Here is a 115,343-nt window from a genome sequence, read left to right as displayed (position 1 = left end):
GGTCTCAGAATCCTGTTAATACATTTTAGTAGAGTGGATTTTCCCGTTCCATTAGTACCTAATATCGCAATACATTCACCTGTATCTATAGAGAAAGAAATATCTTTTAAAACTTCATGACTGGGATAACTGAATTCTAATCCTTGTACTGATAAAATCATTTATTCTTCTGCCCCCTTAATAATATATATAGAAATAATGGAGCACCTAAGAATGAAGTTATTGCCCCTACTGGTAATATGATTGGCGCAATTATCGTTCTTGCTATTGTGTCTGCGAAAAGTAGTATAACTGAACCAGTTATAGCTGATATCGGTATCAAAAAACGGTGATCCGAACCAATGATACGTCTTACTATTTGTGGTGATATCAAGCCAATGAATCCTATAATTCCAAGGAACGAAACTGATACAGCCGTTATCAAAGAAGAAACCAGCAATCCACCAAAACGTACTCTTTCTATGTTTACACCTAGACTTTTTGCTGATTCTTCCCCACTATCCATAGCATTATAATCCCATCTTTTCAGCATAAAATATATTAATGCTATGCATATGACAATAGCAAGTATCAATACTTCATTCCATGATACTCTGCCTAGATCACCGAATGTCCAGAAAACAGCTGCTGCAACTTGAACATCATCAGCAAAATATTGAATCAAAGTAGTTCCAGCAGTAAAAAGAGAACCTAATGCTACACCCGCTAATATAATGGATTGTGATGAAAAATTTCTTAATCTGGCTAGTAATAAAATCACAATAGACGCTAACATTGATAGGGTAAAAGCAGTTAAAGTAACCATGTAAGGATTATCTATAATAACAGCATCTGAACCCGAACTCCTGAAACTACCTGCACCAAATATAATTATAGCCAAGTTTGCTCCAAAAGCTGCCGCATTAGATATTCCCAATGTTGATGGTGAAGCTAAGGGGTTACAGAGATTATTCTGCATCACACAACCTGATACGGATAATCCTGCCCCTGCAATAATAGCAGCAATAATTCTTGGTAGACGTATACGCATTACAACGACATTGGAAACTTCTGTCCCATTCCCTATAATGGATTTGATTATTTCACTGAATTCAATATTTGTGGAACCAGCATTAATAGCGATAATTGATAATAGAAACATTATAATCATAGAACAAATTGCTACAATAAATTTCTTTCCAGTATATCTTTTATAAGCCTCTATTCCAGTTTGTTTTACATCTGCATTATATTTAATTTTTATCACATCTTTCATACAATTATAATTACCAGCCTCTAGTATATTCTTGATAACAATCCAGACATAGTTTTTTCCCATTGCTAATTCTTATATTAGTCTCTTTAGCTCCTTCACCACATTCATCACATATGATGGTATTAAATATTCTTGCATGGGAAGGTATTTCATAGTTAGGTTTTTTTATCTTGAATATTTCCTTTGCTGGTGCTTCTAATATATGTATTTTCTTCTCTTCTCTAGTCATTTCAGTCTCAATTTCATTCATTATCAGTCTTATACTTTCTCCATTTGAGCGATTAAAAAATGAAAATGCCATTTTCCCAGTATCTCTGTATATCAGATTACCTTTTCCCATTGTACATCCTGTAATCACTTGAACGGCATCTACTCCACAAGCATCGTTTTCTGTAACACATACTAATTCTTCATCTTTAGAAAAAGTCAGATTGATTTTTTCCATAGCTATTAGTACTGCACGATATCCGATAGCAAGACCAGGACATTCGTGTCCATGGAATTCTATACATTTATCCCATAATTCTCTGTTCATGATATTTCCTCCTATAGATTCTAATATTAATATAGCTTTGATAGCTTCAAGAACATAAAAAAGCCCATGAAAAGTACTAATTAAATAGTACCCTTCATGGGCTGTTCGTATCGTAAACTTAAATTCCTATAAGTCTATATTAAGCCTTCGTGGCTTATATTCTATAAAGATATTATCATAGGTTTTATAAAAAGTCAATATTAATTTACACCAGTAAATACCCATAAATATCATATTCTTACTATGTCCCCATTTAATGTTTTCATCTTATTTAATACATTATGGTAATGTTCAAAAATAAATATTGATACTATTCCAAGATAAGAAAATCAAACATTTTCCACTATCTTTTTCAATAGATCTATAAGCTTATTTCTCTCTTCATCATTATCAAGAGCATTTAATATCTTACTGCCAAGAGTATGTTCTAATGCCAGATGTTCTTCTTGAACAAGATCTCCTTCCTCTGTCAGATATAGACTAAATGAACGTTTATCTGATTTACTAATTTTTCTTTTAATATAATTTTTATTTTCCAATCTGTTCAATGCACTAGTTAGTGTACTTTTAGGTGTTTTTGTAATTTTACTGATTTCTTTTAAAATGATATCAGGATTGTTGGAAACCAAATTTATTATACCTATTTCTATTGTAGTCAATCCTTGTAATCTCTTGAATCTCTTATCTATGTCATCATCCTTTAGTGCTCTATTAATCGAATGTATTAATTCATTTAATGATTTTATTTGATTATAATTCATTTATATGTATCTCCTATCATATTATTATAAATTTTTATTTTTAATTGCAGAAACATAATAATTTACTGGTTCTTTATTTAGTATATATCTCTCCATGATTTTGAAATTATGCTTCAAGATGTAATTATCTACATTCTCTTTCCTATAATATGATAAATATGGTATTATTCCAAGTATTCTAACGAGTTTTTGTACATTCAACATAAGTCTGGTTTTAATTTTAACTGGTTCAGAATAACAATCTGTAACAGTCAACAAATATCCATTGGGTTTTAATAATCTATATATCTCATTTAATAATGTATCTGGTTCTTTTACGATATGTAGGGTATTAAATAATAATATAGTATCAAACGAATTATCTTCATACTGTAGATTGTATCCATCTGCAACTTGGAATTCTATATTTTCAACATTCATTTTCTTAGCTTTTTCTTTAGCCACATCTATCATTTCTTTTGATATATCAATAGCTGTAACTTTTTTTACTGCATCAGCAATTCCAAATGAGACAATACCTGTTCCACATGCAATCTCCAATATGTTATCATCTTCTCTAAGAATATTTTTAGCTTTATTAGTTGTAAGTTCATATGCATCATTAAATATACTGATTTGTTTATCATACCTTCTAGCTAATCTATCCCATATTTTTTTCTCTTTGTAGATTCTTTTATCCCTATTCATTCAACACATCTCCTATCAAAAGTAATTAATCCATCGTATATTTAGTACTAACATAGTACTACTTTACATAATAGTACTATGTTCGTACTAAATTGTCAAATATTCAATTATTTGATTTAATAATTATTTACTTCCAACAATGTAAAAAGACTGTTTCCATAAGCATACTATGAATCATAGTAAAACCCACTAGAACAGTCCTCTTTATTGATTAATATTTATTTTTATCTAGATGTTTCGAGAAAACCCCCTCCTCATGTCACTAAGCTTCTACTCCATACACTTCAATCTGTGTAAGTGCTGGGAAAGGTGATGGATCGTCAGCTTTCTTCAAATCTTTTAGAATCAACCACTTTATCTTCTTTTGTTCAATATTTATTATATGTGGTTTATAGCTTTTTTCCAGATCCCATACCAACTCAGAATCATCAGAGAAAACAATCTTCACTTGTTCCCACCAATTGTCATGCGGAAAATCGCTTCTTGTGTATAAAACAATTTTATCAACAGCCACTAACCTTCCAAAGTCCAATTTCATTTCAGCATCATCCTGCATATTGATACCCCATGATTGATAAGGCCATGGACCATGTGATCTGTTTTCACAAACACCATCAATTGCATTTCTTGCTGCAAAAACTGCTTCTCCTCTTGTCTCTACATTTGCTTTTGCATGAGGATATAATCCTTCAATACCATTTTGATCAACAACATTTTTAGCAAGATTCTTATATGCCCCAATTTCTTCCTTAGTAGCAAGTCTCAAATGTAATAGATGAATATTTCCGCTAAAAACTTTTGGTGAGAAATTAGTTCTTTTCTCTTCAAACGGAACATTATAAACTATTTCCTTTTCTGTAAAGTATACAAAAGCTTCTCCAAGTGCATCATCAATCTGTGCTACAAAAAATTGATTTTTTTCACTTGATTTAAATACGATTTTGTCTCCTTCTTTATATGTATCTTTATAAACTAAATATACTTCATCAGTATTACTACACTCTACTAACTTATTTCCTGCTTGATTCAGTACTTCTATTGATAAGTTAACCATAAGTCCCTCCTATGTATATAATTATAGTATATATTATATCAATATTTCATAAAATTTCAAACTGAAATTATTAATCGTAGTATATCAATCAAATTCTCTCTATTAATTTTCAGTAATCAAAAATTCTTTAATATCCTATCAGCATTACCTTCAATAAGCTTATTGACATTATTAACTATTTCTTTTGGTTCTTGTTTCATTCCTTCTTTCATCCAATTAGTCAATATACCAATGACTGCGAAACTATAAAAATCTGCGACGAATTTTAATTCTTCTTCCTTAATATTTTTATCTGCTGTTATTTCCTTTACTATATCAACTAATATTTTAAAAGTGATATTATAAAGAAAATCGTTAAGATGTTCTCTACCTACTGAATTGAATGTGTTCAGACAGAATTTCGCATTATCTTTTACGTATGAAAAAATTATCAATAGACCTTCCTGCCATGTATCATAAGATTTATAGTCTTTAATCTTTTTTAATGCTTCATTCTTATATATCCAACCCAATAATTCATATATATTCTGAAAATGATAATAAAAAGTTTGTCGATTGATTCCACATTCCTCAACAAGATTCACTACACTTATCTTATCAAATGGTGTAGACTCCATCATTCTTTTTAATGTTGAAGCCATAGCTTTTTTAGTTGTTTTTGACATAGATATCCCTCATTAATTAAATCTTCATTTATAGTATATTATCACCCGTTATCTTACCCATTACTTCACCTATAGGCTCATGTATCACTAAATCTGCATAACTGTCATAAGATGTTTTTGAATTATTGATCAACACCAGAGATTTACCTCTAAAATATTGTATAAGTCCTGCGGCTGGATATACAACAAGAGATGTACCTCCAACAATTAACACTTCTGCCTCACTAATATACTCTACAGCTTTTCTTAAATTATTTTCATCAAGCCCTTCTTCATACAATACAACATCAGGTTTAATGAGCCCTTCACATTTTGTACATTTAGGAACCCCATCACTTTCAAGAATATAATTTATATCATAAAATTCACCACAAGACATGCAGTAATTTCTGTAAACAGAACCATGTAACTCAATAACCTCTTTACTTCCAGCCATCTGATGCAGATTATCTATATTTTGCGTAATTATGGCTTTTAGTTTCCCTTTTCGTTCCAATTCAGCCAAAACCTTATGAGCATTATTGGGCTTCGCTTCTTTATAGATTAGATTTTCCTTATAATACTCATAGAAAACCAAAGGATTTTTTTTAAAAAAAGATCGACTGATTATTGTTTCAGGCGGATAATGATATTTCTGGACCGCTTTATATAAACCTTTTTCTGAACGAAAATCAGGTATATCACTTTCAGTTGAAACACCAGCACCTCCAAAAAAAACAATATTATTACTAGATCCTATTATTTCTTTTAACTTTTCTATCATAATAAATACCTCCATCAACATAACACAAATTATATATAACTATAAATCTAGTATATTAAAAAGTCAAATTCATGAATCATTATCCTCTTGTTCCTTTAACATAATTAAAAAATCCTTTTTATTAGTTTCAGAATTAAAAATCATCGCTTTATTATTCCCTCTCATAATAACATGATAATATCCTGTACTACTAATTTCTCTTGGTTGTCTCCCCATAAGTCACCTTATATAATTAAAATCAATTATACATGTCCTTTCTTTGTCATTTATAATATCTTATTATACTTAACAAATTACTATATTTGACTATATTAATAATATCATATCAAAATACTCTAAACAATATGAACTGTCACCAACACTTAAGTATATTTTATAATTTATTAGTTATACTATTATTATTACACAGCATAATAAGGATTATAGGTTAGTTTGTAGAGCAAAAAAATAGAGGAACTCCTAAATTCTAATCTGCAAAACCTTTTAATTAAATAGGAAAATTCTACTTTCTATTTCCTTTGAAATCTTTTATGAGGCGTAGCTTGTTTTGTTCTTATCCTACCCGCATAAAATATTGAAGTGGGAAAACTAAGTAACTGATGAAAAGGATGGTACTATGGATTATTTTATCCCTGAAAAAGTATTATATGAAAAGAAAATAATAGAGTATGATTTAGGTAAAAAACTATTTGAGAGATATAAGAACATGGATATTGAAATGATTCCTATAGAAAAACATCATGATGTTGAATTCATAAAAAAAGCTCCTGATGAAAAATTTGTAGAATTCAAAAAATATCTAGTCTTAGGCATAAGAAAAAGTCTTCAGTTATCACCTAACAAACTATCTGCTGATTTTATAGTTCCTTTCACATCATCTGGTTGCTCAGCTATGTGTACATATTGCTACTTAGTATGTAATTTTTTTAAAGGTTCATATCTACGCATATTCGTAAACCGTGATGAAATGATTAATTCTGTGAAAAGAAAAATCAAACAAGTTGGCGAGAAGAAAATTTACGAGATAGGTTCTACAAGTGATATGGTATTAGAGAACACTATTACCGGTAACTTAAAATGGGCAATAGAACAATTCGGGCAATTGGAAAACGCTACTTGTACATTCGCTACTAAATTTTCTATGGTTGATGATCTGCTGGATGCTAAACACAATGGAAATACCCAGATGAGAATAAGTGTGAATCCAGATTATATAATAAAGAAAGTAGAAATCGGTACTTCTAAATTAACTGATAGAATAAATGCTGCTAATAAAATGTTCAATGCTGGATATAGAGTAGGTGTTAATATCGCTCCTATAATTTTATTGGATAATTGGCAAGATATGTATAGAGAGATGTTAGAACAATTATCTAATAACTTGAATCCCCAATTAAAAAAGCAATTATTTTTCGAATTAATATTTATGACCTATGGATATGCCAATGATACTATCAATAGTGTTGCATTAAAAGGTGTTTTAAATGTATTCGAGAGGGATAAAATGTGTCCCAAAGGCAGAGGTAAATTCTGCTATGACCTTAATCTTAGAGAAGATGCAGCCATATATTTCAAAGATCTAATTGGACATTATTTCCCAGATGCAACAATAAGTTATATTGTCTAGATGTACCAAAAAAAACTTTTCTATTTAATAAGAGAGCTAAAGTTATAACCGTTTATAGCTTTAGCTTTTTTTGAATCAAAAAGGTCCGTCCCTAGTGATTCACTATCTCTTTGATGGCAATGTATTTATCCACTAATGTTACAACCCATGATTCTGCATATCTGGGGATTTTAGGAGTTAGGGGAAACATGTGCTTAATAATTATATCTTGTTCTCTATTATTCAACTTAAAAAACTTATTGGCATTTTTCAGAGCAATCCTTGGATGTACGAATCCATGTTTACCTTCGTTCGGCTTTGTTTCATGCCAATCATATAGGTAAAAGTCATGTAAAAGACCACCTCTAGCTCCAGCACGACAATCTAGCTTCAAACGTTTACATATCCTGAAACTCATATAGGAAACGCTTAAGCAATGATTCAATGTACTAACATCTGAATGCTGTATAAATGATTGCATCAATTTAACATTAGGGTGTTTGAATAATTCTGATATATATTCTTTATATTCTAGTATATTATCTAAATTTACTTGCGATCTGTGTCTTGAACTTCTCAACGCCTTCATTAAGTATACTCCTAACATCAAATTTTATATGTCCTGCATTTATTTTCAATAAATCAGGAAAAGCATTAAATATTCTTCTGCATTTGATAATACTCAAACGATATTTCTCAAATGGTATCTCTGCGTATTTTCTTATTGCTTCACGTAATGATATTACATCTCTTGTAGATAAAATTATGTCTGCAACAAGATAAATCGAAAATATCGTTGCCATACTTATTATCACGCCTGAATGGAATCCTGATATGTAATATGATATGTTCGGATGTAAAATCAATAAAAAAAACAATATGAATACTGCCCAACCTATTGAAAACTGAAGACAAATATAACCTTTTAGATTGAAACGTTTATCACTGTAGTCCCACCATTTCTTATTAAATATTTTTTCCATTGCAAAACCAGTAAGAAATTCTAATGTGGTAACTACAATAGTTGATACAACGACAACTATTAATAGATTCAACAAAAAATAATCAGTAGGTTTTCCTATTGCATCTTTTACCAAAACTACTGACATAGCACCAAGTCCATATATAGGAATAAAAAACCCATTTAGGAATCCTCTATTTACAAATTTACCAGTACATAAAGACACAAAAGATGTTTCCCATATCCAACCCAAGAAAGAATATATACTGAAATATAACATTAATCTACTGAATTCAACCATTTCATTAACCCCCTCTAGCCATAAAATAAATATTAAGTATTATTGAAAAATCACGGATAATGCGTCTATTGATTCAAGAATATCTTTGTTTTTACTAGAATCAAGTGTATATTCAAATGCTACACCTATAACAGTACCTAATATAAATCTTGATAAAGTATTTGATGAAAACTTCTTGAATCCTTCCTTTATGCAACTAGTTTCATCAATACATTCTTTTATTATCGATGATAAATAATCTAATAGATCCGATAATAAAAGTTTGAAAGTCTCTGATTTAAGTGCTAAACCTGATAAATCAAATAGTATTTTAAAAAATTCAGGATTATGATTTATTACTTCCTTAATAAAATTAAAAGCATATGCAATATTCTTTTTATCTGATTGACCTTTCTTTAATACCAATTGTTTTTCTAATTCAGTTGTATATTTTTTTATCATTCTCTTGATAATTTCCTGAAATAACTTTTTCTTGCTTCCAAAATAATAATGTAATTGACTAAGTGCTACATTAGCCTCTTTAGCTATATCTCTCAAAGAGATATTAGCGTACCCCTTTTCAGTTACACATCTGTAAGCAGCATCTAGTATTAATTCTGATTGATTTACCCTTTCACCCATAATAGCACAGACCTTTCATAATAATTCGGACGACCGTCCTAATTATTATAATAAACTAATGTATCATATATGTCAATTAATGTAATTACTTATTATTAATTCTTTTACTATAATATAATAACACTATTCCATTTACCATTTCATGCTTATCAAGTTTGAATTCCATTTGTGAATCATTACCTCTAAAAAGAGGAATTCCATCTCCTAGAATAGTTGGTATAATTGATATGACATATTCATCAATTAAATTTTTCTTAATGAATTCATCAATTATTAAAGACCCACCAACAACCCAGATATTCTTACCATCATTTTTCTTCAATCTATCAATAAGTTCCTCAGGCTTTTCTTTCGTAAATACTACATCTTCATTATTATCTGTATCTTTTGATGTATAAACATATCCTTTACTTCCTTTATATGGGTATTCACCAAAAGTTAAAATCTGTTCATATGTGGTCCTTCCCATTATTACTGTATCTATATCTTCATAAAAATCTTCATACCCCATATCAGCTTTCTCATCTGAGCCATCACCTTCAAGCCAATCTACGTCTCCATTTTTTCTAGCGATAAACCCATCTATACTCATAGCAATATATAAAATAACCTTTCTATCCATAACCATTACCTCCTCAACATATTATTAGTTATTTCACCTTATATATGTATTGTATCACTGAAAATTAATCTTTATATTATATAATTGTTAAATTTAGATTAGAATCAATAGGGACGGACCTTTTTGATTTATTATGATTATTTCTTAATACTTAATATATCATGGTCTATATGTATTTATCATCTATCAATAATGTCCAGTTATTGTTAACACAAAAATCCATTTGTCTGTATATATTTCTAAAATTATTATATATCTCATAATTGTGAGGAAAATATATTTTCAATCCTCTTCTATTTGTTTGTCCACTATTGTATTGATTGAATATAATTATTTCACCTAATATTTTCATTATATCAAAAATGCATTCTTTCACATCTGAATTACATGTATCTATATTATTGAAATCATAAAGGGGGATGAAATCATTAACAGAATCTATACAACACAATCTTAATGTTCTATCCCTACTTTTCTTGTTTTCCAATAACAATAACTGCGCATACTCGTTGATTGATTTCCGTATTCTCTTAAATATATCTTCTCTCAGATTAATACAAAAAAGACTACACTCCAACAATTGCTTACTCATCATTTCCTTTATATATTGATGATTTATTATTGGATTCTGGTACATTAATAATGAATTGATCATATCATAATAAGATATTCCTTCTATAGGTGCATTATCTTGAGGAACAATAGCATATCTAATAGAACTTTTACTCTTCATGATTATATCATACCATGTCTCTATTGAATCCATAAAACAAGTATCCATAATTAATACATCAATGTATCTATTGGTTTTATTATTAAATAGACAGAGTGCTTTTGAAAATTCATCTATTCCCATAAAAGCATTATCATTTTCTGAATACATTAAACCAATAAAACCTGCACTATGCCCTGAAATAACTAGAATAACGTTAGTTGATGGGTAAGTATTAACACTCTCTACTAAAAAATCTTCCAATAACTTAGATTCATCCATATTCACTTTTCCTAAATCTTTTAGTAAAATGATTTTATTTTCACTGAACAGATATCTTCTACATCCACACCAACTTACATCCTTGTCTATAGATTTTCTAGAAATCTGAACAATAATATTTATATTGTCTTTATTTATATTTTTTATTAATTGAAATTGATTATATATATATGGCTGTAAGTTATTATTACCATCAGCATATATTAAAATAGTCCACTCTTTGAATTTTGCTTCATCATAAACACTCACTAGTATTCCTCCTTTCACATCTATAAAAAATTATACCTCTTTAGTACTTTTATCTACAAACTCTCTTCAGTAGTTATCATCATCTTACGAACACTTCCATTTACTTAATTCTCAGATCTTTAAGTTTTGCCAATTCAGATAATGATTTCCCCCTTACTCTTGATTCAAGAACAATGGCAACACTATTGGAATCTTCCCTAGGATAAATGAATGTTAAATTAATATTCGAATACGAAGCAACAGAAGCATCATTATATATTACAGTTGATAATATGGGACCTCGAGTAATACGTACTCTAAATAGTATACTAAGGGAATCCCCTATAGCTAAAAATGGAATATCCCACACTACCTGATTAGTAGCAGCATTATAATCCGCTGTTGTTCCTATAGGTGCCTCAATACTACCTTGAATAAAATTCAATCCACTGTTGAGCCCTCCAAACCTATCGATTACTTCAATATCATAGGCATCAGCAGAACCATCATTAACAACATTGATCATATATTCTATTATCTGACCTCCTGTTGCAGTAACAGTAGAATCAAAAGGACTTCTACACTTAGAAACATTTCTTTCTTCTTTAGTAATAGTGATATGTGGATTACTTACTGTAACATCTACTGTATCTCCTCTTACCATAGGCGACCCACCAGGAGTAGAATTAAAGAAAATCCTTCCTCTATTGGTCTGAACTTCTGTATAAGTTGGAGGAACAGCATCTGAACTATCTATCCTAGCTCTGAAAGAATATATTAACGTTATGGCTCCTCCAGTAGCATCCACAGTAGGAATAGTAGGCCATCTTACTACTTGACCTATTATTGATTGAGGTGGTACAGGAGATGGGTCTCCATCATAAGATTGTCCAATAGGTAGTATATCCCTTATGCTGACATCATAAGCTATAAGTCCCTCAGGAACAGTCCATGTTATTGTATAGTATACTGTATCTCCAACAACTACATCATCGTTATCAACAGTCTTCATAACCGGCATAGCCCCACTACTCAATGTTGCAGAATCTTCACGTTCCAGATCAGGATATTGATAATTATCTCCCCCCGGATCAAAAGGTTGTGAATATGGTGAAGTAGTTCTGGCATCATTAATAAAGTCAAGATTAGGACCTATACCTGCATCAACAGTAATTTCATAAGTCAAAGTTATCTCATCATCTGGACCTAATTGAAGTATCTCCATAAATATCTGATCAGGAGCAGTAAATATAGGTGCACTAAATGAAGGTGTCCCTGCTGTTGCATTTGCAGTCAGACTTAGTGGAACATAAGTCAATAAATTAGGTATGACATCAGAAAAGTCAACACTGAAAGCATCTACAATGGTTCCATCAACATTTTGAGGATTATTGATAACAACAGTATAAGTATACGTCTGACCAGGCATGATATTATTTGGTGTAGGTCCCGCTACATCCTTAGTTAACTGAATATCAGGTTCTCCGAAATTAACTTCAACTTGATCTCTATCACTAAAGACAATATTATTAGTATTCAATAGACTAAGCTTCGCTAAATTATTACTTGTACCGATAAACTCCGTGTTCTTCATTTGAACTCTGAAAGTTACCGTCCAATTTGTCATTCCAGGAACATTAGTGTCTAGTAACCATTCTACACCTTCATTACCCGTTGGTGTAGGTCCCGAAGTTGGAGGAAATGGATTATAAACTATTGATGTTATCGTAGAAGCATCCATAACCAATGGAAAGAAATCAGAAATCATTACATCCATCTGAGGTGGATTTAATGGTGCATCGTATGTTATCTGAAATTCTGCAAAATCACCTGGAGCCAAAGCATTAATGCTTGCGGGTTTCAACGTACCATCTTCATAGTAATAATTCAGTAACTGTTTATCTATTGAAGGTGTATCTATTTGTCCAAAAGAAAATGAACTATCTGGAGTATCTGTACTTGTAGTATCATTTATCCCATCAATCTCAACCTCATTAGTTAAGAAATCTCCTGCTAAAACAGGTTGTGAAGTTACAAAATAATCGGTATCGACTATAGTTGAAAATGTTATTGTACCTGATGTAGATGTACCAAGTGAACCTAAATCCCAGATGATTGTAGTCGAACCTGTTATAGGATCTTTTGCCGATACTGATGTTGGTACTGGTACCGCTGACTGAAAAGTCTGTCCATCACTAATCCTGTCAGTAACGATAACGGAATTAAGACTATCATACTGATTAACACGATAATTAAGCGTATAATTAATTATAGAACCTATAACTAGATCCGTTGGATCCTGACTCTTAGTAATGAGCAGATCCATTGCAAGGGTATCTACTTCATCTGTAACAGGTCCTGAAGCACCATCTATTGTAACTTGATTATTCATAGGTGTTAGATGTGGTATTCTTGCACCTGAATTTTCAATTCCTCCTACAGTATAGTTGTCCCAAATAGCTGCAATGAAATTGACAGTATTAGTTGAATTCGCACTTAGGCTTACATTAGTCCATTCTATAGTAACATTATCTTGTCCACCTGGTGATGGAGTTGTTACTACTGGATTGGGAGGAATTAATTGAGCCGAATCAGGACCTGATGCTGTTATAGGTCCAATAAACCGTATTCCATTATCCAGAATATCAGTTATATCCACTATAGATGCACTTCTAGTATTATTGTGAATCACTAATTCATACTCGTAAGGCCATTGAGGGCTTGCTCCTGAAGGAATACCCGCTCCTTTTGGTACTTTACCAGGTGCATCTTTAGTTACTTGATATTGTAATGCAACTACGCTTGTAGTTACATCCTTAGTATATTTAATATTTCCAGGTTCCGCATCTCCTCTTGGCAATGTATCAACTGTAGCACTTACAGAAACAGGAGTCAGAACAGAATTGAATGGGACTGGTAGACCGGTTTCTCTAAAATTCTCATCAGATTGCAATACTATATTGAATTCAAACCCTGTCTGACCAGGTGCAAGGTCTGTAATATCCAACCACGTAAGAGTAATAGAGTTGTCCACATTCAGTATTTCAGAAGTAGCAGGAATATCAGCACTTACAAATGAAACACCATCTGGTATTGTTATCACTAAACTATAATTATAACCCCAATCACCTGGGTTGCTGTTTGATGCCGCAATCGTTACTGTCCCATCTTTGCCTAATAATATATTTGAAGGATCAGGTGTAACGTTTATAGTAAATAGATTTGGATCAAATGCCATATAATAATCACCCCTTTTTATAATTTTTTCTTGGATTTATATAGCTGGTATCATATTAATCTAGAAATATTAAATATAACTTCCTACTATATACTATGAAATATCTTTAATTTAGCTACATTTTTATGACAATTACAATAACTATCAATATCAAAAAATTAAAAAGACTTGGATTTTTATAAGAAAGCAAAGATACCATTCCTCATATAAGATTTCAAGAAAAGTATAAAATATAACTTTGCTATAAGATAAAAAATAGCTACCCTATATAATTATAAGGAAGCTATTTGCTATAAAAAATTTTTATTTACTATTCAATAGATTTAATAACTGGTATTTGTTCACCTGCTAATTTCATATGATAAATTAATCTTTCTGCCATATCTTTTTTTATATTTTTATACCTTTCATCATATACTAAATTATCTAACTCATATGGATCCTTCTCTAAATCATAGAGGAAATCTTCTTCATAAATATCACTATCCATATATTCTCCACCATTTTTATTAGGAGCATAAACACTGTAAAGATACTTTTCATTTCTAACACATCTGCCAACTCTGCTTTCACTTATTTGAGCAAAAACCTCATTGACACGCCCCTTAGTATCTCCGTCCACTATTTTTTTAAGATCTTCTCCTATCATATTATTCTCTACATCTACACCGATCATGGATAGAAAAGTCTTTGGTAGACTAGCAGTACTTACTAAATCCTTGATTCGTTTGCCCCCTTTAAATCCTGGTCCAGATATAATTAATGGTACATGTAAACATGCTGAATGACATGAACGTTTGTAATCATCGTACCCATTAAGATGTTCATCCCTATTTCTGGTCAAAAAATGTGAACCATGATCAGAAGCATAGATTATTATAGTATTATCATACAGACCTTTTTGTTTTAATTTATCTATAACTTTACCAAGATTATCATCAACACTCTTACAACATCCTAGATAATCTGGATACATCTCTTTTGCATTACCTTCTAGAGCTTCTAGGTCTCCTGGTAATTTGAAATCTTTAAATTCAGTTTTTGAACCATTAGGTCCTTCATAACACTTCCTGTCATTCTGATGGTGAGGTTCAATATGTGATATCGTTAAGAAAAATGGCTTATCATCACTTATTTCATCAAGATAATCCAATGCATAATCTGTAATGCAGTCTACCCTATATCCTTTAAATTCACACTTATTATTATTCTCATCAAATACATAACCATCATATCCATGAGAAGTAAATTCTAGAATATCAGATACTCTCCAATAGCCTTTATATCCCCCTCTTCTCTCTAAAGGTATTGCGCTGGTTTGATAATCTATAGTAGGTTTACCTTCTAATTCACCATCACTAGCCAAATGCCACTTTCCAACATATGCATTGTCATAACCCTCTTCTTCAAAATAATTAGCTACTGTTTTTATATTGCTTGGTAATGCAATACTGTTACGAAAACATCCTGTTTGTGTTGGATAGAGTCCGCTCTGAAATACTGCCCTACAAGGTCCACATACTGGTTGTGCTGTGTATGCCTCCTCAAAAAGTACACCTTCTCTTGCAAGTTTATCAAGATTAGGAGTTATGTTAAGTTCCTGTCCATATGAACCTATTGTATCCCATCTTTGCTGATCACTAAAATAAAAAAGTATATTAGGTTTATTAGTCATCTTAATACCTCCCCATTATGTATTATTTTGCCTTTTTTGCATTTGTTCTTATTATAAGCCCAACAACTGACATAATCAATATTATAAATGTTATATAAATACGCAATAATGCTAAGAAATATCTAAATCATAGATAAAACATTTGTCATTTTCATAGCTTTTAATGAAAAACATATAAAAAGCAGAAGATATAATATTGAATTACATTTCTGCTTTATTTTTCCTACTGTATACTATGATACATGAGATATCTTTTATTATTATATTTTTATAAGCATTAAAAAATAATCTTAACTACTGCTTATTAATCTTTAAGTCATATACATTATCAATCTTATCAAGAAATTCATCCATATCAGATGATATCGGATAATGGAAAGAATTTTTAATATATGCTGATAGTTCCTTGTTATTATAATTAATATCTGATAAATAGTAATCCATTAAAGAATTTAACACGACAGGCATATTAAGAGAATGATATCTTTTTAATACTTCTGAACTACTAAAGAAAAAATCAAAGAAAAGTTCAGCTTCTTCTTTATGATTAGTATTATCCATTATACTTATATACTTATGCTCTGAATAAGAAAATTTGATTGCTGAATCTTTAAGAGGTACAATTCCAATATTGCGTAACCAATTATTGTCCTTTTCAATATAGTAATAAATACTCGATAAAGGCTCAATAGAATATGCTGCTTGTCCTGAAAAAAATGGATGTAATCCTACTTTTCCATAATCATATGGTACAATATCAAAAGACTTATACATAGCTGATAAAGCTAATAAATCGTTATTAAATACATCTATTTTAGTAACATTATAATTTGGAACGTTATCCCTGATATGCAAAAATGAAGAGAAAAAAGTCCCTTTAGAAATTAAAGTCGGTATTGAAAAAGCAACTTTATCAAGATTATCATTAATAAAATGGGAATTAATATCGGCCATATATGTTTCAAAAGATTTTATATCTTGAATTTCATTAATTACAGGAATATTAATATCTGACAAAAAATCTCTTCTATAAACCAATATTTCAGGATCTATACAGTAAGCAATACCGTATAAATTATTATTATATACTCCATAATCAACAGCACTTTCTACAAAATAATCTTCTTCATATTTACCTATATAGTCATTAAGATTATATAAGCGATTTTCTGTAGCATAACAATTATAATTATGCAAAGACAGGCACAAAACATCAGGAGATACTTGATTAATAATCTCAGTGTTCATATAGTTCAGAGTTTTTGTGTCACTACCTTGTATCATCTTTAATTCAACATTTATATTAGAATTAACTTTTTCAAATCTCTCTATGGCTTGGGTAAAATATGTATATACCGCATTACTTGAATCTTTAACCCATATATTTAAGGTTATTCTATCATCTTCATCATTAACACTTACAGATTGATGATTGTATAATAAATACACTACACCTAATACAATAACAATAATTAATATACTTAAAAATGTTTTTTTAGTTAATTCCATATAATCACCTTAATTCTATAATAATTCTAGAACTTGTACTAATAGCTTCATATAACACTACAGTTAACGGTATAACTTAAGATATTCAGTAGGTGAAACTCCTGTCTTCTTTCGAAATATCTTGGAAAAATAACTGTGATTCTGATAACCTATCTGAAATGATATTTCTGTAAGAGATAAATTACTTGTACGAATTAAAGATTTAGATTCTCTAATACGTAAATCAGTAATATATTCATTAATAGTATTTGATGTTGCTGCTTTAAAAATATTACACAAATAATTTTTATTAACATAGAATTTATCTGCAATATAATTAAGGGATATATTATCTGTATAATGTTCTTCAATAAATTTAATAATATCTTTTATTAAATTAGTAAACTTATCATCAATAGGTGTACAATGCTTTTCAATCTCATCAATTATAAGTATAAACCATTCAATAGCCGAAGGAACATCTTTAATTAAATTAATGAAGGCACTATTTATATATTTTCTGTTTCTCAAATATGTATTTAATGAACCTAACTGTTCAAGCTGATATTCAATAAAGAAAAATAAATCCCTCATAATATCCTGTAAATAATTAATAGGTATTGATTTTTTACTGTTAAACGAATTTACAATATATTCTTTCAAATCCATGAATTTACGCAGTTCAAGGTATTCTTTCATTTTTTCCCAATCAAGCTCTAAAATATCTGCTTGTTCATTATTGTCTATTGCTGAAGTAAAACTAACTAAAGAATTATTATTTATCTTAACTCTATTTAAAGTTTCATATATATTATCAATGTCTATAGAGGCTTTCAGCAAATAATCACTAGCTCCATATTTCATGCTATCACGTACATATGAATAATCATCATAACCGCTAAGAACAATAACTGAGATGTTAGGATATGTACCTTTAATTTTTTTAGTCAGCTCTACACCATTCATTACTGGCATCTTTATATCTGTAATAACTACATCTAAACATTTATTTTTCTTACACAGTAATTCAATCTGATTTAATGCATCTTTACCATTCATAGCTTCTCCAATAACTCTTATCCCTTTTGACTCCCAATCAGTCATACTGCTAAAACCTTTACGTAATAATTTTTCATCATCAACAATCATTATATTCATAAAAACCCCTCCTAACAACTATACTTTACTTTCAAAGTAACTGAAGTTCCTAGATTCTCCTTACTTTCATAATGAACACCATAATCTGTTCCGTAGTATAATTTTATACGATTATTTATATTATTAATTCCAATATGATTAAAACTAGATTTGTTGTTACTAACTTTTGTTTGTTCTAAAATATTTGTTAATGTTTTTTCACTCATTCCAACTCCATTATCCAATACTTCTATATACAAATCTTTTCCCTCATGGTATGCACTGATAGTGATACAACCCTGTTTACCCAGTGGTTCAATACCATGAAAAATTGAGTTTTCAACAATAGGCTGTAATATTAGTGAAGGAATTAAATTATTATAATAACTTAATGGAATATCATAGTTTATAGAAATTAAATTATCAGTTCTTATATTTTGAATAAAAACATAGTTTTTTATGTTTTTTATTTCTTCCTCCAGAGTTATTAACTTATCCATACTATGAAGAGTCTGACGAAGTAGATTAACCAGACAATTTATAGTAGGTTCAATAAGCTTATATTGGTTAGTCCATACAAGACACTTAATAGAATTTAATGTATTATATAGAAAATGGGGATTTATCTGCATAGCTAATGCGTGTAATTCAGCCTTCCTTCTTGCCTCATTTTCTTCCATCAACTGGTCTATGGTAATATCTACATCATTAATAAGCTGCTCATACCCAGTCATTATATTAATAAGAGAAAAATGATTGTTATCCCGTTCATTATCAGAACTCATAAATTGTCTTTGAAGTTTATTAGATAATTTTTGTATTGGATAATAGATACGTAAAGCGGTTATAAAAATTCCTATAGATACAAGCATTATACAAGCAATATATATGTAAATAAAATTTTTTTGAAGCTTATTAAATTCTTCATTCATATTTTCAGATGGAATTAATTTAGTTATAACCCAGTCACTAATAGAAGATGGCTGACTTATGTATAGATATTTTTTACCGTGATACTTATAATTATTGACTAAAGATTCTGATTGAATTGGATAAGCTGTATCTTCTGGATCAAGTGAAGGAGTTATAGTACGATCACTTGAAGATATAATGTTACCATCTGAATTCTGAATCATTAGAATCTCACCTTTATCTAGAATCTTTTTATATATATTATAGAAGTATTTCTCATTAAGTTCAATAATAATAGTGCCATATATATTATCTGATATATAATTATTAAGAGTCTTAGTACCTGCCAAAACTGTAGAAGTACTATCTTTTGAAAAATAACTACGATTAAGAACGTGCCAATTTATCATATCTTTGTGCAATAGATTATTCTGATACCAATAACTATTATATACACTTGTAGCACTTAATTTCGGAGGATTATCATTGCTGGTAAATATATTGTTATTTTTACCTATTAAAATTATCTCACAATTAATCCAATTAAGTGAGGAAATGTGTTCAACTAATATATCTTCCACTATCTTAGTTGTTTTTATCTTATTATAATCTGATGAATATTGCTGAGTTAAATACATTTCAAATAATTTATTATTATTATATGTATTAATTATAGAATTAACTTGATCAGTAACTCTTTTTAGTGTCTGGTCCAATTGTTGAAGAGCCGCTAAATTGCTAGAAATAATCTTGGTTTCTGTATCACGTTGATAAGAGCTGTAAGTAGTATATCCAAGAAAAAGTAATGGAACAAGTATAACAAGAATAATTAATAAAATTAGTTGCATAAATATACTTTTTTTAAATTTACACAAAGATAGGACTCCTCTCAATAATACATTAAATTATTAATATACTGATAATCAAATTTATTATCCTTTATAAGTTATTCTTTGTCAAGATTGGTTGCTTTAATCGATTATAGGATCTTTTGATTGATATAGGTCTGACATATATATCATGCTTAATTAAACCCATGACACACTAAAAGAAGCTGTCTAAAATATAGACAGCTTTACTACACTAATAGTTTTAGTACATCATTTATAATCTTTTTATTATCTACTGTCTTATAAACCTCCACTTGGTATTATCTCCTGTATTATTACTATTAACCAGATTCACAGAATCAGTACCATTATAATGAAGCCACATTCCACTACTTATATGTTGAATTCTTGACCAACCCTCTCCAGCATCAATAAGCTTCCACTGTACATTAGCTCCACTCCATATATCCTCTACAAGATTTACATCCCAATCTATGTCACTAGATGAATGTAGTCTTTTTATTGTAGAATCATTACCAATATTATTAAGATGAAATCTTGTTGCATCATATTCTAATTTTTCCCATTTAACTTGGTCTGTATCTGTAATTGGATCTGTCATGTCTACATTATTATTATTAGATTGTAGAATCTTTCCTGTTGATTTATGCTCAATTTTATATACCGCTGGTATTATCGGTGGTACAACATTATCATTATTACATATAGTTTCCAATTCGCTTAAAAAGAAACTATAATCTTTATCAGGACCATGGGTAGTAAATCTCACACTTTTAATATGATCAATATTATTATAAAACTCTGCTTTTTGTACTTTCAACTCATTATTAACCAATACATCATAAGTATTATTACTAATATTCACATCCAGATGAATATTATACCATGTATTAGACACTATACTACATATATCATTCCAATTTCCATTACTATCTCTGTACTTTAAACAATTAAATTCATATTTTAATGTAGGTCCCTGAGTTCCACAATCATCTCTCATATTATAAAAAACTGTCTTCATACTATCTGAAGTCATCACTTTTGTATTTATACTAAATTCACCAAATATAGGGGTAAAATTTCTAATTATATCTGTATTCCCCAAACCATTATCACTCAATTGTACACTTTTATCAGCAATTGTAGGTATTTCTTGGATTGTAGCTTTGCAATCTCCATCATTAGTAACATTAAATGAAGGAGGTTTAACCTCTACAGTATCGCCATTAAAGGTATCAATAAAATCAGTAAAAGGTTTAGGTGCTTTCTCAGGCATAACTGGAGAAGAAGGCAGTCCCCCTTCATCCTTATGAAATCTTATAGCAGTCATTGAATGTGCTGGAAATATATAGTTAAAATTACTAGATGCATTATCTATAGTTTTACCTGTTATCTTTACTCTGTCATAGTATTTAGAATCATTATATGTATAAATGCTAGATCCATTTAGTGTCCAAACTTCAGCTTGTGTATAAGGATCAAAGTTATCTAAATTAATATTAACTGAATAATCGTCACTAGCATCATAATTATTTACTATAATATCGAGTACTGTTTTATCATTATTAACAGCTGAAACAGCTTCAACTAATTGAACTTTTCCTATTAATGCTGAAGGTGATCCATTAATTGTTGTAGTAATGTAATTTTCACTTAATCTTTCTCTAAACATTTTAAAAGGTAGTGCATTTGCATTTACATAAGTTCCCTCTTCTACTGGAGCAATAAGCCCATTATCAGGTGAATAAGATGTGTTTTGAGTATCATCACTATCAGAAGTATTAAGCATATGTCTTAATGCATATTTAACAGAACCATTTTCTATTAAACTAAATAAGAATTTAGAATTAAATAAAGAAGCTGTTAATGATTTCAAGATATGTCCTTCATATCCTGATGGACCTTTAACATTCTGGTCAAATATACCCCATTCTGATAATACAGGTTCTTTACCATATTCATTTGTTTTAGTATATTTAGCTTTATTCAATATATCATAATAAAATGTTTTACCTTTTAAAATTTTACTTATATGTTTATAAGGATGTTTAACATATGCATCAATATTATCTCCCATATAATTGCCTGCAAATTCTCCAAAACAAATTTTTATGTTTGGATCCACAGCCTTCATGGCAGCAGCTAATGCATTAGCTCCAGGCTTTACTACTGTATACCCTACAGTTATTGTTTCACCTGATTTTGGTATATTGCCATTAACACCATCACCAAAAGTAATATTACCTGTATCATAGTCAAATTCATAATAATTACCTATACCTGCATTTGCTAAATCATTTACTCGTATCCATGTAGTTAATCCTACTTTAACTGTTTCACTACCCTCTTTAATGGGATTTACTACTGTATACCATTCCTGATCTGCAGTTCCATCTGATTCATGATCTGACCAATCATAATATTTAACCGCATATCCCATCTTCTTATTACTACCTACTATTTGTCCTGGTGTATAAGTTTCTTCTCCTCCATTTGCATATTTTTCTGCTTCATCAGTCCATCTATAAGTCCAATTACCGAATTGTTCATTACCTAATTCCCAATACTCAATAGCATATGGTTCTTCATGTCCATCCTCTGCTCTTTTTGATGCCCAATCAATACCCCCATTTGGATTAGAACCATCATTTGATGAATTCATATATTCAACATAATCCGCAGCTTCTTGTTCATTAACCATCAGAACAGGAACAACCATTATTGATGTTGCATCATTCCCTAAACTTTCCACAAATTTCATATGCTCAGTGATACCATATGATGAATTATAAGGTTTATTTTCTCCAAAAGGCGATATCCAAGGACCTCTAGTTTTCCAATCACCGATTCCATCCTGCCATCGTACAGTATTATTTATAGAACCGCCTGTCCATCTTACAACAGAAGTCCCTATGTATTTAGTTGAGTTAACTACAGGTTCGTAAAGTTCTCCATTCCCTTTCCCTGATGTGTCCCATGTTCTATAACCTGCATTACCAACTCTATGATTGACACCAAAAAGATATGGACTGATTTTGTGCTGTACATCATTTGCATCTACACTTATTGCTATTGATGACGCACTTACTGCTATAGTTGGAATAGATGCTGTTACACAAATAATTAATAACATTAATAATAAACATTTTTCTAAATTTTTTTTAAACATAAATTCCCTCCAGAAACAATTTATCTTAAATATTTTATTACTATCTATTGATTGGTACGATTGTCGGCTCTTTTTCTCCAGCTAATTTCATATGATAAATCAATCTCTCAGCCATATCATTTCTAACGTCTTTATAATTATCGTCATTTACTAAATTATTTAATTCATAAGAATCATTTTCTAAATCATAAAGAAAATCTTCTTCATAGATGTCACTATTCATAAACTTCCCACCATTTTTATTAGGTGCATACACACTATAGAGATATTTTTCATTTCTAACACATCTTCCAACTCGACTTTCACTTATTTGAGCAAAAATCTCATTGCGACGCCCATTTGTTTCTCCATCTACAACTTTTTTTAGGTCTTCTCCAATCATTGTATTTCCTACGTCTATACCAATCATTGATAATAAAGTCTTTGGTAAACTGGCTGTACTTACTAAATCCTTAACTTTTTTACCACCTCTGAAACCTGGTCCAGTTATAATTAATGGTACATGTAAACATGCTGAATGACATGAACGTTTATAATCGTCATATCCATTAAGATGCTCATCATTATTTCTTGTTAAAAAATGAGAACCATGGTCAGATGCATATATGATTATAGTATTATCATATATCCCTTTTTCTTTTAATTTATCTATAACTCTTCCAAGATTATCATCAAGACTTTTACAGCATCCTAGATAATCCGGATACATTTCTTTTGCATTACCTCCAAGAGCTTCTAAATCGCCAGGTAATTTAAAATCTTTAAATCTAGTTTTCGAACCATTAGGTCCTTCATAGCATTTTTTATCATTTTGATGATGAGGTTCAATATGTGATATTGTTAAGAAAAATGGCTTATCATAGCTTAATTCATCGAGATAATCCAATGCATAATCTGTAATACAATCTACCCTGTACCCCTTAAACTCACACTTATTGTTATTTTCATCAAATACATAACCGTCATATCCATGAGAAGTAAATTCAAGAATATCAGATACTCTCCAATAACCTTTATATCCACCTCGTCTTTCTAAAGGAATTGCCCTGGTCTGATAATCTATAGTAGGTTTCTTCTCTAGTTCTCCGTCACTTGCTAAATGCCATTTCCCAACATATGCATTATCATAACCTCCTTCTTCAAAATAATTAGCTAATGTTTTTATATTTTGGGGTAATGCAACACTGTTCCTAAAACATTTTATTTGTGTTGGATACTGTCCGCTTTGAAATATTGCTCTGCAAGGTCCGCAAACTGGTTGTGCTGTATAAGCTTCTTCAAAAAGTACACCTTCTTTTGCAAGTTTATCCAAATTGGGAGTTATATCTAATTCTTGTCCATAGCAGCCTATCGTATCCCATCTTTGTTGATCACTAAAATAAAAAAGTATATTTGGTTTATTATCCACTTTTATCCCTCCATTTGATTTTATCCTTTAACTTTCTGTTTAGCATTTGTTCTAGTAATTAATACAACTACTAATATAATTAATATTAAAAACACTATAGAAAATGGTCTAGTTATAAATATTTTCAAACTACCATTTGAAATTAATAAAGATCTTCTAAAATTTTTTTCTGTTAAAGAACCTAATACTAACCCTAATAATACAGGTATTGTTGAATACTCAAATTTGCTCATTATATAAGCAATAATACTAAATACAATTGAAACACCTACATAGAATAATGATTTCTTAATTGAATACGCACCAGCAAAACAAAAAACAACAATGATTGGAGTTAAAATTTCTGTAGGTATTTGTACAACTTTTGCAAATAATCTAGTTAAATATTTTCCTTGTATAAACATAAAAATATTAACAAATATTAGACCGACTATAATAGCAAAAACAGTTGTTCCATGTTCCTTAAAAAGATTTGGTCCTGGTGTTAACCCATTAATCATTAATGCTCCAAGCATAATAGCTACTGCACCATCTCCTGGAATTCCAAGAGTTAAAAGAGGTATTAATGTTGCTCCAGTAACCGCATTATTAGCAGCCTCTGCTGCTGCTACTCCTTCAATAGAGCCTTCTCCAAATTCCTCTGGTTTTTTGGAAATTTTTTTTGCTACGTCATAGCTAAGAAACGATGCCATCGATGCTCCTGTTCCTGGAATAATACCAATTATAACACCAATAATAGAAGATATAATTGCAGGAATACCAGTTCTCTTATATTCCTTTTTTGTAAGTTTTCCGCTATCTAAATTTCTTAGAGCTTCTTCAGCAACTTTACTTTTCTCCCTTTTATCTTTTTTATATTTTCCCCTATGTATTATTTCAACAAGAGCGAATAATCCTATTAGTACAATTACTAAATCAAATCCACCATATAGATAAACATTATCAAAAGTAAATCTCATAGTACTTCCGCTGATTATATCCATTCCTACAAAAGAAACAAATAGTCCTAGACATCCAGATATTACTCCTTTTATTAGACTTTTACCACTTACACCAGCAATAATTGTCAAACCAAAAGTACAAATCAAGAAATATTCAGGTGATCCCATTTTCATTGCTACTTTTGCAACCTGTGGACCTAAAAATAATAATACTAACGCACTAAAAATACCTCCTACTGCGGAAGAATTAAGAGCAATATTCAATGCTTTTTTGGTAAACCCTTTCTGAGATAATGGATATCCATCAAGCATAGTTGCCGCTGCATGAGGTGTCCCTGGTGTTTTAATTAAAATAGCAGATATAGAACCACCATAACTGCCCGCACAATATATTCCCAATAAAAACATAAAAGAATTAATTGCATCTAGGTCATAAGTAATCGGCAAAAATAATACTAAACAAAGCATAACTGTAAGTCCTGGAATTGAACCAAACACAATTCCTAGAAATAATCCTATATTCATATAAATAAAACTACTTAAGGAGAAAAACTCCTGGAAACCTGATATAATATTCTGTAACATTTACTAACCCTCCTTATGGTAGTTCTACATTTAATGCGTTTTGAAACACTAATGTTACTGCAATTATTATTACTGAAACGGTTACATAATATTTCCAATTTTTACATTTAAAAAATACAAGCATAACTCCTCCAAAGATTAATGAAACTAACATAAATGGTAATACGTGAAGTAATAACCAATATCCTAACAGCATTAATATAACAGCAAGAGACTTCCTTTCTTCTCGTAAATTAATTTCTATTTCTTTGACTGGTTGTTTCTTAATAATTTTCACTATTTCTTTAATAATAATAAAACCGCTACATAGTCCCATTAATCCAATTATAAGTCTAGGGAATGTTTGCGATGAAATTTGTTCATTTCCTTTTACTGCAATTTGAGAAGGAATTAAAAACCATATTACAGCAGCTACAGTAAAAAATAAAATTGCACCCACCAATTCTTGTTTAATCTTAATTTTCATGTTCACATTCCTTTCAGCTTTATGTATATATTAATATAATTTTTAAAGATAGGGATGCTAAGCATCCCCTAATCAATTTTAAATTCATCACTATATTATTCAACTAATTCTGCATATTTTTTTGCTTTCCCTACACATGATTCAATGTATTTTTGAACTTCTTCTCCAGACATTATATCAATAGTAACTCCCATATTATCAGCTGAATCCAAGAAATTTTCATTTTCTAATATAGATTTTAGAGCATCATATGTTTTATCTACTATAGCTTGTTCTGTTCCTGCTCTCATAAATACTGCACATATATTAGTCATCCATGTATCATATCCATAATCAGCAACACAATCTAAATTATAAACTTCATCTACTAATTTTTTTTCATCAAATGCAACCACTGGATTAATATCTCCCGATTTTACAAATTCTTTAGCCAATGAGGCATGTGTTACAGCAAAATCTACTTCTCCTGAAATAGCCGCTGTTAAAGCTTCATTAGCTCCTTCATAAGGAATAATTGTATATGTAATTCCCATCTCGTTTAAAAGAGCAGCACATTGTAACGCCTCCGAAGATGCAGTTCCATTAGTACCAACCTTAATAGTATTTCCTTGTTTGAAGTATTCTTCAAGGGTTTCTATACTATTAACATTAATATTAGGATTTGCAGATAATACAAATGTAGATGAGTAGATATTAATTACTGGAATAAAATCATCGAATTTATATGCAACTTCAGAAGTTAATGGAGCAATTGCAAAACTTCCTTCACCGCCAAATATTAATTTATTTCCGTTTGGCTTTTCCTCTATATATTGTGTTAATGCAACAGCTCCACCAGAACCTAATATATTATCCGCAAGTAAAGGTTGTCCAAAAGCTTCTTTTCCATATTCTGACATAGCCCTGTTTACTTGATCTGCCAACCCACCTACTGCCCATGGACATATTATTGTTAATGAATCTGTAGGCCAATCTTTAGTTGATACCTCTTTTTTACCACATCCCACCATTAGTACTCCCATTGCTAATACTAATATAAATGCAAAAGATTTCTTTAATATTTTCATTTTTTCTTCCTCCTTAATTATTATGTTAATTTTTGCTTATATAACTTTACTAATAATATATGTATATTGTATATTTTTTTGTATAATATGTACAGATAATATATTATCATAAATAAGTACAATATTCATGATATATTTTAATGAGTATAACAAAATTCATTTCCAGTAAAACAATATTCATTTATAAAGTCTAATGAACAATTTTATGAATAATCCTACCTGATAGAAAATAGTATCTATGATTAACAGTCATTGATTCCATTTATTAAAAACAACAAAAAAGCAGACGATATATTATATTCATATCTCTACTTTTTTTATAACCCGTTTTATTTATATTTTAATCATTCAACTATTTTTATTGCCGCTAAAGAACTTCCTACATCAACTTCCTCTTTACTCAATACTACTATTTTATTTTTATCATATCCTGTTATTTCTAATACATTCTTATATAATTCTTGGAGTATTTTATTACCACCAATAATGAATTGTATTTTTCCCCATTCCATTTCGTGTTTAATGGACTGTATATCCATATAACCTATAGCACCAGCAATAAAATTAGCTCTTTCATTATCAGTTGTATCAGATAATACATCTAATATCCTAACCATAAAACAAGTTCTAGAAAAACCATACTCAGAAGCTGCTTCAATACCCTTACAAATATATTTTCTGTCAATATGCTCAATTAAATCATGTGGAAGTGAATCAGCCAAAACTGTATGTTGTGATATAGCCTTCATCATTTCTCCTGAGAGAGTTGTACTGCACTTAATTATTTTATTATCTTCTACAAATACAAATTTTGTGTGAGAACCTGGTGAAACATATATAAATTCACTTTCACCATAAGACATTGCCCTTACAGTTTCTGTCTCTTCTCCACGCATCATATCAACTTCATAAATTTCATCGCCAGATTTATTCTTAACTCCAGGAATGAAATATATAGGTTTATCAATTATATCAGTGAAAATTTTCTTTTCAACATGTTTCCTTAGATCATCAACTCCCACCGGTGATTCAAGATGAGGAATCTCCAATAAACCTAGATTTGATGTAATCATACCGAAAGCAATTATCTTATCAACATCTTCTACATTGATATGTGTATTCTTCATACAATCGTGTATACCTGACTTTATGGATTTCTTCAATTTTTCTTTGTTTCCTGTTATGGCTGTATCTCTTACACCTGTATCAATTTTAGACTCTCCCAATATTTCATCATCACTAATATATCTGATTCGTGTATTGGTGGTTCCTGTATCTATTGTAATATAACTCATAATATGCCTCCTAGCCAATATCAAAAGTTAAATTTCTATAGACTCAACAGTTTTTGTGTATTCTTGTGCCAATTCTTTTAACTTATCATATTGATTATTCTCTATAAATTTTTTGTTAACAAGTGAACCACCTACTCCAACAGCGATACTTCCGCATTCAAGGAATTCTTTAATATTATCTAATCCAATTCCTCCAACAGGCATTAATTTAACATCGTCAAGTGGCCCTCTCAACATTTTGATATATTGGATTCCCAATGCTCCTGCTGGGAATATCTTAACTATATCTGCTCCCCATTTATCCGCCATTACAACTTCTGTAGCAGTAAATGCACCTGGAACGGAAATAACATTATTTTGTTTACAGTATTTAATTACATCTTCATGTAGACTTGGACTAAGAACAAACTTAGCACCTGCATCAATAGCTCTTTTTGCATTTTCCACATCAAGAACTGTACCAGCACCTATTAAAATTTCGTTACCGAACTCTTTCTTTATATCTTTAATTATCTCTACAGCATTATTAGTATTAAAAGTCACTTCTACACACCTGATCCCACCCTCAGCCAATGCTTCCACAACTTTTAGCCCTTTTTCTTTTTCTATACCTCTTACTATAGCTATAATTTTAGAATCATATATTTGTTTCAAATAATTATCCATTTTTACACCATCTTTCATTAGTCATATGCTTATTATGTATCAGCTGTTAATAATACCAATCTATTATTTAGCCCTTTTAACTTTTTTCTTAATTTGTTTAAAAATAGGTGTACATAATGTTATGAATGCGAGTACAAGTAATACTGCACTTATAGGTCTGGTAAATAATATGCTGGCATTACCTTGAGACATCACCAAAGACCTTCTCAATTGACTTTCTGCCATAGGGCCTAATATTAAAGCTAATACTACAGGCGAAGCAGGGAAATCAAATTTGCTCATAAAATATCCAATAATACCACACACAAACATAACTACAACATCAAAAAAGTTATTATTTATAGCATATGAACCAATAATGCATAGAACAAAGATTACTGGTGTCAATACATATTTAGGTATAGATACGATTTTAGTAAAGAACCTGATACCTAGTAACCCAAGTACAAGCATTCCGATATTAGCAACAATAAGTCCAACAAAAATTGTATATACAAGTTCACCTTGTTCTTTGAATAATAATGGTCCCGGCTGTAACCCTTTCATCATCAACGCACCTAACATGATAGCAGCAACTGCATCTCCTGGAATACCTAATGTTAGAAGTGGTACCATAGCTCCACCAGTAACACCATTGTTGCCAGCCTCTGGTGCCGCAATACCTTCTATATGCCCAGTACCGAACTTTTCAGGATGTTTAGAAAATCTTTTTGCTTCATTATATGATATGAATGCCCCTATATCTGCTCCTGCTCCAGGAATGATTCCTGTAAAAGTACCTATAATTCCAGATCTTAGAACAGTAAATTTAATACGCTTAATATCACTCATAGTCGGTAGAATTCTTGTAATTTTCTGTTTCACTTTTACTTTTTTCAGCATATCTTCAATACTCAGAAATGCTTGTGAAAATGCGAAAAGTCCTATCATTATAGGTATAAATGATAACCCGTTCAACATATTTATGTTACCATATGTAAATCTTGGATAACCAGTAATGGAGTCAATCCCAATCATTGAAATCAAAAGTCCTACTACACCTGCTATAAGACCTTTTACCATGGACTTACCTGCAATACTGGATATAATACTAAGTCCGAACATAGCCAATGCAAAATATTCTGGTGCACTGAATTTAAGCGCCAATTTTGCAAGTTGAGGAGAAATCAATATAAGCATTATAGTACTCACTATTCCTCCTCCGAATGATGAAATAGTAGAAATACCAAGCGCTCTTCCTGCTTCACCTTTTTTAGCAAGTTCAAATCCGTCTAGTGCTGTTGCCGCAGCTGCTGGTGTTCCAGGTGTTCTAAGTAGAATTGCAGAAATTGAGCCTCCATAAATAGCTCCAATGTATATTCCCAATAACATAAGTATTCCAGAAACTGTATCCATTCCAAATGTTAATGGAAGGAGTAAGGCAACTCCCATCGTAGCAGTAAGTCCAGGTAATGAACCTATTGCTATACCTCCGATTACCCCCCCAAAAATACATAATAATATACGAGGAGTAAAAGCCATAGCGAAACCATGTAACAGTAATTCAAGCATCAATATCTCTCCTTCCTAATTCATCAATATTCCCATAGGTAATGGAACTGATAATAAACTTACAAAAACACCATATACAACACTTGTAACCATTATTGATATAACTGCATTTTTCCAAATACTTTTCATACCGTAAAACCTTATCAATATAAACAATAACAAAGGAGTCAACAACAAAAATCCTATTTTGTTAAATAAAATCAAATAGATTGCGATAATCCCCATTGTAATATAACTTTTTTTAGCATTTTCATCATGCAGATTAATCTTTTCAACATCTGCTTTATTTATTAACGCTTGTACAACTAATATTGCACCAAGCACAATGGCAATGATTGCTAAAATTCTTGGAAAAAAAGCTGGTCCAGGCACATTATTTGAGCCCTCTGGAAATCCTGCTGTCATAAAGAATACGTATACTCCTATAAAAATGACTATACAACCTGAAACAATATTCCCTTTTTTCAAATGAATCACCTCTATTTTAAGTTTAAAAATAATAGGTAGATACAATAAACTACCTATTATCTATTGAACATTATCCTGTTTACTAAAATTGATTATAATAATAACCATCCTATTTTACATATAAAGGTAAATAGAAGAAATTAATTATTTAACCCAAATTTTTCTATAAGTTCTTTGAATAACTCTTGGTCTGCTTTTATTGTCTCACCAAATACTTCATTATCTTCAACCTTATATCCAAGACCTAGATTATTAAGAACTTCTTTGAAATCTTCATTATTAGCAGCATTCATAAATCCTTCTTTTAATATATCCACTACTTCATCTGGAGTATCTTTTGGTACCCCTAATCCTCTCCAAGTACCTATTGATAAATCATGACCTTGTTCTTTGAAGGTTTTAACTTCTGATAGCTCTTCTATTCTTTCATCAGATAATACTCCTAGAACTTTAAGTTCTCCATTTTTCACATGAGGCAATACTTCTGCTGGACTAACTGTGACTGCATCAATATGTCCTCCTAGAAGCGCAACGGTAGCTGGTGCTGCTCCATCAAAAGGAACGTGATTGAACTTAGTATCTGTCTCATTCTCTATTCCTACTGCTGCTAAATGCCATATTGCTCCCACACCAGAATTACCTATCTTTATTTCTCCTGGATGCTCTTTGGCATACTCGATAAATTCATCAAGTGTATCCCAAGGTGCATCAGCTTTAACTGTAAGTGTAGCTGGGTCAGCATTTATTTGTAAAACAGGCTTATAATCTTCATATGTAAATGTAGCAACTCCCAGATTAGGAAGTGTTGTCAATTCTACAGTTATCATGGTCACAATATGTCCATCAGCTTTAGCATTAGCACCTTCAGACATACCTACAGCACCACCGCCACCTGTTTTATTAACAACAACTACTGATTCGTCAAACTCATTTTTTGCGGATTCAGCAAGCGCTCTCGCTACAGTATCAGTTCCTCCACCTGCTGAAAATGGAACAACTATTTCAATTGCTTTAGTTGGGAAATCAACCCCTTCCTCTTTGGTTGTATCATCAACTTTTGTATCAACACTCTCTTCTTTGCTTGAACATGCTGTAAAAGACAAAATACAACATATCAATGTAAATATACTTATGATCTTTTTCATAGCCATCCTCCTAGGATATTTAATATTTTCTTTCCACATCATTATAAATCCAAAACTTACATTATTGAATAGATGGTATTTACGAATAGTTATAATTATTTTTACATAAAGTCAACATCAATGTACTATAAAATATTACTATTAATTATATAATTTTTTTTACTAATTTGTATGATTTTTTTTACCAGTTGATTTTTTTTGTCATATTAAAAGGATTATTGCCAGAATAAGCGAATACTGTTAAATAGTTCTATGAATTATTAACATGATAATACTTCCTAATAAATCTATGAAAAGAGTTTTCTATAATGAATAATAATAAATCACTAAAAAATAATACTAAACAGTCCAATATAATTAATACATTAAATGTATACCGAAATTCCTTAAGATACAAAATCCTATTATTAGTTGCACTTACTGCACTTATACCTTTGACACTCTTTGGTGTGTATCTATATTCATTTGTACATAATAATATATCCTCACAGAGTATAAATAAAGAATTAACCAAATCCATTGAACAGATTAATGATAGTATTGTTCTAAAAATACGTATGATCGATAACACATTCACTCTACTATTGTCTAACCAAGAAATACGAAATAATCTAGAAAATATTTTAAGCAATGAACAAACATATTATTTACGTGCTTTGACACAATTAAATATAGAAACAGAATTGAAGTATTGTGTTCTCCATGATTATGCTTGGTCAAGTGAACTAATAACTTCAGTTTTTATTTTTCAAAGTAATGAAAACCATTACCACCTATTACGAAACTACTTACCTAATGACGGTATTATTGAAGACCATTTAGATTTTATAAATAATCGCCAAATACCTATTACTAATGGATTTTCTATCTCACCTTCACAATCTTTTGATACCATTTATTTCATGAAAGATATAGAAACCCTTATTTCCCACCATAGTCTAGGTAAAATAGTATTAGGTATTGATGAACACATATTAAACAGTACGTATAAAAAAATAGTTTCTAATCCTAATTGGGTTTCCATAATATATGATGAAGCAGGTACTGTATACTATCATACGAATAGGAATATGATAGGTTCAAAAATTGAACCTGAGATAAATTTCATTAATAGCAATGATACAGTAAAAGAAATTGACTACGATGATGATAAATATTTTATTATAACAAAAAATATAAATGACCTAGGATTGACCTCTGTTCTCATGGTTCCAAAAACAGAAATATCCTCTAAACTAAACACTATATTGGATAAATATTTATTTACCATATTCTTAACTACTATTGCATCAATTATCATTGGTATCTTTTTAATCATTAATGTGACCAGACCACTAAAAGATATTATTAAGAATATAAAAAAAGTCAGCCAAAGTAATTTTACTCTAAAAATTCCAGAATACGATTGTATGGAATTAAATGAAATAAGTATAACCGTCAATGATATGATTGATAAAATCAAATACCTGTTCAATGAAATATACCAAAAACAGCTCCTTATAAAAGAAGCTGAATTACAAGCTCTACAAGCTCAGATAAACCCACATTTTTTCTTTAATGTTCTAGAAACCATAAGTTGGGAAGCACTTGCATGTAAAAATCAAAAGATATATAAAATGATTAACTCTCTTGGAAAATTAATTCGTGCTAATTTCACATTCAGCAGTAGGGAAAAGATTAAGATCAGTGAAGAATTGGAATATGTAAAATTTTACTTACATTTACAAAAAATGAGATTCAGTGATAAAATAGACATTATTGTATCTATACAAGATGATTCCATACTTGATTATTATTTACCAAAGCTCTCTATACAGACTATAGTTGAGAATGCCATAATTCACGGTTTGGAAAATAAGATAGGTAGTGGTACTCTAGTGATTCTCATTAAGAAAAACAAAAAAGAACTTGAATTCAATATTATGGATGATGGAATAGGTTTTGACACATCCACTATATATATAGATAAAGACAATACTTCTATAAATTCCAAACGCAAACATATAGGATTAAAAAATGTGAATACCAGATTAAAACTAATATATGGTAATAATTATGGTATATCTATATCAAGTAAAATAGGTAAAGGCACTAAAGTAAATATTAATATTCCATTTGACAAAGGAGATAATCAGCATGTATAAAGTTATAATAGTAGACGATGAACCATGTATTCGTAATGGATTAATCAATTTTATAGATTGGGAAAGTATAGATTGTAAAATAATCGGAGATGCAAGTGACGGTAATACTGCTAAGAATCTAATTATAACTGAAAATCCAGATATAATAATAGCAGATATCAAAATGCCTGGTTTAAGCGGCATAGATTTAGCTAAATATATATACGAAAACGATCCTAGCAAAAAAATCATTTTGCTTACAGGTTATTCTGATTTTGATTATGCCAAATCTGCTATACAATATGACGTAATAGATTTTGTACTGAAACCTTCGTCAACCGAAAGTATTATAGCTGCAGTAAAGAAAGCCAAAAAAATCATATCAGAAGAACAAAATAGTAAGTACAAAATCAAAACATTAAATGAAAAAATCTCAGAAAACTTACAGGAAATGCAAGAAAAGTTTATTATCGACTACATAAATGAAGCAGTAGATAATAACTTGGATATAGACGATAAAATGTTTGAATTGAATCTTGACATCCATACCTTTTATATAATGATTTTTAGTTTTAACACTACCTGTAATAAAAAACTTCCTAGCTGCTTTATGAAAAAATTCAAGAATATGTTATCTACGTTATTAGAAGATAAAAGTCACATAACTGTCACTTGTGAAACTATGACACTTTGTACTTTAATATCTTTCGATAAAGAAAATAATCACTTATCGGAATATCTAATTTCACTATGTGATAATCTAATAGAATCTACTAAGAGCTTCACTGATTGCTCAATAAATATAGGTATCAGTAATCAACATAAAAATCACTTTGAAATTCCTATCGCATATGAAGAAGCTTATGAATGCTCAAGTTATCGATTTTACGATAAGAGTAGTATATCAATCTATAGTGAGTATACTAACAATAAATCTCAATCTAAAGTAAATAAAGCATTTACAACTATTAATTCAATCATTGAATTAATACAATATGGCAACTTAGAAAAAGCTACCTTATTGATGCATGAACTACTAAATGACCAAAGAAGCAAACAAGAACCCATTTCATATATAAAAGCCAGTAGTCTACATATATGTTCATGTTGTTCCAGACTGTTGAACACTTACAACATCAATTTATCTGATATCATATCTGAATCAAAGGACATATATAATGAAATCATACAATGCCAATCTATTTCAAGATTATCAGATGTTCTAGAAATAATCTTGAAATCAACTAATGAAGCATTGATAAATATGTCCTTACAAAGTAATAGTGTCATAAAAAAACTATAGACTATATAGAAAATAATTATGTCCATACTATCAAATTAGAAGAACTAGCTGATATTGTCCACGTCAACAGTTCCTATTTAAGCCGTTTATTCAGAAAGGAAACAGGTGAAACATTAACTAATACTATTACAAAAATAAGAATAGAAAAATCTAAGCAACTATTAAAAGCCTGTGATGACAAAACATATAAGATAGCTTCTATGGTTGGCTTTGAAGATGCTGCATATTTTTCTCATATTTTCAAAAAACATACTGGACTTAGTCCATCCGAATACAGAAAAATCAATACATGATTAAATATTTAGGTTTTCTAGTTTGTTTGTCTTGGTTAAAGAATTGAAAATTATTGTCATATTTAGATTATTCAATTTCTAGTTTTTATTAACCAATTTGATATTGTTCCTAATATACCAGCTATTATACAACTTGATAATACTGTAACAATTATAACTTTCATATCTAATTCATAAACGTTTAATAAATGTAAAATTATGGATAATAGAAATATTAATACATAATCAATCCATCTCTTTTTTTTGTCTTTATTATATATCATCTTTTATTATTAACCTCCATTATTATTATAATACACATAGGCATCATAATCTAAGTCTATCTGATAATAATTTTTGATACCTTTCCATTATCTATTTCAACTATAAAAAAATAATTATAATGGATAGTCATTATTCCATTTTCATCCACCTTGTCAACAAAATGATCAGGTACCCATTGCGTACTTCCATACAAATCCCAATATTTTTCTATACTATCTCCCACTCTTAAACCCCTTGAAGTCTTATACTTATCCGTTATTAATACAATTGAATATATCTCTTTTGGAGGTATTTCTTCATTAATCACATTATTAGTCATAAGTGCTACTTCCATATCTCCATCGGAATAAACCTCAATTTTAAATAGACCATCCTCAGATTGATCTACAATACGACCAGTAGTTTTAAATCTATTTCTAATATTTTTGTCAAGAGAATTAAAATCGCTACCAATTACAAATTTATCCACTCTCAGACCATCATTTGAATCATAAAAAATAATTCTATTTCGTTCAGCATCCCACAATGAATTAGCAACCAAACAAAAATCAATATAATCTGCGGGAATAAAAGCTGTATTATTTTTTATTATAGGAACACAATTTTTTGGATATGTTGGATGAATAAAAGCTTCTCCTGTATCTGTAAGAACCTTTTGTTTACCTATCCATATTTTTGAAAAATAACCCTGATCATAACCCAGATCATTTATCCTTTTTATTGCTATTAAAACAGCTTGTTCGTCTTGTATATATGCTACAATCCCACCGTATAGATCGATAATTTCTCTAAGTGGTACATAAACAGTACCATTTTCAAGAAAAGGTGCATTATTTAACGTTATTGGTTCACCGTTTAATAATGCTCTTTTACTATTAACTTCCATACTAATACATACACTATCAGTGCCATTAGTTTCATGTGCAGCAACAGGCAATGCTTGAGTAAAAATACAAACCATTACGCTAGCATAAATAATTCTTTTAATTTTGTTAACCATATAAACCCTCCTATATTAAAACCTATTATTTATATATTACCATATTTTTTCATTAATTTATTTTTTAAGTTTATCAAGTACCTTAAGTAATTCAAGGTATAATATCAAATATATCATAAACAATCAGACAAATCAATTATGTATTAAGTGCAATTACATTTTGCTTTAATGGTGATACTATCAGTTATTTAGCCAACCCTCATCAACTATATATCCACCTCGTTCTCCACCTTCAGGTCCCATTTCTATTATATAATCAGCTTCCTTAATAAATATGGGATTATGTTCTATAACAATAACGGTTGCTCTATAATTAGTTAATTCTTTTAAGATAAGCAATAGTTTTTTTACATCTTTATCATGCAAGCCTGCTGTCGGTTCATCTAGTATATATAATACATCTTTTGCTTTGCCAGAACATAGATTTCTTGCTAATTTAATTCGCTGTGCTTCTCCTCCTGATAAAGTAGTAGCGCTTTGTCCTAGTTTTATATATGACACTCCAATTTTATCTAGCATATCTAGAATAGTATATATATTCTTTTGATCCTCAAATATTTCTTTTACTTCTCTTATTTCCATATCTAATAAATCGGCAATAGAATACCCCTTATATTTCACTTGTAGAACTTTACCTATATATTTTTTACCTTTGCATTCAGTACATGTAGTAGATATATCAGGCATGAAATGCATTGGAACAACTGTGCGACCTAAACCCTTACATTTAGGGCATTGTCCCTTCTTACTGTTGAAACTAAAATGTTCTTTTGTGAGTTTATTCTTCCTAGCCTCATCTAAATCAGAATAAAAATCTCTAATTAAATCAAATACTCCTGAATATGTTGCTGGATTTGATCTTGACGTTTTACCTATAGCACTTTGACTCACGAAATGTACTTCTCTTATATTACTTACACATTCTATTCCTTTATATTCTCCCTGAGACTCAGTTTTCTTATTTAGCTCTTTTTGAATTGCAGGATACAAAGTCTGTGATATTAAGGAACTCTTACCTGAACCGCTTACTCCAACAACACAAATCATTTTTGATAAGGGTATATTAATGTCGATGTTCTTTAAATTATTCGTTGATGCACATGTTAATCTTAATAGTCTATCCTTATCAACTGATTTGTCTATAGGTTGTAGATATAAATCATATCTGTGACTAATTAGATTATTTTTATGATGATGTGTTTCAATAACATTATTTATATTATCTTTTCCCTCTTTTCTGATTTCCTCTGCTCTTATAAGTTGCCCTCCATATTTTCCTGCTTCAGGACCAATTTCTACTAAATAATCCCCTGCTTCAATAAAATCTTTCTTATGCTCAACTATGATGATAGTATTATTTAGTTTTTTTAGCTCTTCTATAGTCCTTATTAGCATTAAATAATCTCTTGGATGTAGTCCTTTAGAAGGTTCATCCATTATATAAAGTATATTTGAAAGCCCTGAGCCAAATTGTGCTGATAATTTCAGTCTTCTGGCTTCTCCCCCTGATAGAGTTGGTATACTTCTATTAAGACTTAGATAACCTAACCCTACCTGTTGAATTTTTTTAAGGTTATACAATAATTTAATGAATATTGATTTTGTCTTTTCCCTCTCTACATTATCTAAACTATTATAAGTTGTATGACACCAGTCTCTCAGATTATCTATATTCATGGAAACAACTTCTGGATAACGTTTATTACCTACATATACAAGACGTCCTTCTTCTTTCAATCTTTCTCCGTTGCAAGAACTACAAGTCTTCTTTATTAAATAATGTTCTAGGTATTTGATAGATTTATCACCGTTCTTACTTTTCAATAATCTGTACATTATATTAACAGCACCCTCAACAGGTCTAGTAATAATTCCTTTTCTTCCATTAGAATTAACATAATCAAGAGTAACTTCTCTCCCATTACTACCATAGAAAAGTTGTTTCTTAAAATCATCCGTAAGTTCCTTAAAAGGCACTTCCAGATCTTCATTCATATCCTCAGCCAATGCCAATACTTCTCCTTTCATCCAATTGGCATTGGGATTCTCTCTATGTTTTCTCAGATTCCCCCACCATGTTGAAGCACCATCTAAAATAGATTTATTTGGTTCCTCTACAATGAGATTAACATCTATCTGCATTTCTTTACCTAATCCTTTACAAGCAGGACACATGTAGTCAGGATTATTTTGACTAAATAATGATGGTGTCAATGCAAAAAATATAGCTTTGCACTTACTGCAAACATTATTTTCTGGAACTACTTCATGGCAATATGGACATATCCTTCTACCGATTGTAGCAAATAATAGTTTTAGATATTCTCCTGCTTTGGATACTGAACCTACTGTTGACCTTGGATTCATGACTAAATTTCTCTGATCGATGGCGATTGCAGGCTGTAGTCCTGTTATCTTCTCTACTTTAGAATCATTAAGGTTATTGAATGTATATACACTAGATGCGATAAGGTCCATAAATTGTTTTCTGCTTTCGTAATAGATGGTATCAAATGCAAGACTTGATTTTCCACTACCACTAACTCCTGTTATAACTGTTATTTTTTCTTTTGGTATTTTTAATGATATGTTCTTCAGATTATTGATAGATGCATTTTTTATGACTATCTCATTAGAACCTGCTTGGTTCAATTCTAAATTTGATGGTTCTAGTTCTTGTATAAATACATGTTTGGCGGCAACCTCTTTTTGATTGGTCATATTTTCTATCCTATTATCTAAATTAGTTTCTTCAAAGATTTTATGATTGGTCCAATGCTCTACCCAATCAGGGACTTTGACATTATTGAAGATAGGAACACTACTGTAAGACATGATCTGTAGGATTCTAGTGTTTTCAAATCCATCAAATCCACAGACTTCAATAAAATGATTATACTTATCCACAGATTTGACCTTAACAACTGTGGATGCAATTGGATTGGGTCTTACAGGTGATCTTGTAGCAAAGACTCCACTTCTTGGTGCATTTTCATATGGAGGAGTGACCATGCAAATATTTCTTAGCTCCTTTTTATTATGTTTGTGGAACCACCATAAGATCCTTAGATAATCCCCTTGATGAATATTTTCAAGAGCTGATGCCATTTCATGACCTATTTGATTATTTGATTCTTCAACATGTATCACACTTTTTTTATTGATATACATGTATTTTCCTATCTCTTGATTCTTGAAGGGAATAATCACGGAACGTTGTTCTTTGTTGTATCGTGAAGATAGTTCTTCTGTTATTCTTTCTTCACAAGGGAAATATGCTTTTATATCTATGATATCGCCTGAGATTTTACTTCCTTCAACAATTATCTCTCCTGTTTTTTCATTAACATCATTAATTCTAACTCCATAACACATAAGTCTTTCTTCTTGTTTCGTAAATATAAGGCAATGACTGAAATAACTTAATTTAGTAGCTGCTTTTTTATATTTTTCTATGAGTACAATTTCTGTCTTATATTTATCTGTGGTTTCTGATTGTTTCAGTAAGTTGTAACCTCCAATTGCTTGAAACTTTATTTCTTTCATAATTACCTCCTTATAAGGGAGCTATCGGTATAAAAATATCAACTAATCTCTCCTGGCTATTTTCATTGTTTTCTGGTGGATAATATTCAAAAGATAGTCTATCATCTGGTACATAACTACTTTCAGGTAACCATTTCGACAACATGTAATTCCAAGCCAGCTGATATTCATCTGGTTTGATAAAGAACTTTCCAACTGCATATTTACCACCTTCTAAAATCATACTGCCAAATTCATCACAAGTCCTTATATTCTTATTAATTGACATACACACACTCATTCTAAGCTTATCTTCACTAGTCAGTTCCCCAAAATCATGATAAACAGCAAACCACTGCGAATCTTTTTCTAAATAGTTATGAGAAACTACATATGAATATAGTTTATTGAATAATTGTTCAAAAAGTTCACTATCTCCTGCATATGAACCAGTATGCCTTGTATAGATTGCTTCTATAGGATCAATAATCTGAACAGATAATTTTATAGGTCTATTATAGCTGATTATATTGTCATACACTTTTCCATTTGTGCTATTATTCGTATTATTATAATTGATATTCGAGTTTCTATGAATTGTATCTCTATATGATTTATTTGAATTTCTATAGCTACTGGCACTAACGCCATATGTATTCTTGAAAGCCTTTGCAAAAGATGCTTGGTTAGCATAGCCAAGTGATAGCGATATATCCTGTATTGATCTGTTTTTGTTAGTATCTAGAATAAATGCAGCTCTTTCCAAACGAAGTCTCTTTATATAACTGTACAAGCTCTCTCCTGTCATCTGTTTATAGATTCTCTGGAAATGGAAACGTGAAAAAGATGCTATACGAGCAAGTTCATCTATAGTCAAATCTTCTTCTAGATTCTTTTCAATGTAATCTTGTACCTTATTGATATTAGATATATAAGTTAATCTTGATTTATTGTAAATGAGTTCCATCATTTCACCTCTTCGTGCTATCTAATATAATTATAAGATTAATTCATTTTTAAGTCTATTCATAATTCGCAAATAGAAGAAACACCTATATTTTTATTCTCAAAAGCCTTTTAATTAAATAAGAAGGTTCTAATTTCTATTTTCCTTGAAATATTTTATGAGACGTAGCGAATACATAACTAAAAGAGACTCATCCAAAATGAATTTATATTTAATATCTCAATAAATCATTTTAAATAGTCTCTTTAATTTTAATTCATTTTATTCAGAAAGAAATCCGTTAAAATTCCAAAAAAACACAATGAAATAATTGTTCCGACGCCAACTACTCCTCCTAACAAAAAACCAAAAGCGAGAAATATAATATCACTTGCTAATCTAACGAATTTGTATCTAATATGAAATCTATTTATAACAAATAAATGAATACTATCTACTGGTGCAGCTCCTATTTTAGCATGTATATATATACTAACACCCAGAGAACATATTATTACAGATATAAACATAATCAATACATTAATCATCTGAGGTGGATTATCCGGTAAAATCTCACTGAATATCCAAAAAAACATATCTAAGAAAACCCCAGGAAGTATACATGCCAACATCAAACCGAAATTAATACTTTTTTTATTGAAGATAAATAAGAATATACACAACAAAATATTTATTGAAAATGTAGCCTCACCATAAGTAATGTAAGTAACATTATGAACTCCATCAATAAAAACAGATAATGGATCTGTACCAAGTTGCGTATAATAACACAAAGCTATTCCCATCCCACTTAGCATTATTCCAACACAATACTGAAGAAATTTTTTTATATGATTTTTATTTATTTGATATATCATATTCACATGAATTGTCTAAAATCAATAGTCTGTGGTGGATTTATAGTGGATTTTATTTCATTCAATAAATCCTCATCATATTTTACGTTATTTTCTTCAGCTATCATCATTGCCTTGAATTTATACCAAGTATCTACTATTTTGGTATCTCCTTCTCTCAGTGAAGAAATCTCTTTACTGAATACTTCATCTAGAAATTCTAATTCTCTTTTGTTCAAAGCAATATCACACATTAGAATCTGCAACCTATCATTATCTTGCAATTCTTTTGCTAAACTCTTATAGAATTTCCATGCTGACTCATCCTTATTGCACTCAATAAGCAATTCCAGATATTCTTTTGCGTAACTAAGTTCAATATCATCATCTAAAATATCTATGGCCTTTTTCATGTATAGAAATGCAATATCCAATTTTTTTACTTGTATATAGTAATAAGCTATATTTCTGTAAGCCAAAGCTGTTGGTGTCAATTTTATGGATTTTTCCCACATATCTATAGCTTTTTTTCTTTCTCCATTCTCATAATATATATTTCCCAAATGAATTATGGACATCACATTAGTCTCTATATCAGTACTTTTCTCTAAAATATACTGCCATTTCTTATCTACCATCCAAGAAGCAGGTAATTCTGAACCTTTTATTTTTGGCATCATATTATACGAAAGCAAATGAAACCAATCATCTTGCTCTTCTGATAACGTTTCCTTAGGGAAAATCAAACCTTTTGGAATATCTTGTTGATTATATTTTTTACGTCTTTCTATTTCTAAAGCACCCCATCCTGAACCATGATATATAATTTTTTTTGGCGCATGTTCAGCAAGTTTTTTCATTTCTTCATAGTACTCGTTCACATCGCTACTATTTATTTTATTTTCAACACACTTATATATTTCTTCTTTCTCTAATTTCCAATCATCTCTCATATTATCCACTTTCATATTTGTGGAACTGAAAAATTCCGCAAAGTCCCAAACTGTATTTGGAGGCATATCAATTCCATGTTCCTGCGTATTTGCCATTCCTGATTGAAGTTCAAGATAAGCATCTGTATCATTTGCAGATAGTAGATGTTGCCAACTCTTACCACCCTTGTGAGTTCCCCAGCAAAACATTTTCTTATAATGAATTCTGTTGGACGAACGTTCAATGAATATATCTCCATTATTATATTTTACTGCTTCCCATGGTGTATCATCATTCTCATTCTGGAAAAAATACTCTATTGATGTTTTGAATTTCTCAGGATATGAAACGTCCATATCGCCAAAAGAATAAATATGAGGCATTTGTCCATATCCATATGCATGTTGGTTATTTATCTTTTTCATTGTTTCCACATCTTGATATATAATGTCATTGGAACCAGAAAACACTCTGATATCTCTTTTTTCTTCAACGGCAATATTTGTCCACCAATACATAGGTATAGTATGATTGTTATCGTTGACTATCCTCACATAAGCACTCAAAACATCTCTACCTTCAGGCAAATGAAAGTCAATATTCCAGAAAATGCTTTTACATCTTTCATATTCATACATTCTAAGAAATTCATTTCCATCATCATCTTCACATATGGCAAAAAACATAGGAGAGCATGTTGAGAAAGTATGACCGTACTGTGCAATATTCCATTCAATGCCACCTGAGAACCAAGCATCCCTTATAGCCAGATTCGCAGGTTGGAATATATTGTTTTTATATAATAGTTCTTTGCCTGTACTCTTATTTTCAAGAGAATAGAGTCTTCCTCCGTAAGCTGGAAGAAAAGTTGCTTTCAGTTTATCATTTTCGAAAACTATTGTATCGATATCCACTAGTCTCCTGTCCCTCGTATATCTTTCCTGCATTCTATATGGAAGAACTCGTCGTCCAGTTTCATACCCGAATTTTATCTTATGTTCTTCTTTAAAAGTACCATTTTCAACAACAGGTCTATTTTTAACCATATCCCTAAACATAGGTAGTGGATTTTCCCCAATAGGAATATTACCTTGTATATATAACTTATCTTTATAAATTGACATAAACCATTCCTCCTATCCTTTTACAGAACCACCTGTTATACCAGCTATGATTTTTTCTGATAAGAACAAGTATAATATGAACGTTGGTAAAAATACTATGACAACAGCGGCAAACATCCCTGCCCAATCTCCTGTATATCTCATTGATTGAATCATAGAGTATAATCCAACAGCTACAGGTCTCAGATCTGTTTTATTTGCAAATATCAGTGACATAAAATATTCATTCCAAATAGTGATAAAATTAAATATTGTGACTGTAATTATTCCTGGCTGTGCTAGAGGTAGCATGATTTTCCAGAAAGTCTTTAATTGTGAACATCCATCTATCGCAGCTGATTCTTCCAAAGATGAAGGAAGATTCCTGAAAAATGGTATCATAAAAAATATTGTAAAAGGGACATTGATACATATATATAATATTATCAGTATGATTCTTGAATCTTTTAGATTCATATTTGTTATCAATGAAAACAAAGGCATTATAATCATTATTTGTGGAATCCCCAATGCCGCAACAAATAAATTCTGTAACGCTTTTTTCCCTCTAAAAACAAATCTAGCCAGGGCATAGGCACATGGAGCACCTATTATGATAACTCCAAAACATGCTGTCACCGTATAAATGATTGAGTTTATGAAATACTTATAAACATTATGGGTAACTAAGGCATTATAATAATTCTCAAAATGCACTCCTGTTTTTAATAATCTATCCGAAAATATTTCTGGAGTAGTAGAAAGAGAAGCACATATAATCCAACAAATCACTACAAATGTAAACAAGCACCAGAATCCAATGAATAGGTATCCAGGCATACGCTTGATATCCGTTTTAATACTTCCGTTTTTCTTCATTTTTTTCTCCTTCCTAGAATTCCACATCTTCTTCTTTTATCAAAAGATTAGTAAGCGCAAAAACTATAACCACAATGACCATCAATAAAACTCCAACCGTAGCTCCTAGACCTACATTTCTATCTGTAACAATCATATTGTTTCCAAATATGGATTGATACATATATACCATAGGTGTCACAGTTCCAGGAACAGGATTCAGCATAGAGAATACTTGTGACCATACAAAAAATCCTACATCACTGATTGTCCACAATACCAATGTTGTCTTGATTACCCCTTTCAACAAGGGTAATGTTATTCTATAGAATTTAACGAAAATATTAGCACCTTCTAAGGTCGCCGCTTCATAAAAAGTAGCTGGTATCCTTTCAATACCGGATATGTATATAAGCATAAAGTATCCAACCATACCGAAATTGAAAGCTATCAGCATAGCCCAGAATATATTATCGGGAGTTGTCCATTTAATGGCTGCTAGATTTTCTAATCCTAAGAACTCAAAGAGAGTTTTGAACAAACCGTATTTCGGATTATACACATACTGTATCCACATAGTACCCATTGCTACAGCAGATACAACATTAGGTAAATATATGACAGCTCTAAAAAATGATTTTCCTTTTATACCTGATGTTAAAATAACAGACATAAGCATTGCAATGACAAATACGATAATACCTCCAAAAAACCATATCTTAATGAAATTAATCATAGATTGTACGAACAAGTCGCTTTTCCAAATGGCAATATAATTATCCAAACCTACAAATTCCCATTTATGTACTCCATCCATAATATTTTTGATATTGAAGAAACTCATGAAAGTGGTACGAATCGTAGGATAAAAAAACACCAATAAATAACATAGTAAAGCAGGTGAAACAAACATTAAAATGATAGGTAATTTATGTTTTTTCATATCAGCATTCCCCCAATTATTTTTTCATTTCTTCAATGAATCTTTCTGCTGTCAATTCTCCACTCATTAGTTTTTGAAAATTAGAAATTATAGTAGGCGCCAAATCAATATTAGATGAGATACCACAACCATAAGGATTCCATTCTGTAGCGTTTTCCAAAACTCCTTTTGCCTCCTGTAATTGTATTGGCCAATTAGCGTCATTACTTGAAGGCATTCCCATTGATGAAGCAGCTAATTTCTCATCCCATTCTCCTGTTGTGATATGAGCAATCAATCTGAAAGCTTCTTCTGGATATTCGCATTCTTTATTTATCGCATAACACTGAGAACCAAAATTCAGATTCCCTATTGTTTCAACTCCATCTTTTACTGCAGGGTAGGAGAACTGCCCCCAGTTGAAATCAGGACCTGTAGTTCCTAGAACTTCATTTGGTAACCATGAACCGTTAACATACATTGTCACATCACCTGAAGCAACTTCTTGTTGACCAGCAGGCCAGATGTTAGAATCAATATTTTTTGAAAAATAACCTTGTGAAGCCAAATGCTCATAGTCTTCAGCCATTCGTAGTACAGCTTCGTCATCCCACATAGCTTTTGATTCATCAGCTACTAATTCTTCTACCCATTCATATCCTTTTATTCTTGATAAATGATAACCGATAAGTGCATCTGCATAAGCATCATCTGTGGTCAAAGGCGTATGTCCTTTTGCCTTCAGTTTTTCACATACTACCAAAAATTCTTCCCATGTCTTTGGTGTTTCTGTAATCCCAGCATCTATAAAATGATCTTTATTATACATAAATGATGTTATATACGCTTGGTAAGGAATCGCTTTCAAAGTACTATCGTCACTAAAAACCTTTATTAAGTTCATCAAATTATAATTAATACACTCTTCATAGGCTTTTCCTTCTGTTGTGGGATATGGTTTTTTCACATAGTCATCAAGAGATAAAGTATAATCGCCCCAATTTTTCACCACACGCTCAACATCCTCATCCCAAATATCAACCGCTTCTTTTTTATCAAGGGCAGGTTGTAAAGTTTTCCTGATTTCTCTACCACACCATGTAATATTAACTTGAATATCTGGATTAATCTTCATAAAGTCATCCACAGCCTCTTTGATAACTTGACCCTGTATCTCTGTTTCATTCCACATAGTCCAATACTCTAAAATCTTTTTGTCAGATACATCATTTTTACTTACTGTTTTGACCTCTTCACTTTTCTGCTTTTGACAACCAACAAATACATTCAAACAACACATTACCACTACCAATAAAACAGTTACATTTTTTCTCTTCATGTCTTACCTCCATTTTGTAATCATTTTAGATACTTTTTGTTTGTTTTTGCTACATATTTTTCATTATACAGCAAATTCAAGATGATTTCATCATCAAAAGTTAACATTATGTGTATTTTTCTATTTCATTCTACTATTTTTTTATCTATTTGTATTTGTATTATAATGTACTATATTTGTACTATTTTGGAATAAATACGAATCAATAGGGACGGTCCTTTTTGATTCAAAAAGGACCGTCCCTATAAGATATAGCTATTAAGGTTTAAATAAAAAGTTTCTTAACATTATAGTATAATCATTTTATGAAGAACATAAGTTGTAATCGTTACTATAAAACTTAGACTATGAATCAAAAAAATCCGCCCCCATTGATTCATTTAGTTTATAGTCTGCATTTTTAATCTCTTAAGAGCAAATGCAAAACTTATTATACACATGATAACAAATAATATGATTACTGGTAATATATCCATGAATATGATTGTTCTTCCCATTATAAGACTTCTTAATGCATTGATTACGTGTGTTAATGGATTCAGCTTGACAGCTATCAATAATCCTCCCGAGATATTATCTATGGAAAATAATGCAGAGCTTAGAAAAAATATCGGTAATACAATGGCATTCATAATAGTTTCATATATTATTTCGTTTGGAAGTATAAGACTTATTGCATAACATAGTCCTGACATGAAGAAAGCTGTCATGAATATTAGTATTATCATAAGAATTATACCTACGATACCTGATTCTATTCTTACTGAAAAGAAAAGACCTGTGATACATAATATTGCTACTTCTATAAAAGATAGAACTACCGATTCCATCATCTGTCCAAGAACAATAGAAGTCCTTTTTACTGGAGCAATCAGTATTCTATAGAAACTACCATTGGATTTGGTAATGAAGTTAATTATACCTCCACTACATGATGAAGCAAGAATAACCAAAACCATAATACCTGGCAAGATAAATGCTGTATAATTGCCTATTCCCTTATCCTGCATCGTTTGTCCTGCAACAGTACTGTAAAGTACAAGCCATATGAATGGTTGTAGAACTGGTATCAATATGGAAATTGGATTCTGACATCTCCATTTCATATTTCTCCACATAAAATTCAACATACTAATCCCTCACCCCTATTCCTATCAGAATTAACTAATGATACAAAAACATCTTCTAAAGTAGGTTCTACAATTCCAATAGATATGAATTCCATATTATTATCTATCATCCATTTATTTATGAGCGTAAGAGATTTTCTACTATTTGCAACACCTACAACAATAGAATTTTCTTTTATATTACTCCATTTAATAAAATCAGTATTATCAATCATCTTTTTATATTTTTTTGCTTTAATTGCATTAGGTAAAACTACACGTATCATATTTTGCCTTATGATATTTCTCAAACTAGATGATGTTCCTTGAGCTATTTCTTTACCATTATTCATGATACAGATATTATCACTTAACTGGTCAGCTTCTTCTAGATAATGAGTTGTCAAAAATATGGTAGTATTATATTCATCTCTTATTTTCAATAGCATTTCCCACATTCTATTTCTTGACACAGCGTCCATACCCACAGTAGGTTCATCCAGAAATAGTATCTTAGGAAGAGATACCATATTCATAGCTATATCAAGTCTTCTCTTCACCCCTCCTGAGTAAGAAGAAGTTGGATATCTCAGATAACTCAATAGCTGGAAACTATCAATCAATTCTTTTATTCTTTTTTTTGCAGTATATTTATCTACTCTATACATTCTGCTTTGGAATGTCATATTTTCCATTAATGACAAATGTTCATCTATGGAAACACGCTGTGCCACACAAGCGATCTGTGTGCGTACCCAAGCAGGTTCTTTACATAAATCTTTTCCTAATATATTTATTTTACCTGATGTAGGTTTATAAAAAGTAGTTAGTATATTGATTAGTGAAGATTTACCTGCCCCATTGGGTCCAAGTAAAGAAAAAATCTCACCTTTTTTTACTTGAAGACTTAAACCATCGAGTGCTTTTACTCCGTTCTTATACTGCTTAACTATTTTGTCAACTTCAATTGCAAGCATTATCTTCCACCTCTTCAATTGGGAATATTATTTCCGTAATATATTTATCTGGATTACCTTTTATTATTAAGCCCGGTCCTTTTATATAGACTTCTCTCCAAGGTGGCTGTATTTTATATTCATTTTCTTCTATATACTGTTTCATTACTTCATAAGCTGATGGAATTTTATCATAACCTCCTGTATGTGTAAGACATAAAGCTTTTGATCTAGGCAGATTTTTAATTATTACTCCATTATCATTTGGTGATTCTGCTGTAGGAACACATAATTCAATCTCGCCTATACCTGTTTTTTCATCAACTTTATAATAATTGAAGAAAGGAGCTCCATTTGATTTGCCTTTTATCGCTTTAAATACATTTGGAAACTGTTTAGCAGCCTTAGTAACCGGTCCATTATAACGTATGACAGCTACTCTTACTGGCTCAACATCTATAATTCTTATATCATAATCCATTTATTTTCCTCCTTAATCTTATTTACTGCAATCCATACTTGTGAACGGTTTACCCTAGATTTTTCACTAATGGGGTACACTTCTATATCTGGTAATTTGGCATATTCATAACTAGAGAATGGAAGCCACTCAGTCAAAAACCTTTTGTATACTTTTTGAACAGTATTTGGTAATGGACCGACGCTTTCAAATATTACCCATGTAGCTTCTGGAATTTCTAATTCATACATATTTTCTGGAACTTGTTTATCAGTTGAAGCTCCAATATAATAATATATCTCTGTTGGGTTTTTATACGCTGTAACACCTAAGATTCCATTAGGATCTTGGTCACATAATTTACATATCTCGTGAAATACATCACTTCTTAATGTCTCATCCCATAATTTTGGTACAATCTGAAAATTATGTTCTGAATCTTCTTTTAATGGTACTCTTATACCAACAATCCTAATGGCTTTTCTTTTCTCAACTCTATAGCTCATGCTTTCACCTCCAATTACATTGATAGAAAATCTAATCGGTGGATAAGAATTCAATATGGTACCTTCAACTCTTGCAGCTGTTGGAGCAACTGAGTGTACACTCTGAAATGCTCTGTTAAATGAAGTTGGAGAATCATAACCATACTTAGCTCCAATATCCATGACTCTCTTATCACTGGTCTGTAATTCAAAAGCAGCTTTTGTCATCCTTCTTCTACGAATGTAACTAGACAATGAAATTCCTGCTACATAGGAAAACATTCTTTGAAAATAATACGTTGAACAACAAGCTATTCTTGCAGCCTCATCATATGATATATCACCTGCTAGATTACACTCTATATAATCTATGGCTTTACTTAAATTTTTTATCCATTCCATGTTCCTTACCTCCATAAGCAAAGTTTAGCACAATATAAATTTTATATCTTCTCTTTTTCTGCTCACTTTTGTAAACATTATTTTCAGACTTTACAGGTATATTTTTCATGGTATAAACGCAAAATAAACAATATATTCTAAAAGAGGGAATCGCTATGAAAACAGCTATAATTGTTGGTGCTGGTATAGGCGGATTAGCAACTGCTGCAAAACTATCCAGTAAAGGATATAAAGTAACAATATATGAAAAAGATAGCAAGATAGGCGGAAAAGTCAATTATATAGATGCAGGTAATTTCAAATTCGATTTGACTGCTTCTATTTTGATGACACCACATATATACCAAGAAGTTTTTGATTATGCAGGAAAAGATTATAAGAATTATTTGAAATTTATAGAATTGAATCCCATCTATAGAGCTTTTTATTCAGATGGAACTTCTTTTGATCTTTTTAGCAACACCAGTAATTTAACTAAAAAACTAGAAGAAATATCCAAAGAAGATTCTATGGGTTATTATAAATTTCTCTCCAATGTTTATGAAAAATATATTATCGCTGAAAAGTTTTTCCTTAATAATTCTTTTACCAGTTCTCTGGATTTTTTCAATTTCATATCTTTACAGAAAATGCTTAAAATCAATACTTTATCAAGTTCATATAATCATATTTCCAAATATATTACTAGTGAAAAACTTCGCAATCTAATAGCTTTTCAATCTTTGTATGTGGGAATATCTCCTTTCGACGGACCCAACATCTATAATCTAATACCTACAATCAGCCAATTATACGGTCTATGGTATCTTGAAGGCGGAATGTATTCCTATGTAAATGCTTTGGAAAGATTGATATATGAATTGGGTGGCAAAATAATTAAGAACACCGCAGTTTCAGAAATTATTATAGAAAAAGGAACCGCTATAGGTGTAAAAAGCGTTTCTGGTATAGATAGAGCAGACATTATTATATGTGATGCTGATTTTCCTTACGCCGTAAAAAATCTAATTAAAGCGGAAAGAGCAAAAGGTAAATACACAGATAAAAAGATATCCGAGATGAAATATACTTGTTCCACATTTATAATGCATCTAGGACTTAAAAAGACATATCCGAAACTATTAGTACACAATATCTATATCGGAAATGATTTCAAAGAAAATATTCAATCAGCTTTTATTGGAAAACTTCCGAAACATCCTTCCTTATATATTTATTGTCCTAGTAGAATTGATAATACTATGGCAGAAAATGGCACTGAATCAATAAACATTATGGTCCGTGTCCCTAACACATTAAATAACAATATCATTTGGAACGACTCCACCATCAATTTAATGCGTGAAAGAATATTTAACGATCTTTCCAATATGGAAATTCTATCAGATATACAAGAAAATATAATATATGAGAATATAACTACACCTCAAGATTTTTTAGAACGATTTAACTCCTATGGTGGTACAGCTTTCGGACTAAGTCCAACCCTATTACAAACTAATTACTTCAGACCTCATATAAAATCCCCTACAGTTAACAATTTGTATTTCGTCGGCAACTCCGTCCATCCAGGAACAGGTGTCTCCATCGTACTCCTCTCCTCTAAACTAGCCGTCGAAGAAATATTGAATCAATAGGGAATCAAAAAGATCCATCCCTATTGATTCTATTTTGATATAGGAACATTGTTATTGCTGTTGCTATAATTATTATACTTCCCAATATACTTAGTCCGTCTGGTAGTTCACCCCAAACGATAAATCCCATGATTGCAGCAAAGATGATAGTTGTGTAATTGTATATAGATATTTCTGCTGCTGGAGCATATTTATAAGCGAAAGTCAATCCATACTGACCAATAGCTGCAAATACTCCTGTCCCTATCAAATAGAGCCACTGCGAACCTACAGGCATCTGAAAATTAAGTATCGTTAATGGAATCATGGCGATAACAGAAACGAATGAAAAATAAAATACTATAGTTGACGGATTTTCCTTATTCTTTAATAATCTTACCAACGTATAAGCTGCTCCTGCACATATTGCAGAAAGTAACCCAGATAATGCTGGTATTATATCAAAACTGAATTGTGGTTTAATAATTAATAGTGATCCAATAAATACAAACAGCAATGCAGGAATTTGAATCTTGGATAGCTTTTCTTTTAGAAATACGTATGCAAAAATAGTAACAAAGAAAGGCGATAACTTATTGAGCATGGCTGCATCTGCCATTATTAAGTTATTTATTGCATAGAAGTAAAAAACAACTCCTCCTAATCCTAAAAGAGATCTTCCTAACAAATACTTTTGATTTTCTTTTTTTCCAAACATAGGTGTCTTAGTTTTTAAAATAACATTTACTGCTATAATTAAACTTACCAGGTTCCTAAATAATACTTTTTCAAATGTTGGTATATCTCCAGCTAATTTTACCATTGTCTGCATCAATGCAAAAGCAATAGCTGAAATCAACATAAATAGTACTGCTTTTGGTTTGTTGTCCATAATAGTCCTCCTAAATTTTCAAAATCTATTATACCCCATCATCTATTTATTATCAAATATATTAGTCAGGAATTGATGCATTCAATTTTTTATACGCTATATACAATAAAAACATTAGGGATGTCACCATTTTATAAAAAAGTACCGTCACTAATGTTTTACTATTTTCAATTAGCCTTATAATAATGTTTTATACCATAACCCATTTCATTTAATTCATAACTAAGTATCTCTGCAGACTCAACTTTAATTTTGATAAGATGTAAGGGAGATGGTAATTTATCTTCTTTTATTTTCCTTTTATCTAGATATGAATTATATTCTTGGCTTCCATCTTCTATAATTCTTGCTTTTCCTGTAATTTGCATACCTAATATAGTATTCATTCCATGAAATTGTTCATATATGGCAACAGACACATTATCATTAAGTAATAAATTAGCGAATTTAAAACCGCCTTCACTTAAAATATACATATATCCATCATCATACGTATACTCAACAGGTGTACTTCTTACCATATTGTCATATCCAGTACTAAGAGTACAATTATTATGCTCCTTAAGAAACTTTTCTACATACGCTTTTAATGTCTTTATTGGCATTTTAATATTATAGTCTCTATGTTTTCTAATAGATAATCCATACTCTGTTATTTGATTTATATTATATAAATCAACATCCTGAAAAGGTACACCATATGCCTTGGTGAAATTTTTCATTTTTGAATAATCTTCACTATCAAGATCATCAAGTACTAACTTTCCTCCTAGAGCTTTAGTAGAGGCAACACAATTTCCTAATATATTTTTTAATGGTTCTAAGTATCTTTCGCCACCTTTTTGCATTAAGTTGACACAGAAAAGAAATACTTTCTTTTTTCTAAGCCAATGAATATTATTATTTATAAAATCATTTATTTTAGGATTAATCTTTTCACCATAAATTGGTGTACCAATTATTATGTATTCACTATTCTCATATTCATTTTTCCACTCATCTGTTGTTCCGTATCTGGCAGGACCTAATATCATAGCTAGGTTCTTGGCAATCTCTTTGGTGGTACCGTATTTACTTTCATATATTATATTTGTATCCATAAAACTCCCCCTTCTCCCTGTTATTAAATATTTTTAACTTCTTTTTACTAGTATAACATATGTAAAAAATATAAATATATGTTTTATTTATAACATACTCCTACCTGTAAAATAAAGCCCCATATCTCAACAATAATAAGATAAAGGGCTCCACTCACTATCTATATGCAATTAGAATATCTAACATCAATTATATTTACTATCCCTACAAAAGAGATTCATCTGGTGTTACAATAATCTTAACATGTTTTTTCTTATCCTTACCAACTAAAGTCTCGAATCCTTCTTTAACAATATCATCTAGGCTGATTTTCTTAGTGATATATCCCTCTGCCTTGATTCTATCATCACTCATTTGAGCAATAGTTGCTGGGAATTCATGACGATATGCAAGTGTTCCTACAACATTTTTTTCTGTAAATACTAATACGTTAGGATTGATCTTAACATCTTTTTCCCATATACTTGTTACAACCATTGTTCCTTCGTATTTAATACTATCTATACCTATATCAAAACCAATTTGAGCACCAGTTGTTTCAAATGCAACATCTACACCTAAACCATTAGTTAATTTTTTAACCTCTTCTGGAATGTTAACTTCATTTGGATCTAATACAACATCTGCACCTGCTCTTTTTGCATATTCCTGTCTTACTGATTTTCTCTGTAGAGCAACAACAAGTTTAGCTCCTGCCGCTTTTAAACATTCTATAGTTGCTAGACCAATAGGACCTGCACCTAATACTATGGCAGTTTGTCCTGTCATAAATTTACCCATTCTTAATGAATGAAGTGCAACACACATTGGCTCGATTAATGCTGCTTTTTCATAAGATAAGTTATCAGGAATCTTATGTACAAATTCTTGTGGAAATACTGTATACTCAGCAAATCCTCCGCCACTTCCACATAATCCGTGGAAACCTAACTTCTCACATAAATTATATTTTCCTTCTTTACATGCAGCACATTCTCCACATACTACCATAGGTTCTACAGCAACTCTATCTCCTACTTTTAGATCTGTTACTCCTTCACCTGTTTCTACAACTTCACCTGAAAATTCATGTCCTAATACTACAGGTGCTGTATTATGACTTAATGGGTGAGGTTCACCTACTGGAATGAAAATAGGTCCTGCTAAATATTCATGTAAATCGGAACCACAAATTCCACACCACTTAACTTTAATCTTAACATTTCCATTAGTTACTTTTGGTTCTTCAACTTCTTCAACTCGTATGTCATTTTTGTCATACCATAATGCTGCTCTCATGAGGTCATCTCCTTGTTATTTCTTTAACAATTATTCACACTACTATTCTACAAAATTTAGCAACTTATTTCAAGTGTTAATATAAACAATAGTATTAATAAGGAAAAAGCAAATTTTATTGATTATTTATAGTGTTAATCATAGTTAATTAATTAACTAAGTACAATTTTAACTATGTATGTAATCCATCTAGATAAAAACAAATCTATTTGTTTTTACACCTAATATTAAAAATCAATTATAAATTAGTAGTATAATTATAATGCAAAATATCTATTATTGATTAATTTAAAGAAATGTCATGGTTCAACATAATATTATGTATATTTAGCAAAAATTCATTGACTTTGTATTTATACAATTATATACTATGTGTATATTAATATTACATTTCAATTATCAGCTATTACAGTAATATAAATATCTCTCTTATCTATCATGTTTATATTCAATTATTTAATATATGGATACCAAATTAGGAATTGAAATATTAGGATGAAAGTTTATAAAAACATAACATTCAAAAATTCCAACAGTGTACAAACAATTTCAAATACTATATTAACCATATAATAAATGGTAAATATTATTAACAACTAATTTTTATGGAGGGTGTAAGATGATTAAAAATCGGTTTAGAAATTTACTAAATATGAAATTTAAGAGACAAGGGAAATTTCCTATTATATTATTTATTTTTTGCTTATTTATTACTAGCGGATTAGTGGCTTGTAATAATGGTAATTCTACCGATGATGCTACTACTGTAGTAAAAAAATATCTTGAAGCCCAGAAAGATAATAATTATGATACTGCACAATTATTATTATCGTCTTCTAATGATGCTGATTCTAATATAGAAATAAATAAAGAACAAGTACTTAGTGTTATAAGCTTGTCAGTTGATAATATTGAAGTATCTGATAAAGAAACTCAACGAATCAAAAATCGATATATTGGAAGTGAAATAGCAATAAGTTATGATTGGACAGATGAATATATTAATGAAAATATGATTGCTGTTTTTGCAGAATATAATGTAGATTATGATAATACGAAAGTTCCATATAACGAAGGAGACATTACTCAATATTTTTATCTAATAAGAGAAGATATTGATTCTTCCTGGCTTATATGGGATCAAAATTATGAAGAATGAAAAATAAATTATTTATAATGTTGTTATGTGGATGTATTTTTTAAGTATAAAAATCATATTAAAATACGCTTGCCTTAGGACAAGCGTATTTTAATATAATCATGTGCATTATAAAAATATATATACGTAAAATCATCTTATAATAATAATTTATACATCTCATATTGTCCAAATTCCTTCATTTTCATTTTCAAATAATTAGCAAAAGTATGCGCCTGAGAATTATTACTATACATGACATTCAATTCGTCCGGCTTAAGATCATCAATTACTTTGTTCAATAAAACCTTAGCATAACCTTTATTTCTATAATTGGGATGTACCCATAGATATATCAATCTATTATCTGAAGCTACAATACCAGCAACTATTTTATTCTTATCCTCTATACCATAATATCTACAAGATAAATTTTTAAAATAAGGAAAATCAGCCTGCCAAGGTAAATGTGAAAAATCTATTTCTCTTAATGAGCTAATATCTTCATAAGTCATTTCTTCAACCTCGATATCATTCATAGTAATATTTTTTATTGGATTATCACCTGTCAACTCCAACTTTCTATAAGTTAAGTCATATACTTTTTCATAACCGATTTTCTTGTAGAAATTAATTGCCCTGTCATTACCATTGATAACTTCAAGAAATAACTGCTTACACCCTATTTTGCGAGCCTCACTTTCATAATAACCCATCAATTCATTAGCAAGTCCTGTTCCTCTTTCAGACGGTATTATTGACATTCCTCCACATCTTAGTGTCTTAAAGTTTTCTCCATACTTTATTCCACCCAAAGTTATCCCTACTGGCTTATCTTCCTTAAAAGCAATAAATGATAACTCTCTATCATTACCTTCCTGACCAAAAAATCTGTTTATAAAAAAGTCTTCATCCATTTCAACATGTATCATATAATCAGCAAAACCATCAGTAAAAGCCTTGTATATTATTGAGTCTGAAACCTGTGAGCATTTTTTAATATCATACATACATTTTCATCCTTTCATATATCCTAATATTTCAAGTTATCTATATGAGTTATTCTTATTGTTGTCTAATGTTAATGTATTAGTGATACAATGCCTATGAATTCAACTAATTATTATATTCTATTTCAATCTAAGATTATTATAACTTATTGATATTACAAAAACCACTATTTATTATTCATACTTTTAAATAATAAATAGTGGTCTCATTAATAAATCAATCTTTTAGAAATTTTTCTACTGTATCTACTATAACAGATACAATTTGATCTTGATATTCATCAGTCTGTAATCTAGCTTCATCCTCTTCATTAGATAGAAAACCACATTCAACAATCACACTTGGTTGCTCCATATCTTTCAGAAGAGTATAACCACTCATTAAATAATACAATTTATTATCAAATTCATTATTAAATGCTTCTTGTAGCTTATTAGCAAATTCTATTGAATTCTTGTTAGCACATAAAATCTGAGTACCTTTTACTTCATCACTTTGTTCACTAAAATTATGATGCATACTAATCAGAAGATCAGGATTCTGGTTATTAATAAATGTTATCCTGTCATCTAAACTCAATTTCTCATTTTCTCCTAAATTAGTTGAATCATCTCTAGTCATTTTTATATCCGCACCTAAGTTTTCTAACTTAGTTTTCAATTTATTGGAAATTCGCATATTGAGATCTTTTTCTTTTACACCTGTTATTGCTCCTCCAGTTCCAGGGTCAGAACCACCATGACCTGGATCTACAACTATTGTAAATTCTTTTAATGGTCCATCGTGAAGTACTGGTTGATTATTTTTATCAACAGACTTACTTTTATCCCTAGAAGCTATATCATTTTTTTCTGAGTTACTATTCTCAGAATCTATTTTATTAACTATTGAATCATTATTATCTTTATCATCATGATGTGCCATAGCTTTTGAATACATTATTCCACCTATGAAACTTAAGGCACATAAAAATAATAATATCAATATTCTTATCTTATTTATATTTCTCCTTCTGTTATAAACTTGCTGATTAGTATTTATGATTATTTTTCTCCCTTCATATTTTTTATTTATATATTCTCAAGATATTCTTCTAAGCATATTCCCTCTTCCATTATTACTTTCGCTGCTTCTTTACCAACATATCTATAATGCCAAGGTTCATAAGATATACCTGTAATATTTACTTTGTTCTTAGGGAAACGTAGAACAAAACCATATTTATAACAATTCTTCATCAACCATTGTTGTTCAGGTGTATTTTCTTGTTTATCATCTAGTAACTGATAACTTAATGCTACAATATCAACAGCAAGACCTGATTGATGTTCACTAGTTCCTGGAACCGCTACCCATTTTGCTGCTTCAATTTCTGATTCTTCTCTTGAATATCCACGATTAAGATATTTATTTATCTGCCTATCAAACAATGATTGTTGTTTTTCCATTGTACGAAAAGATGAACATATGATTGGCGATAATCCTTCTGCTCTACAATCATCCATCATTTTTTGTAAATCTGGATATACTCTTTCATCTATAGAGTGTCCATTGATAAGTTGTGTTCTAGATACAGAAAAATCTTCAGGAAGTTTATTCCATGGATTAACTAATATCAAATTCCAATCAATAGAACTGGTATCAATAACTATAATTTCATTATTAATATTCATTTCCTTAGTATTCTCTTCAGAAATCATATCTGTATCTTTAGCTTCAATATTTTGGTTATCAAATGTTTGTTCCTTGCTATCATCAATATTTTTATTTCTACTAATTTGATTCTCATTACCATCTTTAGCTGTTCCATTAATTGTAGCATCATTATTACTATTATCAGTGATTATTATTTTCTCATCTGTTTCATAATGTTGTTTACTAGTAAACATTGCCATATTATGTATAGTTAAATAAAATACTCTCCCCAGAATAAAAAATATAATACATAATAGAACAGTAACAGTAATTCTATAAATAATTAGTCCTTTTCTTCCTTTTCTTCTGTTTAAGCTGTTTTCATGATTTTTGCCGTGCTGTAAATTTTCATTCATTAAGTATGTCCTTTCGTAATATTACTATAGCATAAGGAAATTATACGATTGTATTGTTACAAATTGACATCTTTTTTACATCATTTTTGCATATATAATTAAATTTCAAATTATATTCTCACCTAGATGTGAATTATTAGTTATCATTCTATTGATTTATTCTGCAAGAACAAATATAAGAAACCTTCTCTATACATGCATTCATAAGAAAATCTTCCCATTTTTTCTCTATAAATTCTACTTCCATAATAATCAAGTACTCCTCTATCCCACTCAATACCTAAGTATGATGCAAATGCTTCCAATGTTTTTATTTGATCTATTTTATAAATTTCTTCGTAATCCTTAAAATTGATAGAATATATAACATTAGTTTTAGTATCAATAGATATATTAATAGAATAATTATCATTATAAAAATTTATTTCCCATAAGCTAACTAGATTTTGTGGATTATCTATATCTGCAAAAGTTATACGAGAACTTCTATATTCCAGATTATTTATATCTAGATCTATTTCAGGAATTACTCCAATCTCTCGAATTTTCTTTAACTCATCTATTATCCGTGGAACTACTTCGTTATCAAATTCTCTACTATAAAATACTTGTTCTTGCCTTACTATAACATTGCTTTCCTTCTCATAAGATTTTATTATTAATTGCAATTTATCTATTGTATTTATATTTTCATAATCATCATTATTTTCATCTTCCATTTTCTCAATGTAAATTCTGTCAAGAATCCTTTCATCTTGTATATGTGTGAATAATAAAGGTAGTAAGGCTACACCTATAAGAGCTAATAGCAATATTATAAAAACCAAACTAATTTTGAATCTACTCAATTGCATCAGCTCCTTTTAGGCTTATGAAAACACAAGTACCTTTTTGCGGTGTACTTTGAAACTTTAATGTGCCACCATGAAGTTTAATAATTTCATCACAAATAGTAAGACCTAATCCGATTCCACCTTGAATTCTTGCTCTTGATTTATCAACCATATAAAAAGCTTGTGTAATTTTATTTAATTCATTTTGTTCTATACCTTTACCATTATCGCAAATATTAATAATATAGTTGTTCTCTTCTAGCCTGCCACATAGAGATACTTGGCCGTTACTCTCTACAGCTTTTCTTGCATTATCAAGTAGATTAATACAAACAGTTTTCATAAGTTCAGGTTCAATCATTAAATTAGCCTTTTCAGCATTTATAGAAAAATGAATATTCTGTTTTTGAAAGATAGGTATCATTATCCCTTTTACACTTTCAAAAAAATCTATAGCTGATATTTCTTTTAATATAATCTTACTATTCTTGAGAATCACTATTTCCAGCAACTTCATCGAAATAGATTCCAACCTTTTACCTTCTTCAAATATGTAATTAGCCGATAAAACCATCTGCTCTCTGTTCATTTTTTTCGAACGCAACATATCAGCATATCCTATTATCGATGTTAGTGGTGTTTTTAGTTCATGAGAAAAACAAGCAACAAATGTTTCCTGCTTAGAAGCCTCTTCTTTCAATTCGTTTATTTTCTCTTCAAGATTTGCTGCCATAAGATTAAAATTATTTGCTAGATTTCCAATTTCATCATTATTTTTAACTATTACACGCTGTTCAAAATGTCCTCCGGATATTTCTCTTGCAACCCTAGATAACTTATGAATTGGTTTCATAAGCCATTTACATATGACAAATGTAAAAACACAACCAAACAAAAGCATAACTCCAATAATCTTAAGAAATGTTTCATATTGGGATACACGACTTTCAAATATGGGGGTGACATCTCTGAATATCTCAATATAATATTGTTCATTCAATAAATCCGATGATCTTACAGAATGTATATAATATTCTTGATCGTTTTTTACAATCTCATAACCTCTTGATTCTCTTGATATATAGGTTATAATATCATTATCCAGTTTATTAAACTTACTTGAGAAAACTATCTTTTTGTTTTTATCACTTATTCTAAAAGACATATCTCCCACAACATTTCTTAATGTTAAACCTTCTGCTGTCTTTGTTACCCATTCATTTTGAACAGAAGATAAGTCTTCAATATCAGAAAAAATCGAATGATCCTGCATATCACTTATTTCTTGTAACTCGTTACGTATTGAATAATAAACAATATCTACAGAATCATATGCAATAAGTATCTCTTGATCTAGTGAAGAAGCAAAACTTGTAGTAATCAAAAAATAGCTTCCTATGCTACAACATAAAATACAAATGAATATAATAGTAAAGAAGCATTTCCAGAAAAATTTCATATCTACACCTCAAGCCTATATCCTATTTTATAAACCGCAACAATTTTATTCTCAAGTCCCAATTTTTTTCGCATACGCTGTACATGTAAGTCTACTGTTCTACTATTACCCATATATGCCTCACCCCATACTTTTTCATATATGCGGTCTCTAAATAGTGCAATGTTTTTATTCTGAGCAAACAGAATAAGTAACTCATATTCTTTTACGGTTAGATTAATAACTTTACTGTTTTTCTTAACAATCCTTGAATTAGTGTCTACATTGATATCGAATAGATTAAAATGATGGACGCTCTTATTATAACGCCTCAAAACAGTCTCGACTCTTGCTAGCAGCTCAATTATTTCAAAAGGTTTGGTAATATAATCGTCTGCTCCCAGTTTCAAACCTTTTACTTTATCTCTTACATCACATTTTGCAGTCAGAAAAATTACGGGAATCTCCAAAGGTCTGATATATTCTATTAATTCATAACCATTTATCTTGGGTAGCATAATATCAAGTAGTATCAATTCGTAACTCTCTTTTTCAATAAAATCAGCTGCTTGAATTCCATCATAAGCACATTCACATCTATACCCTGCATCGGTTAAATTTATTTTTATTAAATTAGAAATTGCTTTTTCATCTTCAACAATTAGTATTTTATTCATTACGCTCTCCCTTCTAAAATATATTACATCATAATTGCATCATAGTTACATCATATTGTAGATATTTTTTAGTTTGAGTTCAATGTTAATTACTGGTATTTATAATAATCCTTATTTAATTCAATCAATACACTTGTAGATTTCTCTATCCTAAAAAAATATATCCATAAACTCTTAATAATCAATAAAAAATGGTGACTACTATTTAAAGTAAGCCACCATTTCTTCTACATATCAATTAATAAATACTATATATTAATAAATAAAATCTTCTTTTACTATATTTGAATAATTCAAATATACATAATATCAATTATACAGCTTTTCTACTATTATAATCTCCTCTTTCTGATAATTCCTCTAACATTTTCTCATGATAAGCTTTCTTTAATGGATGATACTTCATTCCAATAATAGAACAGAAATGACCTAGCGCTGGTATTGCACAATAAGCAATGAGAACTGTCCAAAACATTCTAGGTGATCTTGGTGTCTCAGTTATACTTACAAAACCTGCCCCTGCTAAAATAAAACCTACTAAAGTGGAAGATAAAGAACTGATGACTTTATCAATAAACGAAAAAGCAGTTCCAATCATACCTGGTATGAATCTACCATTAAGATAATATTCATAGTCCGCTGCATCACCAATCATAGAAATAAGATTCTGGTCTGTGGTACCAGATATCAATATTTGATTTATTGCAAGAACTACAATCAACCATATCATACTACTAGGATTAAGAGAAATAAGAGGTATCATGGCAAGACCATATACAAAACCACCTATTGACGACCATTTGAAAACTTCAACACGCCCATATTTCGAGATGATTTTAATTGAAAAAAACATGACTACTATCATTATGACCATACTAATTGTTGGTACTATTCCTTGTAAATCCTGATTCTGTACTACATAGAAATAAAATACAAGGGTCATACCACTCTGTAACGTTTGGGCTATTTTATTAGTTGAAGCTGCAACTATAAGCATTTGAAGAGCTCTGTTATGCGCAAAAACATCTACATAGTTTTTTAATTTAGGTTGTATCTTCTGCTCTGTTTTAATGTAATTTTGCCTAACATCTTTCTTACCAAGTGATATAATAACAAAAACTGCGAAAACCACTTGAATTATAGCAATATATATTGCAGCATTCCTCCAGCCAAGAGCTACACCATTACCCCCTCCTGCATTTATAATAGGTAAAACCGTACCTAGAATAAGAGCATATACGACTAGTGTCCACATCATACCGAATGCATTTAGAATTGTTCTTTGACCTTTTTGGGCTGTAACGATTGTCTGAGCACTTTTAGTACAAGCAGTTTGCATAGTATAACCAACAATAAATATAGAATATAAAATTACGATAAGAACTATATCACCGAATTTTGAGCCAGTTTGGAAACCACAGAATAGAAGTATAAAAGATAGGGCTGATATTAATGATCCAGCTAATATCCATGGGCGAAATCTTCCGAACTTAGTATCTGTCTTATCAATTAAAATACCAATAACAGGATCCGTAACTGCATCGAGAATTCTGGTTCCTGTCATAATCAATCCAACTGTCACAGGTGACATATTGTATATCTCTGTACAATAGACTAAAAAATAAGTGGATAATGCAATAAAAACAGCATTAGTCGATGCATTATTGAAACTAAATCCAAATATCTCTCCTTTAGAAGCTTTGTTAAATGTTCTTGTACTCATTTTAAAACCTCCATATACAATTTTTTTGTAAACACCATGGAGCCCCCTAGCTCCATGGATTGATTGACTTAGTTTTAAATTACATCTTTTTTTATCTTTGATAGTTCTTTATTTACATTAAGCTGTAATAATTTGGGGAACATATCTTTTTGTAAACTGAATACGCTACTTAGAGGCATTCCTTTTATCATATTAAACATTTCATGTTCTAACATTGAACATAGATATTTGCGCAATACACTTTCTCCTTCTTCATTTTCAAGAATTGCACTAATCTTATCTTTTATTGAATAATAACCTTTTTTAAATTCAAAATCTTCTATTGTCTCATCGAGATCCATGCTAAACCAATTCTTTACATTCTCATCATTATTTACCATTATACCTTTTTTGGTTTCCTCTTCTGGAAGTACGTACTTCATATTTTTTTCTGCAACTTTTTTAAATATAATACTATCCTTTAAATCACCAGCTACTGCGACTATTTCATTATCACCTTCAGTTAAATCTACTCTAAATAAGAATATTGTTCCGTCCTTTTTAAGTAATTCAATAGGATTACCATTATTCATCAGTGTAACATTGTCTTGATTACTATAAACTTTTACTTCTATATTATCAGTATGTCTTTCCACAAACCTCTTTGAATTAATATGAATCATAGGTTTTTTACTCCACATAGATTGATACCAATAGAAAGCATCTTTTCTTGTAGTTCTATCAAAAGTCACGAGTCCTTTGTTATTACGTCCTTTAACCCCACCTTCGTCTCTCATATCAGAACCGAAATCAAACATATTCCATACATATGTACCCCATACAAAGTCATATTTGTTAAATATCTTCAATGCTTTCTCATGATATAAAGCATGATATTCCTCTGAATAATCTTTAACCTTTGGATTATCAGTATGCCAGCTCAAGATACCTTCCGCACCATATTCTGATATACCAAAAGCCCTGTTAGGGTTCTTACTTCTAAAACTATTAATGAATATTTCAAAATCTTCTACTTCATCAACATACCATCCATAATATTTATTCCATGCCATTATATCTGTTACATAATGAGATGGGTCATCTTCTGGAGTCATCATTACCTGTGCTTGTGTCGTAACCCTCGTTGTGTCTTCTTCTTTTGCCACATCGTGTATTTCTCTAACGATTTGTTCCAAAGATTTCTTTTCTTCCATAATTCCAATTTCGTTCTGTACTCCCCACATTAAAATAGATGCATGATTATAATTCTGTCTTATCAACTCTCTCATTTGTATAATAGCATTAGAAGCTGTATTATCAATATCTGATGTCTTAGAAATATATGGAATTTCAGCCCATACTACCATACCAGCTTTATCGCACAAATCATAGAAAAATTGGTTATGCTGATAGTGCGCAAGACGAATTGAATTAGCGCCAACTTCTTTAATCAGTTCCATATCTTCTATTTGATGCTCTTCGGTAAGTGCATTACCTACACTCTCTCTGTCTTGATGACGACTTACACCTCTAAGTTTCATATGTCTTCCATTAAGGAAGAAACCTTCCTGCTCATCAAACTTAAAATATCTAAGCCCTGTAGGAATTTCCTTTCTATCTATTTCTTCATTACCAGTAGCAAGAGTAACAATCACATTATATAAGTATGGATTTTCTATACCATTCCATAAATTAGGATTATGTATCTCAATATCAAAACTGAATTCCCCTTGCTTTTCTATAGTTTTTATCTGTTCATCAGTTAAAATGATTCCTCCATTTTCATCAACCCAACTAATTTGACAACCAACTTCTGAAGGATTACCACTATTCACTACTTTTGCGAGTATATTGACTTCTGCTTTTTCATTAGTAATATTTTTCTGAGATACGTATATACCTGATGAAGCCAAATCTAATAAATCAAAATGTATATCATCTGTATAAATAATATTTACATCTCTATAAATTCCCCCATAGAAAGTAAAATCAGCAAAAAGCGGATAAACATCTTCAATATGACTATTATCAACTGCAACTTCCAAAATATTATCACTAGAAACATAGTCTGTGATATCATATCTGAATCCTGAATAACCTCCTTCGTGTTTTCCCATATGCTGTCCATTCAAGTACACATCACAAACACTGTTCACACCCTGAAAATCAAGGAATATCCTACCATGATGATTTTCTTCAATTTCCAGTTCTTTAACATACCATCCAACACCTCTATAATAGTCGTTACCTCCGTCTTGACCATCAATACCATTCCATGTATGTGGAAGTTTAATTTCTTTCATTTCACTTACTATTAATGATTCTCTTTCACATTCTTTAAGAACAAATTTCCATCCTTTATTGATATTAGTCACTCTACTCATTTTTCTCACACCTTTCTAGATAATAGTTTCCTTGTTATATTAATTATATCTTGCCCTCACTTGGTTTTTCATATATTATATTGATATAATATTATATAATATTGATAGGAAGTGATAAAATGATAAATGATCTAAAGATAAAATGCGAAAATTTAATGACATTCATACCAAGTAATCTATATATCCATTCATCTATAGATGATAAAACCATCACGTTTTCCAAATTGACCATACCCACTTTTCTAACCCATTATATAGAAGATTCAGTATCAAGGCTTATGAAGGATAAACAATCCCTCAAAACTGACTCATTAATTGATAACCAAGTATATTACTATATAGACCCCTTCAAAATGTGTTATCTTACATGGGCAATAATAGATGAAAATAATGCTTACTATACTATAACTCTAGGTCCACTCATTACAGAACATCTTGTGGCAGAAGAAATTAAATATATGGGATATAAGATGAAACTAAGCGCTGATAATATTTTCATACTTGAATCCTTTTACGAAATTGTTCCATATTATGATCATATACAGATTGCAAGGATTGCTTCTATATTTCTTGATTATCTTCCCCTGAAACCTCATCTTCCTCAAATCATACGAGAAGATCATTCAGTACTTCTACCCGAAGAAGCACAATCTATTGAAAAGAAATTCAAAACTTTTGATTTCGTACAGCATAATTATTCATCAGAAGAAAAAATATTGCATGCTATAGAAATAGGTGATGTTGATTTTATTAAGTGCATTTCATCCAAACTAGAAAACTCAATGACGATACCACCCAGGTTTCCTAGTGATCCTCTTAGAGAAAGTAAAAACTTGTCCATTTCATTTAATTCCATATGTTTACGCGCTGCATTAAAAGGAGGTCTAAATCAAAGTACCGCTCATGGGCTTTCTCATAATTTTGCTGTTAAGATTGAAAAACAGATGTGTGTTGAAGCTATTGCCAAATTGGATCAAGAAATTATGATGACCTATGCTGAATCAGTAAAAAAATATGCTCTGAAAGGATACTCCGAATTAATAACTAATGCCATAAATTATATAAGAATACACCTAGTTGAACATATAAGTCTGAAAAATATAGCAAAAGAACTTCATGTGAGCAAAGAACATCTTAGCCGTAAATTCAAAAAAGAACTAAATATGACCCCTACTGAATTTATCCATAAAACAAAAATAGAAGAATCATTATATTTACTGAAATCAAAGATATATTCTATAAGTGACATCGCATATACTTTTGGATATAGTTCTCCAGCTCATTATACTAAGATGTTTAAGAAATATATGGATATCTCACCAACACAATATCAAAAATAATTAGGAAAAACAAATTAACAAATATTAAAAAAATCATTATTTATTTAATTAATTCTACTAATTTATACATTTCTTGGAAATTGACTATTGTATAAATGTTGAATTTGTTTTATACTTTCTTTTATACATTTTAATACTACATAAAGTGAGGGTTGCATATGAACGACGAAGAAAATAAAGTATCAGTCATGGAAAAAATTTCAACTCAGATTGTTGACAAAAGAAACGCTTTCTTTTTACTTTATACAATATTAGTTATTTTTTGTGTTTTTTCCAAATCTTGGGTATCAGTTAATAATGATATAACAACTTATTTACCCGAGTCAACAGAAACAAGACAAGGTCTTACATTAATGGAAGAAGAATTTGTTACTTATGGTACTGCCAGTGTTATGATTTCAAACATCACTTATGATCAGGCACTTCACATTAAAGAAGATTTGGAAGCAATAGATGGTGTCTCAAGAATTGACTTTGATGATAGTACAGACCACTTCAAATCTGCTTCAGCACTTTACTCAATTTCGTTTAAAGGTGAAGATAAAGATGAAATAACACAGAATGCAATGAATGAAGTTCTTGATTATATAGATGACTACGATCATTATGTATCCAGTACCATTACTGAAGATTCTGTAGCTTCACTAGAAGCAGAAATACAATTTGTATTAGTAATAGCGATATTCATTATTCTGGGTGTTTTATTATTTACATCCAAAACTTATATGGAAATACCAGTTTTAGTAATCACTTTTGGTGTAGCCGCAATACTTAACATGGGAACTCATTTCCTATATGGTGAGATATCATTCATATCTAATTCCATTGCCGTTGTATTACAGCTAGCTTTAGCTATTGATTATGCTATTATACTATGCCATAGGTTTACCGAAGAAAGAGTCCATCTACCAGCAAGAAAAGCTGCAATAAAAGCACTTAGTAAAGCTATACCTGAAATTTCATCAAGTAGTTTAACTACAATATCAGGTCTAATGGCTCTTATGTTCATGCAATTTGAAATAGGTTTTGATATGGGTATTGTTTTAATAAAAGCATTACTGTTTAGTTTGTTGACTGTTTTCACATTGATGCCAGGACTTTTAATGGTATTCAGTAATGCAATGGATAAAACCCAACATAAGAATTTTGTACCCAAAATCACTTATTGGGGAAAATTAGTAATTAAAACTAGATATATTATTCCACCATTATTCGTTATTATAGTAATAGGTGCATTTTACTTGTCTAGTCAAACCAATTATGTATATGGTTACACTACATTAACTACAGTTAAACAGAATGAAACCCAGATTGCTAAGAAAAAGATTGATGAAACCTTCGGAACCAATAATTTATTAGCTGTAATTGTTCCTTCTGGTGATTATGAGTTGGAAGGAAAATTATTAAGAGAATATGATCAATTAGAAGTAACTGATTCAACTCTTGGACTTGCCAGTACCGAAGTAGATGACAGATACTATGTTACGGATAAATTAAATCCAAGACAGCTTTCGGAAATGGTGGATATAGATATCGAATTATGTAAGTTACTATATCAAGCTTATGCTGTCGAACAAGGTTCGTACAGTAAGTTAATAAACGGTGTTGATGATTATGGAGTACCATTAATAGATATATTCATGTTTTTATATGATCAAAAAGAAGCCGGATATTTTACACTGGATGAAGAATTAGAAAATACCATGAATGACCTCTATGAACAGTTGTGCGAAGGTAAAGCTCAGCTAGAAAGTGAAGATTATTCTAGGTTATTGCTTAACTTAAACATGCCTGAAGAAGGCGAAGAATCTTTTGAATGGCTGGATAAATTCCATACCATAGCTCACAAATATTATGATGATGTCTATTTTGCAGGGAATACCACAAGTGATAATGACTTAGGTGATTCATTCGCAACAGATAATCTTATTATTAGTATTTTGTCAGCTCTATTTGTTATGCTTATCCTGTTATTTACATTCAAATCAGCAGGTGTACCGGTATTACTTGTTTTAACTATACAAGGAAGTATATTCATTAATTTTACTTTCCCTGTTTTACAAGACGTTAACATATTTTTTATGAGTTACTTAGTTGTTACATCTATCCAAATGGGTGCAACAATCGATTATGCTATAGTAATCACCAGCCGATATATGGAATTAAAGAAATATATGCCTATAAACGAAGCGATGATAACATCATTGAACCAGGCATTTCCTACTATAATTACATCTGGTAGTATTCTAGCATCTGCAGGACTATTAATCGGAAGAATAACATCTGATTATGCTATTTCTTCTATTGGAACATGTTTAGGAAGAGGTACAGTAATCTCTCTCATATTAGTTATGGGTGTACTTCCTCAAACACTTTTATTTGGAGATAAAATAATTGAAAAGACTGCATTTGTTCTAAAAAGACGTGGATTAATAACAGTACATAGAGGTAATTTAAGGATGAGTGGTAAATTAAAAGGATACGTAGAAGGATTTGTTGATGCCGAAATTAAAGGTGTCATCAAAGGTGAAGTTAAAGGGATTGTTGAAGTTGGAGGCATATCCTTAGATGACCAAGATATTGAAATAGAAGAAGAAGAAATACCTGAAGAGGAGGTTGTCAAATGAAAAAGTTAAACTTTTGTCTGTCTATTGTACTTACATTTTCAATCATATTATCATTGACTACTGATTCAATGGCAGAAACAACTTCTAATATAATATATATAAAGACAGCTGAAGATTTAGTTCAGTTATCCAAAAATTGTACTTTAGATACTTACTCCAAAAACAAAATAGTAAAATTAACGGCTGACATAGATTTATCTAATACAGATTTCAAGATGATACCAAGTTTCTCAGGTATATTTGATGGCGATAATCATAAGATAAGTGGTTTTGATAATAATACATACGGCACTAATCAAGGTTTATTCAGATATCTAGAAGAAGATGGTGTAATAAAAAATCTTTCTGTTGAAGGTAATATAAAACCTCTTGGTTCTAAAAAAGAAATCGGTGGTATTGTCGGTACTAATAAGGGACATATTTTCAATTGTTCTTTTAGTGGAGATATCACCGGAACAACAAGTATAGGTGGTATTGTCGGATACAACAATAAATCTGGTATAGTACAGAACTGTATATCCTACGGTAATATTATTGGTGAACATTATACTGGTGGTATTGTGGGACAAAATATAGGTTATATAACCGAATGTACCAATGAAAGTGAAGTCAATACAACTGATGATTCCATCCCAAACAATGATATGGCTTCCTACAGTATACAAAACATAAACCTTAGTAAATTAAATTCAACTGAAAATGTAAATGCCCAAACAGATACAGGTGGTATTGTTGGTTACAACCAAGGTATTGTGGAATCTAGTGAAAACCATGGAGAAGTTGGTTATCATCACGTAGGTTACAACATCGGCGGTATCGCTGGAAGACAATCAGGTTACATCAACAACTGTAAAAACTATGCTACAGTAAAAGGAAGAAAAGATGTTTCTGGTATAGCAGGACAAGCAGAACCATATATCAGACTTCTATTTTCAGAAGATACTCTAGAAGATATTGATGATGAATTAGTGACTCTAAACAACATGGTACAAGATTTGATTGATAACGGTGACCAATCTACAGAAACAGTAAAAAACCGTTTGGATAGCTTGAACAGCCTTACTTCTTCTGCCTGTGATCAAATGCAAGATTTATTAAATAATACAACTGATTATATTGATGATTCAACATCTACAGTCAATACTGGTATAGACAGAATAAATCATGCTGTCGACCAAATGGAACCTGTCATTGATTACTTCAAGAACGCATCTGACCAATTGACAAATGGTTTTGATGAGATAGGAAATGGTTTTGATGAACTAGCGGAATCTTCTGTTTCTATAAGAAAAAGTATACATGATATAGATGATGCTTTTGAAGATTTGAATGATGCTGCAGAATGCGCTAATTCAGCATTTGATAATATAGCAAGATCTATGAAACTACTTGAAAGAGCGGCAAAGAATTCTCCTCAATTCGATAAAGCTATAGATGAACTCGACAGTGGGTTAGATGATCTTCATACAGCTGTTAATGCAGGTATAGAAGCACTTAACCAAATTGCATCACTATTAGAAAATCTTAATCCTCCTCTTAATCCAGATTGGATAGAATTTATTGACGGATTACGTGAACAGCTTGAAATCATGTCAGAACATCTTGATTCCGGTATACCAAAAATCAAACATGCTCTGAAAATATATCAAAGAGAATTCAAGAGAGATCAAACTTTAGTACGTGAATCTCTTGTATGGACTAAAGCTGCTATGGAAGATTTCCGAGATTTTTGCGATTACTTATATTATGGTTCGAAAGATCTGGATTACGCTCTTGATGATGTAAATAATGCAGTCGATTCAGTAAATTCTGGTATGCAGAATTTCTCTAACGGTATGGACTATTTTTCAAAAGCTACAGATCAATGTACGGATGGTATAGATAATATTAAATCTATTATAGAGGAATATAATGATTATGAAAAATTACAAATACCTGAATTAAAAGATTACGCAACTGAAAGTAGTGATTTGCTATTTGAAGAAATAGACAAAATATCTAATGATTTAACATTATTGAATAGTGAGGTCAAGAATGAATCAGAAACTTTTTTTGATAATCTCAGAAAAATAAATTCTCAAATTGAAGTTATAGCTGATATCATAAGAGATACTCTTGATACATTATCCTTTGACGATACAGATATATTTGAAGATGTATCCGATCTAACAATTATCGAAAATTCTCTAGAAAAAGGTATTGTTAAAGGTTGCTATAATGAGGCAGATATATTAGGTGATGTAAATGTAGGCGGTATTGCAGGTTCAATGGCTATTGAATATGATTTTGACCCTGAAGACGATATAGTTGATAAAGGAAAGCAATCATTCAACTTCAAATATCAGACAAAAGCTCTTTTGATGTCATCAATAAATAAAGGTAATGTCCAAGCCAAAAAAGATTATGTAGGCGGAATAATCGGTAGAATGGATTTAGGCTTAGTATATTCAAGTGAAAATTACGGATACATAGAAAACATTGATGGTGATTACACTGGTGGTATAACAGGTTCATCTGATAGTGTGATCAGAAACTGTTATTCATTAAGTGAATTAACCGGAAGGGACTATGTTGGTGGAATAACTGGATATGGAACTGATATATTCAACTGCTTTTCACTAGTCAAAATTGATGAATCTAAAGAATTTTCAGGAGCTATAGCAGGAAAAATTGAAGGTAATTTTGATAAAAACTACTTTGTTGAAAGTGAGCTTGCCGGAGTTGATGGTATAAGCTATGGAAATAAAGCTATGCCTCAGTCATATGAAAATTTCATATTGAATAAAAGATTACCTGAAACATTTAAATCATTTGAATTAATATTCAAAGCTGATGATGAAATTATTGAAGTAATCCCTTTTGAATATGGAGATTCCATAGAACTAGATAAGATACCTGATATTCCTGCAAAAAAAGGTTATTATGCAACATGGCCTGATTATGATTATAGTGGATTAGAGTTTTCAAGAACATTTGATGCGATTTATACTCCTATGATACAAGTATTATCTTCAGATTCAACAAATCCTCAGCCTAAATTATTAGTAGAAGGCGAATTCAATGAAGATGATAATCTTAAAGTTGAAGAAATAAATTGTACTAACAAAAAGATTAATAATAGGCCTCAAATTGAACAGTGGCGAGTTATGTTGAATACCACTGAAAATAAAGCCTCAGCTTACAGATTGTTGAAACCTGATACTAAAAATAAAATACTATTATATGAAAAAACAAATGATAAATGGAAAAAACTAAAAACAACAGTAGATGGTAGTTATGTATTGTTTGAAACCGATTCAAAGAATTTTGAATTAGCTGTTGTTGAAAAAGAAGCAGACAAAACACTATATATATGTTTAGGCATATTATTGGTTTTCATTCTTTTTATGATAATGAAAAAGAAAAGGAAAGCAAGAAAAGCTAAAAAAGCTAGTAAGGCAAAGAAAACCAGCAAAACTAAAAAAGCTCCCAAAAAGAAAAAAACTCATAAAAAGAAATAAAAACATTGATTATTAAACCATAAATAGTTGCGATTAAATTTATTTATAAAAGATATTCGCAAAACTATTTATGGTTTTTCTTTTTTGCATAATATATATTATATTTTTATTTCATTAAAATTTATCAAGTTATTAATTGTAATTGACATTATTTCAAATCACTTATACAATATATTTATAATAAATGTTACATTAATTGACTAAATAATCAAAATTAATATGGTTTTATCATAATAATGGTATTTTCAATTAAAATATACAATAATGTAATATCATTTATTATGTAAAGTTTACACTACAAATGACAAACGGAGGGTATCAACATGAAAAACAAATCATTATTATTAAGTTTCATACTCATTATTTTCCTTATTCCAAGCAAGTCATATGCTAATACAGACGATAATTTCGCGACATTGATTTGGGAAGGTGTCGTTCACAACAGTAACTATTTTGGTGAAATAATGAAAGTAAGAATTACTATCGACGGTGTAATAGGTGAACAGATAGCACCTGGTAAAGTAAATGTATATTCAAAGCCAATATATGACAATTATCAAACTACATATATCATTCCAGTTGTTGAAACAGGCTCAATAAAATTAGAATATCTAGGAACAGAAGATGGATTAACTTATCAAGATAGTGAAATAACTATAGGAATGACCAGTTGTGATAAAGTAGTTGAATGCAGTTATAGAGATGAAGGTTATGAGGCCGATCCTTATACATACTATATGGAACCTCAAGTATTCTATGCTAATGAAGATTTCAGATATGACCCTAATAAAGAAACACCTATACGTTTTTCTGAATTCAAGCCTTCAGATTCTTATGATGACGGAACTATTGCATTAATCTTCTTCGATCTACCAGATGATAATCTAGATCAACCATATTTACAGGCATTTACCGAATCTAAAGGAAAAACTATGTTACAAGAATTGAAGAACGGACATAATAGTATAACATTAGGACAATCCTTTGATGACCCAAAAGAAGAAAAGAAAGTGTTCAAGATGGAATATCCAAAAATGGATAAGGCAGCTCTAGAACAGAAATATGGAGTAACAATAAAAGTAGAAGATGGATTCTGGCCCAAAGATTCATTACTTAGTATGATGGATAAAATATATTCAAGATTTCCAGATGGATTAATAAAAGAAATGACTTCTTATTACAAAGCAAAAGGAATTGATACTATAGTTAATTTTCAATACAAACAAACTAATCTAGGTGGAAGTTTCTCTGACAAAGGTAATATAACTCTCAACTATTATCCTAACCCTATAGGAGACAGCTTTGCTGACTGGACCATAGGACATGAGATGGGTCATTACGTACATAAATATATTAATGAAATTTACGGTTACAATAAGTTAAAAGATGAATGGATTAGTATAAACAATGGATTAGGTTACCAAAATGAAGGATGTAACGAGTGGACAGATGAACATTACAAGTATTTTGTAAGAGATTATAGTACTACTAACTACTCAGAAGACTTCGCTACCCTATTTGAAGAACTCACAAAAGATAATGCAGTGGAATTGAGACTTAATATGATGAATGATAGTAATTATCCTCTGAAAAAGAAAATTGATCTATTGGATAGAGTGTTAGTAGAAAAGGCAAAATGCGTAACTTCTTCTAATAATTTATGGGGCAATACTCTACCTCAAACTGTAAGTGATTCTTTAAAAACTGCATGTGAGAATGCCTCTAAATCAGGATTGATTCCTGAAGGTGATGCTTTTGTTGGACTATATACATCAAATATCACTCGTACAGATTTCTGCGTACTTATTAGTAAATTAATAGAAAAACACACAAATATGACTTTAGCTGAATTTGTTGAAAGTAAAGGTTTAAAAGAAAATTGGTACTATGATATGAGTATAGCAGGTGGCGGAGAATGTAAAATAGACTCTAATTATCCATTCTGTGATACTAGCTATGAATTCATATTCGATTTACATTCATTAGGTATAATCAACGGAGTCAGTGACTGTCGTTTCAATCCTGATGGACTTCTTACAAAAGAACAAGTGGCAACCATATTATATAAAACAGCAACTATCTTAGGTAAAGATATGAATTATACTCCTTATCAATATGCTGATAATGATAAAATAAGCAGTTGGGCTAAAGAAAGTGTTAATTATGCAACTTCCAAAAAGCTAGTTACAGCTAACAGTGATAACATGTTCTTGCCAAAAGATTACTTTACTTATGAGGAAGCTTATACAGCGGTTTATAATTTATTCTGCAATTAGGAAATAAATATTTTCTATAATATATATGAAAACATTAGAAATTCTTGTCAATTTCTAATGTTTTCTTTTTACTAAGTTTTATAAGCAATAATTGATTACAAGAATAAGTAGTATTTTACAACTGCTTTTTTATTCTATTATAGAATATAACTTCTCAATATTATTGACTGTATAATCAGCAATACTATCCGTCCCATCTCCATCAGTTAAAAAACAAGTATGTATCCCAGCATTTTTGGCTGATAGAATATCCAAATCCCTATCTCCAATCATTATTGCTTCATCATGCATGATATCATATTTATCAATAAGATAATTAATAGCATCGGGACTAGGCTTCCTCAGAAATCCATTTTGTGATGTAATGAAATCAGTGAAATACTCATACATATGATATTTCTCCAAAAACTTCAATGCTGATTCACCTCTATGTGTATATAAATAATTATTTCTGTCAGTAGTGTTAATATATCTACATATCTCCTCTATCCCATCAAATGGTTTACATAACTCCATTTCCGTGATTCTTCTCTGCTTAGTATATCTTTGTATGAATTCATCATCAATATCATATATTTCTTTGTAGTGTTGTATTGTATGAGATATTGACACTTTCATATATCTTAGTATCTCATCCATTGACTCCTCTATTCCCTCTTGTTCTAGTTCTTTTTTAAAAGCCTTAGCCATTACTGGATATGTATCGAATAACGTACCATCAAAATCCCAAATAATATGTTTATACACTTATGTTCACTCCCATGTTATATTTTTTTGAACTATTCTACTGGTTTATATCTGTCACAATATTCTTGTCTTGCTATTTCAGTATATTTCATGATGAAGTCTGACTTAGCGTTAGTATATCCATCTCTATTATGCTCATATTTTTTCTGTAATCCCAGTTTCAGTTTTCCGTATTCTTCAGCAACATCTTTATGTTCTATAAGATAATCCCTATAATATAATTCTTTCCAATTATCACAATAACGTACATGCAAGTGATACACTTTTTCTGCGAATCCTTCTTTCGTATATCCTTTGTTGAATACCAAACTCATATATGGTTCTTCTTGAGATGACATCAATATCCAACCGTTATTGCAAATGATATCTTTTATATCTTTTATGTTACTTCCCTTTTTTACTTCCAATAAAATATCAACTGTAGGTTTTGCAATCAATCCTTCAACAGCAGTACTTCCAATGTGATTAATACGCATAATATTTTTCTTGTCAATAAAACTAAGAAGATGTTGTTTTTCTATTTCATACCAATTTTTATAGTCTTGATTATGTTTTTTAAGGATGATAGGAAATAATTTCCATAATTCTTCTAGAGTCATTTCTGATAGTTCTTTACTCATACATACCTCCCGGCTAATATTATTTTTAATGTTTATCTCTATCTATGATTTTATACTATACATAAGCATTAATCAATATCTCAACTTTCCCACTTCGATATTCTATGTAGGAAAGCTAATTAAAAGGCTTTGTATAATAAAAATAATTTGCTCATCAATTACTTTTTCAATCTTAATAATTTTGTATTTAAAGATAATATAGCAACCCTATAAAATCAGTGATATAATAATCTTGTATAAGTAATTTATTTTTTATACTTTTTGATGAGATTAGATTATAAACATATCATTTCTCACAACAAAAAACTAATTGCTTTATTTGTTCCGTCTTTTTTTGATGGATAAATGACGGGAGTAAATATTTATATTGCTCTATAATTTTAATTGGAAGGAAGGTTTATAATGGATTGGATCGATCGACTTAATGAGGCTATCGACTATATAGAAAAAAATCTTGATAACGAAATTAGCAATGATGTTTTAGGTAAAATCGCCTTATGCCCCATGGGAACATTACAAAGAACTTTTTCTTTGATGACAGGAATTACAATTTCAGAATATATTAGAAGAAGAAAACTTACTATGGCAGCTTTTGATTTACAATCAACAGATTGTAAAGTCATTGATATCGCTATGAAATATGGTTATACATCATCTGATGCTTTTTGCGTAGCTTTCAAAAGAATGCATGGAACATCACCCATAAATGCCAAACACCAAAACATTAGACTGAAATCCTATCCTCGCTTATCCTTTACACTTAAAATAGAAGGAGAAATAGAAATGGATTATCATATTGTTGAAAAAGAAAGTTTTAAGGTTGTAGGGAAAATAGTAACTTCTACTTCAGAAGAAAACAAAGTTCCCGCTTTTTGGAACCAATGTAAAGAAGACGGTACCGTTGACAAACTTATCAATATTAGTGTTGATTCTACTACTATTGGCATGTGTTTTGGCTATAATGATGAAGGACTAAACGATTATATGGTAGGTGTTGAAACCAATCATGAACCTATTGAAGGAACTAAAACCATTGAAGTTACTAAGAGTACTTGGTTAGTTTTTGAATCTATAGGTCCAATACAGCCAAATCTTGGCAATACTTGGGGTAGAATTTATGGTGAGTTCTTACCACAAAGTACTTATAAACAAGCTTGTCTACCTACAATTGAGAAATACTTCGGTGGTAACGTTAATGCAGATGATTATCGTGTAGAAATATGGATACCTATAATCACTAAGTGATATCTTTCAATTGATAACTTTTGTTATGAAACGCTCCTATTTCATATGCTTAAAAATAGAGGTTTCCTCTAAGATAATTTAGCGAGTATTCATAGATAAAAATACTCGCTTCTTTCATCAAGTAATTTCAGGGGATTTCAATATGAGTACTATCTGTTCCAAGAATTTTCACACCATCTTTTTCATTACTTCCCACCGAAACAGTAATATTAAATTTATCAGTTTCTGAGATTTCTTCATCTTTATCCGCAACCAATTCAATGATAACTGTTCCTGTACCTCCTCCAGTAGGTATATAACTATACTCTGTTCCTATTTCTATATAACTATACCAGTCATATTTTTCTGATTTAGTATTAAATTTCGCTACATGATCTTTAGGTATTGCCTCTGCCTCATGTTTATTTTCTGGATAACTGCTTGTAATACTTGATACATTCCATTTTTTTGGAATATAGATAATAACTCCTCCCCAATCATCTGGATCGATATCAACATATGTGACGATTTGAATGCTTTCTGGTATTTGTTCGGTTCCTCTTATAAATATTGTTCCTTTTGCTGATGTATTCATATTAGTTGATTCAGTTCTTACACTAAAATCTACAGATTTGATTATATTTTCATTAACTACAACTTTATTGGAATTACTACTTCGATAACAACCGCTAAATAATAGGATACATATTATTATAACAAAATGGGAAATTATATATTTCGATTTAATTTTCATCTCTACCTCCTTAAGAGAAATATTCTCCATAAAATATAATTTTTGCATAAATTTTATCTAGTAGAATTATTTTAAATACTATTAGCTTAATTAATGAAAATGAATATCATTAACTCTTTTATTATATCAAAATATAATTACTCTGTATATTAATGTTAATGATTATCCTCACCTTTTGCTATCACCCTCATATATTTATATTAGGTTCATTATTACAACTAAAAACTAAAAAAGGAGGCAATAAAATGAGTGATTTATATAAACTAGGTCAATCTAAGCAAGCTAATCTAGAAAATGTTGGCGAAGAAATAAGGCTTGACTTACAATTATCAGAAGATCCATATATAAACACTGGTTCAATATCTGGAACAATTAATGATCCTGGTGGAAATCCCGTTGAAGGTGTATTGGTTAAAATCCTAAATAATAATCATGACCCATTATATCATACCTTAAATAATGAAAATGGTTATTATTCTATTAGTGCAATTACTCCAGGTTCAGAATATCATCTTGTTATTGTTAAAGACGGTTATCTTCTTAATGTAGTAACTGTATTCTCTATAGTTGCAGGTCAAACAATAGATATAGATGCTACGATTACACCCGACCCTAGTGCACAACTATCTACTATCACAGGTCACTTGTATGATACCAGTGATGTTCCACTTGAAGGAGTATTATGTACTTTACTAAAACTAGATGGAGGCGAAGAGATACCTGTAGGTATAACTTCAACCAATGAATACGGGCAACTTGTATTTGTTGACGTAGAATTAGGCAATTACATTGGAAGGGCAACAAAACAAGGCTATATACCAGCTATAATAGAAATCCAAGTAACCACACCAGGGTCAATTATAGATCTTGTAGGTAATCTGGAAACATCACCAACAGAATCACAAGGTACCATAAACGGTACTATAACTGATGATGATGGTATTGGTATTGAAGATGCAGTTGTTATATTGTATGAAGTTTCAGGAGACCCTGAAGATCCAGTACTCTATCCTGTAAGATGCACAAGAACTATCGGAGGTGGAGCTTATCTCTTTGGTGACGTTCCACAAGGTAATTATGTAGTAAAAGCAAATAAAGAATCATAAAAAAAAGTGAGGTGATACAATGTCAGAAAATAAAGATCTCTATATCTTAGGGCAATCTCAAGAAGGCTCTATTATAGATATAGGTCAAGAGATTCGAATTGACTTGAAACTAGAAGATAATATCATTGGAGATTCTGGTACGGTTTTTGGTAAAGTATTAGATATAGATGGTGATGGTATACCAGGTGTAACAATAAAATTGACAGATGGAGATTTAAATCCCGAGTACCACGTTGTTACTGACTTTGCTGGACAATATACGATAGATGATGTAGAAGCGAATAAGCAATATCTTATACTTGCTGTTAAAAATGGTTTTGACCTAAAACAAGGTACTCCATTCATAATGCAACCCCAGCAGCAAATCGAGAGAGACTTCGTACTGACTTCTTCTCCTGAAGAAGATAATTCTTTAGTAGCTGGAGATATCATTAATGCTGATGGAGAAAAACTCCAAGGTGTTACTGTAAGATTATATGATAATATTGGTGCAGAACCAGTATTATTGAAAACAACTCATACCAATGAATTCGGTCAATACGCTTTCTTTGATATTCAACAAGGAAATTATCTTATTACAAGTTCACTACTTGGTTATTATACTACAGAAGTATCATTTATTATAGAGCAACAAGATAAAGTCAGAAATATTAACTTGACAATGCTTGTAGACCCTGAAACCAGAAAAGGAACAATAAATGGTATCATTAATGATTCAGAAGGCTTACCTATAGCCGAAGCATTTGTTATATTATTCCAAATCTACGAAGACTCGGAAGAAAGGGAATATTTAGTTCCCATAAGAAAAACTCTGACCAATAACGATGGATTATATCTGTTTGAGCAAGTTCCTGAAGGTCACTACAAAGTTAAAGCAAATAAGCTAAAAACTGATGTATAGAACTGTTCAATAGATACAAAACAAAGAGGCTACGCTTCATAAAAGATTCCAAGGAAAATAAAAAGTATATTTTCCTTATTCTATTAAAAAATTCTGTTGAATACAGTATCAATAGAATCAAATATTATAGTTACTCCAAATAAATGGCATATATTATTTATGCCATTTATAATATATTAATAGGAAATTTAATTTATGATAGTGATGATATATAGATTAATTATCATTATTAAATAATATATGTGAGGTCTTAATATGGATAAATATATATTGGCTCAATCGGATGTAGGAGTCATTACAGAAGATTTTCCTGAAATAGTTCTAAACCTTCAACTTGAGAAAAACACTTATTACAAGAATTCTCTTATATATGGATGTATAACAGACTTATGTAGAAGACCTATAGAAAATGCAAATGTCATGTTTTTCAATAAAAACGATAAAAAAATAGGTTCTGTATATACCTCCAAAGATGGAAGATATAATTACTATGGGGTTAAACATAAACATGAAGCAAGAATCGTGATTAAGAAATTAGGATATAAAACCAACATTAGTGAATTATTGGAAATATGCAGTAAAAGATATAGATACAATGTAGCACTTAAGAAACTTCCCATTTCAAAGAAAGCCCTTATCTCTGGACATATTAAGGATAAATACAATAATCCTGTAGAAGGAATTATCGTATATCTATTGACTGTTTGTTGTTCTAATAGTAAATGTATATTTAAAACAACTGTTTCCAATGAATATGGTCAATTTGTTTTTTCTGGCATTCCACGAGATGAATATATGGTATATATTAATGATGCTAATTATACTACATACAACAAATATATAGAACTCATTGATTCAAATAGAATATACAATATAGATGTAATTCTTAAACCGAAAAGATCATCAACTAGAATAACAGGTCAGATAACAAATAGTAAAGGTAAAATGATTTCTAATGCGGTAGTAGTCTTATATAAAGTTGAAGACAATAAGAAACTTATTCCGATAAAATATACAACTTGTGACGAAGATGGAAGATATGTCTTTACAGATATCCCTTACAGCAATTATATAGTTAAAGCAAAATAATTAACTACGAGAATACATTATCTAATACAATATATATAATGAAATAATTTTAATAGAAAAAAATTGCTGTAAAATACACTGTTTATTTTACAGCAACATTTCATATTAACTATTGGGGTATATAAATATTTATATAATTATACTCATATATTATGCTTTTATAGCCCAACGCATTTTAGTAGAACGAGCACGACTATTAATGCGACATTCTTCTGCTGACGGTCTAATAATCTCAGGAGCAATTTCTTTGTAGACGCCCTCACGTAAAAACCGCTTAAAAGACTTTTTAACAAGACGATCTTCTCCTGAATGAAAAGATAATATAGCAACACGTCCCCCTTCAGCAAGAACATCAGGTAACTTCTCCAAAAATTCATATAAGGCTTCATATTCATTATTAACATCAATTCGTAATGCCTGAAAAGTACGTTGGCAAGATTTTTTTATCTCTTCTTTCTTTTTATCTTTTGGAATGAAATCGAGAACATCTTTGATTATATTTTGGAGCTGATTAGTTGTTGAAATATCCGTTCCTTTTTTTATTTCTGAAGTTATAGCACGAGAAATTTCTTCAGCATATGGTTCATCCGCATTCTCTGTCAACATACCTTTTAACTCATCTTTTGAAATATTTTTTAATCTTTCTGCAGCAGAAATTCCTTTTTTAGGATTCATACGCAAGTCTAGTGGTCCTTCATTTTTGTATGAGAATCCTCTCTCGGGATTATCTATCTGCATTGAAGATACACCTAGATCAGCTAACACGAAATCCAACGGTCCTGACTCTGCTACTACTTGATCTATATTAGAAAAATTCAATTCCTTGATAGTTAAAATCTTATCATCATATCCTAACTTCTCTAATCGCTCTCTAGTACGTACTATCTCAATAGGATCTACGTCTAATGCATACAAATGTCCCTTTAACTCTAGACATTTTAGCATCTCTAATGAATGCCCACCATAACCCAGTGTAGCATCCAATCCTACTTTTCCAGGAGTGATTTTCAAGAAATCCAATATCTCTTTAACACATATGGATATATGCATACCTGCTGGTGTACTTCCCTTACTTATTACTTTTGCCACAGTACCAGAATATTTTTCTGGCTGTAGTTCCTTATATTTTTCTTTATACGATCTAGGATGAGTCCCTTTATATCTAATACGTCTCTTGTGTTTCTGCTCTTGCTTTTCCATGGTCCAACCTCTCTTTTATTATTCTAACAAGTACACCTTATGAATTATCATATATAGTCTATATGACTTTCTTTATCTATGCCTTATCCAACTAATCATTCCATACCTATTTACACGTATCATTGCTTTTGTGCGATTAAAAGAAATCTATGCTCAGTACCTTCAATGAAACCTTTTTCATCAATATCTTCTTTTATTTCACATAAATTATCGAAATATTTATCCACTGAGAATCCAGGAAATTCCCATTCAATAATTTTTGCAAAATATACCAAAGCACCTACATCATAAAAATATATAGGAGTATATATTTCTTGGGATTCCAATATTTTGAATCCGTGCTTTTTCAATGCATTTTCGTTATTGATTAATGTATGTTTAGGAAATTGTGGTTGGAAATCATCTATCAATCTATTTGACAGATCATAATCATTTTCTCCACCAACCTGTTGGGTAATAAAATACCCTTCCTTCTTTAATATACGACTTACCTCAGAAGAATCAAAGGATTCATGTCGGTTAATTATCATATCAAAAGTGTTTTCAGCAAAAGGTAGTTTATCATCTTCATACACCTGTTTTACAGTAATTCCCTTGGGTTCAAGCTTTTCTTTACAAAGCTTGACGTTTGGAGGATACCCTTCAGTAACAGAAGTTAAATGATATGGATGATTGAGAGTCAGTATGAACTCACCTCCACCAGTGCCCATATCCAATAACCTATAAGTATCTTTTAAATATGTCAATACAATAGAACCATAATCCCATGGCAATTCCTCACAGTCCCATCTTCCTTTTATATATGAGAAATCCCATCCTTGAAAACTATGGGCTTCTTCAGATTTCCAATAACACTTCAATTCTAATGAATTCATAATAACTGCTCCTTTTCATTATTTGGTTTATATGCCTATAAACGGTGCAGTTAACTGATAACATATTACATATCCTCGGCACAATCTGCTATCAGATTATATTAACTGCTCCGAGGAATTAAATCGTTCTATTCTCATTAACGAGTTCACCTCTTTCAAATAACATTTTTATCTATCAGTACACTAGATATTAGACTCCTTCCATATTTTCTAGTCCCCAATCATACATCAAATTCAAATTGGTATTTTCTTTCTTTGATTTTTGGCATCAATACTCTCCTTTTTGATAGTATCTAACTAATAAGTGCATACTTGTATAATATACGAAACTATTTTATGATTATTATAACAGTTCGATTATAAAAATAAAAGGAGCGATTGATTATGGAAAAGCTAAAATTATTGGAAGACTATCTCCTAGTTCATTTGGTTGGGAACCATGGAAATTTTTGTTCCTTTTTCATCTAAATCATTCATCTCTTTAATAAACGAGACACTCATCACCACAGCTACAATTGTAGTCAATATATCTGCTGTAGGTTGAGCAAAGATAAATCCATCAAATCCAAATAGAGTGTTGAATATGAAAAGCAAAGGCATATAGATAATCAACTGTCTTCCTAAAGCCAATAACATAGATTTAAGCGCTTTACCAGTGGCCTGGAAAGTTACCATCATGGTAAATTGAAATCCGATAAAAGGTACGCACCAATTGAACGCATGAAGTATTTGTGTACCTGCTTCAATAGTTTCTTTATCGTTAATGAATAGACCCACTAAATTCCCCCCTAACAAACCAAAAAGAAATGTAAAGAAGACTGAGATAAATGTTGAATAGATAATCGTGTAGATAAATCCTTTTTTCAATCTTGAAAAATCATTTGCACCATAATTATATCCTGCAAAAGGTTGATACCCTTGTGTTAGTCCCATAACCAACATGACTACCATGTTGGATACTCTTAAAAAGATTCCGTTTGCAGCAACTATAATATCTCCATATCCTACTGCAATAATATTTATCACAATGAAAGAAACACTCATTACCGCAGTAGAAAGCGCAGCTGGTATACCTATCTTGAATGTTTCTGAATAAATAATTTTACTTGGTTTGAATTGCTTTGGATGTATAGATAAAATTGTTTTCTTCCCCATAAAATGTATAATGAAATATAGAGTTCCTACAATTGCACCTATAACTGTAGCCCAAGCAGCTCCAGCTACTCCCATATCTAATACTAAAATAAATATAGGATCAAGAATAATATTAAGACAAATACCAAGCAACATTCCGAACATTGCACTTCCTGTTGCACCTTCACTCCTCACTAATCCCGACATGGCTGTTTGAAGAATTAGAGGTGTAGCGAAAGCGACAATTATTGTATAATACTCTTTTGTAGGTTGGTATGTGTCTATACTTGTTCCTATCACCCCAAGTATCGGTTCTCTAAAAACAAGTAACAATATGGTAAAAATCACACCTATGAATATGGCAGTATAGAATGCGACTGAATTAGCATGATTAGCTTCTTCCTTATCTTTCCCCCCTAATTTTCGCGAAATGTAACTTGATGTACCATTGGCAAAAATATTACCTATAGCTTGATTCAACATAAATATTGGTGTGGCAAGACTAAGTGCCGCAATAAGATTAGGGTCATTGGTCTGACCAATGAAAAAAGTATCTGTCAAACTATATATCATTTGTACTGCCATAGCTATCATTGTTGGTAAAGCCAACTTCCATATGGCACTCCTTACTGGAGTACTTTCCATTAATTTAATTCTACCTTGTTCCATCATATTCCTCCTTCATTAGAATCTAGTAAATATAATAGTCTTATTAGTTCTATATAGAACTATTTATATAAAATTATTGTACTATATAGAACTATATGTATAAAATAATATTATATTTATGACTCCAATTCTTTCCTTATCTTTTTTATCATAGCTACAAATTGTTCTTTTTCTTCTGAGCTTAAAGCTTTATCGAAACACTCGTCAATAGTATCGGTCACGGCTTCATTATTTCGTTCGAACTCCATGCTTCTCTCAGTTAGAGTAACTTTCTTCTGTCTTGTATCCTTCAGCATTTTCTCTCTTCTTATCAATCCCTTCTTTTCCATTAATCTAAGATTTGTTGATATAGTTGACCTAGCTAACGAAAAGAAATCTTCTATATCGCGTTGGCAAATATCTTTCTCACGATTATTATATAAAAAATTGATAATTAATCCATTTTGACCAGATAGATGTAACATATTCTCGGTTGGATTGTTTTTCTTCAATGAATACTCAACTTTACGATTGATTATATTAGTTACTGCGATTAGTTCTAATCCAACATTGATTCCTTTCATTAGGATCACCTCTGAAATAATATTGTTCTATAACGAACAATATTATTATATATTTTAATAATTACTTTGTCAATATCTCATAGCCATATAGCAAAATCATTATATTCAAAAGTACCGCTTCCGTGGTGTAATTTGTCCTTATCATTCAATTCATTAAATGCTTTCTTCATATCTTGAAGAATAGACGGTTTTATATCTAGATTATGATGTGCTGGAAATACCCTATTCACTGGTAAAGCTGCAACTCTATCTATAGATGATAGATATGCCTTCGGATCAGTTGATGGAAAATAAGCGAATAATGTTCCTATATAAACCAGATCTCCAGTGAAAAGATATTTACGATCTTTTTCATAGAAACACATATGACCTGGTGAATGTCCAGGTGTATGTAACACCTCAATACTACGTCCTCCAATGTCAATTACATCATTATCCTTTAGTACCCTTGTAGCAGTACCTTGAAAAAACTTATAATCATCAATATTAAAATCCTCTGGCAGATCGCAGTCCTCAACAACAAAACCTTTTACTTGTTCCATAGTCAATGGAAATTCACCTGCAAGCCAATTGACCTCATCTTCGTGTACATAGAAATCATGGAAATATTCATGCCCTCCAATATGGTCCCAATGCACGTGAGTAGCAACAGCTATTATAGGTTTATCTGTTAATTTAATAACTTCTTCGTAGATATTCTTGATACCAAGACCTGTATCTATCAATAAACTATAAGTTGTCCCGTTTAGCAGATATGCATGTGATTCTTCCCAGTGCCTATACTCACTAATTATATGGGTATCTTTGTCAATTTTTTCAATTGTAAACCAATCGTTCATAATTTTCCTCCTTGATCGTAGTTCAATATTATTTATTTTGTAAAGATGTTATACATAAACATATAAATTAATATAGATTTTTATTTATGAATAATCAAATTAATTTTACCATAAACATCATAACAAATCATCTTTGTTATGATAACTGAAAAACAAGATCTTCTTACGACTCATATATGTCTCCTATAAATCTCAGGTTTAATTTTCCAGTTGATTAGTTTACATAATATCTGGTAAAATATTATAAAAATGCTTAATACATATAATACTTACTAAAAGGGAGGCTTTTTATGGTTACAAAATTTTATAAGGATTTGACAAAGATACTTGCCAGCATCTTAATTATTGGTTTCGCATTATTTAATGCTGAAACAGTAAACGCTGCTACCCTTCAAGACATTGATTCAAGTTCTGATTATGCAAAACAAGCTATTCTATCACTAGCTGACAAAGACATTATCACTGGTGATGGAAACGGTAATTTCAATCCCCAAAACACTGTTACAAGAGCTGAAATGATTACAATGATAGTAAGAGCTCTTGAAGTGGACACGACTGACGTTCCTGATACACCTACTTTTCAAGATATCCCAAAAACACATTGGGCATATAATTATGTAGAAGCAGCATATAGAGAAGGTATTGTCAAAGGATTATCCAAAGATACATTTGGTAAAAATGGTCAATGTACACGTGAACAGATGACAGTTATGTTTGTACGCTCATTAGGAATATCCAATAAGAATAGTAAATTTACTAATATTTATAATCTTGCAGATAAAGATATGATTTCATCTTGGGCAAAAGATGCTGTAGAATTTTCTCTTGCATCTGGATTGATGAACGGAACAAGCGATGCTACATTCTCACCAAGAGGTAATGCACAGCGTCAACAAGTTGCTGTTGTTATCCACCGTCTGATCAATAACAAAGAAAATATCTTGGAATCTGCAAATGAAACAAATGATAATTCAGAGGATATAAAATATACAGAACTTTACGAGGCTCTTTTAAATATTGAAGAAAGTGCAACCTTTAATATGAGTTCTATACTAGAAGTCAAAGGAACAACAACTGAAGAAACAGTATCTATAAAAAATATTGGAAATGGTGTGCTTAAGGGTACAGATCTAAAAATGACTTCAACTATGTATTTAACTCAAAAAGATTTAACTATTCCTTATTTAACAGCTGATATAATTATAGTAGATGGTAAATTATTTGCAAAAGAAGCTGGTTCTGACATTTGGGTTGAATCAACTGATAATGATTTAGCAGAATTAATATCTATTGAATCTGATGACTTATCCCCAAACAATGATGAACTTGTAGATATCTACAATGATTTGCCCATAGAAAAAGGTGAGACAGTAGAAATCGGTGGTGTGAATACTACGAAATATACATTATCTCTAGACATGGATACTATTATGGAACTATATCCTGAAGATTTTAATGATATAGATACAGATACACAGGAAATCATTGATAATATGAATTTAATTTATAATATGGAATTCTATGTAAACGAACAGAATAAGCTTCAAAAACAGATATTTAAATCACATATGCAAAACGAAGAAATAACTTCTGATTTAGTAATAGAGTATACTGATTTCGGAATTGATGTTGAGATAACTGCACCTAGCCTTGAAAATATTTACGTTGATACAAAAGAAGTCATTATGTAATTTGTTAAGACAATTATATACCATCAGCACTTACATTATTTTATTATTGTAAGTGCTGATTTACTATTTAATAGCTTTTTTATGTAATTAACAATGATAGCGAACCTAATTATTGTTATTGCTGTCATGAATCATAATAAAATCTATTTTGTTTTACAACTCCACTTCTCGTATAGTTCAGGTTTCCTATCCAACTTGAAATCTCTCTTCTTCATTGATGTTTTTGAGTAATTTCCTTTCTCGACTTCAAATATTAACATGGATTCATCATTTCCCCTATCGCATTCTATCATATCTCCATTGGGGTCATAACAAATCATGCCTCCCCCTCCATTATCAAAGATAAGATTGTTGGCAGCAACATAGACACGATTATCGTATGCTCTAGCTACAAGATATTTCTTCCAAGAATCTACCCTCTTACTGGAATCATTTGGTACTGCAGAAGGAGCCAATATAAGATTGGCACCAGATAGTGCCATGTAAGTTGATAATTCTGGGAAATGAGTATCATAGCACATCATAATACCGAAAATCAGGTCGTTCTTCTTGAATACTTTAATTTCTTCACCAGCTGTGACGAAACATCTTTCCTTATTGCCAATATGAATTTTATGGTAACTGTCTATATCTTCATCAATAACGAATTGGGCTAGATAATATTCATCTAGCAATTTCTCGATACCTCCAATGACTATAGTTATATTATTTTTATTAGCTTCTATCCTTAATCGTTCTATATATGATTTATGCTTGGTAACTTGCCATTCCAGATTTTCGAAGGTGTATCCGCATAGTGCCATCTCTGGGAAACATATTAGTTCGACATTCTGTTCTATAGCTTCTTCAATAAATGATAATATTGTCCTGAAATTGCTTTCCATTTCATTAATAACTGGTTTTGTTTGTACCATAGCTATTTTCATCAGCGAACGATTCCAATCGTAAAATATGGTACTTTTTCATTTAGATAATTGATATCTTCTGTAATATATTCATTATCAAGTCCGATATTAGTCAAGAATGTGACACTACGCTTTCCTTCATTTATCAGCTCTTTTAATAATTTCTGATTAGCACAGACTTTCATGACAACAATACTATCATGTATATCAAATACCATCTTGATTTTATCTTCATCATCTGTCATATTAACAACAGCCATTGATTCCCTTTCAATACAGAGAGGTTTTCTACTTATTGCTGCCCCATTAAGAAAAGATGGTATACCAGGTATATAATTAACTTTCTCAAAATACTCACTTATGTATGTAAACGTACAGTAGATCATAGGGTCACCAAGAGTAAGATAAACTATTTTCTTACCTTCCTGTAATTGTTGATTTATGTTTTCCCCATGTTTTTTGAAGATACTCTCCACATAGTCTTTATTCTGTTCTAAATTGATCATTGGAAAATATAGATACAGTACCTTATCCATATCTTCTATATATTTTTTTGCAATATCAAGGGCTGTACTTTTTGTTGAACCTTCTTTTTTCACTGGTACTAGAATGATGTCTGCCTCTTTAATCATACGTACTGCTTTTACAGTTATTAATTCACTGTCTCCAGGACCTACTCCAATCACAGTTAATTGCATAAGTAATCTCCTTTCCTATTCACTCTAAAAGTTTCTTCATTAATTATACCATCTATCTTTTATTCTACAAGCAAACTTAATTTATTTTCTATTATATATATATATTGAATCAAAACATGCACTATCATTCAATTGAAAATTATTGCTATAATTATATTTTTAACTATTTTATGTAATTTAGGTGATTGTGACATTTTGCAATATATTTCTACATATTAATTACTATATTTAATTTTATTAGTTTAGCACATGTCATATTATGTAATTTAATGCCATTTTATAAAATATTAGCAAGAATTTGCAAATAAACTTTCTTCAATATTTATTAATTATTTTCATAAAAAGTCAAAATAATTAACTCAAATTATTTAAATTATATTTTATTTATTGTATAATTTATATATTGCATTCAATTATATATACAAATAAATGTTTTTATAATTGATTTATTAGCTATTTTTTTTATAATTTGGGAGGGTATTATTATGAAAACTAACAAAAAGTCAATTCTATTCCGTTTTGATGGCAAACCATCCATAAAAGATGTTGCACCATTAGGACTACAGCATGTTATTGCAATGATTGTAGGCTGTGTCACCCCAGCTCTTATTATTGCAGGTGTTGCAGAACTTAATCCTAGTGACAAAGTTTTATTAGTTCAATCTTCATTATTTTTTTCAGGAATAGCTACATTAATTCAAATTTTTCCAATAGGTGGTATTATTGGCTCAAGACTACCTATAATTATGGGGGTAAGTTTCGCATATGTGCCTACATTAACAGCTATAGCTGGTGAATTTAATATAGCTACATTATTTGGTGCTCAAATAGTAGGTGGTTTAGTTGCAATATTATTCGGTGTTTTTCTAAAGAAACTATCTCATCTGTTTCCACCTCTTGTCACAGGTACAGTCATACTTTCAATAGGTCTGTCCCTTTACCCCGTTGCTATTAAATATATAGCTGGTGGTGCTGGTTCACCTGATTTTGGCTCTCCTCAAAACTGGATAGTCGCAATGATAACTCTTGCTGTTGTAATATTTTTCAATCATTTCACTAAAGGGACTTTGAAACTTGCATCTATTCTGATAGGTATGATTGTGGGATATATAATTTCTATATTCCTCGGAATGGTATCTTTTGATGCTGTTAGAGAAGCAAGTGTATTTCAAGCTCCTAGGTTTATGCATTTCGGCATTAATTTCAACACTACAGCAATCGTATCTATGGTTATTATGTATATTGTCAACTCTGTTCAAGCTATTGGTGACTTATCTGCTACAACAGGGGGTGGTATGGACAGACTTCCTACTGATAAAGAACTATCTCACGGAATTATAGGTAATGGTTTCACAGGTGTAGTTTCTGCATTCTTCGGATGTATGCCAACTGCAACCTATAGCCAAAATGTGGGTATAGTCACTGTAACTAAAGTTATAAATAGATGGGTATTTATTTTTGCATCTTTCATTGTTATTTTAACAGGACTTATTCCAAAATTTGCTTCAATACTTACAACAATCCCTCAATGTGTGCTCGGAGGCGCTACTATATCAGTTTTTGCTGTAATAACAATGACAGGAATCAAAATGATTGCGGCTAGTGATCTTAACATGAGAAATTCTGCGGTTATTGGACTTTCTGTTGCTTTAGGAATGGGAATCGTACAAGTTCCTGATTCACTTGCGTTATTTCCATCATGGTTTATATCAATATTCGGAAAATCTTCTGTTGTTGTAACTACATTGGTTGCTATACTGTTGAATCTTATACTTCCTAAGAATAATACTAAAGATATTTCAACTGATACATCAGAAGAAATTGAGTCAGATATAAAAAAAATAGGATAATTATGTTTTGAATTTGTATAAATATTATTAAAAGGAATTGAGTACTAATATTTATTGAAATATTAATACTCAACTCCTTTTATTTTAAGTTTCTTCTGGAGAGTATTTATCAAATGCTTTACCTTGTGCTAATGATATATTTGTCATAACTTTAAGATTCAATTCTTTAGCCGCATCTAGAGATGACATCCATTTACCTTGCACTTGTTGAGTTTTATCAACTTCTGCGTTATTCATCGCTTTATTTAATGGTAATTGAATAAATTTAAGATGATGATCTTTCCCTGCCACAGCTTCTATTTAGCAATAATAACCCTAACATATATTGACAAAATGTAATTAGTATGTTACATTTTGTATGTAAACAACAGGTTACATTTTGTAAGGAGGTAATGCCTTGGTAAAGAATCGAATTAAGGTTTTGAGAGCAGAACGTGATTGGACGCAAGCTGATTTAGCTGGAAAGGTTGGCATTTCCCGTCAAGCGGTTATATCAATTGAGAAATATAAATATACGCCCTCATTAGAATTAGCTTTTAAAATTGCAGAAGTATTCAATGTTCCAATAACTAAAGTTTTTGAACACAAGGAGGGTTAAACCAATGAACGAAAAAACTATTCTTTCAATTTTTCTTATTTCAGGTACTGCTATTACTCTTTTTCTTTATATATGGAAAGCTAAGAAGGAAATTGTTTATAGAAGAGATGAGCGTTGGCAATTAATTCAGAACAAAGCAAATAATGCAGCCAATTATTCAAATTACATATTGATCTTATTATTGGCTCTCGGAGAAGCGATAACACTATTTCAGGATATCCAGATAACCTTTACCTTGGATAGAGCTTTAACTTACGGCGTAATATTCATAGGTCTACGAAATGCTATCGAATTATTTGCATTAAGATATTTCGACAAGCAAATGTAAGGAAGCAATTCCTTTATAGTAGACAGTTCCATCATTCAACTGCCTACTATAAAAGAAGCATATCAGTTTCCATCTATTTGTTTTCTGCTACTTGTTGTAATAATAATCGTTCCCCGTATACGATTTTTACAATTAGCTCTACAGCTTGTTTCCTAAGTTCGTAACATCTGCTTCTACTCATATGCATACTATCTGCAACAATCTCCATAGGGCATTTATGTACATAGTTCTGATTGATTATTATATAATATTTTTCATTTATTCCTTTAATCAATTCCAAACAATCATCTATGATACCTATGTCATAACTCAACTGTTTTATTTCCTGCTCTATATCACGAAGAGCCCTTTTATATTCTTCCTCAATCTTCTCTTTATAATTATCAGCAGTTGCTTCTACATGATTTAATGTAGCAACCTCCTCACCCTTTTCAATAACAAAACGTGTCACCTTACCTGAATATCCCCCTTGAAGCATCTTAGAACGTATGTATTCATTTTCCCCTTCACTTGTTAATCGTTGTATTTGATTCCTTAAAAATGCCACCCTTACCTTATTGTACTCATAATTTTTGAGTAAATCCTCGATTAATTTAACATACTTCAAATTACAACCTCCCTAAATATTGTTTTTAAGCTGTAAAAACTAATGCTTCATTAGCCCTCTTAGTAGTGTACACGTCAAGTAATTCGTTATTTAATTAACAGTTTAATTTTGCAATGTATATAATTTATTTCGAATATACATTATTTTCTTAATAATACCACTTATTCTTATTGCATTATTCTCATATTTGTCCTTTTTTTGTCCAATAATTGTAAATAATTGTCTACCAAGATAAGACAAGCATTATATTTCACACTCTTATTTAATAATTAGCTTATAGCCAATTTGTAATAGAACTATAATTCTTCTCACTAAAGCTGTCATAATTCTATTTTAATCTATAATTATAACAATAAGATAACAATTTATTTAATTGAATGCTATTAAATGTTAACAATTTAACTAAACAAAAGACACATCCCTCCTATTTCATATGCTTAAGAACTAAATCCTTCCTATAAGAAAATAAAAGAAGCTTAGCCTCATAATAGTTTATAGAGAAATAGAGAATAGAGTTTTATACTATAAATAAAAAAAAGCACTATTCGTAAAATAATTACAAATAGTGCCTTAAAATTATAGATCTAACATTCTGCACAATATAGCAAATAATTCACCACGAGTTATTGGATCATCCAATCGTTCTTCATGAATCACCATTCCTCTGTCAATAAGTTGCTGATAATATGTCTTAGCCCAATGTTCTTTTTCGATATTTTTCTTTTCCTCGAATATAGAAAAACATCCACGGACAAATTGTTCCCATCTTCCTTCCTTAAGGAGTACGGCTGGACAGTATTTGCCTGTCCAATCCTGATGTTTTTTAATTTCACCAATAGATGTTTTTGCCATTAGGTAAGCGATAAGCTGTTGTGCATTCTTTTCTGCTGCTGCCATATCAATATCTTCATGCATGCATATCTCAATTCCTATGCTTGTTTCATTACCTTTTCTACTTCCAGCATGCCATCCCATCTCATTTATAGGTAAATGCTGAATGATATTGGTATCATCGACTGTATAATGCCAAGATACTTTGTCATTAGTAGATTTTATATACGATGCATGCATAGTAGCATCTGCACCTTTACGAACATTTCCAGTATTATGTACAGTGATACTACTAGGTGTTATAGCAACTCCTGGTCTGTTCTGTCTATTTTTTGGTATGAAATCTTCAATTATGTTCATTGTATCACCTCCATGTTAAGTTCTATGATCTTTTTTTGTCAATATCTCTTTTGTAGGTAATCTGTTTCAAGATTTCATTGCCGAATACTGATACCGATGCGCATAGAATACCTTGCATGATACCGATAAAAACAATAACTAAACTCCATGTATTCTCTATCACCAGTCCCATATACAATACACACATGATGATAGAACTGATGAGCAGTACGAATGGTATAACCCAATCTTTGATATGTGGAATATTCTTAAGGAATAAACCTAGGCAATAACATACCACGACAACTATCAATAATTCAGGACGAATGACTTGCAATACTTGTTCCATACTCATATATATCTCCTCCTATTCTATCAATCCGCTAAGCGAAAAGAGGCATAGCCTCTTTTGTTTTTTCTACCACAGATACATGACTATAGCATAAAGAAACGATTGAAAAAATATGTAACGATAAGGGTTATCATAGTACATAACACTGCTACTTTAATCTTGTTTTGAACGTCTCTAGCATCATTCAATGGCTTGGTTTTTAATTTTACCAGTTCATCCCTTATCTCTACTATAGCTCTAGCTTGTTCATCAATTTTCTTATTCTGATATTTGTTATGCTCTTCCAGAAGCTTGAGGTTACTGCTTATATCATGTAATATCTTCTGTTCCTTCACAATAGAATCCAGCTGCCTCCAGTTGGATTTTAGATCCTGTTCAAGTCGTATGACTTTTTCTGTATTTTCCTTGCACAATGTTTCCAAAGCATCACCTTCTCTTTGGTTACTATGATAATGAAATCTTACTTCTTGAGATTGCTTTTCCTGCGTTTATGTATCTTGGATTTCTTATCACTATCAGAACTGCTGGCATCGCTGACATCACTAGCTGAATTGCCACTATCTTTTTTATCAGCAGCATCATCTGACTCTTTACTCTTATCATCATCAGCATTCATTATAGGAACTCTTGATTGTTGTCGTCTCTTGGTTTCATTTTCACGTATTTTTTTTATTTTCTTATCTATTGCTTCTCTTTCGCTTTTCATGACAACCAAACGATCATTAATCTCTTTTACTTCTTTTTCAACAGTAGTTATCTGCTCTTGCAATTTTTTGACAGCCTTATCAGATTCTTCTTTAGGCCATATATCAGCTGCTTGATTCATTTTTACTGCTAAAGAAGCTTTTTCCATTGCTAAGATGAACAATCTATCTTCTTTATCAAGTTCTTCACATTTATTTCTTATATGGCTTTCAAGTATATCTTCAACTTCTTTATTGGCACCAAATAAATCTCTGAATCTCTTGATTTTGCCGTATACCATTGCATCTGTGATATCTTTTTCTACTACAGTGCTGTTTACGTCGATCTCTTCTCCAACATCACCAATATCTTCATCTAAACTGAGAACCTGATCACCAACGGAATAAGGAGCTTCTGCTGGGGCACTTTTCTTATCATCTTTATACTTTTTATCCAACTGCTTCAATTCGTTTCTGAACATTTCTTTATTTGAAGAAATTAATTTGGTTACTCCTCTATCTTTATTATTGAGTATATAGCGTTTTAGAATATTACGTCTTGTTTCAGTATCTGTTTCAGTTGTCTCTATATTTTCTACATAATTAATGATATCAAGGAATTCTGGTTTATCTGTATCATAACCATTCATTTTCAATGAATCCTGCAGTGCTTTTTTCATAGCTTCTTTACTTAAATCAGAATCAGCATCGTTGACCAGAATATCTGTTGCATCATTTATGATTTTTGACCTGGCAAAGCCATGGCTTGAACTGAATGGACCCTGTTGAGAGAACGAAAATCCCGGTGCCCAATTTTTCATTCCAAGAGGTGCATGGTCATACATTTCTATACCAGCTTTTTTGAACCTTTTATCTACTTCTTTGACAATCTTATCTATTATTTCCTTATTGCCAGTAGTTAAATATATAATTGCACTATCAGTTCTTACTCCCTGATGATTAGGTCCTAAAACTTTGAAGGAACTGATATATGATGCTTCAGGAGATCTTTTTATATCCTCCATATACGTAGCTAATAATTCAAAAGCCTCTTTGGCTTTCTTAGGGTCAAAACTCAGTGTGGTTCTTGCACTTCCCTCTCCAATTTTTTTACTTCTTCTATCCGTTACAAAGTAAGCAAATTCTGTTTTCCCACTACTAAAAGCTCTCTTAATTGTTGATTTTGAACTTTGACCAAACATTCTAAGACCCTTGAATCTGGACTCTACTGCTATCATTTGATTCTTGAAAGCTTCTTTCTCGCTGTCTGTCAATGTCTTTGGTTCATCATACTCAGGTACATTCACCTTGTATAGATCATATATGTCCTTGATCTTACGATAATAATCATACTTACCGTATGCGTCTTCTGTAGTAAATTTACCATCTACCACTTCCATCCACTGCTCTAACCAACTTAATAAACTATCAAATACTTCGTTTGGCATAATTTCACTCTCCTTTTTTATATGAAACAAAAATAAGAGAAAAAACTTGGTGGTTTTCTCTCTTATGGGTAATTATTATACGGAAGCTTTATATCCTACAATAAGTCCTACATTCTTAACATTGTGCTTATCTCCTTTTAGGGTAAAGCTCCACTGTGAACCTCTACTGCTGATACTTAAGCCGCTTGTCTCCACATATTTACCACTTTCCAGGTTATATGTTTTTCCACTATCAAGTATCATTCCTAACTTGCCTTCTTCATAAAGGTCACCTGCCATGTATATACCGTCAATCTTGCTTCCTGCCATATTAGGCAGCATATCTCTAGTGATTGTCACATCCAGCTCATCATCATTCTGTAGGAAATCAGTCCAGCTGTCACCAAATGTTTCTGCCATATTTATGAAATGCAGAGCACTATATGGCTTAAGCATACCTCTAACAGCATCCCCAAAACTCTGTCCGCCTTGTTTTGCTGTATACTTAAGGTTGATAATAACATTCTTCAAGTCCTTAGGATCATATGAACCCTTTTTACCATTAAGTTCTAGTCGCCATCTTGAAACTGCACCAGTACCTTCAAATGGTAGATAACGTTCGTCATCATAACGAAGCTCGAATAATCCGTTATTCTCTTCATACTCGCCTCTTGGTGATAATACAATCTGCTGATTGGATCTCCAATCTGAGCGAATAGAAGTAGGCTGAACATCTTTAGGGTCTATCATGTACTTGACTGCTTTTACATCAGGTTCAATTATAGTCTTATGGCTTAACTGTGTTAATGTAGCATTAACAGGTGCTTTACCTTCTCCCATATCAAATACAACTGATATGGTTTTTACTTGTCTACCATAATGTCCTTGGAAATCATAATCAAATAGAGCTTCTGTCAAATTGAACTCACAAACTCCTTTTTCCTTAAGGTCAACTAATGCAAATGGGTCAAGTTCTACTAAAGATATAGGTTTAGCTATTTCTAGGTCACGACTGTTACCCTCTATATATGCCTGTTCCATTCTATCTAGATCATAGCCTAAACTATCTCCTGCCAACAGACCTTTTCTTAAGCTGTCCCAGTACATAGATGAGATATAATTCACTTCACTTTCCTTCATTCCACGCTCGTATTGGAATGCTTTCTGAGCGGATTTGGCCATTTTATGTGCAAGCTTGTAAGTCTTGAAATATAGTGTAGACAATTTGCCTGCCATCCAGTTGTATAACTCTTTATTAGTGAATTTGTTCTTCATGAATGTATTAACTGAGTCGTTTTGTCTGATTTCTTCTTCTAATATATCAATCTCTGTCTGTGCTATACGTTCTGATAATTGAGAACCTTTTATCTGATGCTGTAATTGTATCTTTTCACTCTTAGCCATCTTAAGCTGTAATCGCCAATCTTCTTTCATACGTTCCAGATTAGCTTTCATACCTACAATCTCGCCAAGCATATTGATGCTTTCACCTGCAGATTCTGTAGCTTCTGAGAAATTCTCCAGCAATCCATCTTGATTGACTTCCGCATAAGTGAACGTTCCTATTATAGCCTTAGGAATGAGTGATATACCCATATTCACGAATTTGGCGATAGAAGCTGTTGTCATGAATGCAGCACCAATAGACATAAGACTCATCTGAGCTATCTCTGATGGTATGAATCCTGTATTCAAAAGATCATTATAATGTTTTATAGTATCCTCAGCATTCTTTAGGCTCTCTTCTAATGATTTTGTGTTTTCTATAGCCTCTTGCAACTGGTCTTCTTTAATCTTGCGGGTCATAGTCAAGATAGTATTCTCCTGCTTTTGCTGTAGGAGACTAAGTTCTTCGGAATCCTTTTTCTCAAGGGTAGCTAATAGGTCATTACCAAATTGGCTTACCTTAGATGCCAATTCTCCAGCCTTGCTTATCATGAAGTCAAAACGGTAGTGTGGAGTACTTCCGTCACTTACAGCCACTGCCTGTGATAGACTCATTCCACCTGCTACAGCCTGTACAAGAGCCATAGGATCAATAGGTGGCTGGAATAATGGTAACGGTTGATTGATACCCATGATGTTCATGCAATGTCTTATCTTATACAATCTGTCCTCAACAGTATTCCAATAACTGATAAAATTCCAGTTCTCAGGTATGAAGAAATAAGGATTGACTAAACTATCATTAACTGTACCACCAGAGAATAAGTGTAATAATGTATCTCGACTAAGATTGTTCTTGTTCTCAAGGTCCAGCAAGAATTCGTATCTATCCTCATTATTGGTAGCTTCTTTTGTTAATGTCTCATAATCCACATCATCAGTTAATACTCTCTCCCCTAAGGCTTCTGGTTTTTCACCAAGTAAATCGTAGGCTAGAATATACAGCATACGTGCTTCATTGATAGATTCTCTTGTGTATTGTCCAAAGAGCAGATCTCCCCAGTCGATAATATTGTCAATATAGTTCATAACCAACGCCTTTTCATAAGCAATGATACGTAGAGCAGCTATGGCATGAGGGTCGAATGGGTCTTCTAGATATTTCTTGATCTGAGTCTGGTCGTCATCATCTTCTATTCCATATAAATCATCTTCAGATGCCTTTAGGAATGGCAGGAACTTCCACCAAACTGCCTCTTTTGGGTCAAATATGAATTCATACCATTTTTGTGCTTCTTCAAACATCTGAGCCGTATTTAATATCTGAGCCAAGAAGAATGGTACATGGAAGAATATCTCCCAATAATAACTACTATTGGCACTATCGAAATCAAGGGTTTCTGACATAGGATATATCTTAATCCTATCTTTGTTAATCTTAATAGTTGTAGTATTGCTTATGTTGGCATCAAACTTAGGTAATTCACCTATTTGCTGAGTACTTAGGTCTAAGAAAGAATCCAAACCTTCTGTAAATAGCTTAGTGCTTAACTTATAAGAAGTACTTGATGTAAGCCTAATGATGTCATAAGGTACATCTTCCACTTCATAAGGTCTGATATCACTATTTATGTCATACTTAACATAAGCATTATCTTTGAATAGATACAAATAGCTGCCTGTATTGACACCTGCATCAATACCGTTCAGGAATTCACTTGGTATGTTCAATAAACTTCCTGCCATATTCTTATAACCAAGGTAATCCATATTCGTAATCTTTCCGTTGTCTATTGTTAACTTCTTATAATAATTCTTATATAAAACGTAGCTCTTAGAATCCAGTGTAAATGAAGCATGTATAGGTATTAGGCTGATAGGTTGTGGATATCCTGTATCCATGTATTGTCCCAATTTACCGCCATTCAATGTATAACGGATATATAGTTCGTCACTGAACATATATAGATATTTATTATCTACTACAGTGGCTGATTCTACACTACTCATATCACAGAATCTACTAAGAGCAATAGTTTGTGTAGTTCCCCATCTGATATCTGATAAAGGTGCATCATTAAGTTGCATGATCTCATCACCTTTAATCAGATATAGATCATTGTTGTATCTGAAGCTGGCATCAATATCTACTGGTATATTATCCTGGTCAACAATAAGAAGTCCATGTGAATCCCATCTATTGGTATTCAGATTGAATTCACAGAAGTAGAATCTACAATCATCATTATCGTTTCGTTTATATACCATTATACCACTATCCGATAAGGAGAGAGCCCCTATCAATGTAGATACCTTCAGATGTTCAACGAACTCATATGTCAATAGATCTTCTGCTCTCAAACGACTATTGACAGGTATTACTTCGTTTCCATCAATAACATAGAGAATACCATCTTTCATGAAAGCTGAATCAATGTTGATCTCATTCAAATTCACATAGAATTGCTGATCACCAAGCACAGATTTTATATCTGTTTCCAAGAATTCAATACTCTTAGGATAATTAACTGGTGTCTGGCTGAACTCACCATTCTCGAAACGTAGATAATTATCGTTTCTAATAATGTATGTATAATTATTGATAGTGAACGCAGCTTTTACTTTCAATTCATTAGGGTCTATATGTCCCCATCTTTCATAATTCAAGCCTCTAGTATAATTATCAAGTATGTTCCCTTCTTCATCCATGAACTCTCCATCAAAAGCGAAGTAGCTCTCACCTACTATAAGATAGGTAGTACCACCTACTTGGAAAGATGCATCAATATGTGTCACATCTTCACCTAGAACCGAATAATCTATAGTCTTAGGCCATTCGTTATCATCCAGATTATGCATTGATGGCTTGCATAAGAAACTGCCGCCCTTATGGTCAAAAGCGAACCAAGGTGCTTTTCCTATGTTGAAAGCAACAGCATTTTCATTAGCGATATTTTCCTCGAATAAGGTCTTGAATACTGATTGTCCCATATTATCATAAGCTGGATTGTTGTTGCTTACTACCGTATACAGTTCTGGTGTCAATAGGAAGGTCTTGTTCTTTCGTTCATAACCTGTATCAAATGATTTGAAAATATTGTAATTGAGCAAGTCCTTGTCAAGAAGACTATAACTGCAGTTGATTACAATATTGTCATGAGTGTCTGAATCCAATTTGTTGGATTCTTGTACAAAAAGTTCTACACCTACAGGACTCTTGACCTCAGTTTTTGATTTAGTAACTAGATCTGTTATCTTAATCTCTTGATCTAAGGTCTGTGGTATTACCCACTTACCATTCAAGTTGAGATATGAGAAATTAATCTTGATTACCTTATCGTTTTTCTGGGTTTTCTCGAAACTGTATGTTCCACCATCTCCACTTTTGGCTGTTGCGTTCTGACTCTCTTTTTCTTTGTTGTCAAATTCTACTTGTGGCCAGAATACAAATGTTTTACCAAAGGCATATACTGGGTATACCTTTTGTGAATCAATCTGAAGCTCCGTATCAATCCATGAATCCCATTCAACAGTCTCTGTGTCACCATCAATAAATGTAGCAGTACGATAATAATATTTGGTTGGCTCTGTTTTAGTACGTCCAAAGATTATAATTCTATCATCGTTATTGGTTTCGTCGTTATAGCGATATCCACCTGCAACAGTTAATCTGGATACGTCATCATAGGAATCCAAATAATTCTTATAAGCCTGTTCAACCAATGTGTCTGTCAGTTCTCCTTGCATGACTTCATCTTCAAGAGTCTTGAACTGTTCTGTCTTAGTGTCTCTAAGCTCAGGGCGAATATAATTCTCAGGATACAGGAATACTTTACGGTTAGCTTCCCAAACACGATAATTCTTCATCCAGTCCCAATAGGATTTCAGCTTATCTTTCACTATATCCATATCTTCAAAATTCTCTAGAGCCGGTTTTTCCAAGTCCATGAAGTATCTATGGAAGTATAATTGCATACAAGCCAAAGCTTCTTTTATTCTGGATGTTCTAGCACAGCTATCCATATCCACATCAATCAACAGCTTCTCATACAATTCTCTGCTATTGCTTACATCACTTTCTATATATGTGAGATAAGGTACCAATGCATCTCGTTTCATGATATTCTCTTCATCTTGAATCTGTTCTTTCAGTATCTCCCAATCCTTCTGGCTGTTCATTAATCCTAATTGTTTGTACAGATATTCTGCTGCCTCACCTAGATCTTTATTGTCTCCATAGATATATGACCATACGTATCTATAGAGCTTGGATGGTGTAGTATCTATATCTTCTGTAACCTTGAAGATGGATAGCATCTTCATAAGGATTTCTATATTGAAATTAACTTCATAAGGCGATCCACTATATAAGAAAGCATGCTTTTTCTTAAGCCATTTTATTTCTTCTGCATCCCACCCAAATATATTGCTCAACACTTCATAAGATTCTTCTATAATATGTTTCTGTGGATGTAAAAAATCTGTAAGGGTATAATTATCTCCTATATACATATGGTCCATGTATTTATAATCAGTGATGATCTTAACATCACCCAATAGATAATCCGAATATTCTCCCCATCTGTTAGTTATTACTTGAGGATATATAAGATCCATCTTTTTATAATTAGGGTCTGAATAACGTATGTAATCTTGTCCTCTCAGCATATAAGTCCTATTATCGAATATGAATGCTGAATCAATGGATTTTTCGAAGTCAGTTGGCATGTTACCCCAGTTGTTGCAAATATCTCTAGGATATCCCTCATCCACATAGTCATTATCCAAGTGACTGTAGCGAATATACTGATCATCCTTGAAAACGAATAGTTTGCCCTCACCATCTAAGAAAGCAGCATCTATTTCAACCATATCATCCAGATGTTCATCAGGGTTGAATGTATTCTTGATTTTACCCCATGTTGCGGCTATATCTGTTATCTGATTGTCACAATAATACTTGTCATCCTTGAAGAGATATAATTTCTCATCTTTGTATAGGGCTGCATCCAAATCGTAAGTAAATGTTCCTTGGAATTTCGCTGGGTCTATACCTAAATCCTCGTCAACTATGGCTGCAATTGATTTTGGATAGCCTTCATCTACGTATTCATATGTTTTTTGTGAATAACGGATATATTGATCCCCACAGAAGATGAATGTTCTATTTTCATCTCCAAAAGCAGCATCTATTTTTTCCTCTTCCAACAGATTATTTCTAATTCTTCCTAAGTGACCTATTGGCATCTCCCTGATTTCTCCTTGTGCCAATGCTATACACTTATCATCTATGAAGATGTAAATAGTGCCTCTATTAGTTATTATCGCTTTTACAATGACTTCTTTATTATAATCCTCATCTACCTTACCTATCTTATGGTCCAGATTCTCAAAACCTCTTTCAAAACGTAAGTTTTCATAGATTTTCTTAGGATAACCGAAGTCAACATATCTATAATCGCTTGATGAATAACGCACATATTGGTCCCCGCAGAACAGATAAGTAACACCATGTGAATCTACAAAAGAAGAATCTATCCTGTTGAGTTCAACTATGTTATTATCTACCTTACCAAATACCTTGTTAAGGTTTTCTACATAAGTATCAGTCCTTCTGTTCTCACCTTCAACAGGGTCTATGTTGATATTGACAAAAGTTCCATCCACCAATTTGGCATATTTGTCTTCATCGAAGAAATATATAGCATCAGCTATACCTTTGAACATAGTAGTAATCTTCTCTAGAGGTATGTTCTTCCACATCTTGTTTATGTCTTTTGGATAAGACCATATGCCTTTTATATAATTATACTGTAGCTGTTTATCCCCATGAATCAAGTAGATGTTGTCACCTTCTACATATACTGCATCTATTTCATTGAAGCCTTCTATAACAAACTGAATGGGTATGTTCCACCATTGATCATCAACAGTTTTAGGGAACCCAACATCAGGTTTACTATAATCCTTACCAGAATATTGAACGTATCTGAAGCTTCCTTGTTCATCCGGCTTTTCCAATAGGAAAGTTTTATCCTCTATAACATAAGCGATATTGACATTCCTTAGTCCGAAATCTTCTTCTATGAGTTTTGGTACTTCATCAATATAACCATATTCTTTGGATAAATCATGATTATACATAACATATTGATTGCCACTGAATAGATAGGTATTGTCATCGACACCTAATAGTCCTGCATCTATATGATCATTCTTGATGATATTATTATCCACATATCCCCACTCTTCAGCTATGCTGTACTCTTGCTTGGATAAGAAGTTGTAACATGTATGATACATATTGTCTTCTTCTATATTGCCTGTATTATCTTCTGATTCTTCATCATCAAATTCATAGAACGCATAAGTATTACCATCTGTTCCCTCAAGAATGGAAGATATTCTCCTATTATCTTCTGCAAGCTTACCGTCACCATCTTCATCAAGTGGTCTAAGCAATGGTGGTAAAATATCGGTTAACGTTATACCAGTAGAGCATTCCAAGTCATTACAACGTTTGTAGTTGCCATCTTTTTCAGTACGCATATAGATGTTGCCATCATGAGTGAATGCACATGCAGGTATTTCATAATCCATAAGTGTATATGTCTTATCCATAACCTGTGATTCTGATTCTACCAATATGGTGCATGTACCATCTTTGAAGAAGTACATATTCCTGCCATTAGCCATAGCACTATCTATTCCCTTAGAGAAATCTATATCCAGATTCTCGAATCCAGGTTCTTTAGATAATTCATCAGCTATGTTCTTAGGATAACCTTCATCTACATATCTGTTCATGTCAAAAGGTAAAGTATATCTACAATATTGATTACCTGAGAATACGTAAATAACCTCTTTGAGTTGATCATCTGCAATTGTTCTTACTGTCATGGAAGCATCCACTAAACCTGTATCTGCAATATTATTTTTCACATTACCCCAATAATCCATTATTCTGCTAGGTACATTACTATCTGTCCTAGAATAATCATTAGTCTTGTAACTTGTATAATATTTACTGGCGAAGATATATACTTTTCCATCTTTACCTGTAAATGCTGCATCAATTTGTTCAAATGGCATATCTCCCCAAGTATCTGACATCAAGGTTGGTTCTGACCACCATCTGTGTTGATTATCAAAATATATATAACTGTTGCCAGAGAATAAATAAGTTCTTCCTTGTTGATCTGTAAAAATAGCATCAATGGTTGCAAAAGGTCTATCTAATATATCAGTTTTCGTTAAAGCGAAAGGCAGATTCCACCAGTTATCATCTAGATCTTTAGGATAGTCTTCATCCACTACGGTATAATCATTAGTAGAATATCTGACATACTTCATGGACTCATCTTCTGTCATACCACATAAATAGGTTTTTCCATCTAGTACAAATGCAGCTGTTACCTCTAATAATGAATCCCAATCAGATGATATGAATCTTGGATAACCAGAATCAACTACCTTATAATCTTCTCCTGAATAACGATAATACTGATCTCCACTAAACACATATGCCTTACCATCCAATCCTACGAATGCTGCATCTACTTTACTGTTCTCGACTATGTTATTCTTGACAATACCCCATTGTTTATATGTGTCTTCTTCGCTACCTGATACATGGAATACTGAACCATCAAAGGTTATATTAATGGATTTACCATCTGCCAATAGGGAAACTCCATCATTTGTATTGATAGCGGCATCTATTCTCTTTTTGAAATTGTAAGGTAATTCTGGCATCCATGTATCAATAGTAAGTGGATAACCTTCTTCTACATAGACTCCATCATTTTCTATATTATTTCTATAGCATATAACTTGGTCACCAGCAAACAGATAGTATCTGTCATCCATAGTGAAAGCAGCATCGATATGTCTCATTTTCTGGAAATTATTTTTCACATGACCAAATCTGTCTATAATCATTTTTGGATGTACGTAGTCATCCGAAGATACATACACATCATCCTTGAATAAATATCCTTTATGGTCTATTCCCACCATTGAAGCATCTATGGACTTATGGAAAAACGGATGGATTTCCTTACCGAACTCTTCCTTCCAATTCTTATTGATATCTTTTGGATAGCCTTCATCAATATATTGAATCTCGTCATTGATATTCCCATCTAATAGATATCTGATATATTGGCCTTTTGAAAATAAGTAAGTCCTTCCTTCTTCATCTACGTAAGCTCCATCAATCTTGTCTATATCAGAAAAGTTGTTTTCTACTTTCCCCCATTGTCTCTCTTTCATTTCCCATAGATCAGAACTTGTAGTTTTACAATAGTAGTCAGTTCCTGATATTATGTGAATCGTATCTGATGAGTCTACAAAAGCAGCATCTACACAGAATGGGCTCATACCTTGCTCGCTATACTCATAATAGAATCTGTCTATATCTGTCAAACCTTGATATAGCTCATCTTCTTCGTCCGCTTCCTCTATAACCCTAACTGTAGTAGCCATATCTCTGACATAGGTATAATCATCAGCAGAATATGCGTAATAATTATCTTCAGTGAAGAGATATATCATAGAACCTACGCCTTCTAGGATGACATCAAATGTGTCAATACCTTCTGGCAAAATCAAATGCTCTGGAAATTTCTCTGTTAATTGCTGGTCATGAAAAGCTACTTCTATCTGATCTGTCGTAAGTCCTAATTTCGCTATCAATATAGCAATCTGCTTAGCTCTACGATAGAGGTTGTTGAATCTCGTGCTCTTAGGTTCTATCATAAGTCTATCATTTACATTAACAGCTTCTATCACAGGACCCATGAATTGTTCCATCAAGCTGTTATTAGTTCCAATGATATTATTCATGACAACACTAATCTCATTGGCTCCAATACCATATACATCTTGTAAAGCAGTAAGTAATATATCTTCCTGCATTATTGCCTGACCTATAAGAATCTGACTGATATCGTCAATTTCCTGTTTGATTTCCTTAGCTATGTCATGTAATAAGAAGAAGATATCCTTGTTGTAATCATCGAATCTTTCTATCTTGAATACAAGTGCATTATTCACATTCAAGAAATAATCTATCTCTTCCCTATTGAGTTTATAATCATAGGTATACTCACAGGCTTCCAACGTTTCCAAGAGATCTTCTTGTTCCATCTCGTCTAATCCTAGCTCTTCTAAATCAGCAGGTTTCACTCTGAATCTATCAATTACATCTATCATTCTACTCATATGATTGAAGACTATTTCTTCATCAATATTAGTGAAATAATCACCAAGATCAAATGATTCAATGTTGGAACTCTGACTGAAGAAATCATATCCTTCTAAGGTAATCTTTCCATTTGTCAAATATGTTCCTTCTAAGTTCTTGTATATGTCTGATGCAACGATATAACCTGCTACTCCTCTAAGCATAGTATCATCCACATTATAAAAATAATCTTTTACTTCTATGATATTATTTTTAATAGCATCAAGTATTTCAAAACGATAAGGATAATAAGCGATAGCTAAGCTGAAATCATCAATTGATGTATTAAGTATCTTTTCTTTATCTTGAATAATGTGCTCTTCATCTATATACTCGTTGAACAGTAGATTAGTCATAAGTTTTTCTATATCCAGTTCGCTTATAGGTAAATGCTCGAAGATACTTCTATCCAGAACAATATCCTTATCTGTAAACTTCTGCATATTGTCTCTGATGACCTGATATACTTCTTTTGCATAGTCTGCTATATCAGCATTAACCATGAACAATGACTTGTTCTGTGTAAATCCAAAGAACTCAGGGTCAATTACATTGTTGTCCTCATCTATATAGTTATTGAATAATAGATTATCATATAATTCCTGTTGCTTACCTTCTGAAAGGTTCAAGTCTTCAAAATCAGATGGATACAATGACATCAATACATCTTCACTAGATTCTTCTTGACTTAAGGCCTCTTCATAGATATTAGATATGATATCAAAAACATTATCTTTCATTACACTAAAATCAGTAGTGATCTGAAAATGCTCTACATTCTCTGGGAAAGTATTTTCGTTGATATCACCTTTCGTATTGATGTAACCTCTATAAACCAGATTGTTTAGAAGTTTTCTGAGTATCTTCTCTTCTAGTCCAGTATTAGTGAAATCCTCTATATCAAAATGATCCAAATGATTGACAGCTTCATATACAACTTCAGAAACTCTCTCCATATCTTTTTCTTTACTGCAAAGAAGAAGACCTGTGTTCTTGTCAGAAACAACTTTACTGTTGCGCCCTACAATATAACGGTAAACAGCCCTTGAAGTTCTATCATCACGTTCATCAGTTGTTAATGCTTTTGGGTCAAATAGTAAGATTTTGAATTGGTTATAAAGATTGTTCAAGAAATCAATCTTAGCTTTTTTCTCTTCTTTCAGAGCTTTCATCTCATCTGATTCTTCGTCATCTTCCAATTCATCCTCTTCAATAACTTGGTAACGCAGTGTTATCTGGCGTAATTCTTCACCAGTGAAATCGTTCTCCTGCATCCATTTGGTAATGGATACGATAAGTTGCATTAGCCAAATATTATTAGTCACATCATTACTTGAGAAGATTGTGTAACAGTCCCTTGTACTAGGATTATAAGCGATTAATCTATCGAATACATTATGAACTCTTATAATAGGATCATCAGTGATGACATCCAATATATAGCATAATTCTTTTACTGATATATCCAGGAATTCAGTCACAGTAGCTACCCTATAGAGAAGGGTCAAATTAGTCAATAGCATATCCTCTGTTGCTTTTAAGCTTTCCATTCCCAATTTATCAGTAAAAGTTGTTATGAATGTTGACACATCTTCATCTGTTATCTTAAGAGCTTTACACAATCTTGCTCTAAAATCTATATTATCATCGCTCATGAGATCATCTTCATCAACTGGAACGATTCTAGCATATTCACTATTCTCGTACTCAGGATGAAGAGTATCTGTCACTTGGATGTAATTTTTATCAATGGCAGTGATATCACCATTATATATTCTATTGAATAAATCTGTAGGCTGTTCTTCATTACCTGTTCCTAGAGTATTCATAGATACAAATAGTCCACATACCATATCAATTGGCAGTTCATACTCTTCATGTAATTTCAGAATATATGCCATATGTAAAATGGCTTCCTGATCAAGTATATTGTTGCAGCAGGTTCTGAGAATCATATCTAAGTCCACGAATGAAACTTGTGTCTTCTTAGCTAGGTAAATAAAAAGATATGCTCGTTTCAACCACGTCTGCATATCCTCACTACTTGTAAATCCTATAATATTCTCTTGTTCCTCATCTAATGCTGCATACCCTGATAAGCCATTATTCAAGTAAAAACTTCCTGCATATCCTGACTCATTGTCACTAAGATTTCCATATATTAAGTCCAGTAACTCTTTAAATGTAATCTTAGTCTTCCTCATGAATCTCTTCACATCAGAAAGTAATGTATTAACATCTTCTTTTGTAAGATTATCTATATTGTCACCTTGTAAGTCATCTGTTTCTTCGATATCTTCCCCAGTAATACCATAGAGAGGTATTAATCCAGTTGTATTATTGCAGATATGGTTATAAGCTTCTTCCGATAATCCTAGATAATCTCTCGCTATTATATTATTGCTATTATTACGTAATTCCTCATTACTGTCTATAGAGAAGAGTTTATATAATTGTTCTTGCGTAATTTCCATATGTGCTAAATAGTTTTTTATCTTCTCATGTTCCAGATTGAATGGTAGATTAATAGGATGCTTAGCTCCTTTTAATACTTCATAAATATCTCCTTCTACTCTTCCTTCCAATATTTCATTGACGATATCCAGATAAGGAATCATAGTGAAAGTATTTTCTTCGTCTAGAAGTATATGAAGAATATCTTCTCTTCTCAGATTCCATAAACTGCTATCGGCATCTTCATCGAATTCGTCTTCATATAATTGTAGCAGATCAGCTAAATAAGCTGCTGGTGATAGGACGGATCTGGCATCATCGCCTTCTCTGAAATCTATCTCACCAAAAATTTTTTCATAACTTGAAAAATCAGTATTGTTATCTTGACTCATTTCCTAACACTCCTCTCTTATTATATTTGTTGGCGAAATCTAGTAGCCTTGATATGAGGTTCTTGGTTCTGCTTCAATCTCATATATTTAACAGCTATTTGACTTCTTACCATTTGGGCATTCTGATACATGGTATTCGCTTCTTCCAAATCATTGAAGAGATGCCCGTACTCTTTTAAAAAGTGTTTTTTGGGTATGGATGCAATCTGCACTGCTGAATGCAGATTCTTGTTAAGTAGATTCTTAATGATTGTAACTTCATTCTGACTTTCAGGTAATATTTTCAGTAATCGTTGCCAAGCTTTCAATAGGTTCATAAGCTCGTCTTTATGCTTCTTTAATCTGTCAAAGCATAAGGTTGAAACCTCTTTTTCATCTAACAGGTTCATACTTCTTAAGCAAATATCAGGATTCTTAGTGAAAAACTGATCTAGATGCTTAAATTTCTCTTTTGTAAAATCCATTAATTTCACCTCTTTCATTTAAGACAATCGCATAATTACTTTCCGCCTATTTCTATAGCACAACATGCCTAATTGGCTCTACCATTCTAAGATACATATTGTTGTATAGAATTACATTAGGAATTATGCAATTATCTCTTTTAGTTAAATACAATATTGAGTAACATGAAAAAGCTCCTGTAAGGGTTACTTCCTCACAAGAGCTTTTTTGGTATTGTATTACATCTTATATATTACATTATTTTTGTCTTATTTGGTTCCTTAGTATTTCTTGGGATTGTGTGGGGTGATTCTGGGGGTCATCCTGTAGGTGTCCGTTTTTTGTATAGATTAAGTGCATATTAAGGATTTGCCCTCAAATTGAAGTTAGGAAGTTGAGTAACTATTACATTTCTTCAAACATTTTTTGTGCATATACTTTAATGTCAACAGGTGTCAGCATATCATATTTTTCTTTTACAGCTATGAAATAACTTCCAATCAATTTTTTATCAATTATTCGATTGGAAGGAACATCTACAGATAAATCCCCACGTGTCTCAATCCAAGGGCTTTCTGAATGTGTAAACCTCTCAAGAACCTTTCCGCTATAACAGCATAAATTTTTTATAACACTGTCTAATATAGCTTTTTCTAACACAGAAAATACTGACACATCAAAATCCTCTGTTTTCTTAATAGGGTCAAAATGATACCCTGAATATCGATTGTAAATCTCTCTATATACAGGTCCATGCACCCAAGCTTCGCAATCATTTGAAAATAAAAATGTTTTATAAAATGCATAGTAAAATCCCTGAATATAGTACAATGCTTTTTGCAAAGCCAAAGGAGTAACATCTTCACATTGGTTAAGTAAATAACTAATTGCTACATCTATTTTTGGCTTACTCACACTATTGATTCCTAAAATACTTTTTATTTTTCTTTTACTTTTTTCATAGGTTGTGGTAGTCTTTAGGTTGTTTTTATTTTGTTCAAGTATTTCATTATAATAATTAGGATCATCATAGATTTGTTGTAAAATATCTGAATACTGTTTACTAGGTATATCGCCATCACAATATCTAGAAAAAGTCTGTTCTCCCCATCCCAATAGCAAAGATAATGGTCTTTTTCCTATTGAGTATTTTTCAGATATTTCTAACACTTTATCCAGAGCAATAATACCATTTCTTTTTCTATATACATCATAAAGTGCTTTTAGATTATAATCATTTATCTCAGCGACGTAAACTTCTTTTCCGCATTCTGTACATCTAGCAACTTTTCCCATATATTCATATGACTCACCCTTTAAAGTTCCATTCATTTTTTCTTCCGTAATAGTATAAGTTACATCATTTCTACATTCTTCACAAAAAACCAGATTATCTTTCATGACTGTTCCTCCTCGTATTATATAGTAGTAGTGTTTATAGTCCCTCTCCAAGGACTGTATGCTATACTATTGGAGATACTGTGGATTGGTTTCATCCTCCTACCACTTGATGGTTCCAGAAAGGCTCCAACC

At 31.2% G+C, this 115,343-nt stretch carries 90 protein-coding genes (1 of these 90 running past the window's edge); 18 read left to right on the top strand and 72 right to left on the bottom strand.

Annotation, left to right across the window (positions count from 1 at the left end; all coding sequences use genetic code 11):
- The 9 genes from QMG30_RS11020 to QMG30_RS10980 form a co-directional block, all read right to left on the bottom strand.
- On the bottom strand, positions 1-161 hold the 5' portion of the coding sequence (locus QMG30_RS11020) for an ABC transporter ATP-binding protein (protein WP_281815332.1). 592 nt of this gene lie to the left of the window's left edge; 161 of the gene's 753 nt are visible here — the first part of the coding sequence; its start codon is at positions 159-161; its stop codon lies beyond the left edge, outside the window.
- On the bottom strand, positions 158-1,318 hold the full coding sequence (locus QMG30_RS11015) for a FecCD family ABC transporter permease (protein ID WP_281815331.1): 1,161 nt from the start codon (positions 1,316-1,318) through the stop codon (positions 158-160). The genes QMG30_RS11020 and QMG30_RS11015 overlap by 4 nt, the downstream gene beginning before the upstream one ends.
- Positions 1,266-1,790, bottom strand: a complete 525-nt coding sequence (locus QMG30_RS11010; RefSeq protein WP_281815330.1) for an FmdE family protein — start codon at positions 1,788-1,790, stop codon at positions 1,266-1,268. Before QMG30_RS11010 ends, QMG30_RS11015 begins: the two co-directional genes overlap by 53 nt.
- A 329-nt stretch (positions 1,791-2,119) precedes the next feature.
- Complete coding sequence (locus QMG30_RS11005; RefSeq protein WP_281815328.1) at positions 2,120-2,551, bottom strand: MarR family winged helix-turn-helix transcriptional regulator; 432 nt, start codon at positions 2,549-2,551, stop codon at positions 2,120-2,122.
- Between the two features lie 24 nt (positions 2,552-2,575).
- Positions 2,576-3,238 (bottom strand): class I SAM-dependent methyltransferase, encoded by a 663-nt coding sequence (locus QMG30_RS11000; RefSeq protein ID WP_281815327.1) that lies wholly within the window; start codon positions 3,236-3,238, stop codon positions 2,576-2,578.
- A gap of 262 nt (positions 3,239-3,500) precedes the next feature.
- Positions 3,501-4,292: a carbohydrate-binding protein gene (locus tag QMG30_RS10995; RefSeq protein WP_281815324.1), complete on the bottom strand. Its 792-nt coding sequence runs from the start codon at positions 4,290-4,292 to the stop codon at positions 3,501-3,503.
- A 116-nt stretch (positions 4,293-4,408) separates the two neighbouring features.
- Positions 4,409-4,957 (bottom strand): dihydroxyacetone kinase transcriptional activator DhaS, encoded by a 549-nt coding sequence (dhaS, locus tag QMG30_RS10990; RefSeq protein ID WP_281815323.1) that lies wholly within the window; start codon positions 4,955-4,957, stop codon positions 4,409-4,411.
- Positions 4,958-4,985: 28 nt separating this feature from the next.
- Positions 4,986-5,720 (bottom strand): NAD-dependent protein deacylase, encoded by a 735-nt coding sequence (locus QMG30_RS10985; protein ID WP_281815322.1) that lies wholly within the window; start codon positions 5,718-5,720, stop codon positions 4,986-4,988.
- A 69-nt stretch (positions 5,721-5,789) separates the two neighbouring features.
- Positions 5,790-5,936, bottom strand: a complete 147-nt coding sequence (locus QMG30_RS10980) for a hypothetical protein (RefSeq protein WP_281815320.1) — start codon at positions 5,934-5,936, stop codon at positions 5,790-5,792.
- 400 nt (positions 5,937-6,336) lie between these two features.
- On the opposite strand from QMG30_RS10980, the gene QMG30_RS10975 reads away from it, so the two are divergent.
- Complete coding sequence (locus QMG30_RS10975; protein ID WP_281815319.1) at positions 6,337-7,347, top strand: SPL family radical SAM protein; 1,011 nt, start codon at positions 6,337-6,339, stop codon at positions 7,345-7,347.
- A 91-nt stretch (positions 7,348-7,438) separates the two neighbouring features.
- Here the strand turns inward: QMG30_RS10975 and QMG30_RS10970 are convergent, their stop codons facing one another.
- From QMG30_RS10970 to QMG30_RS10875, 20 genes are all read right to left on the bottom strand, one after another.
- Complete coding sequence (locus QMG30_RS10970) at positions 7,439-7,915, bottom strand: HD domain-containing protein (protein ID WP_281815317.1); 477 nt, start codon at positions 7,913-7,915, stop codon at positions 7,439-7,441.
- Positions 7,866-8,588 carry a putative ABC transporter permease gene (locus tag QMG30_RS10965; RefSeq protein WP_281815315.1) on the bottom strand — a complete coding sequence of 241 codons (723 nt, stop codon included), beginning with the start codon at positions 8,586-8,588 and terminating at the stop codon, positions 7,866-7,868. The genes QMG30_RS10970 and QMG30_RS10965 overlap by 50 nt, the downstream gene beginning before the upstream one ends.
- Before the next feature lie 39 nt (positions 8,589-8,627).
- Complete coding sequence (locus tag QMG30_RS10960; protein ID WP_281815312.1) at positions 8,628-9,209, bottom strand: TetR/AcrR family transcriptional regulator; 582 nt, start codon at positions 9,207-9,209, stop codon at positions 8,628-8,630.
- An 85-nt stretch (positions 9,210-9,294) separates the two neighbouring features.
- Positions 9,295-9,831, bottom strand: coding sequence for a dihydrofolate reductase family protein (locus QMG30_RS10955; protein ID WP_281815311.1), 537 nt, complete (start codon positions 9,829-9,831; stop codon positions 9,295-9,297).
- A gap of 166 nt (positions 9,832-9,997) precedes the next feature.
- A complete protein-coding gene (locus tag QMG30_RS10950) occupies positions 9,998-11,074 on the bottom strand; it encodes a clostripain-related cysteine peptidase (RefSeq protein WP_281815308.1) in 1,077 nt (358 codons plus the stop codon).
- A gap of 100 nt (positions 11,075-11,174) precedes the next feature.
- Positions 11,175-14,291: a hypothetical protein gene (locus QMG30_RS10945; RefSeq protein ID WP_281815305.1), complete on the bottom strand. Its 3,117-nt coding sequence runs from the start codon at positions 14,289-14,291 to the stop codon at positions 11,175-11,177.
- A gap of 310 nt (positions 14,292-14,601) precedes the next feature.
- A complete protein-coding gene (locus tag QMG30_RS10940) occupies positions 14,602-15,966 on the bottom strand; it encodes a sulfatase family protein (RefSeq protein ID WP_281815304.1) in 1,365 nt (454 codons plus the stop codon).
- 294 nt (positions 15,967-16,260) lie between these two features.
- Positions 16,261-17,475 (bottom strand): ABC transporter substrate-binding protein, encoded by a 1,215-nt coding sequence (locus tag QMG30_RS10935; RefSeq protein ID WP_281815303.1) that lies wholly within the window; start codon positions 17,473-17,475, stop codon positions 16,261-16,263.
- Positions 17,476-17,538: 63 nt separating this feature from the next.
- Positions 17,539-18,612, bottom strand: a complete 1,074-nt coding sequence (locus QMG30_RS10930; RefSeq protein WP_281815301.1) for a response regulator transcription factor — start codon at positions 18,610-18,612, stop codon at positions 17,539-17,541.
- An 11-nt stretch (positions 18,613-18,623) separates the two neighbouring features.
- Positions 18,624-20,378: a sensor histidine kinase gene (locus tag QMG30_RS10925; protein ID WP_281815298.1), complete on the bottom strand. Its 1,755-nt coding sequence runs from the start codon at positions 20,376-20,378 to the stop codon at positions 18,624-18,626.
- 247 nt (positions 20,379-20,625) lie between these two features.
- Complete coding sequence (locus QMG30_RS10920) at positions 20,626-23,523, bottom strand: alpha-L-arabinofuranosidase family protein (RefSeq protein ID WP_281815296.1); 2,898 nt, start codon at positions 23,521-23,523, stop codon at positions 20,626-20,628.
- A 40-nt stretch (positions 23,524-23,563) separates the two neighbouring features.
- Positions 23,564-24,931: a sulfatase family protein gene (locus tag QMG30_RS10915; RefSeq protein WP_281815294.1), complete on the bottom strand. Its 1,368-nt coding sequence runs from the start codon at positions 24,929-24,931 to the stop codon at positions 23,564-23,566.
- 20 nt (positions 24,932-24,951) lie between these two features.
- Complete coding sequence (locus tag QMG30_RS10910) at positions 24,952-26,457, bottom strand: tripartite tricarboxylate transporter permease (RefSeq protein ID WP_281815293.1); 1,506 nt, start codon at positions 26,455-26,457, stop codon at positions 24,952-24,954.
- A gap of 13 nt (positions 26,458-26,470) precedes the next feature.
- Complete coding sequence (locus tag QMG30_RS10905) at positions 26,471-26,923, bottom strand: tripartite tricarboxylate transporter TctB family protein (protein WP_281815292.1); 453 nt, start codon at positions 26,921-26,923, stop codon at positions 26,471-26,473.
- Positions 26,924-27,018: 95 nt separating this feature from the next.
- Complete coding sequence (locus tag QMG30_RS10900; protein ID WP_281815290.1) at positions 27,019-27,990, bottom strand: tripartite tricarboxylate transporter substrate binding protein; 972 nt, start codon at positions 27,988-27,990, stop codon at positions 27,019-27,021.
- Positions 27,991-28,334: 344 nt separating this feature from the next.
- Positions 28,335-29,285, bottom strand: a complete 951-nt coding sequence (locus tag QMG30_RS10895; protein ID WP_281815287.1) for a 2-dehydro-3-deoxygalactonokinase — start codon at positions 29,283-29,285, stop codon at positions 28,335-28,337.
- 27 nt (positions 29,286-29,312) lie between these two features.
- Positions 29,313-29,951 (bottom strand): bifunctional 4-hydroxy-2-oxoglutarate aldolase/2-dehydro-3-deoxy-phosphogluconate aldolase, encoded by a 639-nt coding sequence (locus QMG30_RS10890; protein WP_281815285.1) that lies wholly within the window; start codon positions 29,949-29,951, stop codon positions 29,313-29,315.
- Between the two features lie 63 nt (positions 29,952-30,014).
- The gene (locus QMG30_RS10885; RefSeq protein WP_281815284.1) at positions 30,015-31,502 is read right to left on the bottom strand and encodes a tripartite tricarboxylate transporter permease; all 1,488 of its coding nucleotides are present in this window, start codon (positions 31,500-31,502) and stop codon (positions 30,015-30,017) included.
- Between the two features lie 15 nt (positions 31,503-31,517).
- Entirely contained in the window at positions 31,518-31,970 is a 453-nt protein-coding gene (locus QMG30_RS10880; RefSeq protein WP_281815283.1) for a tripartite tricarboxylate transporter TctB family protein, read from the bottom strand.
- Positions 31,971-32,110: 140 nt separating this feature from the next.
- Positions 32,111-33,115 (bottom strand): tripartite tricarboxylate transporter substrate binding protein, encoded by a 1,005-nt coding sequence (locus QMG30_RS10875; RefSeq protein ID WP_281815281.1) that lies wholly within the window; start codon positions 33,113-33,115, stop codon positions 32,111-32,113.
- A 308-nt stretch (positions 33,116-33,423) separates the two neighbouring features.
- On the opposite strand from QMG30_RS10875, the gene QMG30_RS10870 reads away from it, so the two are divergent.
- Genes QMG30_RS10870 through QMG30_RS25240 form a run of 3 tightly spaced genes read left to right on the top strand, consistent with a single transcriptional unit; the run spans position 33,424 to position 36,834 of the window.
- The gene (locus QMG30_RS10870; protein ID WP_281815279.1) at positions 33,424-35,259 is read left to right on the top strand and encodes a sensor histidine kinase; all 1,836 of its coding nucleotides are present in this window, start codon (positions 33,424-33,426) and stop codon (positions 35,257-35,259) included.
- On the top strand, positions 35,252-36,541 hold the full coding sequence (locus QMG30_RS10865; RefSeq protein WP_281815277.1) for a response regulator: 1,290 nt from the start codon (positions 35,252-35,254) through the stop codon (positions 36,539-36,541). The genes QMG30_RS10870 and QMG30_RS10865 overlap by 8 nt, the downstream gene beginning before the upstream one ends.
- A complete protein-coding gene (locus QMG30_RS25240) occupies positions 36,538-36,834 on the top strand; it encodes a helix-turn-helix domain-containing protein (RefSeq protein WP_353511676.1) in 297 nt (98 codons plus the stop codon). The genes QMG30_RS10865 and QMG30_RS25240 overlap by 4 nt, the downstream gene beginning before the upstream one ends.
- A gap of 71 nt (positions 36,835-36,905) precedes the next feature.
- On the opposite strand, the gene QMG30_RS10860 is transcribed toward QMG30_RS25240, so the two are convergent.
- The 13 genes from QMG30_RS10860 to QMG30_RS10800 form a co-directional block, all read right to left on the bottom strand.
- A complete protein-coding gene (locus tag QMG30_RS10860; protein ID WP_281815275.1) occupies positions 36,906-37,097 on the bottom strand; it encodes a hypothetical protein in 192 nt (63 codons plus the stop codon).
- Between the two features lie 56 nt (positions 37,098-37,153).
- On the bottom strand, positions 37,154-38,098 hold the full coding sequence (locus QMG30_RS10855) for a stalk domain-containing protein (RefSeq protein ID WP_281815273.1): 945 nt from the start codon (positions 38,096-38,098) through the stop codon (positions 37,154-37,156).
- A 180-nt stretch (positions 38,099-38,278) separates the two neighbouring features.
- Positions 38,279-41,644: a TrmO family methyltransferase domain-containing protein gene (locus tag QMG30_RS10850; protein WP_281815271.1), complete on the bottom strand. Its 3,366-nt coding sequence runs from the start codon at positions 41,642-41,644 to the stop codon at positions 38,279-38,281.
- A gap of 10 nt (positions 41,645-41,654) precedes the next feature.
- Entirely contained in the window at positions 41,655-42,590 is a 936-nt protein-coding gene (locus QMG30_RS10845) for an AraC family transcriptional regulator (RefSeq protein WP_281815270.1), read from the bottom strand.
- 251 nt (positions 42,591-42,841) lie between these two features.
- Entirely contained in the window at positions 42,842-43,447 is a 606-nt protein-coding gene (locus QMG30_RS10840; RefSeq protein WP_491851250.1) for a YczE/YyaS/YitT family protein, read from the bottom strand.
- A 2-nt stretch (positions 43,448-43,449) separates the two neighbouring features.
- Positions 43,450-45,483, bottom strand: a complete 2,034-nt coding sequence (locus QMG30_RS10835) for a DUF5107 domain-containing protein (protein WP_281815268.1) — start codon at positions 45,481-45,483, stop codon at positions 43,450-43,452.
- Positions 45,484-45,495: 12 nt separating this feature from the next.
- Positions 45,496-46,341, bottom strand: coding sequence for a carbohydrate ABC transporter permease (locus tag QMG30_RS10830; RefSeq protein WP_330680719.1), 846 nt, complete (start codon positions 46,339-46,341; stop codon positions 45,496-45,498).
- 13 nt (positions 46,342-46,354) lie between these two features.
- Positions 46,355-47,263: a carbohydrate ABC transporter permease gene (locus tag QMG30_RS10825; RefSeq protein WP_281815264.1), complete on the bottom strand. Its 909-nt coding sequence runs from the start codon at positions 47,261-47,263 to the stop codon at positions 46,355-46,357.
- Between the two features lie 16 nt (positions 47,264-47,279).
- On the bottom strand, positions 47,280-48,581 hold the full coding sequence (locus QMG30_RS10820) for an ABC transporter substrate-binding protein (RefSeq protein WP_281815262.1): 1,302 nt from the start codon (positions 48,579-48,581) through the stop codon (positions 47,280-47,282).
- 380 nt (positions 48,582-48,961) lie between these two features.
- Positions 48,962-49,711: an ABC transporter permease gene (locus QMG30_RS10815; RefSeq protein WP_281815261.1), complete on the bottom strand. Its 750-nt coding sequence runs from the start codon at positions 49,709-49,711 to the stop codon at positions 48,962-48,964.
- The gene (locus tag QMG30_RS10810) at positions 49,705-50,667 is read right to left on the bottom strand and encodes an ABC transporter ATP-binding protein (RefSeq protein WP_281815260.1); all 963 of its coding nucleotides are present in this window, start codon (positions 50,665-50,667) and stop codon (positions 49,705-49,707) included. The genes QMG30_RS10815 and QMG30_RS10810 overlap by 7 nt, the downstream gene beginning before the upstream one ends.
- On the bottom strand, positions 50,654-51,127 hold the full coding sequence (locus QMG30_RS10805) for a GyrI-like domain-containing protein (protein WP_281815258.1): 474 nt from the start codon (positions 51,125-51,127) through the stop codon (positions 50,654-50,656). The genes QMG30_RS10810 and QMG30_RS10805 overlap by 14 nt, the downstream gene beginning before the upstream one ends.
- Positions 51,112-51,993, bottom strand: coding sequence for an AraC family transcriptional regulator (locus QMG30_RS10800; RefSeq protein WP_281815257.1), 882 nt, complete (start codon positions 51,991-51,993; stop codon positions 51,112-51,114). Before QMG30_RS10800 ends, QMG30_RS10805 begins: the two co-directional genes overlap by 16 nt.
- 155 nt (positions 51,994-52,148) lie before the next feature.
- Here QMG30_RS10800 and QMG30_RS10795 point away from each other — a divergent pair, with 155 nt between their 5' ends.
- Entirely contained in the window at positions 52,149-53,630 is a 1,482-nt protein-coding gene (locus tag QMG30_RS10795; RefSeq protein WP_281815256.1) for a phytoene desaturase family protein, read from the top strand.
- 4 nt (positions 53,631-53,634) lie between these two features.
- Here the strand turns inward: QMG30_RS10795 and QMG30_RS10790 are convergent, their stop codons facing one another.
- From QMG30_RS10790 to QMG30_RS10780, 3 genes are all read right to left on the bottom strand, one after another.
- Positions 53,635-54,501, bottom strand: coding sequence for a DMT family transporter (locus QMG30_RS10790; RefSeq protein ID WP_281815255.1), 867 nt, complete (start codon positions 54,499-54,501; stop codon positions 53,635-53,637).
- A 167-nt stretch (positions 54,502-54,668) separates the two neighbouring features.
- Positions 54,669-55,601 carry a flavodoxin domain-containing protein gene (locus QMG30_RS10785; protein ID WP_281815254.1) on the bottom strand — a complete coding sequence of 311 codons (933 nt, stop codon included), beginning with the start codon at positions 55,599-55,601 and terminating at the stop codon, positions 54,669-54,671.
- A gap of 205 nt (positions 55,602-55,806) precedes the next feature.
- Positions 55,807-56,880, bottom strand: a complete 1,074-nt coding sequence (locus tag QMG30_RS10780; RefSeq protein WP_281815253.1) for a 2,3-butanediol dehydrogenase — start codon at positions 56,878-56,880, stop codon at positions 55,807-55,809.
- A 619-nt stretch (positions 56,881-57,499) separates the two neighbouring features.
- Between QMG30_RS10780 and QMG30_RS10775 the strand changes: the two genes are divergently transcribed.
- The gene (locus QMG30_RS10775; protein WP_281815252.1) at positions 57,500-58,039 is read left to right on the top strand and encodes a DUF4829 domain-containing protein; all 540 of its coding nucleotides are present in this window, start codon (positions 57,500-57,502) and stop codon (positions 58,037-58,039) included.
- Between the two features lie 137 nt (positions 58,040-58,176).
- Here the strand turns inward: QMG30_RS10775 and QMG30_RS10770 are convergent, their stop codons facing one another.
- From QMG30_RS10770 to QMG30_RS10735, 8 genes are all read right to left on the bottom strand, one after another.
- A complete protein-coding gene (locus QMG30_RS10770) occupies positions 58,177-59,028 on the bottom strand; it encodes a GNAT family N-acetyltransferase (RefSeq protein WP_281815251.1) in 852 nt (283 codons plus the stop codon).
- Positions 59,029-59,245: 217 nt separating this feature from the next.
- Positions 59,246-59,968 carry an N-acetylmuramoyl-L-alanine amidase family protein gene (locus QMG30_RS10765; RefSeq protein WP_281815249.1) on the bottom strand — a complete coding sequence of 241 codons (723 nt, stop codon included), beginning with the start codon at positions 59,966-59,968 and terminating at the stop codon, positions 59,246-59,248.
- Between the two features lie 131 nt (positions 59,969-60,099).
- Positions 60,100-61,080 (bottom strand): M15 family metallopeptidase, encoded by a 981-nt coding sequence (locus tag QMG30_RS10760; protein ID WP_281815248.1) that lies wholly within the window; start codon positions 61,078-61,080, stop codon positions 60,100-60,102.
- A 143-nt stretch (positions 61,081-61,223) separates the two neighbouring features.
- The gene (locus QMG30_RS10755; protein ID WP_281815246.1) at positions 61,224-61,928 is read right to left on the bottom strand and encodes a hypothetical protein; all 705 of its coding nucleotides are present in this window, start codon (positions 61,926-61,928) and stop codon (positions 61,224-61,226) included.
- The gene (locus QMG30_RS10750; RefSeq protein WP_281815245.1) at positions 61,921-63,297 is read right to left on the bottom strand and encodes a sensor histidine kinase; all 1,377 of its coding nucleotides are present in this window, start codon (positions 63,295-63,297) and stop codon (positions 61,921-61,923) included. The genes QMG30_RS10755 and QMG30_RS10750 overlap by 8 nt, the downstream gene beginning before the upstream one ends.
- A 77-nt stretch (positions 63,298-63,374) precedes the next feature.
- Complete coding sequence (locus QMG30_RS10745) at positions 63,375-64,028, bottom strand: response regulator transcription factor (protein WP_281815242.1); 654 nt, start codon at positions 64,026-64,028, stop codon at positions 63,375-63,377.
- A 313-nt stretch (positions 64,029-64,341) separates the two neighbouring features.
- The gene (locus tag QMG30_RS10740) at positions 64,342-65,751 is read right to left on the bottom strand and encodes an MFS transporter (RefSeq protein ID WP_281815240.1); all 1,410 of its coding nucleotides are present in this window, start codon (positions 65,749-65,751) and stop codon (positions 64,342-64,344) included.
- 74 nt (positions 65,752-65,825) lie between these two features.
- Positions 65,826-68,114 (bottom strand): glycoside hydrolase family 2 protein, encoded by a 2,289-nt coding sequence (locus tag QMG30_RS10735; protein ID WP_281815239.1) that lies wholly within the window; start codon positions 68,112-68,114, stop codon positions 65,826-65,828.
- Positions 68,115-68,233: 119 nt separating this feature from the next.
- Between QMG30_RS10735 and QMG30_RS10730 the strand changes: the two genes are divergently transcribed.
- The 4 genes from QMG30_RS10730 to QMG30_RS10715 all read left to right on the top strand — a co-directional run bounded on the left by QMG30_RS10730 (position 68,234) and on the right by QMG30_RS10715 (position 77,857).
- Positions 68,234-69,454 (top strand): AraC family transcriptional regulator, encoded by a 1,221-nt coding sequence (locus tag QMG30_RS10730; RefSeq protein WP_281815238.1) that lies wholly within the window; start codon positions 68,234-68,236, stop codon positions 69,452-69,454.
- 158 nt (positions 69,455-69,612) lie between these two features.
- Positions 69,613-72,081, top strand: a complete 2,469-nt coding sequence (locus QMG30_RS10725) for an efflux RND transporter permease subunit (protein WP_281815236.1) — start codon at positions 69,613-69,615, stop codon at positions 72,079-72,081.
- Positions 72,078-75,581, top strand: a complete 3,504-nt coding sequence (locus QMG30_RS10720) for a GLUG motif-containing protein (protein ID WP_281815234.1) — start codon at positions 72,078-72,080, stop codon at positions 75,579-75,581. The genes QMG30_RS10725 and QMG30_RS10720 overlap by 4 nt, the downstream gene beginning before the upstream one ends.
- Before the next feature lie 323 nt (positions 75,582-75,904).
- Complete coding sequence (locus QMG30_RS10715) at positions 75,905-77,857, top strand: S-layer homology domain-containing protein (RefSeq protein ID WP_281815233.1); 1,953 nt, start codon at positions 75,905-75,907, stop codon at positions 77,855-77,857.
- Positions 77,858-77,986: 129 nt separating this feature from the next.
- Here the strand turns inward: QMG30_RS10715 and QMG30_RS10710 are convergent, their stop codons facing one another.
- Together QMG30_RS10710 and QMG30_RS10705 are read right to left on the bottom strand one after the other, a co-directional pair.
- A complete protein-coding gene (locus QMG30_RS10710) occupies positions 77,987-78,604 on the bottom strand; it encodes an HAD-IA family hydrolase (protein ID WP_281815232.1) in 618 nt (205 codons plus the stop codon).
- A gap of 32 nt (positions 78,605-78,636) precedes the next feature.
- Positions 78,637-79,224: a GrpB family protein gene (locus QMG30_RS10705; RefSeq protein ID WP_281815230.1), complete on the bottom strand. Its 588-nt coding sequence runs from the start codon at positions 79,222-79,224 to the stop codon at positions 78,637-78,639.
- Positions 79,225-79,626: 402 nt separating this feature from the next.
- On the opposite strand from QMG30_RS10705, the gene QMG30_RS10700 reads away from it, so the two are divergent.
- The gene (locus QMG30_RS10700) at positions 79,627-80,469 is read left to right on the top strand and encodes an AraC family transcriptional regulator (protein WP_281815227.1); all 843 of its coding nucleotides are present in this window, start codon (positions 79,627-79,629) and stop codon (positions 80,467-80,469) included.
- 127 nt (positions 80,470-80,596) lie between these two features.
- On the opposite strand, the gene QMG30_RS10695 is transcribed toward QMG30_RS10700, so the two are convergent.
- On the bottom strand, positions 80,597-81,202 hold the full coding sequence (locus QMG30_RS10695; RefSeq protein ID WP_281815225.1) for a hypothetical protein: 606 nt from the start codon (positions 81,200-81,202) through the stop codon (positions 80,597-80,599).
- A 245-nt stretch (positions 81,203-81,447) separates the two neighbouring features.
- On the opposite strand from QMG30_RS10695, the gene QMG30_RS10690 reads away from it, so the two are divergent.
- From QMG30_RS10690 to QMG30_RS10680, 3 genes are all read left to right on the top strand, one after another.
- On the top strand, positions 81,448-82,308 hold the full coding sequence (locus QMG30_RS10690) for a carboxypeptidase-like regulatory domain-containing protein (RefSeq protein ID WP_281815223.1): 861 nt from the start codon (positions 81,448-81,450) through the stop codon (positions 82,306-82,308).
- Between the two features lie 19 nt (positions 82,309-82,327).
- Positions 82,328-83,209 (top strand): MSCRAMM family protein, encoded by an 882-nt coding sequence (locus QMG30_RS10685; protein WP_281815222.1) that lies wholly within the window; start codon positions 82,328-82,330, stop codon positions 83,207-83,209.
- 255 nt (positions 83,210-83,464) lie between these two features.
- Positions 83,465-84,298, top strand: a complete 834-nt coding sequence (locus QMG30_RS10680; protein ID WP_281815221.1) for an MSCRAMM family protein — start codon at positions 83,465-83,467, stop codon at positions 84,296-84,298.
- A gap of 150 nt (positions 84,299-84,448) precedes the next feature.
- Here the strand turns inward: QMG30_RS10680 and rsmH are convergent, their stop codons facing one another.
- From rsmH to QMG30_RS10655, 5 genes are all read right to left on the bottom strand, one after another.
- Entirely contained in the window at positions 84,449-85,498 is a 1,050-nt protein-coding gene (gene rsmH / locus QMG30_RS10675) for a 16S rRNA (cytosine(1402)-N(4))-methyltransferase RsmH (protein ID WP_281815220.1), read from the bottom strand.
- 119 nt (positions 85,499-85,617) lie between these two features.
- The gene (locus tag QMG30_RS10670) at positions 85,618-86,373 is read right to left on the bottom strand and encodes a class I SAM-dependent methyltransferase (protein ID WP_281815218.1); all 756 of its coding nucleotides are present in this window, start codon (positions 86,371-86,373) and stop codon (positions 85,618-85,620) included.
- 417 nt (positions 86,374-86,790) lie between these two features.
- On the bottom strand, positions 86,791-88,176 hold the full coding sequence (locus QMG30_RS10665) for an MATE family efflux transporter (protein WP_281815216.1): 1,386 nt from the start codon (positions 88,174-88,176) through the stop codon (positions 86,791-86,793).
- A gap of 116 nt (positions 88,177-88,292) precedes the next feature.
- A complete protein-coding gene (locus QMG30_RS10660; protein WP_281815214.1) occupies positions 88,293-88,739 on the bottom strand; it encodes a MarR family winged helix-turn-helix transcriptional regulator in 447 nt (148 codons plus the stop codon).
- 77 nt (positions 88,740-88,816) lie between these two features.
- The gene (locus QMG30_RS10655; RefSeq protein ID WP_281815211.1) at positions 88,817-89,578 is read right to left on the bottom strand and encodes an MBL fold metallo-hydrolase; all 762 of its coding nucleotides are present in this window, start codon (positions 89,576-89,578) and stop codon (positions 88,817-88,819) included.
- A gap of 290 nt (positions 89,579-89,868) precedes the next feature.
- On the opposite strand from QMG30_RS10655, the gene QMG30_RS10650 reads away from it, so the two are divergent.
- Positions 89,869-91,269: an S-layer homology domain-containing protein gene (locus tag QMG30_RS10650; RefSeq protein ID WP_281815210.1), complete on the top strand. Its 1,401-nt coding sequence runs from the start codon at positions 89,869-89,871 to the stop codon at positions 91,267-91,269.
- Between the two features lie 143 nt (positions 91,270-91,412).
- Here the strand turns inward: QMG30_RS10650 and QMG30_RS10645 are convergent, their stop codons facing one another.
- Together QMG30_RS10645 and cobI are read right to left on the bottom strand one after the other, a co-directional pair.
- Entirely contained in the window at positions 91,413-92,195 is a 783-nt protein-coding gene (locus QMG30_RS10645; protein ID WP_281815208.1) for a nitrilase-related carbon-nitrogen hydrolase, read from the bottom strand.
- Positions 92,195-92,872 (bottom strand): precorrin-2 C(20)-methyltransferase, encoded by a 678-nt coding sequence (cobI, locus tag QMG30_RS10640; protein ID WP_281815205.1) that lies wholly within the window; start codon positions 92,870-92,872, stop codon positions 92,195-92,197. Before cobI ends, QMG30_RS10645 begins: the two co-directional genes overlap by 1 nt.
- 485 nt (positions 92,873-93,357) lie before the next feature.
- Here cobI and QMG30_RS10635 point away from each other — a divergent pair, with 485 nt between their 5' ends.
- Complete coding sequence (locus QMG30_RS10635) at positions 93,358-94,722, top strand: uracil-xanthine permease family protein (RefSeq protein ID WP_281815203.1); 1,365 nt, start codon at positions 93,358-93,360, stop codon at positions 94,720-94,722.
- A gap of 84 nt (positions 94,723-94,806) precedes the next feature.
- Here the strand turns inward: QMG30_RS10635 and QMG30_RS10630 are convergent, their stop codons facing one another.
- On the bottom strand, positions 94,807-95,013 hold the full coding sequence (locus tag QMG30_RS10630; RefSeq protein WP_281815200.1) for a hypothetical protein: 207 nt from the start codon (positions 95,011-95,013) through the stop codon (positions 94,807-94,809).
- A gap of 106 nt (positions 95,014-95,119) precedes the next feature.
- On the opposite strand from QMG30_RS10630, the gene QMG30_RS10625 reads away from it, so the two are divergent.
- Positions 95,120-95,320: a helix-turn-helix transcriptional regulator gene (locus tag QMG30_RS10625; protein ID WP_281815198.1), complete on the top strand. Its 201-nt coding sequence runs from the start codon at positions 95,120-95,122 to the stop codon at positions 95,318-95,320.
- A 4-nt stretch (positions 95,321-95,324) separates the two neighbouring features.
- Positions 95,325-95,648 carry a hypothetical protein gene (locus QMG30_RS10620; RefSeq protein ID WP_281815197.1) on the top strand — a complete coding sequence of 108 codons (324 nt, stop codon included), beginning with the start codon at positions 95,325-95,327 and terminating at the stop codon, positions 95,646-95,648.
- A gap of 73 nt (positions 95,649-95,721) precedes the next feature.
- Here QMG30_RS10620 and QMG30_RS10615 read toward each other — a convergent pair whose 3' ends face one another.
- The 8 genes from QMG30_RS10615 to QMG30_RS10580 all read right to left on the bottom strand — a co-directional run bounded on the left by QMG30_RS10615 (position 95,722) and on the right by QMG30_RS10580 (position 115,211).
- The gene (locus tag QMG30_RS10615; RefSeq protein ID WP_281815196.1) at positions 95,722-96,255 is read right to left on the bottom strand and encodes a hypothetical protein; all 534 of its coding nucleotides are present in this window, start codon (positions 96,253-96,255) and stop codon (positions 95,722-95,724) included.
- A 576-nt stretch (positions 96,256-96,831) separates the two neighbouring features.
- Entirely contained in the window at positions 96,832-97,446 is a 615-nt protein-coding gene (locus tag QMG30_RS10610) for a peptidoglycan recognition protein family protein (protein WP_281815195.1), read from the bottom strand.
- 22 nt (positions 97,447-97,468) lie between these two features.
- The gene (locus QMG30_RS10605) at positions 97,469-97,780 is read right to left on the bottom strand and encodes a phage holin family protein (RefSeq protein WP_281815194.1); all 312 of its coding nucleotides are present in this window, start codon (positions 97,778-97,780) and stop codon (positions 97,469-97,471) included.
- Positions 97,781-97,860: 80 nt separating this feature from the next.
- A complete protein-coding gene (locus QMG30_RS10600) occupies positions 97,861-98,199 on the bottom strand; it encodes a hypothetical protein (RefSeq protein ID WP_281815192.1) in 339 nt (112 codons plus the stop codon).
- Positions 98,200-98,237: 38 nt separating this feature from the next.
- Positions 98,238-99,908: a T3SS effector HopA1 family protein gene (locus QMG30_RS10595; protein WP_281815191.1), complete on the bottom strand. Its 1,671-nt coding sequence runs from the start codon at positions 99,906-99,908 to the stop codon at positions 98,238-98,240.
- A 75-nt stretch (positions 99,909-99,983) separates the two neighbouring features.
- A complete protein-coding gene (locus QMG30_RS10590) occupies positions 99,984-113,366 on the bottom strand; it encodes a Tc toxin subunit A-related protein (RefSeq protein ID WP_281815190.1) in 13,383 nt (4,460 codons plus the stop codon).
- Positions 113,367-113,386: 20 nt separating this feature from the next.
- Entirely contained in the window at positions 113,387-113,830 is a 444-nt protein-coding gene (locus QMG30_RS10585) for a hypothetical protein (RefSeq protein ID WP_281815188.1), read from the bottom strand.
- A gap of 385 nt (positions 113,831-114,215) precedes the next feature.
- Positions 114,216-115,211: a type II TA system antitoxin MqsA family protein gene (locus tag QMG30_RS10580; RefSeq protein WP_281815187.1), complete on the bottom strand. Its 996-nt coding sequence runs from the start codon at positions 115,209-115,211 to the stop codon at positions 114,216-114,218.
- Positions 115,212-115,343 lie beyond the last annotated feature (132 nt).

Origin of the sequence: Vallitalea longa (assembly GCF_027923465.1) — a bacterium.
Classification (GTDB): Bacteria; Bacillota; Clostridia; order Lachnospirales; family Vallitaleaceae; genus Vallitalea; species Vallitalea longa.
Note: the sequence above shows the minus strand (reverse complement) of the source record. Positions and strands in the feature narration are given on the sequence as shown.

Bases quoted from the DNA above. Each gene is read 5' to 3' on its own strand.
- QMG30_RS10735 (WP_281815239.1), bottom strand. From the start codon at position 68,114: ATGAGTAGAGTGACTAATATCAATAAAGGATGGAAATTTGTTCTTAAA.
- QMG30_RS10635 (WP_281815203.1), top strand. From the start codon at position 93,358: ATGAAAACTAACAAAAAGTCAATTCTATTCCGTTTTGATGGCAAACCA.
- QMG30_RS10910 (WP_281815293.1), bottom strand. From the start codon at position 26,457: ATGTTACAGAATATTATATCAGGTTTCCAGGAGTTTTTCTCCTTAAGT.
- QMG30_RS10695 (WP_281815225.1), bottom strand. From the start codon at position 81,202: ATGAAAATTAAATCGAAATATATAATTTCCCATTTTGTTATAATAATA.
- cobI (WP_281815205.1), bottom strand. From the start codon at position 92,872: ATGCAATTAACTGTGATTGGAGTAGGTCCTGGAGACAGTGAATTAATA.
- QMG30_RS10765 (WP_281815249.1), bottom strand. From the start codon at position 59,968: ATGTATTCAAAAGCTATGGCACATCATGATGATAAAGATAATAATGAT.
- QMG30_RS10995 (WP_281815324.1), bottom strand. From the start codon at position 4,292: ATGGTTAACTTATCAATAGAAGTACTGAATCAAGCAGGAAATAAGTTA.
- QMG30_RS10580 (WP_281815187.1), bottom strand. From the start codon at position 115,211: ATGAAAGATAATCTGGTTTTTTGTGAAGAATGTAGAAATGATGTAACT.
- QMG30_RS10980 (WP_281815320.1), bottom strand. From the start codon at position 5,936: ATGGGGAGACAACCAAGAGAAATTAGTAGTACAGGATATTATCATGTT.
- QMG30_RS10900 (WP_281815290.1), bottom strand. From the start codon at position 27,990: ATGAAAATATTAAAGAAATCTTTTGCATTTATATTAGTATTAGCAATG.
- rsmH (WP_281815220.1), bottom strand. From the start codon at position 85,498: ATGGAAAAGCAAGAGCAGAAACACAAGAGACGTATTAGATATAAAGGG.
- QMG30_RS10815 (WP_281815261.1), bottom strand. From the start codon at position 49,711: ATGTTGAATTTTATGTGGAGAAATATGAAATGGAGATGTCAGAATCCA.
- QMG30_RS10810 (WP_281815260.1), bottom strand. From the start codon at position 50,667: ATGCTTGCAATTGAAGTTGACAAAATAGTTAAGCAGTATAAGAACGGA.
- QMG30_RS10785 (WP_281815254.1), bottom strand. From the start codon at position 55,601: ATGGATACAAATATAATATATGAAAGTAAATACGGTACCACCAAAGAG.
- QMG30_RS10835 (WP_281815268.1), bottom strand. From the start codon at position 45,483: ATGTCAATTTATAAAGATAAGTTATATATACAAGGTAATATTCCTATT.
- QMG30_RS10620 (WP_281815197.1), top strand. From the start codon at position 95,325: ATGAACGAAAAAACTATTCTTTCAATTTTTCTTATTTCAGGTACTGCT.
- QMG30_RS10760 (WP_281815248.1), bottom strand. From the start codon at position 61,080: ATGAATGAAAATTTACAGCACGGCAAAAATCATGAAAACAGCTTAAAC.
- QMG30_RS10745 (WP_281815242.1), bottom strand. From the start codon at position 64,028: ATGAATAAAATACTAATTGTTGAAGATGAAAAAGCAATTTCTAATTTA.
- QMG30_RS10895 (WP_281815287.1), bottom strand. From the start codon at position 29,285: ATGAGTTATATTACAATAGATACAGGAACCACCAATACACGAATCAGA.
- QMG30_RS10865 (WP_281815277.1), top strand. From the start codon at position 35,252: ATGTATAAAGTTATAATAGTAGACGATGAACCATGTATTCGTAATGGA.
- QMG30_RS10845 (WP_281815270.1), bottom strand. From the start codon at position 42,590: ATGGAACTCATTTACAATAAATCAAGATTAACTTATATATCTAATATC.
- QMG30_RS10820 (WP_281815262.1), bottom strand. From the start codon at position 48,581: ATGAAGAGAAAAAATGTAACTGTTTTATTGGTAGTGGTAATGTGTTGT.
- QMG30_RS10870 (WP_281815279.1), top strand. From the start codon at position 33,424: ATGAATAATAATAAATCACTAAAAAATAATACTAAACAGTCCAATATA.
- QMG30_RS10855 (WP_281815273.1), bottom strand. From the start codon at position 38,098: ATGGTTAACAAAATTAAAAGAATTATTTATGCTAGCGTAATGGTTTGT.
- QMG30_RS10650 (WP_281815210.1), top strand. From the start codon at position 89,869: ATGGTTACAAAATTTTATAAGGATTTGACAAAGATACTTGCCAGCATC.
- dhaS (WP_281815323.1), bottom strand. From the start codon at position 4,957: ATGTCAAAAACAACTAAAAAAGCTATGGCTTCAACATTAAAAAGAATG.
- QMG30_RS10945 (WP_281815305.1), bottom strand. From the start codon at position 14,291: ATGGCATTTGATCCAAATCTATTTACTATAAACGTTACACCTGATCCT.
- QMG30_RS10720 (WP_281815234.1), top strand. From the start codon at position 72,078: ATGAAAAAGTTAAACTTTTGTCTGTCTATTGTACTTACATTTTCAATC.
- QMG30_RS10700 (WP_281815227.1), top strand. From the start codon at position 79,627: ATGGATTGGATCGATCGACTTAATGAGGCTATCGACTATATAGAAAAA.
- QMG30_RS10960 (WP_281815312.1), bottom strand. From the start codon at position 9,209: ATGGGTGAAAGGGTAAATCAATCAGAATTAATACTAGATGCTGCTTAC.
- QMG30_RS10780 (WP_281815253.1), bottom strand. From the start codon at position 56,880: ATGAGAGCAGCATTATGGTATGACAAAAATGACATACGAGTTGAAGAA.
- QMG30_RS10940 (WP_281815304.1), bottom strand. From the start codon at position 15,966: ATGACTAATAAACCTAATATACTTTTTTATTTTAGTGATCAGCAAAGA.
- QMG30_RS10610 (WP_281815195.1), bottom strand. From the start codon at position 97,446: ATGAACATAATTGAAGATTTCATACCAAAAAATAGACAGAACAGACCA.
- QMG30_RS10725 (WP_281815236.1), top strand. From the start codon at position 69,613: ATGAACGACGAAGAAAATAAAGTATCAGTCATGGAAAAAATTTCAACT.
- QMG30_RS10770 (WP_281815251.1), bottom strand. From the start codon at position 59,028: ATGTATGATATTAAAAAATGCTCACAGGTTTCAGACTCAATAATATAC.
- QMG30_RS10955 (WP_281815311.1), bottom strand. From the start codon at position 9,831: ATGGATAGAAAGGTTATTTTATATATTGCTATGAGTATAGATGGGTTT.
- QMG30_RS10885 (WP_281815284.1), bottom strand. From the start codon at position 31,502: ATGCTTGAATTACTGTTACATGGTTTCGCTATGGCTTTTACTCCTCGT.
- QMG30_RS10805 (WP_281815258.1), bottom strand. From the start codon at position 51,127: ATGGATTATGATATAAGAATTATAGATGTTGAGCCAGTAAGAGTAGCT.
- QMG30_RS10970 (WP_281815317.1), bottom strand. From the start codon at position 7,915: ATGAAGGCGTTGAGAAGTTCAAGACACAGATCGCAAGTAAATTTAGAT.
- QMG30_RS10790 (WP_281815255.1), bottom strand. From the start codon at position 54,501: ATGGACAACAAACCAAAAGCAGTACTATTTATGTTGATTTCAGCTATT.
- QMG30_RS10975 (WP_281815319.1), top strand. From the start codon at position 6,337: ATGGATTATTTTATCCCTGAAAAAGTATTATATGAAAAGAAAATAATA.
- QMG30_RS10660 (WP_281815214.1), bottom strand. From the start codon at position 88,739: ATGAAAGGAATCAATGTTGGATTAGAACTAATCGCAGTAACTAATATA.
- QMG30_RS10590 (WP_281815190.1), bottom strand. From the start codon at position 113,366: ATGAGTCAAGATAACAATACTGATTTTTCAAGTTATGAAAAAATTTTT.
- QMG30_RS10890 (WP_281815285.1), bottom strand. From the start codon at position 29,951: ATGGATAATTATTTGAAACAAATATATGATTCTAAAATTATAGCTATA.
- QMG30_RS10680 (WP_281815221.1), top strand. From the start codon at position 83,465: ATGGATAAATATATATTGGCTCAATCGGATGTAGGAGTCATTACAGAA.
- QMG30_RS10825 (WP_281815264.1), bottom strand. From the start codon at position 47,263: ATGAAAAAACATAAATTACCTATCATTTTAATGTTTGTTTCACCTGCT.
- QMG30_RS10685 (WP_281815222.1), top strand. From the start codon at position 82,328: ATGTCAGAAAATAAAGATCTCTATATCTTAGGGCAATCTCAAGAAGGC.
- QMG30_RS11010 (WP_281815330.1), bottom strand. From the start codon at position 1,790: ATGAACAGAGAATTATGGGATAAATGTATAGAATTCCATGGACACGAA.
- QMG30_RS10830 (WP_330680719.1), bottom strand. From the start codon at position 46,341: ATGAAGAAAAACGGAAGTATTAAAACGGATATCAAGCGTATGCCTGGA.
- QMG30_RS10840 (WP_491851250.1), bottom strand. From the start codon at position 43,447: ATGATATATCAAATAAATAAAAATCATATAAAAAAATTTCTTCAGTAT.
- QMG30_RS10935 (WP_281815303.1), bottom strand. From the start codon at position 17,475: ATGGAATTAACTAAAAAAACATTTTTAAGTATATTAATTATTGTTATT.
- QMG30_RS10930 (WP_281815301.1), bottom strand. From the start codon at position 18,612: ATGAATATAATGATTGTTGATGATGAAAAATTATTACGTAAAGGTTTT.
- QMG30_RS10585 (WP_281815188.1), bottom strand. From the start codon at position 113,830: ATGGATTTTACAAAAGAGAAATTTAAGCATCTAGATCAGTTTTTCACT.
- QMG30_RS10740 (WP_281815240.1), bottom strand. From the start codon at position 65,751: ATGAGTACAAGAACATTTAACAAAGCTTCTAAAGGAGAGATATTTGGA.
- QMG30_RS10795 (WP_281815256.1), top strand. From the start codon at position 52,149: ATGAAAACAGCTATAATTGTTGGTGCTGGTATAGGCGGATTAGCAACT.
- QMG30_RS10670 (WP_281815218.1), bottom strand. From the start codon at position 86,373: ATGAATTCATTAGAATTGAAGTGTTATTGGAAATCTGAAGAAGCCCAT.
- QMG30_RS11005 (WP_281815328.1), bottom strand. From the start codon at position 2,551: ATGAATTATAATCAAATAAAATCATTAAATGAATTAATACATTCGATT.
- QMG30_RS11000 (WP_281815327.1), bottom strand. From the start codon at position 3,238: ATGAATAGGGATAAAAGAATCTACAAAGAGAAAAAAATATGGGATAGA.
- QMG30_RS10800 (WP_281815257.1), bottom strand. From the start codon at position 51,993: ATGGAATGGATAAAAAATTTAAGTAAAGCCATAGATTATATAGAGTGT.
- QMG30_RS10665 (WP_281815216.1), bottom strand. From the start codon at position 88,176: ATGGAACAAGGTAGAATTAAATTAATGGAAAGTACTCCAGTAAGGAGT.
- QMG30_RS10905 (WP_281815292.1), bottom strand. From the start codon at position 26,923: ATGAAAATTAAGATTAAACAAGAATTGGTGGGTGCAATTTTATTTTTT.
- QMG30_RS10655 (WP_281815211.1), bottom strand. From the start codon at position 89,578: ATGAACGATTGGTTTACAATTGAAAAAATTGACAAAGATACCCATATA.
- QMG30_RS11015 (WP_281815331.1), bottom strand. From the start codon at position 1,318: ATGGGAAAAAACTATGTCTGGATTGTTATCAAGAATATACTAGAGGCT.
- QMG30_RS10645 (WP_281815208.1), bottom strand. From the start codon at position 92,195: ATGAAAATAGCTATGGTACAAACAAAACCAGTTATTAATGAAATGGAA.
- QMG30_RS10875 (WP_281815281.1), bottom strand. From the start codon at position 33,115: ATGAAAAAGATCATAAGTATATTTACATTGATATGTTGTATTTTGTCT.
- QMG30_RS10860 (WP_281815275.1), bottom strand. From the start codon at position 37,097: ATGATATATAATAAAGACAAAAAAAAGAGATGGATTGATTATGTATTA.
- QMG30_RS10715 (WP_281815233.1), top strand. From the start codon at position 75,905: ATGAAAAACAAATCATTATTATTAAGTTTCATACTCATTATTTTCCTT.
- QMG30_RS10730 (WP_281815238.1), top strand. From the start codon at position 68,234: ATGATAAATGATCTAAAGATAAAATGCGAAAATTTAATGACATTCATA.
- QMG30_RS10705 (WP_281815230.1), bottom strand. From the start codon at position 79,224: ATGAGTAAAGAACTATCAGAAATGACTCTAGAAGAATTATGGAAATTA.
- QMG30_RS10920 (WP_281815296.1), bottom strand. From the start codon at position 23,523: ATGTTTAAAAAAAATTTAGAAAAATGTTTATTATTAATGTTATTAATT.
- QMG30_RS10850 (WP_281815271.1), bottom strand. From the start codon at position 41,644: ATGAAAGAAATAAAGTTTCAAGCAATTGGAGGTTACAACTTACTGAAA.
- QMG30_RS10965 (WP_281815315.1), bottom strand. From the start codon at position 8,588: ATGGTTGAATTCAGTAGATTAATGTTATATTTCAGTATATATTCTTTC.
- QMG30_RS10595 (WP_281815191.1), bottom strand. From the start codon at position 99,908: ATGCCAAACGAAGTATTTGATAGTTTATTAAGTTGGTTAGAGCAGTGG.
- QMG30_RS10985 (WP_281815322.1), bottom strand. From the start codon at position 5,720: ATGATAGAAAAGTTAAAAGAAATAATAGGATCTAGTAATAATATTGTT.
- QMG30_RS10690 (WP_281815223.1), top strand. From the start codon at position 81,448: ATGAGTGATTTATATAAACTAGGTCAATCTAAGCAAGCTAATCTAGAA.
- QMG30_RS10775 (WP_281815252.1), top strand. From the start codon at position 57,500: ATGATTAAAAATCGGTTTAGAAATTTACTAAATATGAAATTTAAGAGA.
- QMG30_RS10605 (WP_281815194.1), bottom strand. From the start codon at position 97,780: ATGAGTATGGAACAAGTATTGCAAGTCATTCGTCCTGAATTATTGATA.